Origin of the sequence: Streptomyces sp. WZ-12, assembly GCF_028898845.1 — a bacterium.
In the GTDB taxonomy this organism is placed as follows: Bacteria; Actinomycetota; Actinomycetes; order Streptomycetales; family Streptomycetaceae; genus Streptomyces.
In genome coordinates this window covers 3,717,568-3,832,910 of record NZ_CP118574.1, presented here as the reverse complement: position 1 = coordinate 3,832,910, position 115,343 = coordinate 3,717,568, and the positions used below count along the sequence as shown (strand labels likewise).

Annotated in this window: 88 protein-coding genes, 1 pseudogene and 1 riboswitch (1 of these 90 running past the window's edge); of the genes and pseudogenes, 39 read left to right on the top strand and 50 right to left on the bottom strand. The window is 73.6% G+C overall.

All coding sequences use genetic code 11. The annotated features are described in order from the left end of the window. The first annotated feature begins 111 nt into the window (after nt 1-111). The gene (locus PV796_RS16090; protein ID WP_274913875.1) at nt 112-984 is read left to right on the top strand and encodes an alpha/beta fold hydrolase; all 873 of its coding nucleotides are present in this window, start codon (nt 112-114) and stop codon (nt 982-984) included. A gap of 52 nt (nt 985-1,036) precedes the next feature. On the opposite strand, the gene PV796_RS16085 is transcribed toward PV796_RS16090, so the two are convergent. The 5 genes from PV796_RS16085 to PV796_RS16065 all read right to left on the bottom strand — a co-directional run bounded on the left by PV796_RS16085 (nt 1,037) and on the right by PV796_RS16065 (nt 5,658). Further along, nucleotides 1,037-1,687, bottom strand: coding sequence for a hypothetical protein (locus tag PV796_RS16085; protein WP_274913874.1), 651 nt, complete (start codon nt 1,685-1,687; stop codon nt 1,037-1,039). 444 nt (nt 1,688-2,131) lie between these two features. Further along, nucleotides 2,132-2,305: a hypothetical protein gene (locus tag PV796_RS16080; RefSeq protein ID WP_274913872.1), complete on the bottom strand. Its 174-nt coding sequence runs from the start codon at nt 2,303-2,305 to the stop codon at nt 2,132-2,134. A 126-nt stretch (nt 2,306-2,431) separates the two neighbouring features. Continuing rightward, nucleotides 2,432-4,054 carry a transporter gene (locus PV796_RS16075; RefSeq protein WP_274913871.1) on the bottom strand — a complete coding sequence of 541 codons (1,623 nt, stop codon included), beginning with the start codon at nt 4,052-4,054 and terminating at the stop codon, nt 2,432-2,434. Continuing rightward, on the bottom strand, nt 4,051-4,890 hold the full coding sequence (locus tag PV796_RS16070; protein WP_376569727.1) for an ABC transporter ATP-binding protein: 840 nt from the start codon (nt 4,888-4,890) through the stop codon (nt 4,051-4,053). The genes PV796_RS16075 and PV796_RS16070 overlap by 4 nt, the downstream gene beginning before the upstream one ends. Nucleotides 4,891-4,986: 96 nt before the next feature. After that, complete coding sequence (locus PV796_RS16065; RefSeq protein WP_274913870.1) at nt 4,987-5,658, bottom strand: bifunctional DNA primase/polymerase; 672 nt, start codon at nt 5,656-5,658, stop codon at nt 4,987-4,989. A gap of 476 nt (nt 5,659-6,134) precedes the next feature. Between PV796_RS16065 and PV796_RS16060 the strand changes: the two genes are divergently transcribed. Together PV796_RS16060 and PV796_RS16055 are read left to right on the top strand one after the other, a co-directional pair. Next, nucleotides 6,135-7,529 (top strand): transcriptional regulator, encoded by a 1,395-nt coding sequence (locus PV796_RS16060; RefSeq protein WP_274913868.1) that lies wholly within the window; start codon nt 6,135-6,137, stop codon nt 7,527-7,529. A gap of 260 nt (nt 7,530-7,789) precedes the next feature. Beyond that, the gene (locus PV796_RS16055; RefSeq protein ID WP_274913867.1) at nt 7,790-9,475 is read left to right on the top strand and encodes a hypothetical protein; all 1,686 of its coding nucleotides are present in this window, start codon (nt 7,790-7,792) and stop codon (nt 9,473-9,475) included. Between the two features lie 40 nt (nt 9,476-9,515). On the opposite strand, the gene PV796_RS16050 is transcribed toward PV796_RS16055, so the two are convergent. After that, nucleotides 9,516-10,856, bottom strand: a complete 1,341-nt coding sequence (locus tag PV796_RS16050) for an ABC transporter substrate-binding protein (RefSeq protein WP_274913865.1) — start codon at nt 10,854-10,856, stop codon at nt 9,516-9,518. 171 nt (nt 10,857-11,027) lie between these two features. Here PV796_RS16050 and PV796_RS16045 point away from each other — a divergent pair, with 171 nt between their 5' ends. Next, a complete protein-coding gene (locus PV796_RS16045) occupies nt 11,028-11,489 on the top strand; it encodes an SCO4402 family protein (protein WP_274919052.1) in 462 nt (153 codons plus the stop codon). Between the two features lie 58 nt (nt 11,490-11,547). Next, nucleotides 11,548-12,438, top strand: a complete 891-nt coding sequence (gene purU / locus PV796_RS16040) for a formyltetrahydrofolate deformylase (protein ID WP_274913864.1) — start codon at nt 11,548-11,550, stop codon at nt 12,436-12,438. A 115-nt stretch (nt 12,439-12,553) separates the two neighbouring features. Here the strand turns inward: purU and PV796_RS16035 are convergent, their stop codons facing one another. Together PV796_RS16035 and PV796_RS16030 are read right to left on the bottom strand one after the other, a co-directional pair. Then, nucleotides 12,554-13,906 (bottom strand): zf-HC2 domain-containing protein, encoded by a 1,353-nt coding sequence (locus PV796_RS16035; protein ID WP_274913862.1) that lies wholly within the window; start codon nt 13,904-13,906, stop codon nt 12,554-12,556. Beyond that, nucleotides 13,903-14,565, bottom strand: a complete 663-nt coding sequence (locus PV796_RS16030) for an RNA polymerase sigma factor (protein ID WP_274913860.1) — start codon at nt 14,563-14,565, stop codon at nt 13,903-13,905. Before PV796_RS16030 ends, PV796_RS16035 begins: the two co-directional genes overlap by 4 nt. Nucleotides 14,566-15,185: 620 nt before the next feature. Between PV796_RS16030 and PV796_RS16025 the strand changes: the two genes are divergently transcribed. Continuing rightward, nucleotides 15,186-15,560, top strand: a complete 375-nt coding sequence (locus PV796_RS16025; RefSeq protein ID WP_066985354.1) for an STAS domain-containing protein — start codon at nt 15,186-15,188, stop codon at nt 15,558-15,560. Nucleotides 15,561-15,689: 129 nt separating this feature from the next. Here PV796_RS16025 and PV796_RS16020 read toward each other — a convergent pair whose 3' ends face one another. From PV796_RS16020 to PV796_RS16000, 5 genes are all read right to left on the bottom strand, one after another. Beyond that, nucleotides 15,690-16,898: a sensor histidine kinase gene (locus PV796_RS16020; RefSeq protein ID WP_274913858.1), complete on the bottom strand. Its 1,209-nt coding sequence runs from the start codon at nt 16,896-16,898 to the stop codon at nt 15,690-15,692. Between the two features lie 125 nt (nt 16,899-17,023). After that, nucleotides 17,024-17,686 (bottom strand): response regulator, encoded by a 663-nt coding sequence (locus tag PV796_RS16015; protein ID WP_274913856.1) that lies wholly within the window; start codon nt 17,684-17,686, stop codon nt 17,024-17,026. Between the two features lie 308 nt (nt 17,687-17,994). Then, entirely contained in the window at nt 17,995-18,471 is a 477-nt protein-coding gene (locus tag PV796_RS16010) for a hypothetical protein (RefSeq protein ID WP_274913855.1), read from the bottom strand. Between the two features lie 173 nt (nt 18,472-18,644). After that, nucleotides 18,645-19,862, bottom strand: coding sequence for a helix-turn-helix domain-containing protein (locus PV796_RS16005; protein WP_274913854.1), 1,218 nt, complete (start codon nt 19,860-19,862; stop codon nt 18,645-18,647). Nucleotides 19,863-19,948: 86 nt separating this feature from the next. Further along, on the bottom strand, nt 19,949-21,058 hold the full coding sequence (locus PV796_RS16000; protein ID WP_274913853.1) for a hypothetical protein: 1,110 nt from the start codon (nt 21,056-21,058) through the stop codon (nt 19,949-19,951). A 485-nt stretch (nt 21,059-21,543) separates the two neighbouring features. Between PV796_RS16000 and PV796_RS15995 the strand changes: the two genes are divergently transcribed. Both PV796_RS15995 and PV796_RS15990 read left to right on the top strand, forming a co-directional pair. Beyond that, complete coding sequence (locus PV796_RS15995; protein ID WP_274913852.1) at nt 21,544-23,265, top strand: succinic semialdehyde dehydrogenase; 1,722 nt, start codon at nt 21,544-21,546, stop codon at nt 23,263-23,265. 169 nt (nt 23,266-23,434) lie between these two features. Continuing rightward, entirely contained in the window at nt 23,435-25,279 is a 1,845-nt protein-coding gene (locus PV796_RS15990) for a GMC oxidoreductase (protein ID WP_446750599.1), read from the top strand. Nucleotides 25,280-25,986: 707 nt separating this feature from the next. On the opposite strand, the gene PV796_RS15985 is transcribed toward PV796_RS15990, so the two are convergent. Beyond that, complete coding sequence (locus tag PV796_RS15985) at nt 25,987-26,295, bottom strand: chorismate mutase (RefSeq protein ID WP_274913851.1); 309 nt, start codon at nt 26,293-26,295, stop codon at nt 25,987-25,989. Nucleotides 26,296-26,557: 262 nt separating this feature from the next. Here PV796_RS15985 and guaA point away from each other — a divergent pair, with 262 nt between their 5' ends. The 3 genes from guaA to PV796_RS15970 all read left to right on the top strand — a co-directional run bounded on the left by guaA (nt 26,558) and on the right by PV796_RS15970 (nt 30,120). Next, a complete protein-coding gene (gene guaA, locus PV796_RS15980) occupies nt 26,558-28,144 on the top strand; it encodes a glutamine-hydrolyzing GMP synthase (RefSeq protein WP_274913850.1) in 1,587 nt (528 codons plus the stop codon). 186 nt (nt 28,145-28,330) lie between these two features. Next, entirely contained in the window at nt 28,331-29,218 is an 888-nt protein-coding gene (locus PV796_RS15975) for a 2-hydroxy-3-oxopropionate reductase (protein ID WP_274913849.1), read from the top strand. Nucleotides 29,219-29,334: 116 nt separating this feature from the next. Further along, entirely contained in the window at nt 29,335-30,120 is a 786-nt protein-coding gene (locus PV796_RS15970) for a class II aldolase/adducin family protein (protein ID WP_274913848.1), read from the top strand. A gap of 110 nt (nt 30,121-30,230) precedes the next feature. Here the strand turns inward: PV796_RS15970 and PV796_RS15965 are convergent, their stop codons facing one another. Together PV796_RS15965 and PV796_RS15960 are read right to left on the bottom strand one after the other, a co-directional pair. Continuing rightward, entirely contained in the window at nt 30,231-30,989 is a 759-nt protein-coding gene (locus PV796_RS15965) for a bestrophin-like domain (protein WP_274913847.1), read from the bottom strand. Between the two features lie 9 nt (nt 30,990-30,998). After that, a complete protein-coding gene (locus PV796_RS15960) occupies nt 30,999-31,688 on the bottom strand; it encodes a hypothetical protein (RefSeq protein WP_274913846.1) in 690 nt (229 codons plus the stop codon). Nucleotides 31,689-31,967: 279 nt separating this feature from the next. Between PV796_RS15960 and PV796_RS15955 the strand changes: the two genes are divergently transcribed. Together PV796_RS15955 and PV796_RS15950 are read left to right on the top strand one after the other, a co-directional pair. Continuing rightward, nucleotides 31,968-33,245: a hypothetical protein gene (locus PV796_RS15955; RefSeq protein ID WP_274919048.1), complete on the top strand. Its 1,278-nt coding sequence runs from the start codon at nt 31,968-31,970 to the stop codon at nt 33,243-33,245. 346 nt (nt 33,246-33,591) lie between these two features. After that, nucleotides 33,592-34,125 (top strand): TQO small subunit DoxD, encoded by a 534-nt coding sequence (locus PV796_RS15950; protein ID WP_274913845.1) that lies wholly within the window; start codon nt 33,592-33,594, stop codon nt 34,123-34,125. 101 nt (nt 34,126-34,226) lie between these two features. On the opposite strand, the gene PV796_RS15945 is transcribed toward PV796_RS15950, so the two are convergent. Beyond that, nucleotides 34,227-34,451, bottom strand: a complete 225-nt coding sequence (locus tag PV796_RS15945) for a hypothetical protein (RefSeq protein WP_274913843.1) — start codon at nt 34,449-34,451, stop codon at nt 34,227-34,229. Continuing rightward, on the bottom strand, nt 34,448-35,869 hold the full coding sequence (locus tag PV796_RS15940; protein WP_274913842.1) for a PspC domain-containing protein: 1,422 nt from the start codon (nt 35,867-35,869) through the stop codon (nt 34,448-34,450). Before PV796_RS15940 ends, PV796_RS15945 begins: the two co-directional genes overlap by 4 nt. A 369-nt stretch (nt 35,870-36,238) precedes the next feature. Between PV796_RS15940 and PV796_RS15935 the strand changes: the two genes are divergently transcribed. The 4 genes from PV796_RS15935 (at nt 36,239) to PV796_RS15920 (ending at nt 41,669) form a co-directional block, all read left to right on the top strand. Next, complete coding sequence (locus PV796_RS15935) at nt 36,239-38,077, top strand: serine/threonine-protein kinase (RefSeq protein ID WP_446750687.1); 1,839 nt, start codon at nt 36,239-36,241, stop codon at nt 38,075-38,077. 91 nt (nt 38,078-38,168) lie between these two features. Beyond that, entirely contained in the window at nt 38,169-39,497 is a 1,329-nt protein-coding gene (locus tag PV796_RS15930) for an ATP-binding protein (RefSeq protein WP_274913840.1), read from the top strand. A 119-nt stretch (nt 39,498-39,616) separates the two neighbouring features. Next, complete coding sequence (locus tag PV796_RS15925) at nt 39,617-40,327, top strand: LuxR C-terminal-related transcriptional regulator (RefSeq protein ID WP_274919047.1); 711 nt, start codon at nt 39,617-39,619, stop codon at nt 40,325-40,327. 217 nt (nt 40,328-40,544) lie between these two features. Then, complete coding sequence (locus PV796_RS15920) at nt 40,545-41,669, top strand: alpha/beta hydrolase (protein WP_274913839.1); 1,125 nt, start codon at nt 40,545-40,547, stop codon at nt 41,667-41,669. Nucleotides 41,670-42,039: 370 nt separating this feature from the next. On the opposite strand, the pseudogene PV796_RS15915 reads toward PV796_RS15920, so the two are convergent. Continuing rightward, a pseudogene (locus PV796_RS15915) lies at nt 42,040-42,588 on the bottom strand (C40 family peptidase); the annotation flags it as partial. Nucleotides 42,589-42,927: 339 nt separating this feature from the next. Here PV796_RS15915 and PV796_RS15910 point away from each other — a divergent pair. Beyond that, nucleotides 42,928-43,281, top strand: a complete 354-nt coding sequence (locus tag PV796_RS15910) for a hypothetical protein (RefSeq protein WP_274913838.1) — start codon at nt 42,928-42,930, stop codon at nt 43,279-43,281. Between the two features lie 182 nt (nt 43,282-43,463). Here PV796_RS15910 and PV796_RS15905 read toward each other — a convergent pair whose 3' ends face one another. Then, nucleotides 43,464-44,609 (bottom strand): C40 family peptidase, encoded by a 1,146-nt coding sequence (locus PV796_RS15905; RefSeq protein WP_274913836.1) that lies wholly within the window; start codon nt 44,607-44,609, stop codon nt 43,464-43,466. A gap of 8 nt (nt 44,610-44,617) precedes the next feature. Next, nucleotides 44,618-44,802, bottom strand: a riboswitch (cyclic di-AMP (ydaO/yuaA leader). 234 nt (nt 44,803-45,036) lie between these two features. Between PV796_RS15905 and pcrA the strand changes: the two genes are divergently transcribed. Further along, nucleotides 45,037-47,589: a DNA helicase PcrA gene (gene pcrA / locus PV796_RS15900; RefSeq protein ID WP_274913834.1), complete on the top strand. Its 2,553-nt coding sequence runs from the start codon at nt 45,037-45,039 to the stop codon at nt 47,587-47,589. An 80-nt stretch (nt 47,590-47,669) separates the two neighbouring features. Here the strand turns inward: pcrA and PV796_RS15895 are convergent, their stop codons facing one another. Further along, complete coding sequence (locus PV796_RS15895; protein ID WP_274913833.1) at nt 47,670-49,295, bottom strand: M23 family metallopeptidase; 1,626 nt, start codon at nt 49,293-49,295, stop codon at nt 47,670-47,672. Between the two features lie 326 nt (nt 49,296-49,621). Further along, nucleotides 49,622-50,428 (bottom strand): alpha/beta fold hydrolase, encoded by an 807-nt coding sequence (locus PV796_RS15890; protein ID WP_274913832.1) that lies wholly within the window; start codon nt 50,426-50,428, stop codon nt 49,622-49,624. A gap of 363 nt (nt 50,429-50,791) precedes the next feature. Here PV796_RS15890 and PV796_RS15885 point away from each other — a divergent pair, with 363 nt between their 5' ends. Next, nucleotides 50,792-51,250, top strand: a complete 459-nt coding sequence (locus PV796_RS15885) for a cobalamin B12-binding domain-containing protein (protein ID WP_274913831.1) — start codon at nt 50,792-50,794, stop codon at nt 51,248-51,250. A gap of 290 nt (nt 51,251-51,540) precedes the next feature. Here PV796_RS15885 and PV796_RS15880 read toward each other — a convergent pair whose 3' ends face one another. Beyond that, nucleotides 51,541-53,367, bottom strand: a complete 1,827-nt coding sequence (locus PV796_RS15880) for a DUF5691 domain-containing protein (protein WP_446750598.1) — start codon at nt 53,365-53,367, stop codon at nt 51,541-51,543. Continuing rightward, a complete protein-coding gene (locus tag PV796_RS15875) occupies nt 53,301-54,779 on the bottom strand; it encodes an SWIM zinc finger family protein (protein WP_274913829.1) in 1,479 nt (492 codons plus the stop codon). The genes PV796_RS15880 and PV796_RS15875 overlap by 67 nt, the downstream gene beginning before the upstream one ends. A gap of 224 nt (nt 54,780-55,003) precedes the next feature. On the opposite strand from PV796_RS15875, the gene PV796_RS15870 reads away from it, so the two are divergent. The 5 genes from PV796_RS15870 to PV796_RS15850 all read left to right on the top strand — a co-directional run bounded on the left by PV796_RS15870 (nt 55,004) and on the right by PV796_RS15850 (nt 62,385). Further along, complete coding sequence (locus PV796_RS15870) at nt 55,004-56,203, top strand: ATP-binding protein (RefSeq protein WP_274913828.1); 1,200 nt, start codon at nt 55,004-55,006, stop codon at nt 56,201-56,203. Beyond that, nucleotides 56,200-58,884: a DUF5682 family protein gene (locus PV796_RS15865; RefSeq protein ID WP_274913826.1), complete on the top strand. Its 2,685-nt coding sequence runs from the start codon at nt 56,200-56,202 to the stop codon at nt 58,882-58,884. The genes PV796_RS15870 and PV796_RS15865 overlap by 4 nt, the downstream gene beginning before the upstream one ends. Then, complete coding sequence (locus tag PV796_RS15860; RefSeq protein WP_274913825.1) at nt 58,881-60,095, top strand: VWA domain-containing protein; 1,215 nt, start codon at nt 58,881-58,883, stop codon at nt 60,093-60,095. Before PV796_RS15865 ends, PV796_RS15860 begins: the two co-directional genes overlap by 4 nt. Nucleotides 60,096-60,240: 145 nt before the next feature. Further along, on the top strand, nt 60,241-61,128 hold the full coding sequence (locus tag PV796_RS15855; protein WP_274913824.1) for a hypothetical protein: 888 nt from the start codon (nt 60,241-60,243) through the stop codon (nt 61,126-61,128). A 93-nt stretch (nt 61,129-61,221) separates the two neighbouring features. After that, entirely contained in the window at nt 61,222-62,385 is a 1,164-nt protein-coding gene (locus tag PV796_RS15850) for a hypothetical protein (RefSeq protein WP_274913823.1), read from the top strand. A 908-nt stretch (nt 62,386-63,293) separates the two neighbouring features. On the opposite strand, the gene PV796_RS15845 is transcribed toward PV796_RS15850, so the two are convergent. The 20 genes from PV796_RS15845 to PV796_RS15750 all read right to left on the bottom strand — a co-directional run bounded on the left by PV796_RS15845 (nt 63,294) and on the right by PV796_RS15750 (nt 93,743). Then, a complete protein-coding gene (locus PV796_RS15845) occupies nt 63,294-64,400 on the bottom strand; it encodes a peptidoglycan-binding protein (protein WP_274913822.1) in 1,107 nt (368 codons plus the stop codon). Further along, nucleotides 64,400-66,142 carry a DUF6519 domain-containing protein gene (locus tag PV796_RS15840; protein ID WP_274913821.1) on the bottom strand — a complete coding sequence of 581 codons (1,743 nt, stop codon included), beginning with the start codon at nt 66,140-66,142 and terminating at the stop codon, nt 64,400-64,402. The genes PV796_RS15845 and PV796_RS15840 overlap by 1 nt, the downstream gene beginning before the upstream one ends. 108 nt (nt 66,143-66,250) lie before the next feature. Further along, nucleotides 66,251-68,458 (bottom strand): hypothetical protein, encoded by a 2,208-nt coding sequence (locus PV796_RS15835; protein ID WP_274913820.1) that lies wholly within the window; start codon nt 68,456-68,458, stop codon nt 66,251-66,253. Continuing rightward, nucleotides 68,455-72,339, bottom strand: a complete 3,885-nt coding sequence (locus PV796_RS15830; protein WP_274913819.1) for a putative baseplate assembly protein — start codon at nt 72,337-72,339, stop codon at nt 68,455-68,457. Before PV796_RS15830 ends, PV796_RS15835 begins: the two co-directional genes overlap by 4 nt. After that, the gene (locus PV796_RS15825) at nt 72,336-75,605 is read right to left on the bottom strand and encodes a putative baseplate assembly protein (RefSeq protein ID WP_274913818.1); all 3,270 of its coding nucleotides are present in this window, start codon (nt 75,603-75,605) and stop codon (nt 72,336-72,338) included. Before PV796_RS15825 ends, PV796_RS15830 begins: the two co-directional genes overlap by 4 nt. After that, nucleotides 75,605-75,997 (bottom strand): GPW/gp25 family protein, encoded by a 393-nt coding sequence (locus tag PV796_RS15820; RefSeq protein WP_274913817.1) that lies wholly within the window; start codon nt 75,995-75,997, stop codon nt 75,605-75,607. The genes PV796_RS15825 and PV796_RS15820 overlap by 1 nt, the downstream gene beginning before the upstream one ends. Beyond that, nucleotides 75,994-76,371 (bottom strand): hypothetical protein, encoded by a 378-nt coding sequence (locus PV796_RS15815; RefSeq protein ID WP_274913816.1) that lies wholly within the window; start codon nt 76,369-76,371, stop codon nt 75,994-75,996. The genes PV796_RS15820 and PV796_RS15815 overlap by 4 nt, the downstream gene beginning before the upstream one ends. Nucleotides 76,372-76,394: 23 nt before the next feature. Next, nucleotides 76,395-76,919 (bottom strand): phage baseplate assembly protein V, encoded by a 525-nt coding sequence (locus PV796_RS15810; RefSeq protein WP_274913815.1) that lies wholly within the window; start codon nt 76,917-76,919, stop codon nt 76,395-76,397. 121 nt (nt 76,920-77,040) lie between these two features. Continuing rightward, nucleotides 77,041-78,186, bottom strand: coding sequence for a hypothetical protein (locus tag PV796_RS15805; RefSeq protein ID WP_274913814.1), 1,146 nt, complete (start codon nt 78,184-78,186; stop codon nt 77,041-77,043). Next, nucleotides 78,179-78,460, bottom strand: a complete 282-nt coding sequence (locus tag PV796_RS15800; protein ID WP_342456916.1) for a hypothetical protein — start codon at nt 78,458-78,460, stop codon at nt 78,179-78,181. The genes PV796_RS15805 and PV796_RS15800 overlap by 8 nt, the downstream gene beginning before the upstream one ends. Nucleotides 78,461-78,566: 106 nt before the next feature. Further along, nucleotides 78,567-79,238 (bottom strand): hypothetical protein, encoded by a 672-nt coding sequence (locus PV796_RS15795; protein ID WP_274913812.1) that lies wholly within the window; start codon nt 79,236-79,238, stop codon nt 78,567-78,569. Nucleotides 79,239-79,250: 12 nt separating this feature from the next. Beyond that, nucleotides 79,251-79,670, bottom strand: coding sequence for a hypothetical protein (locus PV796_RS15790; RefSeq protein WP_274913810.1), 420 nt, complete (start codon nt 79,668-79,670; stop codon nt 79,251-79,253). Between the two features lie 50 nt (nt 79,671-79,720). Then, entirely contained in the window at nt 79,721-86,407 is a 6,687-nt protein-coding gene (locus PV796_RS15785) for an eCIS core domain-containing protein (protein ID WP_274913809.1), read from the bottom strand. After that, complete coding sequence (locus PV796_RS15780) at nt 86,404-86,712, bottom strand: hypothetical protein (RefSeq protein WP_274913808.1); 309 nt, start codon at nt 86,710-86,712, stop codon at nt 86,404-86,406. The genes PV796_RS15785 and PV796_RS15780 overlap by 4 nt, the downstream gene beginning before the upstream one ends. 65 nt (nt 86,713-86,777) lie before the next feature. Continuing rightward, nucleotides 86,778-88,760, bottom strand: a complete 1,983-nt coding sequence (locus tag PV796_RS15775; protein WP_274913806.1) for an ATP-binding protein — start codon at nt 88,758-88,760, stop codon at nt 86,778-86,780. Between the two features lie 33 nt (nt 88,761-88,793). Continuing rightward, a complete protein-coding gene (locus PV796_RS15770; protein WP_274913805.1) occupies nt 88,794-89,675 on the bottom strand; it encodes a DUF4255 domain-containing protein in 882 nt (293 codons plus the stop codon). A gap of 42 nt (nt 89,676-89,717) precedes the next feature. After that, the gene (locus tag PV796_RS15765; protein ID WP_274913803.1) at nt 89,718-90,491 is read right to left on the bottom strand and encodes a hypothetical protein; all 774 of its coding nucleotides are present in this window, start codon (nt 90,489-90,491) and stop codon (nt 89,718-89,720) included. Then, nucleotides 90,484-91,242: a hypothetical protein gene (locus tag PV796_RS15760; RefSeq protein WP_274913801.1), complete on the bottom strand. Its 759-nt coding sequence runs from the start codon at nt 91,240-91,242 to the stop codon at nt 90,484-90,486. The genes PV796_RS15765 and PV796_RS15760 overlap by 8 nt, the downstream gene beginning before the upstream one ends. Nucleotides 91,243-91,260: 18 nt before the next feature. After that, nucleotides 91,261-91,785, bottom strand: coding sequence for a phage tail protein (locus PV796_RS15755; RefSeq protein ID WP_274913800.1), 525 nt, complete (start codon nt 91,783-91,785; stop codon nt 91,261-91,263). Nucleotides 91,786-91,895: 110 nt separating this feature from the next. Further along, nucleotides 91,896-93,743, bottom strand: a complete 1,848-nt coding sequence (locus PV796_RS15750) for a phage tail sheath family protein (protein ID WP_274913799.1) — start codon at nt 93,741-93,743, stop codon at nt 91,896-91,898. Nucleotides 93,744-94,526: 783 nt separating this feature from the next. Between PV796_RS15750 and sucC the strand changes: the two genes are divergently transcribed. Further along, nucleotides 94,527-95,705, top strand: coding sequence for an ADP-forming succinate--CoA ligase subunit beta (gene sucC, locus PV796_RS15745; protein WP_274913798.1), 1,179 nt, complete (start codon nt 94,527-94,529; stop codon nt 95,703-95,705). A gap of 21 nt (nt 95,706-95,726) precedes the next feature. After that, complete coding sequence (gene sucD, locus PV796_RS15740; protein ID WP_016570512.1) at nt 95,727-96,611, top strand: succinate--CoA ligase subunit alpha; 885 nt, start codon at nt 95,727-95,729, stop codon at nt 96,609-96,611. A gap of 154 nt (nt 96,612-96,765) precedes the next feature. On the opposite strand, the gene PV796_RS15735 is transcribed toward sucD, so the two are convergent. Then, complete coding sequence (locus PV796_RS15735) at nt 96,766-97,728, bottom strand: hypothetical protein (RefSeq protein ID WP_274913797.1); 963 nt, start codon at nt 97,726-97,728, stop codon at nt 96,766-96,768. 97 nt (nt 97,729-97,825) lie between these two features. On the opposite strand from PV796_RS15735, the gene PV796_RS15730 reads away from it, so the two are divergent. Further along, on the top strand, nt 97,826-99,181 hold the full coding sequence (locus tag PV796_RS15730; protein WP_274913796.1) for a cell division protein PerM: 1,356 nt from the start codon (nt 97,826-97,828) through the stop codon (nt 99,179-99,181). A 69-nt stretch (nt 99,182-99,250) separates the two neighbouring features. Here PV796_RS15730 and PV796_RS15725 read toward each other — a convergent pair whose 3' ends face one another. Continuing rightward, complete coding sequence (locus tag PV796_RS15725; protein ID WP_376567346.1) at nt 99,251-100,183, bottom strand: hypothetical protein; 933 nt, start codon at nt 100,181-100,183, stop codon at nt 99,251-99,253. A 272-nt stretch (nt 100,184-100,455) separates the two neighbouring features. Between PV796_RS15725 and purN the strand changes: the two genes are divergently transcribed. Further along, on the top strand, nt 100,456-101,100 hold the full coding sequence (gene purN / locus PV796_RS15720) for a phosphoribosylglycinamide formyltransferase (RefSeq protein ID WP_274913793.1): 645 nt from the start codon (nt 100,456-100,458) through the stop codon (nt 101,098-101,100). Further along, complete coding sequence (purH, locus tag PV796_RS15715; protein WP_274913792.1) at nt 101,097-102,668, top strand: bifunctional phosphoribosylaminoimidazolecarboxamide formyltransferase/IMP cyclohydrolase; 1,572 nt, start codon at nt 101,097-101,099, stop codon at nt 102,666-102,668. The genes purN and purH overlap by 4 nt, the downstream gene beginning before the upstream one ends. A gap of 67 nt (nt 102,669-102,735) precedes the next feature. Here purH and PV796_RS15710 read toward each other — a convergent pair whose 3' ends face one another. Further along, nucleotides 102,736-103,332, bottom strand: a complete 597-nt coding sequence (locus PV796_RS15710) for a hypothetical protein (RefSeq protein WP_274913791.1) — start codon at nt 103,330-103,332, stop codon at nt 102,736-102,738. Between the two features lie 118 nt (nt 103,333-103,450). Continuing rightward, nucleotides 103,451-104,263 carry an RDD family protein gene (locus PV796_RS15705; protein WP_274913790.1) on the bottom strand — a complete coding sequence of 271 codons (813 nt, stop codon included), beginning with the start codon at nt 104,261-104,263 and terminating at the stop codon, nt 103,451-103,453. Between the two features lie 257 nt (nt 104,264-104,520). Between PV796_RS15705 and PV796_RS15700 the strand changes: the two genes are divergently transcribed. The 7 genes from PV796_RS15700 to PV796_RS15670 all read left to right on the top strand — a co-directional run bounded on the left by PV796_RS15700 (nt 104,521) and on the right by PV796_RS15670 (nt 111,994). After that, nucleotides 104,521-105,387 carry a bifunctional methylenetetrahydrofolate dehydrogenase/methenyltetrahydrofolate cyclohydrolase gene (locus PV796_RS15700; RefSeq protein WP_274913789.1) on the top strand — a complete coding sequence of 289 codons (867 nt, stop codon included), beginning with the start codon at nt 104,521-104,523 and terminating at the stop codon, nt 105,385-105,387. A 135-nt stretch (nt 105,388-105,522) separates the two neighbouring features. Next, complete coding sequence (locus PV796_RS15695; protein ID WP_274913788.1) at nt 105,523-105,951, top strand: DUF3017 domain-containing protein; 429 nt, start codon at nt 105,523-105,525, stop codon at nt 105,949-105,951. A 122-nt stretch (nt 105,952-106,073) separates the two neighbouring features. Beyond that, nucleotides 106,074-107,294: an NADP-dependent isocitrate dehydrogenase gene (locus PV796_RS15690; RefSeq protein ID WP_274913787.1), complete on the top strand. Its 1,221-nt coding sequence runs from the start codon at nt 106,074-106,076 to the stop codon at nt 107,292-107,294. Between the two features lie 413 nt (nt 107,295-107,707). Continuing rightward, nucleotides 107,708-108,697, top strand: coding sequence for a malate dehydrogenase (locus tag PV796_RS15685; RefSeq protein ID WP_274913785.1), 990 nt, complete (start codon nt 107,708-107,710; stop codon nt 108,695-108,697). 386 nt (nt 108,698-109,083) lie between these two features. Beyond that, the gene (locus tag PV796_RS15680) at nt 109,084-110,751 is read left to right on the top strand and encodes a hypothetical protein (RefSeq protein WP_274913784.1); all 1,668 of its coding nucleotides are present in this window, start codon (nt 109,084-109,086) and stop codon (nt 110,749-110,751) included. Nucleotide 110,752: 1 nt separating this feature from the next. Continuing rightward, nucleotides 110,753-111,136, top strand: a complete 384-nt coding sequence (locus tag PV796_RS15675) for a hypothetical protein (RefSeq protein WP_274913782.1) — start codon at nt 110,753-110,755, stop codon at nt 111,134-111,136. 6 nt (nt 111,137-111,142) lie between these two features. After that, nucleotides 111,143-111,994, top strand: coding sequence for a hypothetical protein (locus PV796_RS15670; protein WP_274913781.1), 852 nt, complete (start codon nt 111,143-111,145; stop codon nt 111,992-111,994). Nucleotides 111,995-112,034: 40 nt separating this feature from the next. Here PV796_RS15670 and PV796_RS15665 read toward each other — a convergent pair whose 3' ends face one another. Together PV796_RS15665 and PV796_RS15660 are read right to left on the bottom strand one after the other, a co-directional pair. Beyond that, complete coding sequence (locus PV796_RS15665) at nt 112,035-112,244, bottom strand: DUF5988 family protein (protein ID WP_274913780.1); 210 nt, start codon at nt 112,242-112,244, stop codon at nt 112,035-112,037. A gap of 222 nt (nt 112,245-112,466) precedes the next feature. Further along, nucleotides 112,467-113,261, bottom strand: coding sequence for a hypothetical protein (locus PV796_RS15660; RefSeq protein WP_274913779.1), 795 nt, complete (start codon nt 113,259-113,261; stop codon nt 112,467-112,469). 292 nt (nt 113,262-113,553) lie between these two features. Between PV796_RS15660 and PV796_RS15655 the strand changes: the two genes are divergently transcribed. Beyond that, nucleotides 113,554-115,071: an aldehyde dehydrogenase family protein gene (locus tag PV796_RS15655; protein ID WP_274913778.1), complete on the top strand. Its 1,518-nt coding sequence runs from the start codon at nt 113,554-113,556 to the stop codon at nt 115,069-115,071. A gap of 84 nt (nt 115,072-115,155) precedes the next feature. After that, on the top strand, nt 115,156-115,343 hold the beginning of the coding sequence (locus PV796_RS15650; RefSeq protein WP_274913777.1) for a GMC family oxidoreductase. It continues 1,354 nt past the right edge of the window; the window shows 188 of its 1,542 coding nt (coding positions 1-188); the start codon lies at nt 115,156-115,158; the stop codon falls past the right edge of the window.

Genomic DNA, 115,343 nt, shown 5'->3' with positions numbered 1-115,343 from the left:
AAGGTCACTCGAAAGTGGGGAGTTCGGCGCGGAAGCGATCTATTCGAATCTAGGTTCGATAATGTGGGGTGTGCGGGGCTGGCCAGGGGATGATTGGGGGTGCCAGGGCACATGGTGCGGCGTATCGATGTGACGGGGGCCGGCGGCGTACGGCTCGCGGCCTGGGAGTTCACCGACCCGCCCAAGGGTGGCGGGCTGGAGGACGGCGGGCGGCGGCCCGGCGTGCTGTTGCTCCACGGGCTGATGGGCCGCGCCTCCCACTGGGCGCACACCGCGCGTCAGTTAGGCGCGACGCACCGCGCGGTCGCCCTCGACCAGCGCGGCCACGGCCGCAGCGACAAGCCCGCCGAGGGCCCGCTCGACCGCACCGCGTACGTCGACGACGCCATCGCCGCCATCGAGCAACTCGGGCTGCCCCCCGTCGCGTTGGTGGGCCATGCCATGGGTGCCCTGACGGCCTGGCAGGTGGCGGCCCGGCGGCCGGACTTGGTCAGCGCGCTGGTGATCTGCGACATGCGGGCCTCGGCGCTCGGCGCGGCCTCGCAGCGCGAGTGGTCGGAGTGGTTCCGCTCCTGGCCGGTGCCGTTCGCCACCCTCGCGGACGTCCGCAAGTGGTTCGGGGAGGACGATCCGGTGCTGGAGCGCCCCCGGCCGGCCCGCGGGGAGTTCTTCGCCGAGGTGATGGCCGAGCGCGCCGACGGCTGGCGCCCGGTCTTCTCCCGCCGCCAGATGCTCCGCGCCCGCGAGACCTGGGTGTGCGATGCGCACTGGGAGGAGCTGGCCCAGGTCGGCTGCCCCGCCCTCGTCGTGCGCGGTCTCGACGCCGAGTTGGGCCGCGCCGAGGCCCAGGAGATGGTCCGGGTGCTGTCACACGGCGAGTACGCCGAGATCCCCGACGCCGGCCATCTGCTGCCCTGGGAGCGGCCCGACGCCTGGCACCGCACGATCGAGCCATTCCTCCGCTCGGCGGCGGCCCGTCCCTGAGGCCGACGGCCCGTACGCCGGCGTGCCCCTCGGGGCCGCCCCTGCGGGCCGTTCACTCCGCCCGGCCGGCCCCGTCGAACTTCCAGGCCAGCGGCTTGGCGGCGCCCTCGCCGCTCCAGCGGACCTCAAGCGCCTTGGTGCCCGCGGGAATCATGTAGGTCCGACAGATGACGTGACTCTCGCCGACCTGCCAGTTGTCGATGTCGATCGGGTCCTCGCACCCGGGGAGGTCCGCCGGAGCCGCGATGAGCAGCCCGCCGCGCTGCCCGTCCGCGTAGATCTCGGCGCCGTCGTCCACCTTCGCCAACCCCTTGACGACGCCCGGGCCCTTGTTGGTGAACTTCACATAGGCGGTGGCGGCGATCAGGCCCTTGGCGTTCGCCGGGTCCTGCACCATCCTCTTCGTCTCGTCCTCGGTCCCGATGTGGACCTGCTGCGCCACGACGTCGTACGTCGTCTTCCCGGACTCTTCCCTGTACTGCCCGGTGCCGCTCTGCCCCGGCCGCTGCGCCCCGCCGCCGGCCGTCCCGGTCGGCTCCGCGCCGGTCTGCGGCGCGGCGTCCGCCGAGTTGGTCCCGCCGGCCGGTCCGGAACCGGCGGACGGCGCCGCCGCGTTCTTCTTCCCGCCGCAGGCGGTCAGCGCCAGCGCCAATGCGGCGACCGGCGCGGCGGCGCGCAGCCATGCGGTCCTTGAGTGCAGCACAACGCTCCCTGGTCCTTGCTTCCCCCGTTTCACAGCACCGTTGCCCAGTGCTCGCGAACGGCTGTGTGAGCGGAGCATAGGAGCGCGATTTCATCCGTGTCGAAACGCGGAAGACGCCTGCGCGCCGCTTTCCGTTCGCCCACTGCGGGAGCGTCCCGGAGCATTCCCCGCAATCCCTGCAAAATGACTTCCGGGTTCCGTCGCCAACCCCGCCCAATTACGGGTGAATTCACCGGCATTGCGAGCTGACGCGCCGTCGGATGGCAATCCCCGGATAAAACTTTGACCGCGGAGCCGCCCTTGGCCGGGGCGGGGTGGTTGACGGCCATGGGGTGGGGCGGGTGAGTAGGTTCCGCTCCGCATCGGGCCCCGCTGTCCGGTGGTGGAGGTCGTAGAGGTGGGGAGGGGATCGGCCACGGCGTCTCAAGGCCCTTGGCGCAGCCGTCAGTTCGGCGTGCGGGTGAGGTCGTCGTGTGGGAGGCGGGCGATGGGGCGGCCGGTCGCCGTGGCGCGCGCCCCGGCCGGGCGGGGCGGTTCTGGCGTCCGGTGGGCCCGTGGTGTCGGCTCCGGGACGGGACGGGGCACGGTGGTCGGGGTGGTGCGGGCGGCGCCGGGCATGGGGGCTCCAGGGAGGAGAACGCAGTGGGGGCGCCGGCCCGTTGAACGGCCGGCACCCCCACACCCTGGGACCTCAACCGAACCTGATGTCCATGCCGTTCGGTCGGCCCCTACGGAGCCCTCGCGTCACCCCTTGCTGACCGCCGCCAGGATCTCCGGCAGCCGGGCCGCCGCCCGGGGCGCCGCCACCCGCAGGCCCAGCGCCGCGATGCCCACGCCGTAGACCGCGCCGGCCGGGATCAGCACCCACAACAGGTGCGCAGAGCCGGCCACATGGAGCCAGACCATCAGGCCCGCCAGCGGCGAGACCAGCACGGCGGCCGTCAGGAAGCCGGCCAGCAGGCTGATCCAGGCGATCCCGGCCTGGCCGGGCGCCACGTTCTTGTTGCCCTCGGACGGGATGGAGTACGGGAACAGCGTGGAGGCCATGGCGCCCGTGGCGACCAGCGCGCCCAGGAGGCCCAGCGAGATGCCGTAGACGTCAGGGAAGGCCGACCAGGGGCCGAGGAGGGCGGCGGAGCCGACGACGACCAGCGTGACGTACGGGACGGCCACCAGCGCCAGGCTCAACGCCCGGGCGCGCAGCTCCTCGTGGGCGTCCCGGGGGGAGGCGATCGTCGAGGCCACCATCCAGAACGCCGAGGTGTCCTGCCCGAACTGGTTGTACATCTGCATGCCGAGCAGGGCGGACGCCGAGAAGGAGGTGTAGATGGTGCCGTTGCCCTGGGCGGCGGTGATGATCGGCACCATCAGGCCGATGCCCAGCGCCATCGCCCAGGACATCTTCGACTTCGGGTCGCGCCAGGCGTAGCGCAGCGTGCGCAGCATGACGGTGCCGGTGCGGCCTTCGGGCAGCAGTCGGGCGAGGCCGCGCTCCCCGTCGCCGGACCGGCGCGCGCCGTCCTTGTCGACGGCCTGGAGGGTGGAGGAGTCCGGCGAGGTCATCAGGGTGGTCAGGGTCCGCTGCCACCACCACAGGAGCAGCACCAGGGCCAGCACCGTCAGGGCCAGGCCGGCCGCGGCGCGCCCGTAGGAGCCGTGCCCGGCGTCGTCCACGGCGGAGAGCGCGGAGGCCGGCGGTATCCAGCGCAGCACCTCGCCCACCGGCTCCAGGGCGGCCAGGCCGCCGGCGCGGCCCAGCCGCTGCCCGGCGACGTTGACGACCTGGGCGCCCAGGGCGATGAACAGGCCGCTCAGCACGGCGAGATCGCGGCCCCGGCGGCTGGTCAACAGCCGCGTCGAGGCGGCGGCGACGGCCCGCGCCAGTGTGACGCAGACCAGCACCACCAGGACGACGGCCAGCACGCCGACGACCGCGGCGGCGGCGCCGTTCGCGACCGCCACGACGGAGCTGGCCACCAGGGCGAGCGTCGTCAACGGGCCGACGCCCACCAGCGACGTCACCAGCAGCGCGCGGATCAGCTGGCGGGGCCGCAGCGGCAGCATCACCAGGCGGGTCGGGTCGAGAGTCTCGTCGCCCGTGGGGAAGAACAGCGGCATCACCGCCCAGCCCAGGGTGAGCATGCCGGTGAGGAGGACGACGAGCGCCGCGGCGTGCGGATTGCCGCGCAGCGCCACCAGGGCGATCACGACCGCGGCGGCCACTACCAGTCCGCCGAGGGCCGAGATGATGAAGGCCGCGGTACGCCCGGGCGACTGGCGCAGGCCGTTGCGCAGCAGCGTCAGCTTGAGCCGGATGAAGACCGGGACCAGGGAGGAGGGGGTGGCGAGGGCGGTCTCGGTGCTCATCGGGCGCCGCCGCCCAGCCAGTCGAGGTCCTGCCCGGTGCGGCGGCCGTTGGCGCCGACCAGTTCGAGGAACGCGTCCTGGAGCGAGGGGGCGTCGCCGCGCACCGCGGCCAGCGGGCCCTGTGCGCGGATCCGGCCGGCGGCCATCACCGCGACCCAGTCGCAGAGCGACTCGACCAGCTCCATCACATGGCTGGAGAAGATCACCGTGGCGCCGGAGGAGGTGTAGCGCTCCAGGACGCCGCGGATGGTCTGCGCCGACACCGGGTCGACGCCCTCGAACGGCTCGTCCAGGAAGAGGATTTCCGGGTTGTGCAGCAGCGCGGCGGCCAGGCCGATCTTCTTGCGCATGCCGGTGGAGTAGTCCACGACCATCTTGTGCTGCGAGCCGGACAGGTCGAGCACGTCCAGGAGTTGACCGGCGCGCTTGTCCACCTCGGCGCCGGGCAGGCCGCGCAACCTGCCTATGTAGGCGAGGAGTTCGCGCCCGGAGAGGCGCTCGAAGAGGCGCAGCCCCTCGGGCAGTACACCGATCCGGGACTTGACCGCCACCGGGTCCCGCCAGACGTCGTGCCCGCCGATCTCGACGAGCCCGGAGTCCGGCCGCAGCAGGCCGGTCACCATGGAGAGGGTGGTGGTCTTGCCGGCGCCGTTGGGGCCGACCAGGCCGATGAAGTGTCCTGCGGGCAGGGTCAGATCGATGCCGTGGACCGCGGTCTGTTCGCCGAAGCGTTTCCACAGGCCCTCGATGCGGACCGCGGGCGGTCCGGCCACGGCCCCCTCCTGGGTCGCGGCCGACCCGTCCTGCCTTTGCGTGATGTCCGGTTCGCTGGCCACGGCCTGCCCTTCGACGTCCCCGCAGGGGCCTGGTCATGACCCCCGTCTGGCAACCCACGATACGGGCAGGCTCTGACAGCCCCCTTCGCGCCGTCGTCAGCGGGTGCGGAGCGCCGCCGCGTCGCGGGCGCAGGCGTACGCGAGCGGACTGATCAACTCCTCGGCGTCCGGCAGCCAGCGGTTGCTGGCGGTGGGGCGGCGCGCCCACTGGATCGCGCCGTGCGGGCCCACCCGGGTCGGCGGCGCGGCGATGTACTCGCCCTCGCCGCGGCAGATCAGGTCGAGGGCGGCCGGCGTCCAGCCGAGGTTCCGGACCATGTCCGGGACCTTGGCTGCGGCGCCGGGCAGAACGAGGAAGAGCATCCGGCGGTCGGGGGTGCGGGTCACCGGGCCCAGCGTCACGCCCAGTCGCTCCATACGGGCCAGCGCCAGGCAGCCCGCCATCTCGGGCACGTCGAGTGCCTCGAACGTCCGGCCCGTGGGCAGCAGGATCGACGCCCGCGGCTGCTTGCTCCACATCCGCCGCACGGCGGTGGCGCTGCCGCTGGCCTGGTTGGCCCAGCCGGGGGCGGTCGGATGGGCCCCGGGCGAGGGGCAGTTGGCGGCGTCGCACGAGCAGCGCGGCAGCTCGCCCTCGTGCTCCAGCCATGCGCCGGGGAACACCTCCCAATGGCGTTCCTCGGCGTAACGCACCGCAGTGTCGATGAATTGCTCGCCGCGCTGTTTGGGGATCTGCGGGGCTCCTGTGACTCCGATGGTCTCTTCCACGCAGAGGACAACTCCCCTTGTCACCAAGGGTTACGGCCGAATGGGTGACGGCCCCGGCGCATCGTTCCGACACGTGGGGCGCATGGATGCACTAGTGGGGGCGCGTGTGCGGATGGGGTCCGGGAAGCGGGTAGCCACTTGCGTGACGGGCGGACGGACCGCCCGGCGGACGGCCGCGGAGCACCAGGGGAGCCCTGCGCCGCGGCGCCGCGACCGGTGCACGGACACCGCGCGCCACCCCTCCTCGTAGACACAGCCCTCCGCGGCGCGGACCTGGGGGCGGCCGCGCTTCGCACGACGACGCACGGGCATCGCGCGCATCGCACGTATCCCGGGCATCCACTGCGAAGCACGCCCTCCGGGTTCGTACCGCGCATATCCCGGATGTCTCGGATATCCCAGATATATGCGGGGAATTGATCGCGGGGACGGCGTTCGCCGGTGAACGCGCAGCAGCAGTACAGGGGGTACACACCATGGCCGCCAGGCCACTCGTCGCGCGCCAGCCCAATGAGCGGCTGCAAGCGCTGATTCAGGAAGCCGGCTGTTCCAACGCGGGGTTGGCCCGCCGCGTCAACATGTGCGGCGCGGAGCACGGTCTCGACCTGCGTTACGACAAGACCTCGGTGGCCCGTTGGCTGCGCGGGCAGCAGCCGCGCGGCCGTGCGCCCGCCATCATCGCCGAGGCACTGGGTCGCAAACTGGCCCGCACGGTCACCATCGACGAAATCGGGATGGCCGACGGGAAGAACCTCGCGTCCGGGGTGGGGCTGCAGTTCTCGCCGACCGTCCTAGGGGCCATCGAGCAGGTCTGCGAGCTGTGGCGCAGCGACGTCGGGCGGCGGGACTTCCTCAGCGGGTCCACCGTCGCCGCCTCCGCGCTGGTCGAGCCCAGCCGGGACTGGCTGATCACCGGTGCGGATTCCCAGGTGTCCCGCAACGCCGGTGCCAGAGTGGGTGTTTCGGACGTGGCGGCCGTACGGGCGATGACCTCGGCGCTCAGTGAACTGGACCACCGCTTCGGCTCCGGGCACGTCCGGCCCGTCGTCGTGCACTACCTCAACAGCGTGGTCTCCGGACTGCTGGCGGGGTCGTACCGGGAGGCGGTCGGGCGGGAACTCTTCGCCGCCGTCGCCCGGTTGACGGAACTGGGCGGCTACATGGCCGTCGACACCGGCCAACCGGGCCTGGCGCAGCGCTACTACATCCAGGCCCTGCGGCTCGCACAGGCGGCCGGCGACCGCGGCTACGGCGGCTACGTCCTCGCCGCCAGCATGAGCCACCTGGCCGCCTCGTTGGGCAATCCGCGGGAGATCTCGCAGCTCGCGCGGGCCGCCCAGGAGGGCGCGCGGGGCATGGTCACCCCCAGGGCCGAGGCGATGTTCTTCGCCGCGGAGGCGCGCGGGCACGCCCTGATGGGCGACACCCGGGCCTTCCAGGCGGTGGCGGGGCGGGCGGTCTCCGCGATGGAGCGCGCCGAGGCGGCCACCGGCACCGGCGACGACCCGGCGTGGATCGCCCACTTCGACCCGGCCTACCTGGCGGACGAACTGTCGCACTGCCACCGGGACTTGGGGCAACCGGCGCCGGCCGCGCAGCGCGCCCAGGAGGCGCTCGACGGGCATCCGGCGGCCCGCGCGCGGCGCCGCGCCATCGGGTTGGTGCTGCTGGCCACCGCCCAGGTGCAGCAGCGGGAGGTCGAGTTGGCCTGCCATACGGGAACGAGGGCGGTCGAGTTGCTGAACGGGCTGCGCTCGGACCGCGGTGCGGAATACCTGGACGACTTCCGGCAGCGCCTGGAGCCGTATCAGGACGAACCCGTCGTAAGGGAATTCGCCGCCCGGATGGAACTGCGCGCCGTCGCGGCGTGAGCAACGCCTCATCAGGCGCCGCGGTGAGCCCTCGCGGCGAGGGACGAAAACGGGCGGAAGGGAGTACCGGTCGAAGGGTGTTCCACCGTGTGCTGCCGGGGGCGGGCCGGAATTCCGGCCCGCCCCCGGCGCGTTCTGCTGGGCCGGCAGCGGGGGCCGCCGGTGGCCGGTGCGGTGACCTGGACGCATGTCGAACGTTGCCGCGAACCGGTAGCGTGCAGCCGACGATTCCGTAGGTCTGCACGATGGTAGGAGTCCCGGTGACGCAGAGCGGACAGGGTCACGACCCGCAGGATCCTGCGGCCGGCCCGGCCAGAGAGGGCATAGTGCTGCCCGCCGGCGGCGGCGACGCATGGCCGCCCGACCAGCAGGCCGCGCCGCCCGCCGGGCAGCCGTGGGGCCAGCCCTGGGGGCCCGGCCAGCAGCCGCCGCCCGCACCGCAGGGCCCCGGGCAGCCCGACGCGGCCCCGGGCGGGCCGCAGCCGCACGGCCAGGCCCCGTCGTACGGCTACCCGGCCGCGCCCCAGGCGCCCGCCGCGCCGCAGCAGGGCTCCCCGCCGCCCTTCCCGGGGCCCTCGCCGACGCCGCCCATGCCGGCCGCGCCGCCCCCGATGCCGCCCCAGGTGGGCCCGCCGGCCGCCGGCCCGATGCCGCCCAACGCGTCGGCCGCCGAGGCCACCGCGATCCTCTCCTTCGGCGGCCAGGGAGGGCGGCGGCCCGGCCCCTCCGGTGAACTGGTCCGCGCGACCCCGCAGGCCGGCGCCCCGCTGCCGCCCGTGGCCGGCGACGACGCCACCACCCTCCTGCCCCCCGTCACCGGCGGGCCCGGCGCCCCCGGTGGCGCTCCGCTGCCGCCCGAGTCGGCCGCCGCGCAACACCGGGACGCGGCCACGCAGATGCTGCGCCCCATCAAGGCGCACCAGGGGCCGCCGCGTTCGGCCCAACCCATGCCGCAGTCCCAGCCGATGTCCGGCGCCGGCATGGACCAGGCCACGCAGTTGATCCCGCCGATCAGCGGCGCCGGCGGTCCCGTTGGCGCCGGTGTGCCCACCCCGCCGCCCGGTGCGCAGTTCGGTGCCCAACCGGGCGTGCCCGGCGGCCGGTCGACCCCCGCCGAGTTCGACGGCCTGTTCCGCGACGGACCGGCCGCCCCGGCCGCACCCGCCCCCGACGCCACCGCGCAACTGCCGCGCTTCGGCGACGCCGGCCACCCGCCGTACGGCCAACAGCCCGCCCCCGGAGGCCCGTTCGTCCCCGGTGGCGGCCAGGAGCAGCACGTCCCCTACGAGGAGAGCGGCGGCGGGCGCCGCAAGATACCCGCGGCCGTCGTCATCGGCGCCATCGTGGTGGCGCTGGCCGGCGTCGGCCTCGGTGTCGGCTGGGCGCTCAGCGGCGGCAGCGGCGATGACACCGCCCAGAAGAAGCAGCAGGACACCGGCACCAGTACGGCCAAGTCGACCAAGGACGGCGAGACCAAGCCGGCCGACGACCCGGCCGCCGGCCAGGCCAAGGGCCTGGACGCCCTGCTCGCCGACAGCAACAACAGCCGCTCGGCGGTCATCGGCGCCGTACAGAACATCAAGAGCTGCACCAACCTCGGCGGCGCGGCGGGCGACCTGCGGTCCGCCGCTGGCCAGCGCAACGACCTGGTCAAGCGGCTCCAGCAGCTCCCCGTGGACAAGATCCCCAACAGCGGTGAGCTGACCGCCGCGCTCACCACGGCCTGGAAGTCCTCGGCCGACGCCGACAACCACTACGCGGCCTGGGCCGACAAGGCCGCCGGCAAGGGCGGTTGCGACAAGGGCCACGCCAAGGGCGGCAAGGAAGCCTCCCAGGGGAACACCTCCAGCGGCGCGGCCACCAAGGCCAAGCAGCAGGCCGCCGGCCTGTGGAACCCGATCGCCGAGAAGTACGGCCTCCGGAAGCACGGCCCCGAACAGCTGTGAAACCGGGCCGGGGGCTTGCCCCGTAGGCGGCCGGGCAGCGTCAGCCGTCGTCGGTGCGCCGCTGCTCCAGCGTCCGGGTCACGTCGACGAACCCCTCCTGGGCGGCGACCAGTTCGCCGTGCCGGACGACCTGGTACGTCACGTCCGCGTTGACGATCCGGGGGAAGTCGGCGACGGCCAGCATGTCGTCGTCGCGCCAGCGCAGGTCGGGCGTCAGGCCGCCGGTGTCGACGGACTGGTCGCCGCGGTCCAGGGCGGATTGCAGCGCGTGCGCGGTGATGTCCGGGACGCCCGAGGCGGCCAACTGCCGGATCACCGCGCTCAGTACGGTGTAGGCGATCCAGGTCGTCTGGACGCCCTGATCGGCCGGGTCGATGCGGCTGTCGTCGAACGCCTCCTGGTCGATCACCCGGCGCATCGGCAGCCAGCGCGGATCGCTGGGGACCGGGTACCAGCCGGTGACGTCCGCGCCCTCCAACGGGCCGGAGTCGCCGCCGCTGCGGTTGACCATCGACTGGTCGACGCTGCCCAATACGGAGCCGACCTGGACCTTGGGGCGGGACTCCTGGAGGCGCCGGAAGGAGTCGAAGAAGGTGTCGGTGTGGTCGCCCAGTGAGGCGGCCACGCAGGAACCGGGCGCCGCGCCGCCGGTCTTCGCCGTCCCGTACACCGCGGAGTCCGCGCCCGCCGCCTTCAGGGCGGCGGTCACCTCGTCCGTGTAATCGGTGGCGGCCTCGGGCGCCCTGACGTCCGCAGCCCCGCCCCGACCCCCGCTGTTGAGACCCGCGTTGAGCAGCCCCGGCATCTGGTCGCCCTGGATCGTGTCCGGCCGGACCAGCGCCACCCGTCGGCAGTCGCCCGCCAACTGGCGGCCGTTGCCGGCCAGGAGGGCGGCCTGACCGCCGTTGACGGGGTAGGAGAGCGGGCTGGCGAACTCCTCGGCGGAGGCGCCGTACCCGCCGATGTACGGGATGCCCGCCGCTTCGAGCGGCGACATGAACGAGCGCCCCCACTGGCTGTACGAGCCGACCACGGCCACCGCCCCGCCCCGCACCGCGCGCTGGGCGCACCGCGCGGCCTGCGCCGAGTCGTTCTGCTCGTTGCAGGTGAGGACCTTCAACGGGTGGCCGGCTATCCCGCCGCGGGAGTTGACCCAGCGGGCGTACGCCTGCGCCATCGCCGGCATCCCGGGCATGTTGGTGGTCTTGGTGCCCTCGGGCGCCCAGGTCATCACCGTGACCGGCTCCTTCTCCCCGGAACCGGCGCCGGGGAGGGAGCCGCAGCCGGACAGCAGCGACGCGATGACCGCCGTGCACGCCGCCGCGACGGTCGCGGAAGCGCGGGGAGAGGGGCGGGGGGAGGAGCGTCGCCGTCCGGTCATGAGCCCGCAGCCTTCCGCTCCGGCCGGAACGGGTGCGTGACACCGCGGCAACGGATGGTGACGCTGCGGTGAACTCCGGGGGGCCGATCGAGATCAATCGGGAGGAACGTACGATCGCTTGCTGTGCAAGGTTCGGAGAAGTCTTCCCGTCGCGGCCGTCGCTCGACCACCATGGGCGGTATGCCGCTCTCTGACATGCCATGGTGGCGCTGGCGCAGCAACGTCCGCTCCGCGCTGCACATGCTCTCCGACCCCGCCTTCCAGCAGCACACCTGGCTGGCCGGCCGTCCCGGCTACGGAGACGTCACCGACGCCGTCTACCGGCTCGTCGAGGACACCTGGTTGGACAACTGGTCCGCCGAGAAGTACATCGGCACGATCTTCCGGGACGCCCAGGAGGCGCAGTTGGTCGACGCGGCCGTCCTGCGGGTGCTGCGGATCATGCACCAGGTAGGGGCGGACGCCCCGGTCACCGCCTACATAGAGCACCCCGGTTGGCCCGACGCCGTACGGGCCGCCCGCGAGGCGCACGTCCACCTGGCCACCGCGGACGGCGAGGACCCGGCCACCGCCCCGCACTCCCTCGAAGCGCTGGCCGCCGCCCTGTCCGGCACGCTGGGGGCCCCGGCGTGACCGGTGTCCCGGCCGCCGCGGTCGGAGCGACCTCGCGGATGTGCGACCCTATGAGGTCATGAGCGAGTCGCAGCCCACCCAGCCCGGTCCGCGGGACCGGAACGATCAGTACGTCCTCACGCTGTCCTGTCCGGACAAGAAGGGCATCGTGCACGCGGTGTCCAGCTACCTGTTCATGACCGGTTGCAACATCGAGGACAGCCAGCAGTTCGGCGATCGGGACACCGGGCTGTTCTTCATGCGGGTGCACTTCACCGCGGAAGCGCCGGTGGACGTCGACAAGTTGCGGGCCAGCTTCGCGGCGGTGGGCGTCTCCTTCGAGATGGACTGGCAGATCCACCGCGCCGACGAGAAGATGCGCGTGGTGCTGATGGTGTCGAAGTTCGGGCACTGCCTCAACGACCTGCTCTTCCGCTCCCGGATCGGCGCCCTGCCGGTCGAGATCGCGGCCGTGGTCTCCAACCACACCGACTTCGCCGAGCTGGTCGGCTCCTACGGCATCCCGTTCCACCACATCCCCGTCACCCGGGACACCAAGGCCCAGGCCGAGGCCCAGCTCCTGGAGCTGGTGGAGAAGGAGTGCGTCGAGCTGGTGGTGCTCGCCCGCTACATGCAGGTCCTCTCCGACGACCTGTGCACGGCGCTGGCCGGCCGCATCATCAACATCCACCACTCCTTCCTCCCCAGCTTCAAGGGCGCCCGCCCGTACCACCAGGCCCACGCCCGCGGTGTGAAGCTGATCGGCGCCACCGCGCACTACGTGACCGCGGACCTCGACGAGGGCCCGATCATCGAGCAGGAGGTCGAGCGGGTCCGCCACGACGTCACGCCGGACCAGCTCGTGGCGATCGGCCGCGACGTGGAGTGCCAGGCGCTGGCCCGCGCCGTGAAGTGGCACAGCGAGCGCCGGGTGCTGCTCAACGGGCGCCGCACGGTCGTCTTCGCCTGACGTGGACGCCGCGCGCGTGGCGACGCGCACGGCATAGGCGACGCGCACGACGCAGGTGAGGCGGGCCCCCAACGCCGGCGGCCCGCCTCACCACCGCGACCCCGCCCCAAGCCCGCTACAAGCGGGACAGCGCCGCCGTCGCGAACAGCACCTCGCGGATCGCCTCGCGCTCGCCGTCCTGCCCCGCCGCGGCCTCCTCCGGCGAGATGTGCCCGGCGGCCAACTGGCAGAACTCGTCGCTGTCCAGGGCGATATGGGCGACGGTGCTCTCAGGCGAGCCGACCGCCGCCGGGGAGTCCAGGGCTATGTACCAGTCCCCGCCGCCGTTGCCCTCGACCTCCAGATGGAGCGTGCGGCCCGGGGCGCCCGCGGCGACCAACTGCCGCGGCGGCGCGGCCAGTCCGGCCTGTCGACGCTGGGCGAGCGTGGTCGGCAGCAGCCGCGCCGCGAGGTCGACGAGCAGATGGAGATGGCCGGAGGCCGGCGGCCTGTACGGATAGTCCACCGCCTCGGCGATGTCCCCGGCGTGCACCCAGGTCTCGAAGGCGCGGTCCAGGAAGGCGTCGCGCAGCGCGAGGTCGAACTTCCCGTACGGGACGGAGAGTTCGGTGCCCCCGGTGTCGGCGAACGAGACCGTTCTGACCAGCGCCTGGCCCTGTTCGCGCCAGGGGTCGTGTGGCGCCCGCGGATCGGGCTGCTCGCCGAGGGCGCGCCAGTACACCTCCGTTCTTCGGCGCGGTCCCGGCTGCTCCGGGGCGTCGGCGCCCAACGGGTCGGGCAGCCCGAGGGCCGTGGCGACCATCCCGTCCACCGCCATCAGGTGCCCGATCACCCCGCCGACGGTGCTGTCGCGCGCCACCGGCTCCCGGCCGTCGAACCAGCGCAGCCGCACCGGAGCCCGCCACTCCGCCTCGCCCATGTCGCGCAGCAGCGCGTCGAGTTTGGCGGCCTCCGCGTCGAACGGGATGGCCCACTCCGGCACCGGGATGCGCGCCGGCCGGCGGCCCAGGCAGCCCGCCAACACCCGCGACCGGAGCAGCGGATCGAGGTCGAGGCTGTCCGCGGGGTGCAGCAGTGCCACCGCGTCGCGCAGCCGCAGGGCCTCCTCGGCGCAGGCGGCGCAGTCCGTCAGGTGCTCCTCGACGGCGGCGGTCTCCTCCGGCGAGCAGGCGGACAGTGCCCAGGCACCCAGCAGGGACTTGAGCACCTTGTGGGACGGGGCGGCCGGCGGTGGCTGGCGCGGGCCGGTGTCGGCGCCGGTCACGGGGTCGTCATCGCTCTCGTACTCCGCAGGGACGTCGTGGGACGGGACGTGGTCCGGGACGGGACCGGGCGTCGGGTGGGGGACGCGTGGCAGGGGCGGCAGCGGGCCGTGGTCCTCCGCGGCGGGGCGCGGCGCCGGTATCCGGGGCCGTTCACCGGGGCCACCGGGGCGCTCGCGGCCGTCCCATTCGTCCGGGCCCCTCACCGCGGCCGCCCATGGCCCGGTGCGGGCGGTGTGGAGCGCGGCGGGCGCGGGGCCTGCGGCCCCCGGGCGGCGGCGCGGCGCATCGGGACCGCGGGCAGCGCCTGGTGGTTGTGGGCGGTGGACAGCAGTTGGAGGCCCAGGCGGAGCCGGCGCCGGGCCTCGTCCTCGGTGACGCCGAGGTCGGCGGCGGTCTGGCGGTAGTCCCGGCGCTGGAAGTACGCCAACTCCAGGGCCTGGCGCAGCGGGGCGGGCATGGAGGTGACGATGTAGTCGGCGCGGGCGGCGGTGGACGCCTCGTGGATCTTCCGCTCCAACTCGCGCTCCGATTCGGCGGATCCGGGCCCGCTCTCGTCGTGGTCGCGCGCCGAGGCGGACTCGGTCTGGCGCAGCCGCTGGACGGCCTGGTGGCGGGTGATCCCGGCCACCCAGGAGCGCAGCGAACCCTGCTTGGGGTCGTAGGAGTCGGGGTGCTCCCAGATGTAGCCGAACACCTCTCGGGTGATGCGGTCGGCGGCGTCCTCGTCGTCCAGGACGCGGTGGGCGAGGCTGTGCACCAGCGAGGCGAAACGGTCGTAGAGCTCACCGAGCGCGGCGGCCTCGCCGCGGGCGAGCCGCTGCTGCATCCGCCTGTCCCAGCGCGGTGGTGCGTCGTGTGCCATGGGACCCCCATTCCTGCCCCTCGCGGCCGGGCTCACACCTCGGCCGGCGCCGTCGCCGAAGCCTCCGGACGTGACCTCAGCCTCCACCCGGGGCCCGTGCTCCGCCGGACCCCGCGCCGTCACTCCCGCCCACTGTCGTACCCGTACTCGCCCCTCCGCTCACGAACTATCGTCCGTCACTCGATCCGGCGGCCCGCCGCATCGGGCGCTTTACGGCCGTCGCGCCCACGCCGTGACGTTCGCCACGACGATCGCCGTGCCCTCGAATGTAGTGGCCGGGTCTGACAGCGCAGACGCCTTTGCGGCAAAGCGGCCCGCGCAGGCGTTGCGGGTGGTAAGGGGGTGATGACGGTGTGGCAGATCCGTCCCCACTTCGCGATCGAAGTGGAACGATGCGGACCGTTCGTGGCCGTATCCACCCATGTGTTACGCGGGTGTGACCGGTTGCGGGCGAAAACCCGCCTTCCCTTGGGCATAGCCTTAGGAGGGGACGGCCTGCCGCGCCGCGGAATCGCAAGCGTTTCAGGGGGGAGAGGTCGGGCAGTCGAGCCGGGAAGGGTGGGTTCCGCATGGCAGCCGGGGCGCATCCGGTCCGAAAGCGAGCGAAAGGCTTCGAGCGCGTGTCGTTGAAGGTGGCAGAGGACGAAAAGGGCCCATGGGCGGTGCTCCAGGTTTCCGGCGAGATGGACCTGGTCACGTCGCCGGCGGTGCGGCAGCACGTGCACGACGCGGTGGCCGAGGGCCGGCGCTCCCTGGTCCTCGATCTCTCCGAGGTCCGGTTCTGTGACTCCAGCGGCGTGGGCGTGCTGATCGCCGCCCGCCGCCTGATGCGCTCCTGCCAGGGGCGCCTGAGGCTGATCCTGCCCGCCCAGGGTGCCGTCGACGGCTCCCACGTCAACCGTGTCCTGGCCGCCCTCGGCGTCCGCCGGCTCTTCGAGGTCTACCCGGACCTGCCCACCGCGGTCGACGAAGCGGCGGCGCCGCTCTCGGCCTGAGCGGCCCGGTGTCGGCGTGCGGGCGGCCCGCGTGAGGGCCGCCGTCGACGCCTGCCCGTCTCCCGATGCCCGCCCGCCGCGGCCCTAACGGGCCAGCCCCTGCCCTCGGTTGTCGACCGCCCCGCCCGATCACCCCGCCCCGTACGGGAATTCCGCCCGTACGACGAAGCCGCCCTCGGTCGTGGGGTGCGCCTCCAGCGTTCCGCCGAGGCTCTGCGCGCGTTCGCGGAGCCCCACCAGTCCGTGCCCGCCGCCCGGGAGCGCGGGGACCGGCACCGCCGCGTCCGCCGGCCCGTTGCGGATCTCCACCCGCAACCCCTCCTGTCCCCGCGCCGCCGCGCTCACGTCTCCCGGTGCCGTCAGCTCCACCGCGTCGACCCGGACCCGCACCCGCGCCCCCGGGGCGTGCTTGCGGACGTTGGTGAGCGCCTCCTGGACGGTGCGGAAGGCGGCCCGCTCGACCGTCCGGGCGCCGCGCGGACGGCCCGCGTCCGCCCCGTCCGGAGCCGCCCCCTCCGGGTCCCCGTCCGCCGCGCCCAGCCCCTCGTACGTCACGTCCAGCGCGCTCATCTCGATCAGCCGCGGCAGCTCGTCGAGGTCCGGCTGCGGCGCCAGTTCGGCGGTCTCCCGGGCGTCGCCGCCGGCCGCCCGCAGCACGCCGACCATGTGCCGCAGCTCCTCCAACGTGCGCACGGACAGCTCCCGTATGGTCCGGGCCCCGCTGCGCGCCGCCTCGTCCGCCGTGCTGACCTGCACTGCGCCGGCCTGGAGGCTGATCAGGCTGACCTGGTGGGCCACCACGTCGTGCATCTCGCGGGCCAGCCGGGCCCGTTCGGTGGCCTTCACCCGCTCCGCCAGCAGCCGGTCCTCGCGGCGCAGGCTGCGGGTCAAGTCGTCCACCCGGGAGGCGAGTTCGCGGCGGGTCCGGACCAGTAGGCCGAGCGCGATCGGGGCCGCGGAGGTCACGCAGGCGTCGATCAGGACCAGGGCGTTCTCCCGGTACGCGGTCGGTTCGAAGTCCGAGATCGGGTACGGCAGGAAGTGCGCGGCGACCAGCAGCAGTGCGCAGACGCCGAGCCGGGCCCGGCCGGGCCGCAGCGCGGCCAGGGTGTAGAGGGCGACCATCGGCGCGAACCAGATGTAGCCGATGTAGAGCCCCGGAAGGGTCACCAGGAACACCGGCAGCGGCCAGCGGCGGCGCAGCAGCAGGGCGGTCGCCGCGAGCACCGAGACGGCCAGCTCCAGGGCCAGCTCCAGGCCGTTGACGAGCAGCGCGTCGGCGATCGCCAGCAACACCGGCACCAGTACGGGACCGATCCGGCGCAGCCGCCGTCCCAACGGGCCATGGGCGAGCCGGCGGACGGGACGGCGGCCGACGCCCGGGCCCCCAACGGGCGCCGGGCCTGCTCCCGTTGCCGACTCCTTCCCGGCGTCCCGTCTTCCCCCGGGCTTCCGGCCGGATATCACCACGTCCCCCGGGGGACGCCGGCCACCAGGCCCGCCCGGTCGGCGACGATCGCCGCCTGGACGCGGTTGATTCCGCCCAATTTGGCCAACAATGCTCGCACATGGTCCTTGACCGTGCTGGGCGCCAGTCCCATCCGCTCCGCGATCTGCGCATTGCCCAGGCCCTCGCCCAGCAGCGCCAGCACCTGCGACTCGCGCGGCGTCAGCCCGCTCACCGCCCGGGCCGCGGCCGCCTGGTCCTCGGCGGTCAGGTAGCCGCCGATCACCGCTCGGGTCACCCCGGGGTCCAGCACGCTGCCGCCGGCCGCCAGCGTCCGCACCGCCCGCACCAGTTGCTCGGGGTCGGAGTCCTTGAGCAGGAAGCCCGCCGCGCCCTCCCGCAGCGCGGCCGTCAGGTACTCCTGGGCGTCGAAGGTGGTGAGCATCGCCACGGCCGGCGGCTCCGGGGCGGCCCGCAGCCCGCGCAGCACGGTCAGGCCGTCCACGTCCGGCATCCGGATGTCGAGCAGGACGACCTCGGCCGCGCAGCTCAGCACGGTCTCCACGGCCTCCGCGCCGCCGCAGTCCGCGACCATCTCGATGTCCGGGGCGGTCCCCAGGATCATCCGCAGTCCGGACCTGACGAGCCGTTCGTCGTCCACCACAGCGACACGGATCACCGGCCGCCCCTTTCTCCCACGCATCGTTCGAGCTCCGGAACCGCCCGGCGCTGCGCGACTCCGTCCCCGCCTCCGGGTCCCCCTTAGGAGGGCCCCGCACCCCCGCCGACCGGCGGGGGTCCTCGCCCGACCTGCGGACGATGGCGCGGGGCGGACCCCGCGGGCAGAGTGGTTCTCATGCTGCACCACTGAAGAGGCCACAAGCCCAGGACGCGTTGCAGCTCACATCGACGGCCGCCGCGGCCCCCACACGCGACGGACGTCCCGGCGTGCGGGGGCGGGCCCGGAGGGGACCTTCCCCACCCCGGTCACGGGGTCCACGAGGCCCCGTCGCCGCCGCCCCCGCTACCGTCGCCGTCGACGTCACGGACCCCGGCCGCCCCCTGTGCCCCCTCCGGGCCCTCGGCGCCTCCCGCGCCCTCCTCCGCGTCCTCGGTATCCGTCGACTGCCGGTGCTGGGCCAGTCGTTCGCCCCGGCTCTCCGCGATCCGTACGGCGTCCCGTAGGGCGGCGAGCAGCTGCGCGGCCAGGAAGCGGAGCTGTCCGGCGTCGGCCGACGGGTCGTCGATGAGGGGCTCGGCATGGTCCAGCAGCCCGAGGCTCATGGCCAGTTGGAGCGCCTCGATCCGGTCCGCGTGCCGGGAGACGGGGCCGTCGCCCGCGAGGTCGGTGAGGAGGTAGCAGGGCTGGTCGTCGGCGCCGACCCAGGGGAGCAGCCGGCCAACGGTAGGGGTCGGGCGGACGGTTTCGGCAGTTCGGGCATTCCGGTCGGAACGGTGCGGCACGTCAGCCTGCTTTCTTGGGGTGAGCGGATCGGGCCGGCGCGGCCCGGGGCCGTCGTCTTCGACGCGCCCGCCACGCTAGGCGGGCGCGGTACGCCCGGACAGTGACGCCCTGTGCCACTTTGCGTGCCGGGTAGGACGCAGTGCCCTACCCGCCCTCTGGGGAGGGCGGTGCGCTACGCGTCGAGGTCCAGCCGATCGGCGAGCGCCGTCAACGGAGAGGCCCGGCGCCTTTCGCGACCGCGAAGTTCGGACACCAGACGCAGGCTGGTGGAGTGGTACCGCATCCACTCCGGGGCGATGCGCTCGGCGGTGAGCAGGGCCGTCACCGCCCCGTCGTCCTGGTCCAGGTCGGCGTGGGCCAGGGCGCGGTCGACGTGGAACCGCGCCCGCCACGTGGGCGGCAGCGCCTGCAGTTCCGGCACGGTGCGCGCGGTGCGCAGGGCCTCCGCGCTGTCCTCCATCTCCACAAGGAAGTTGACCTTCGCCACCCCTACGTTGGTGGGGCCGAACGGCGTCGCGTAGTCGAGCCGGTCCGTGCCGAGCCGGGCCGCCGCCGCGCCCGCCAGGTTGAGCAGGTCGTGGACGGTGTCCTGGTGTTCCGAGCGCACCGCCGCCGTCGCCGCGCGGAGCAGCAGGACGCCCCACAGCGCCAGTTCGATCGGTGCGGAGCGGAAACCAGGCTCGATCCGCTCGGCCGCCCTGAGCGCGACGCGTTCGGCGTCCGCCAACCGCCCCTGCTTGGTCAGGACCCAGGCGAGGCTGGAGAGGCCGACGGTCTCCAGATGGGGATCGTCCCCCTTGGCCGCCGCCGTCCTGGCGCGTTCGAGCGCGGTGAACGCGGCGTCCTCCTTGCCCAACGCCGCCAGCGTCGTCGCCGCGACCTGGTACGCCTCGGCCAGTACGGAGTGGGCCGCGGCGGCCCGGTGCCCGGTGGAGGCGTGCGCCGTCGCCTTGGCATCATTGATCAACTGCGGCAGCAGGGCGCCGATTTCGGCCATCCGGCCCTCTCGGCGGATGCACTCCGTCGAGCGCAGTGCCGTCTGCAGCGCCGCGATGTCCGGCGGGTCCTCGGGGTCGGGGTCCTCCCCGAGGAGCTCGGACACCGGAGCGACGGCCTGGCGCAGCGCCAGGACGGACGGCTGCTCGCCGTCCCCGCGGACCTCGAAGGTCGCGGGCTTGCCGACGAGTGCGGACGGCTCCACGTCCAGCGCTCGGGCAAGGGAGTTGAGCGTGCTCAGCCGGGCCGTCCGGCGCACGCCCTGCTCCAACTTGCGCACGACATCGACGGACATCCCGGACCGTTCGGCGAGCCCTTCCTGCGTCAGCCCGCGCCGGGCGCGCAGTCGGGCGATGCGGTCCCCGATGCCGGGCTCCTCGTGGAACAACTCCATGGCTACTCCCGCGAGACGGACGTAGCGACCACGCTACGCCTGTGGGCGCGGGGGCGTTGCGCCACCGTCCGGAGCCGCCCACCGGACTACCCCTCCCCGGCCACCGGCCCCACCCCGTCGATGACGCCCTCTCCCCGTTCCAGGCCGCGCCCCATCGCCAGCACCAGCACCGACGTCATCGCGGCCAGGCCGAACGCCGTGGTGGCCATGTAGAGCGCGCCGTCGGGGGTGGCGAAGGACCGGTTGAAGAAGTCGGTGACGGTCAGCCAGACCACCGTACGGACGGTGAGGTAGAGCTCGACCGCGGCGAAGACGAACAGCGCGCCGCGGACGTCGTGGCGGGCGCGGCAGGCCAGCACGCCCAGCACGAGGAAGCCCAGCACCGAGCCGAGGGTGGTGAATTCGCTGGAGGTGGCCAGATTGAGGGTGCCCAGGACCGAGCCGTCCACCGCGCCGCGGAGGTACCGGCGGGCGGCCTCCACCCCGGCGGACGTCAGGTCGTACGCGGTCCAGGAGAGCCGGGCCACCCCCATGGTCAGGAAGAGGACGCCGCAGATGCGCGCGAGGCGACGGTCCCGAGGGCCGGGGCAGAGGGGCGGGGCATCCGGCGTGGCCAGGAGGGTCGAGGTAACCGGGGCGGCCCCGTCGGCCCGGGGGCGGCGCCAACGCCCCGCCACGGACCGCGTCTTCGCAACCCCCGCCGTCTCCTTCGCCGGGAACATCTTCGTCAGGACGACCACCGCGACCACCAGCCCCAGCGCCCGGGTGGCCAGCGCCCAGCCGCCGAGCGGATCGGTGGCGTACTGATCCCGGTAGGCGGCGTCGCAGAGGCCGATTGCCTCCCGCAGCGAGACGGCCAGCAGGAAGAACCCGCAGAACAGGGCGGCGCTGCGGGCCGGTCGGCGGTGCGCGACGACCAGGCCGGCGGTCGCGAGGAAGGCCGCGGCGAAGGCCCACTCGTAGGGGCCGACCAACTGGGACGCGGGGGCGGCGCCAGGATTGAACAGCCCCTCGACGAAGTCCCAGACCGAACCGTCCCCTTGGACGATGCCGTACACCGTCCAGGCGGCGAGCGCGACGGCGTAGAGGGTGAGGAAGAACGCGGTGGTGCGGTACGCGGCGTGGTGCCGGGGCGCGGCGCGGGTCGGATCCCCGCCCGGACGGACGTCCAGCGCGTCGCCGTCCCGCATGACCATGCCCGATCCCCGTTCCCGTGCCGCCCGTTGTCGTACCGGCGTCGCCGCCGAAGCCGCCGCCTCACTGTGTCAAGGACGGCCGGAGGGGCGGGGGAGGTTCCGCTCCGTGTGTCGCGAGTTGATCAACGTGGGTGGTGGGTTGACGGGGGAGGCGGTGCGATGGCGTGTCGATAGGGCTAACGCCCTCCAGAGGGCGGGGTGTTGACGCGGGCGTGGACCTGGCGTTGACGTCTCGGTGGGCACCGGCCGGCTCCGGCCGTCCCGCGACGGATTCCGCGCCGGACGCCGGGAGTTCGCCTTGGACGGCCGCGCCGGATCCATCAGGGGCGCGCCCGCCCACCGGCGGCCGAGATCCGCGCGCCCCGCCCCGTCTCCCCAGCCCACCCCCCTTGCGGCCAGCAAATACTGGCGCGATGGTGGGCAGTGCGGGAAAACCTGTTACCGCCGGGTACACAAAGCGGTCCCGGACGAATACGCTCGCCCGCATGACGGACTCGCAGGACACCGGAACGGCCACCTCCGACGCGGCACCCCAGGACGCCCCGACGTCCACGACGATCTCCGAGGCCCCCACCGCGCCCAGCGCGGAGGCCGATCCGGTGGCGCCCGCCGCGCCCCATGCGGACGGCAACCCGGTCGCCACCGCCGCGCCCGGCACCCGTACCGCCGCGGACGTCGTCCCCCCGGAGGTGGCCGCCCGCCTCACCCGCGCCGTGGTCGGCAGTGGCGCGACCGCCAACCACGCCCCGTTCACCGGCGAGAAGTTGGCGGACCTGCCCGAGTCCACCCCCGAGGACGTGGCCACCGCCTTCGAGCGGGCCCGCGCCGCCCAGGAGCGCTGGGCGAGGGTCCCGGTCCGGCAGCGCGCCGCGGTCCTGCTCCGCTTCCACGACCTGGTCCTGCGCCGGCAGGCCGAGGTGCTGGACCTGATCCAGTTGGAGACCGGCAAGGCGCGGCTGCACGCCCACGAGGAGGTGCAGGCGGTCGCCGTCGCCGCCCGCCACTACGGCCGCAAGGCCCCCGCCTACCTCCGCCCCAAGGGCCACACCGGCGTCGTCCCGACCCTGACCAAGGTCACCGAACTCCGCCAGCCGCGCGGCGTGGTGGGGCAGATAGCCCCCTGGAACTACCCCTTCGAGCTCACCGTCGGCGACGCCCTGCCGGCCTTCGTCGCCGGTAACGCCGTGGTGATGAAGCCCGACACCGAGACCGCGCTGACCGCCCTGTGGGCCCGTGAGCAACTGATCGAGGCGGGCCTCCCGGAGGACGTCTGGCAGGTGGTGCTCGGCGAGGGCCCGGTGATCGGCCCGGAGGTCGTCCGGCACGCCGACTACGTCTCGTTCACCGGCTCCACCCGCACCGGCCGCGAGGTCGCCCAGGGCGCCGCCGCCCGGCTCGTCGGCGTCTCCCTCGAACTCGGCGGCAAGAACGCCATGTTGGTGCTGCGCGACGCCGACGTGGACAAGGCCGCCGCCGGCGCCGTCCGCGGCTGCTTCTCCTCCGCGGGCCAGTTGTGCATCTCCATCGAGCGGCTCTACGTCCACGAGTCGATCGCCGATGCGTTCGTCGAGCGGTTCGTGGCCCGCACCAAGGCGATGCGGCTGGGCAACGCCCTCGCCTACGGCGCCGACATGGGCTCGCTGGTCGGCCCGCGCCAGTTGGAGACCGTCACCCGGCACGTCGAGGAGGCGGTGGCCAAGGGCGCCCGGGTGCTCGCCGGCGGCCGCCCCCGCCCCGACATCGGCCCGCTCTTCTACGAGCCGACCATCCTGGACGGCGTCGAGACGCCGATGGCCGTCTGCGGCGAGGAGACCTTCGGCCCGGTCGTGTCGATCTACCGCTTCCGCGACGAGGACGAGGCGGTGGCCCGCGCCAACGCCACGCCCTACGGCCTCAATTCCAGCATCTGGACCAAGGACGGTCGACGCGGCCGGGCGCTCGCGGCACGGCTGCGCACCGGCACCGTCAACGTCAACGAGTCCTACGCGGCCGGCTACGGCAGCGTGCAGTCCCCGATGGGCGGCATGGGCGACTCGGGCCTGGGCCGCCGACACGGGTCCGAGGGCATCCTCAAGTACACCGAGGCCCAGACCGTCGCCCAGCAACGCCTGATGCCCATGGCCCCGTCCTTCGGGATGAACGACGAGAGTTACGCCGCCTTCATGACCCGCAGCCTGCGCGCAATGAAGGCCCTCCGCCTCCGCTGAACCGAACGGTGCGTGCCGTCGGCGGGTCCAACCAGCCCCGCCGACGGCAGATTCCGACCCTGCTGCGCGTGAGAAGCAGGGCCGGCGACGGAGCCCACACATTCAGCCCCTCCGGCGTTTGAGGAGCGGGGTCCGGGGCGGAGCCCCGAAGACGGACACGGAGGTACCGGTGCCACAGGACAACGCTTCCCCCCACCCCTCCCCGAACGGCGAGTTCGCCGCCACCGGGCCCACCCCCGACTCCTACGACTACGACTACGACGTCATCGTCGTGGGCTCCGGCTTCGGCGGCTCCGTCTCCGCCCTCCGCCTGACCGAGAAGGGCTACCGCGTCGCCGTCCTCGAAGCCGGCCGCCGCTTCACCCGCGAGACCCTGCCGAAGAGCTCCTGGGACCTGAAGAACTACCTGTGGGCCCCCGCCCTCGGCCTCTACGGCATCCAGCGCATCCACCTCCTGGGCAACGTGATGGTGCTGGCCGGTGCCGGGGTCGGCGGCGGCTCGCTGAACTACGCCAACACCCTCTACGTCCCCCCGAAGGCGTTCTTCGACGACCCCCAGTGGCGCGACATCACCGACTGGCAGGGGGAGTTGGACCCGTACTACGACCAGGCCCGGCGGATGCTCGGGGTGCGGCTCAACCCGACCATGACCCCCTCCGACGTCCATCTGAGGGCGACCGCCCGGGAGCTGGGCGTCGGCGACTCCTTCCACATGGCGCCGGTCGGGGTCTTCTTCGGCGACGGCGAGGACGCCGACGGCACGCCCCGGGCGAAGCCGGGCGCGGAGGTCCCCGACCCGTACTTCGGCGGCGCGGGCCCGTCCCGCCGGGCGTGCACCGAGTGCGGTGAGTGCATGACCGGCTGCCGGCACGGCGCCAAGAACACCCTCAACGAGAACTACCTCCACCTCGCCGAACAGGCCGGCGCGGTGATCCACCCGATGACCTCGGTCGTCGCCGTCACCGAGGACTCCCGCGGCGGCTTCGCGGTCAAGACGCTGCCCACCGACAACAAGAAGAAGGGCGCGGGCAGGACGTTCACCGCCCGCCGGGTGGTCCTCGCCGCCGGCACCTACGGCACCCAGACGCTGCTGCACCGCATGAAGGACAGCCGGCTGCTGCCGTACCTCTCCGACCGCCTCGGCACGCTGACCCGCACCAACTCCGAGGCCCTGGTGGGCGCCCAGACCACCGACCGCCGCTACCGGAAGCAACACGGCGCCAACCGCGCCGACTTCACCAAGGGCGTCGCGATCACCTCGTCCATCCACCCCAACGAGAACACCCACATCGAGCCGGTCCGCTACGGCAAGGGCTCCAATTCCATGGGGAGTTTGACGCTCCTCCAGGTGCCGTACCGGCCGACCGGGCGGGTCCGGGGGTGGGTCGGCAACATGGTCCGCCACCCGGTGCTGGCGGTCCGCTCGCTCTCCAACCGCCGCTGGTCCGAGCGCAGCATCATCGGCCTGGTGATGCAGTCCCTGGACAACTCCCTCACCACGTACCGGAAACCGGGCGGCCTGGGGAAGGGCCTGCTCACCGCCCGGCAGGGCCACGGCGCCCCCAACCCCAACCAGATCCCCGAGGCCACCGAGGCCGCCGCCCTGCTCGCCCGCGAGATCAACGGCTTCCCGGGCAGCAACGTCGGCGAGTTGATGGGCACCCCGCTCACCGCACACTTCCTCGGCGGCTGCCCGATCGGTGCGGACGCCGACCACGGTGTCATCGACCCCTACCACCGCCTCTACGGCCACCCGGGCATCTCCGTCGTCGACGGCGCCGCGGTCTCCGCCAACCTCGGCGTCAACCCGTCCCTGACCATCACCGCCCAGGCCGAACGCGCCATGTCTCTGTGGCCCAACAAGGGCGAGGCGGATCCGCGCCCGGCCCCGGGGCGGCCGTACGAGCGGGTGGCGCCGGTCGAGCCGGTCCGCCCGGCCGTGCCCCGCGCGGCCTTCGGCGCGCTCAACTTGCCGTTCCTACCGGTCCCTTCGGTCCCGCCGAAGAAGCCGTAGCGCCCGCCCGGCACGGCGAAGGGCCCCGCGAACTCCTCCGCGAGGGGGGATGCGGAGGCCACGGGGCCCTTGGCGTTCGGTGCCGACGTCAGGGCGGCGCCGGCACCGACAGGCGGCGCTGGGGGGAGCGCCGCTGGCTCATCAAGAGGGGTGCGGTGGTGCGGTGTTGCGGAGTGGTGCGCATGCGGTGCGAGACGTGGTGCGGAAGTGGTGCGCGGGGCCGCTCGGCATGTGGTGTGGACCAATGGCGTGCGCGGCAAAGGTCCGTACCGGAAGCGGTCAGTGGTTCGTCAAGCATCGTCCAGGATGCGCCTCACCTGGCGCAACCGTTTCGACGGGATGCGGTCGGTCCCGGGCGTCCCCAGGACCGACCACCCCATCGGTGTGACCGGGCTGCTGTCCCCTGCTGACCGGTCACGGACCGGAGCGAGGTCCCACGACGCGGGCCGCTGCCAGCGGCCGACGTCTCATCACTCCGGCTTTCCGCCCGTGGGGCGGCGTCTACGCGTAGTCCTGCAGGCCACGTCTGGCTGGCGTGGCACCGGGAACAACGAAGCCTCTCCGGGCCCGGTCACGCGCCGTACGGGTGAGTCGGCAACCGAACTCAGTTCCAGCCGGGCCCCCACACGCATCCCCTCCGCACGGCCGCGCGACCGGTGCGGAGGGCGCCCATCGGACCGCCGCCGGACCGTCGTTGGGCCCGGCCGTCAGACCCGGCCCCGGCACAGCTCCAGCAAGGTCATCGCCAGCGCCGTGCCCGGCCGGCCGAGCTGGTCGCGGTAGTGCGCCAGCACCTCCATCTCGCGGGAGAGGTTCACCCGCCGCCCGCCGGAGGCGATCCGCTCGCGCTGGATGACCGCGGAGACCGCCATCCGTTCCTGGACGAGCCCGATGATCCGGCCGTCGAGGTCGTCGATCCGGCGCCGGGCGTCCTGGATCACACCGGCCGCCTCCGAGGTGTGCGCGCCGGTGTCCGGGGTGGCCGTCGGCCGCGCGGTGTCGCTGCTCGTGCTCATGTCCGTTCCTCCTGGGGTCCTGGCCCCGGGAGCCGCGGGATCCGGCACCGGTCCCGGACAGACAACAGGCGCCCCGGACCGTGGTCGGCCCGGGGCGCCTGGGGAAGTCGCTGTCAGTTGATCAAGCAGCACGACCTTGGCAGCCGGACGGGCCGGTGCCATAGGTAAAGACGAAGGTGAGCTGCCTGGACATGGCGCCCAGTATGAGCCCGTTAGAATCGAAAGTCCAACCCCTGCTCCACACCGCCGGAAGGCCGCCGAAGTGCCATCAGCGCCCCCTGCCGCCGCACCGGACGTCGTCCTCGTTGTCGACTTCGGCGCACAGTACGCCCAGCTCATCGCCCGTCGGGTCCGTGAGGCCCGGGTCTACAGCGAGATCGTGCCGTCCACCATGCCGGTGGCCGAGATGCTCTCCAAGAACCCCAGCGCGATCATCCTCTCCGGCGGTCCGTCGTCGGTTTACGCCGAGAGTGCCCCCAGCATCGACCGTTCGCTGTTCGAGGCCGGGGTCCCGGTCTTCGGCATGTGCTACGGCTTCCAGCTCATGGCCACCACGCTCGGCGGCACGGTCGACAACACCGGCGCCCGCGAGTACGGCGGCACCGCCCTGAGCGTCAGCAAGCCCGGTTCCACCCTCTTCGAGGGCACCCCGGCCGAGCAGTCGGTGTGGATGTCGCACGGCGACGCCTGCTCCGCGGCCCCCGAGGGCTTCACGGTCACCGCGTCCACCGACCTGGTCCCGGTCGCCGCCTTCGAGAACGACGAGAAGAAGCTCTACGGCGTGCAGTACCACCCCGAGGTGATGCACTCCACGCACGGCCAGCAGGTCCTGGAGCACTTCCTCTACCGCGGTGCGGGCATCGAGCCGAGCTGGACGACCACCTCCGTGGTCGAGGAGCAGGTCGCCGCGATCCGCGCGCAGGTGGGCAGCAAGCGCGCGATCTGCGGGCTGTCCGGCGGCGTGGACTCCGCGGTGGCCGCGGCCCTCGTCCAGAAGGCCATCGGCTCGCAGTTGACCTGTGTCTACGTCGACCACGGCCTGATGCGCAAGGGCGAGACCGAGCAGGTCGAGAAGGACTTCGTGGCCGCCACCGGCGTCCAGCTCAAGGTCGTTGACGCCAGCGAGCGGTTCCTGAACGCGCTCAAGGGCGTCTCCGAGCCCGAGCAGAAGCGGAAGATCATCGGCCGGGAGTTCATCCGGGTCTTCGAGCAGGCCCAGGCCGAGCTGGTCGCCGAGGCCGGCGCCGACGGCGAGGAAGTGGCCTTCCTGGTCCAGGGCACGCTCTACCCGGACATCGTCGAGTCCGGCGGCGGCACCGGCACCGCGAACATCAAGTCGCACCACAACGTCGGCGGCCTGCCGGAGGACATCGAGTTCGAGCTCGTCGAGCCGCTGCGCCAGCTGTTCAAGGACGAGGTCCGGATGGTCGGCACCGAGCTGGGCCTGCCGGACGCCATCGTGCAGCGCCAGCCGTTCCCCGGCCCCGGCCTGGGCATCCGCATCGTCGGCGAGGTCACCCAGGAGCGGCTGGAGCTGCTGCGCGAGGCCGACGCGATCGCCCGCGAGGAGCTGACCGCGGCCGGCCTGGACCGCGAGATCTGGCAGTGCCCGGTGGTCCTGCTCGCCGACGTGCGCTCGGTCGGCGTCCAGGGTGACGGCCGCACCTACGGCCACCCGATCGTGCTCCGCCCGGTCTCGTCCGAGGACGCCATGACCGCGGACTGGACGCGCATGCCGTACGAGGCCCTGGCCCGGATCTCCACGCGGATCACCAACGAGGTCGCGGACGTCAACCGCGTCGTCCTCGACGTCACCAGCAAGCCGCCGGGCACCATCGAGTGGGAGTGAGCGGCTCCCACTGACGCCCGATGAGGAACGCCGTCGCCCGCCGTGTGCGGGCGGCGGCGTTCGTCGTGTGCGGGGCCGGCCCGCCGCGGGCGGTCGGTGGTTGACGACCGACGACCGAGGGCGGAAGATGTTTTCCGCTAGACGGTAATGATTCTTCGGTATGCGGAAGTAAGTGGGGCGCGCGCTATGAGCACCATCGGTTTCCTCGGCCTCGGCATCATGGGCAGTCCCATGGCGGTGAACCTCGCCAAGGCCGGGCACACCGTGCGCGGTTGGAACCGCAGCCCCGGCAAGGCGGGCGCGCTGGTCGCCGCGGGCGGCCGGGAGGCCGCGTCGATCGCCGAGGCGGTCGCCGACGCGGACGTCGTCATTACCATGGTCCCGGCCTCCCCGCAGGTCGAGGCGGTCGCCTACGGGCCGGACGGCATCCTGGCCCACGCCAAGTCCGGGGCGCTGCTGATCGACATGTCCTCGATCACCCCGCAGACCTCCGTCGACCTGGCCAAGAACGCCGCCGAGAAGGGCATCCGGGTCCTGGACGCCCCGGTCTCCGGCGGCGAGGCCGGCGCCATCGAGGCCGTCCTGTCGATCATGGTGGGCGGGGAGCGGGCCGACTTCGACGCCGCCGAGCCCGTCCTCGCGGCCCTCGGTACGACCCTCGTGCACTGCGGCCCGCACGGGGCCGGCCAGACCGTCAAGGCCGCCAACCAACTCATCGTCGCCGTCAACCTCCAAGCCTGCGCCGAGGCCGTGGTCTTCCTGGAGAAGTCCGGCGTCGACCTCGCGGCCGCCCTCGACGTCCTCAACGGCGGCCTGGCCGGCTCCACCGTCCTGACCCGCAAGAAGGACAACCTCCTCAAGCGCTCCTACGCCCCCGGCTTCAAGTTGGAACTCCACCACAAGGACATGGGCATCGTCACCGACGCCGCCCGCACCGTCGGCGCCCCGCTCCCGGTCGGCGCCGCCACCGCCCAGCTCATCGCCTCCGCGGTGGCCAGGGGCGACGGCGCGCTCGACCACTCCGCGCTGCTCCGCGGCGTGGAACTGCTCGGCGGTTGCGGCCAGGAGCGGTAGGGCCGCCCTCGGGGCGCGGCGCGGTTGGTGGCGGCACGGGCCTGGTCTCTCGCGGAGGCGGGAGGTAGCTTCCGCCCGAGCGCCGCGAGCCGCACGCGCCCGGAAGGAGAACCACGATGTCGGAGCCGACCCCGATACCCCCCGAGCAGCTCCACTTCGCGATGCCGCCGACACACCAGAGCGTCGAGGAGGAGCGGCGGCACCGCAAGGAGCGCCTGGTGGCGGCGGTGCGCCTGCTCGGCCGGCACGGGTTCGACGAGGGCGTCTCGGGCCATTTCACCGTGCGGGACCCGGAGTTGACCGACTGCTACTGGGCCAACCCCTTCGGCCTCGCCTTCGCGTTGCTGACCGTCGGCGACCTGATCCTGGTCAACGGCGACGGGAAGGTCGTCGAGGGCCACCACCACGTCAACCAGGCCGCGTTCACGATCCACGCGCGGATCCACCGGGCCCGCCCGGACGTCGTCGCCGCCGCCCACAGCCATTCCCCCTACGGGCGCGCGCTCTCCGCCCTGGGGGAGCCCCTCGCCCCGATCACCCAGGACGCCTGCGCGTTCTACGAGGACCATGCCGTCTACAACGCCTATACGGGCGTGGTGGTGGACGAGGAGGAGGCCCGCCGGATCGCCGCCGCGCTCGGCCCGCACAAGGCCGTGATCCTGCGGAACCACGGGCTGTTGACGGTCGGCGACTCGGTCGACGCGGCGGCCTGGTGGCTCCTCACCATGGAGCGCTGCTGCCAGGTGCAGTTGACCGCCGGGGCGGCCGGCAAGCCGGTGCCGATCGCCCACCAGGACGCGGTGCGCACCCGGGAGCAGCTCGGCAGCGACCTGGTCGCGTGGATCAACTACCAGTCCCTGTACCAGCAGATCGCCCGCCGCGAACCGGAGATGTTCGGCTAGCGCCGGCCCGATGAGGCACGGCGCCGGGCTCGCGCGCGCGGCGGACGGCGCTCACGAGGCCGTGAGGGGCCCTGTGAGCGCCGCCCGTGCGCATCGGCGTTCCCCGGTCGCTACTTCTGCGGGAAGAGCTTCAGGAACGGATCCACGGCCGTCGGCAGCCCGCGGCTGAACGGCGCGTCGAAGTCCCAGACGAGGAAGAGCAGGAAGGCGATCAGCGCGCTGAACACGCCGGCCATCAGCAACTCCCGCGCCGAGCGCCTGATCTGGAGCGTGAACATCACCCCGATCGAGATCACGCCCCCGACGATCAGCCCGAACCACACCACCCCGGGAAGCGTCGGCTCCGCCGCGTCCGAACGGGCCATCCGCGCGCTGTCCGCGGCCGCCACCTGGTCGACGAGGGGCTGGTAGGACTCCCGCTCGTAGTCGTCCCGCGGGTGGTAGCCGATGACGTCGGAGCGGACCTTCGCCAGCAGCGCGTCGCCCTGCTCGGTGAGCTCGCCGCGATCGGCCATCACCGGCCACTCCTTGTGGACGACATAGCTGACATAGGAGTTGGCGTCCGCGCGGATGGCGTCCCGTACGGGCGCCGGCCACGCCTGGGCCCGCGCGCTGACCTCGTGGAGCGCCTGCGCCTCGGCCCGCACGGTGTCCTCGGCGGTGCTCCGGGCCTCCCAGACACCGGCGATGGCCAGGCCCAGCACGATCGCGTAGACCACGCCCACCATCATCGTCAGGTACTCGATCACGTCCGGCGTCTCGGACGGGTCGTCGTCCTCGCCGATCCGGCGCTCCTTGAGGACGGTGATGGACAGCACGACGCCGCAGACCGCGGCCATGGCGAGGGTCAACACCAGCCATTGCGACATGGAGACCTCCTACGAGGAACTGCGCCCGGCGGAACGGGACGAGGAACGCGAACGGGGACGGAGGGCGACGCCGGCCAGTACGGCCGGGGTGGTGAGCAGCAGCATCCTGGTCACCACGGAGCGCCCGCGGGACGGCTTGTGGCGGGCCGGCGGCACATGGCCGTGCCGGGCCGCCGGCCGCGGAACCGCCAGGAGCCGCGCGGGCGTTGAGGGGGGTGGTGGGGCCGGCGGCGTGGGGCGCGCGGGTGGCGGCGCCGGTGGTGACGGCCGGGGCGCCGGTGGGTCGGCCGGCGCGTGCCACGGGCGGGGCCGCGGCGCCGCGCTCCGACGGGGCGGCGGCGGGGCCGGTTTGGGCGTGTGACGGGACGGGGGGTGGTGCGTCGGCTCGGTGCAGGGGAAGTGCCAGCCGGGCGGCATGGGGAACTCGGTGGGCAGGTGGACGGGCGGAGCGGTGCCGGCGTAGGCGCAGTTGTCGCCGGCCGGCCGTCGGAGCGGTCCCGGGTGGGCGGCCGCCGGCGGGGACGTGACCAGGGCCAGCGCCGCCGCGAGCGTCGACGCCGCGGCCAGCGCCAGGGCCGCGGCGCGGACCAGGGTGGCGAACGGCGGACGGCCGGCGGACCCGCCGCCGCGCCGAACACGGGAGCGCCGGCGCGCTGAGGCGCCGGCGTCGTTTCGGGGAGATTCGTGTATCTCACGCACGGCGGGAAGTCTGCGCGGCGCCCGGGCCGGACAGCCGTCCGTCGACGGCGATTCGCCCGAACGGGGGGCATCGGGGAAAGCGCGTCCGGGCGACCGGCGGGCCGCCACACCGCCTGCGCACAGGTGAGCGTCAACCTGCCGATGCCGAACGGGACTTCCGTGACCTGGACGATTACCCTTCGCCCCGGTGGTTTACGGCACAATTCCCGTCTAGCGAAGAGAAGTTGATACGAGCGGCGGCGGGGCGGTACGGACGTGTCGGTGGAATCGGCGAGCACGGTGGCCGGGAGGAGCGAGCCGGGAGGCGGCGCGAGGCCCGGCGACGGCGGCGGATGCCGGTGCGGACAGTGCCCGCACGGGGCCCGCGAGGGGCACCGGCAGGCGCTCGCCGCGTTCGTCGCGCTGCGCGAGGAGTTCGCCGCCGGGCGCGGGGTGCCGGCCGGACTGGCGCACTCCGCGGGCGCCGCCCGGCAGTGGGTGTCCGACGAACTCTCCCTGTCAGCACGACTGTTGGCCGAACGCGGCGCGGCCGAGGGCGCCACCTGGCCGGCGACGGCCCGCCTGCGCGCCGTGCTGGCCGTCTGGGCCGGGGTGCTGGCGCTGCTGCTCGGGCAGGCGCTGACCGCCGTCGGACACGGCTGGACGACCGGCCGCACGGCCACGCTGACCGCGGCCGCCCTCCTGGCGCTCGGGGTGACGGCCGCGACCCGCCTCCACCGCGAACAGGGCGGCGCGCTGGCCCCGTTGGTCGGCGAGGACCACCGGCTGTCCACCTCCCGGGCGGTGGCCGTGGCCTGGGTGACGGCGGTCCTCTACGCCGTCCTGACGCTCGCCGTCCAACTGGCGCTGGGCCCGGGCCCGGATGCCCGGCACCACCTGCTCTCCGGGCTCGGACTGGTCTCCTCGGGCGGGCTGTTGGCCATGTTGGCCATCGGGTCCACGGTGGCCGTGCTGGCCTACGGGATGACCGCCGGGCGGATCCGCGCCGGGCGGGTGCAGAAGGTGCCGGCCGACCGGCCGCGGGTCGCCGACCTGTTGGCCGACGATGGGGGCCGCGGCAGCTTCACCGACGCGCAGTACGTGCTGGTGAACGCGGCCGTGCTGACCTTCGCCCTGGTCCGACTGGCCGGCGATTCAACCCAACTGCCCGGTATTCCCTGGGTGTTGGTGGTCCTGGCGGCGCTCTCCGCGGTGACGTACCTGGCGGGCAAGGCCGTCTCCGGGGGCCGGCCGGTGATCCTCTCCGTGGTGCGCGCCAGGGAACTCGGCGACCTCGCCGCCCCGATCCGCACCGGCGACGACATCGAGATCCGCGGCGCCGGCTTCGTCCCGCCCGGCGCGGCGACCCCGGACCGGCTGGCCCGTACGGTCGTCCGGATCGGCGGGGTGCACGTGCCCGTCCCGTTGGTGCCGGTGCCCGGCGGATTCGCCAACCCGACGGACGGGGTGCTGACCGTGCCGGTACCGGTCGATGTGGAGCCGGGCCCCGTGGACGTCCGGGTGATCACGGCGGCCGGGGCGGAGACCCGGGCCTATCGGATCGAGGTCCAGGACTGAGGTGAGCGTGGTGGCTCTCCAATCCCCTGGGATTGAGCGGAGATTGCGCGCTTGGCGGCCGTGGGGGTGCCCATCTGGGCGGTGACCCAAGCCCGTTGCCCGGCCTCGCGTCCGGCCTCGTGCGCGTCCGGCCTCGTGCGCGTCAGGTCTCGTGCGCGTCAGGTCTCGTGCTCGTGCGGGCGGTGCCGCGGTGACCGGCGTGGCAGGGCCCATCTGGGCGGCACCGCCTCCGGCACCGGAGGGAAAGCGGAGGGGAATCTCGCGCAACCGCGCGTACGCATCTCGCCAAGCCGTGCGGGCCCCGGCACAATCGTCTGCCCCCGGCGGCAACGGAGAGGCAGACGTCATGGCCCACGCACACCGCACGCACCCCGCCGACCTGGTCGGCACCCGGCCCGGCGGGCTCCGGGGCGGGCTGGCGCGGCACGCCCTGCTCCCGCTGCGCCTCTTCCTGGGCGCCACCTTCCTCTACGCCGGGACCCAGAAGCTCACCGACCGGGCCTTCCTGAGCGCCGGCGGCAAGGGCTCGCTGGGTGAACTACTGCGGCAGGTCCACGACTCCGCGGCGTTTCCGCAACTGGTGGAGCTGGCGCAGCACAGCCCGGTCGCCTTCGGCTATGCGCTCTCCGGCGGCGAGGTGCTGGTCGGCATCGGGACGCTGCTGGGGCTGCTGGGCCGGCTGGCGGCCTTCGGCGGCGCGCTGATCTCGCTGACCCTCTGGCTCACCGTGAGCTGGCCGGCCGCCCCCTACTACTACGGCAACGACCTCGCCTATCTGATCGCCTGGACCCCGCTGGTGCTGGCCGGCGCACCGCGCTTCTCGCTCGACGCCGCACTCACCCACCGCCGCGGCCGGCGCGGGGCGCGGCTCTACGGGTGAGCGGCGGCGCCCGGGGGTCTCAGCTGCGGGGGCGGGGGCCTGCCGCCCACGGCCCGGCCCCTCTGCCGATCGACGCGCGGCGCTCCGCCGCCGGCCACCCGTCATGACGGCTGCCGGGGCGGGGCGTCCCGGTGGTGGTGGCGTCGGACGGTGGCCCAGACGGCGGTGGTGATGCCGGAGAGCAGCAGGCCGGCCGGGATGGCGAAGAACAGCCAGGGGCCGGGGGCGTGCCAGCGGCCGACGGAGTCTAGGCCGTAGCCGACGCCGACGGTGAGGGCGGCGAGGCCGGTGATCAGGCGGCCCGGCTCGAAGGGGTGGCGCTTCACTTGGGGGCTCCCTGGGGGGTCTGGACCGGGGACGGGGTGGCCGAGGGGGCCGGCGCGGCACGCTCGACGGCGATCTGGCCGACGCCGACCTTGAGGTCCAACTCCAGTGTGCCGTGCGGCCGCTCGCCCTTCTTGAGGCCCTCCGCGGCCAGCGTGACGGTCCGCTCGCGGTGCCCGGCGACGACCTCCACGTCGTTGGCCGCATCGCCCGGCATCTGGATGTCGCCGACGCCGAGCGAGAGGTGGAGCGTCGCGGTGGTGTGCTGCGGCAGCGTCACCTGGAGCCGCCCGGCGCCGACTTCCGCGGCGCTGTGGACCGTCGTGCCGGGTTTGAGGGGGAGTTGGGAGAGATCCAGCCGGGCCTCACCGGAGCCGACCGCGTAGCGCGGCTGGACGGTGGTGGCGGCGGCCGGCGTCCAGGTGCGGCGCTGCCAGTCGGCGGTGACGGTGGGGGGCAGCGCCGTCGCGCCGGCCAGCAGGGCCGCCGTCAGCATCATCAGGAAGACCGTGCCGCCGCCGGTGCGCCCCAGCCAGGCGCTCAAGAGGAGGCCCAGCCCGAAGACGGCCAACGCGCAGGCCAGGCCCGCCTGGAGGGACGGGGCCAGCGCGGCGTGCCGGGACACGGCGAGGCCGGTGCCGGTGCCCGCCAGCACGGCCAGCACGAACGTCCGCCCGCCGATCGCCCGGCCGCGGACGGGCCGGGGCGGGGCGGCGGTGCGCGCGGCGGCCGGGGAGGCCGGGGCCACGCCGGGCTGCCCGGGGCCGGCGTCCGCGTCGTCCGGCACCCCGTGGGCGAAGTCGTAGCTGATGTCGAGCCGGGCGTCCTCCGGGCCCCACAGATAGCCGCGGCGCATCAGCGCCTCGGTGCGCGGATCGCGCCACCAGGACGGGGTGTTGGGGGCCGGGGGCGCGGTGGCCTCCGGCGGGGCGTCGGCGACCGCCTGGGCCGTGGCGGCGTCCACGGAGCCCAGGCCCTCGGACTGCGCCCGGCGGCGCTGACGCGACCAGTAGGCGGCGCCGGCCACCGCCAGCGTCACCATGATCGCGAAGGACATCATGCTGCCCTTGCCGAGCGTGGTCAGGAACAGCGCGCAGCCGGCCAGCGCGCACAGCAGCGCCGTCAGCGCCGAGCCCTCGACCCGGCCGGAGAGCAGCCGGCGGCCCTCGTTCTCCTCCTGGCCCTCAAGGGGCACGATCAGCCAGGCGAAGCCGTAGAAGATCAGGCCGAGTCCGCCGATGGACAGCACGGCGAGCACGACCCGGAAGATCACCGGATCGACGTCCCACTGCCGGCCGAGGCCGCCGCACACGCCCGCGACGACCTTGTGCCGCCGGCTGCGGCGCAGCGGCGGGCGCGGCGGGGTGGGGCCGGCGGGGTCAGAGGCCGTCGGCTCCGCGGCGGTGGGTGCATCGTTCATGGAGACATGGTGACAAGGGCGGCCGGCGCGCGGTATCGGTGAAAACCCTGGCTGACCCCTGAGATCCCCCGGAGCGACCCTGGGGTTTTCCCCGAGGCGGCCCCGTGAACCGGGCCTTCCGGTGCGTGCCGTGGGGCGTTGGACGGCGCCCCGAGCCGCCGAAAAGTGGCCGCGCACGCCGCGTGCGCCGCGACCCGCGCCGGAAAAAGACTCGTCGCGGCGGTGGCCGGAGGTCTTTTCCGCCCTGCTGAAGACTATCGTTGCGCCCTGAATACGTACGGGTTTCCGGAGGGGCGTGCGGTGTCGGAGGACGAGGGGCGACTGGTCGCCGGGCGGTATCGCCTGGTCCAGCGGATAGGCCAAGGCGGTATGGGCACCGTCTGGCGGGCCCGGGACGAGCTCCTGGGGCGTCAGGTCGCGGTGAAACGCCTGCACGTCTCGCCCCAACTCGATGCGGACGAACTCGCCACCCGCCACGAGCGCACCACCCGTGAGGCGCAGGCCGCGGCGCGGATCAACCACCCCAACGTCGTCGGCGTCCACGACGTCGTGGACGACGAGGGCTCGCCGTGCATCGTCATGGAGTACGTCCCCTCCTCGACGCTCGGCGACGCCATCAAGGAGGCGGCGCAGTCCGGCACTTACCTCTCGCCCCGGGAGACCGCCCGGATCGGCCGCGGCATGATTTCCGCGCTGCGGGCCGCGCACTCCGCCGGCGTGCTGCACCGCGACGTCAAGCCGGGCAACGTGCTGCTCGGTGAGGACGGCCGGGTGGTCCTCACCGACTTCGGCATCGCCGTCGCCACCGGCACCTCCACCCTCACCAAGACCGGCGAACTCGTCGGCTCCATCGACTACCTGGCGCCCGAGCGGGTCAAGGGCGGTACGCCGGGGCCGGCTTCGGACCTGTGGGCGCTGGGGGCGACGCTCTATCAGGCGGTCGAGGGGAAGCCGCCGTTCCGCAAGAACACCGCGGTTGAGACGGCGTACGCGATCGCCGTCGACCCGTTGGAACCGCCGCGCAGCGCCGGCCAGTTGACCGCCCTGATCGAGGCGCTGCTCGCCAAGGAGCCGGCCGAGCGGCCCACCGCCGAGGTCGTCGAGCAGGCGCTGCGGGCCGCCGAGGCCGAGGTGGACACGGCACTGATGGGCTGGCCCACGCTGGCCCTGGGGACGGTGGGCCGCGGCCGGCGCACCGAGGGCGAGCCCTCCGAGGCGCCCACCCGTCCGGTCACGCACACCGGCACCGGCCCCGGCAGTACCCAAAGCCCCACCGGGAGCCGCGCGGACACCGGCTCGACCACCGGCAGCGCGGCGGCGACCACGACCGGGACCGCACCCGGGGCGGCTGCCGGAGCCGCCGCGGGGACCACCACCGGAACCGGCAGCCACCCGGGGTCGGCGACCGGCATGGCTCCCGGTGGCCATCCCGCCGCCGGCCTTCCCGTCGCCGCGGCCCCGGAGGGCGAGGTGACCGGCCCGGTGTCCGTACCGGGCGCGGCGCTCTCCGCGGCCTCCCGGACGCCCGCCGAGGCCCGCACCGACGTGCTCGGCGGCTCCCCGGCGCCCCGCAGGCGGCGGGGCCGGGTCGTGGTCTGGAGCGTCGTCGGCGTCCTGGTCGTCGGCGGCGGCGCGGGCACGGCCTGGTACGTCAGCCACCGCAAGAGCGGCGGCAGTTCGACCAACCAGGCGGGCGACAGTGCCCCCTCCTCTCCGGCGCGGCCGACCCCCAGCACCACACCGCCGCCGCCCCTGCCCCAGGGTTACCGCCGAGCCGTCGAGCAGGGCATGGGGGTGTCCTTCCCAGTGCCCTCGGGGTGGAAGCGGGAGGTCAAGGAGCCCGGCCGGCAGATCGTCTACACCTCCGACGCCGATCTGGCGCAGCTCACCATCAGCACCCTGGACTTCGCCTCCGCGGACCAGGTGCAGCACTTCAAGAGCGTCGAATCCGACTTCAAGCGCCTGTACCCGAGCTACCAGCGCCTCCGGCTCCAGGACACCATCTACCAGGGCGACGCAGCCGCCATCTGGGAGTTCACCTTCCAGGGCCGGGCCCGCGAGTACCGCGGCATCGACCTGGGCTTCGGTCGCGAGGGCTCCAAGGAGTACGCGATCTACGTCTCCGCGCCGTCGGCGAACTGGTCCACGTTCGAGGAGGTCTTCTCGAACGTGAAGGACGGATTCCGGAAATCCCCGACCGCGGGCTGAGCGACCCGCAGCGGATCCCCGAGCAAGCTCAGGGACCGGTCAGGGTCGACCCTGATGTCCCCGGCCCGGCCGGCGTGTGACGATCTGAGGCATGACCACAGCGCCACCGCGCGCCGAGACGGGCTACGCCCCGGCGCCGGACCCCGACGAACCGCCCATGCGCAAGCTCTACCGCAGCGCAGAGGGGCGGCTGCTCGGCGGTGTCGCGCGCGGACTCGCCGGGCACCTCGGGCTGCCGGTCACCTGGGTGCGGATCGTCTTCGTCGCGCTCTTCATGGCCGACGGCATGGGCGCGCTGCTCTACGCCGCGTTCTGGTTCTTCGTGCCTCTGGGCGTCGGCGGCGTCGAGACCCGGCAGCCCGCGGCGGGGGAGGGCCGGCGGCTGCTGGGCCGCAGGCCCGACAAGGGGCAGCTCCTCGCCCTGATCGCGCTCCTGGTGGGGGCCTCGATCGTGGCCTCCCGTTTCCAGCCAGGCAGGTCCAATGTCTACCTCTGGCCGGTGCTGCTCATCGGCGCCGGCGTCGCGCTGGTCTGGCGCCAGGCGGACAACTCCCGCCGCGCCCAGTGGCTGGAGCTCGGGCGCCGCAAGGGCCTGCTGCCGGTGGTGCGCGGCGCGGCCGGGGTGCTGCTGGTCGGCGTCGGGGTCACCGGCATCGTCGTGCTCCAGGGCTCCGTGCAGAACCTCGGCTCGGTGCTCCAGGCCGCGCTCGCCGTCGTCGTCGGCATCGCCCTGCTCGCCGGCCCCTATCTCGTCCGGATCACCCAGGACCTCTCCGAGGAGCGGCTGATGCGCATCCGGGCCCAGGAGCGCGCCGAGGTCGCCGCCCATGTCCACGACTCCGTCCTGCACACCCTCACCCTGATCCAGCGCAACGCCGACGACCCCCGGGAGGTGGCGAGACTGGCCCGCGCCCAGGAACGCGAGCTGCGCGCCTGGCTCTACAAGCCCGAGGGCCGCGGCAAGGACGAGGACGAGGAACCGTCGACGCTCGCCGAGGCGGTGCGGGCGGCCGCCGCCGAGGTCGAGGACCACCACGGCGTCCCCATCGAGGTCGTGGTGGTCGGCGACTGCCCGTTGGACGAGGCGCTCGGTGCGCAGATGCAGGCCGCGCGCGAGGCGATGGTCAACGCCGCCAAGTACGGTGGCGAGGGCGGCGCGGTGCAGGTGTTCGCCGAGGTGGAGGGCCGCACGGTCTTCGTCTCGGTGCGCGACCACGGCCCCGGTTTCGACCTGGACGCGGTGCCCGCGGACCGGATGGGGGTGCGGGAGTCCATCATCGGCCGTATGGAGCGCAACGGCGGCACCGCCCGGCTGCGCGCCGCCCCCGACGGCGGCACGGTCGTCGAGTTGGAGATGGAGCGCGGCGAGGAGCGCGGGCGCACCGATCGCCGCGCGGGCGCGGAGGGGGAGCCGCAGTGAGCGCGACGGCATCCTCGGGCGCTCCCGGGGACGGCGGCGTCGACCGGCGGGCCCGCGGCGGCACCGCGGACGCGGCGGGGGATCATGACGGGGCAGCGAGCGAAGGACGGACGGACGAGATGAGCAGCGACGACGCACAGCAGGGCGAGACCGGCGGCGAGGGCCAGGACCGCACCGTCCGGGTCGTGCTGGTCGACGACCACCGGATGTTCCGGACGGGCGTCCAGGCCGAGATCGGCCGGACCGAGCAGACCGGCGTCGAGGTGGTCGGCGAGGCCGCCGACGTCGATCAGGCGATCACGGTCATCACCGCCACCCGCCCCGAGGTCGTCCTGTTGGACGTGCACCTCCCCGGGGGCGGCGGCGTCGAGGTACTGCGCCGCTGCGCCGGGCTGATGGCCGACCCCGAGCAGCCGGCGCGGTTCCTGGCGCTCTCGGTCTCCGACGCGGCCGAGGACGTCATCGGGGTCATCCGCGGCGGCGCCCGCGGCTACGTCACCAAGACGATCACCGGCACGGACCTGGTCAACGCGATCTTCCGGGTCGCCGACGGTGACGCGGTCTTCTCGCCCCGCCTGGCCGGCTTCGTCCTGGACGCCTTCGCCTCGACGGACGCCCCGCCGGTGGACGAGGACATGGACCGCCTCACCCAGCGTGAGCGCGAGGTGCTCCGACTCATCGCCCGCGGGTACGCGTACAAGGAGATCGCCAAGCAGCTGTTCATCTCCGTCAAGACGGTTGAGTCACATGTCTCGGCCGTGCTGCGCAAGTTGCAGCTCTCCAACCGTCATGAGCTGACCCGTTGGGCGGCCGCCCGCCGCCTGGTCTGACCTGCGATTTCGCGAGCGTATGGGGGCGCGGGGGCGGACGATCGGGATCCGCCCCCGTGACGCGGGGCACGCAGGGAGCGCGTAAAGAAGCGCCCAAGGCGGGCAACCAGGATCGCGCGGTTCGCCATCTAAGGGCGCGGAGAGGCTCGCTGCCCGTAGGCGGGGCCGTAACCCAAGCCCACGCCCCACGCGCATACCTCCTGGAAACGAGATCCCGATGAGCCTGACGGGTACGCCCTTCTTCCTCTTCTCGATCCTGCTGTTGATCGTCGCCCTCGTGCTGCCGCTCACCGTGTGGGGCCGAGTCGCCGGGCCGCCGCTTGTGCGCGGCCTGGCACGGCTGTTGATGTTGCTGTTCGCCCAGGTCACCGCGATCACGGTGGTCTTCCTGATGGTCAACAACGCCAACAACCTCTACGACAACTGGGGCGACCTGCTCGGCACCGGCAACCACATCGACGCGGCCCGGAACCTCGGGCCGGACGGGCTGGGCGGCAAGAACCTCAAGGACGAGCCCAAGGTGCTCCAGCACTTCCGGCCGGCGGACGACCCGGTGGTGGGCGCCGGCGTCCAGATGACCGACCTCAAGGGCCAGATCTCGGGCGTCAACGGCGAGGTGTACGTCTGGCTGCCGCCGCAGTACAACGACCCCGCCTACAAGGACAAGAAGTTCCCGGTGGTCGAGTTGCTGCCCGGCTACCCCGGGTCCTCCAAGTCCTGGTTCGGGTCGCTGAAGGCCAACGAGCAGCTCGCGCCGTTGATGCAGAGCGGGGCGGTCAAGCCGTTCATCCTGGTGGCGCCGCGGACCAACGTGCTGCCCAACGCCGACACCGGGTGCGTCAACCTCCCCGGCAAGGCCAACGCCGACAGTTGGCTGACCGTCGACGTCCGCCAGATGGTGATCGACAACTTCCGGGCCGGCGACAAGCCGGACTCCTGGGCGCTGGCCGGCTACTCGGCGGGCGCGCACTGCGCGACCAAGCTCGCGCTGGCCCACCCGGACCGGTACCGCGCCGCGGTCGGCATGTCCGGCTACAACGACCCTGCCATAGAGAAGGATTCGCTCGCCGGCAAGGACCCCAAGCTGCGCGTGGAGACCAACCCGCTGCACATCCTGAAGGCCGCCAACGAGGCCGGGCGGCCGCCGCGCACCGCGCTGTACATCTCCGGCGCGAACGGCGACGGCTACCAGGCCGGCATGGGCCTCAAGCAGCTCGCGAAGCAGCCGACGACGGTCACCGTGCAGCAGATCTCGGCGAGCGCGGGCGGTCACACCGTGCCGGTGTGGAAGCGCCAAGTGCCGGAGATCTTCCGGTGGTTCGGGTTGTACCTGCGGGGCTAGCGCGTTCGGTGGGCCAGGCCGGCCCGCCCTAACGGCCGCCGCGCCAGGCGGAGTTAATCGTTCGGGTGAAACTCCGCCGGAATCGCCGGAACCGGGCACATCGCCGCACCGCGGTGCGTTGTACAGCGTGACAGGGAGCGACGCGCGAGGGGCGTACGGGGGCGGTGCGGATGTGGGGCCACGGCGGTGACGGGGAGCGGCCAGGAGGGCGACCGCGAGGGCGATTGGGGCGGGCGTCCGGTGCGCAGCGGCCACGGGAGCGACCGGGGGAGGGGTCGTACGGTGATGGGCGGGCCGGTGATGGGCGTCGGCGCGTAGCCGGGTGGGTGGCCCAACGGGCGGCGATATCCGGGTGGTTGGGCGGTGGCGGCTAGGCCGGGCGGGTCGCGCCGGCGAAGGGCATCCGGTCGATCGGGGTGATCTGGACGGGCTCGCCCGGGTGCGGGGCGTGGATCATCTCGCCGCCACCGATGTAGAGGCCCACGTGGCTGATGCCGGAGTAGAAGAACACCAGGTCGCCGGGGGCGAGTTGGGGCCAGTCGACGCGGGCGCCGGAGGCGATCTGGGTGTAGGTCGTCCGGGGCAGGGCGATCCCGCCGGCCTTCCAGGCGGCCTGGACCAGCCCCGAGCAGTCGTACGCGGCCGGGCCGGTCGCACCCCAGGCATAGGGCTTGCCGAGCGCTCCGTGGGCGAAGGAGACGGCGCGGGCGGCGCGTTCGCCCGGCGTCGGGGTGCGCGGAGCGGCGGCGGGCCCGGGTTCCGGGGGGCGTTCCTCGGCGGTCGCGGGGCGGGTGCCGAGCCGGCGGATGCTGCCCAGGCGGCGGGCCCAGCCGGCCACCGCGGTGGCCTGGTGGCCGCCCGTGCGCTCCAGCACCGTGGCGCCGTCCAGGCAGCGCTGTGGGTCCGCGGCGAGCAGCAGCCCCTGGTGGGTGGCGTGGGCGACGTGGGCCCGGGCCGGCTGCGGTGCGAGCTGTGGTCGCTCGGCGGTGGTGTGGTGCGAGGCCATGGCGGCCGTCACTTCCTTCCCTGCGGGACGGGGGCGACCGGAGGGGGCCCGGTCGCGTGCAGGAGGAAGCTAGGCCCGGGGTCACGGCGGCGAACCGCCTTGCCCGGCATTGCCCTTATCCGACCGCTCATGGTGCGGGGATGACCGCCCGGGCGGTCGGGGCGGGTCGGGACCGGCGGGCCCTGACCGAAGCGGGCATCGCGGACGCCCTGCCGGAAAGGACGTGCTATGGGGCGGATACGATCCAACACTATGGACGTAGTAATCAATGTCTTCGTCGCCCTGCACATCATCGGCATCGCCTCCCTCCTCGGCGGGTTCCTGACCCAGATGAAGGCGATGAGTGCGGGCACCGCCCGCTTCGTGCCGGCCATGCTGCACGGCGCGCTGACGATGCTGGTCACCGGCATCGTGCTGGTCGGTCTGAACCAGATGCAGGGCGCCTCGCTCAACAACATCAAGTTCGGCATCAAGTTGGCCGTCCTGGTGGTGATCCTGGCGCTGGTCTACGTCAAGCGGGACGAGGAGAAGATCGCCAAGCCGCTGTTCGGCGCGGTCGGTGGCCTCACCATGCTCAACATCTTCATCGCGGTGCTCTGGACCTGAGCCCGCCCGGCGCTCCGGCGGCCCGGCCCGGCAGAAGCCCGGCGGCCCCGGCGCCGCGGCGCCCGTGCCGAAACGGCACACCGCGCGGTCATCCCGCTCCGTGCTCCGGAGCCGGCGGATGGCCGCGCGGTGGCGTGTGGGGGGTGGATCAGCGGGACGCGGGGCGCGCGCCCGTGTGCCGGTTAGCCGGGCCGGACGCTCCCGTAGATCGGCATGTAGTAGATCGACTCCACCCGGACGTTGGCCCCCGGGTGCGGGGCGTGGATCATCTTGCCGTCGCCGATGTACATCCCGACGTGGCTGATGTCGTTGTAGAAGAACACCAGGTCACCGGGTTGGAGGTGATCGGTGGAGACCCGGGTGCCGGTCTTGACCTGGTCCCAGGTCGTGCGCGGCAGATCGACCCCGGCCGCCTTCCACGCGGCCTGCGTCAGGCCCGAGCAGTCGTAGGAGTTGGGCCCGGTGGCGCCCCAGACGTAGGGCTTGCCCATCTGGGAGCGGGCGAAGGCGAGCGCCTTCTGGGCCTTGGTGCTGTACGAGCCGCCGTCCGAGGAGCCGCCGCCGTCCGAGGAGCCGCCGCCGGTGTCCTGGTCGGAGCCGCCGGGATGCTGCCGCCGCTTCTCGGCCTCCTTGCGGGCCTGCTCCTCGGCCTTGCGCTCGGCCGCGGCCTCCTTCTGGCGCTCAAGTTCGGCCAGCCGCGCCTTCTCCTGCGCGGTCAACCGGGAGAGCAGCTGCTGCGCCTCGGCCAGCTTGGTCTGGACGTTGCGCTTGGTCTCCTTCAGGGACGTCTGCGCGTGCTGGAGGTCCGTGAGGCTCTGCGTGGCCTCGGCCCGTTGGCGGGTGGCCGCCGCGGCCTGCTCCTGATAGTCGGTGACCACCTGCTTCTGCCGACCGGTCAGTTGCTGCATCAGGTGGTTGCGGTCGACGAACTGCTGCGGGTCCTTGGCGAGCATCAGTTGGGCCGTCGGATTGATCCCGCCGCTCTGGTACTGCGCCGAGGCGAACGAACCCAGCCGCCGCCGGGACTCGTTCATCTTCTCCGCGCGCCGGGCCGCCTCGTCGATCAGGCGGTTCACCGTGTGCTGCCCGCTGTCGGCCTTCTCCTTGGCGGCGTTGTACTTCTGGGTGGCGACCTCGGCCTGCTGGTACAGGTCGTCGACCTGCTGCTTGACCTCTTCGACGGTCGGCTGGGGAGCCTTCGGGGCGGCGTTCGCGGTCTGCGAGAGCAGGGTGACCGAGGCCAGTGCGGCCGTGGTCAGCCCGGTGGCCGTGCGACGGCCGCCGGGCGTGGCAAGTATGGGGGTGCGCGGCTTGCGATGGGACGCCAAGGCCGGCGACTCCTTCCGTGGACCGCCTACCGGGTTAGCTGTCGGGTTCGGGCGGTCTGCTGACGGAAGGCTTGCCCTACGGCCGGTGCGTCCGCCTGGCGACGGTCGCTCCGGTCGATTCACCCCGGTGGTGCTTGTGGGTCCCCGGCTCCGGATTGCCTTCGTGACAGGCCGGACTCGGCGGAGGCGGCCCGTGCGGACGCTGTCGTCCGCGGGGACGGCGGGCTGCCTTGAGCGAGACCGTAGCCAACTCGTGTGGCCCCTGTGAAGGCAGGTGTTCGATATGCCCGAAACCTTTTCGTGACCTGAACGCGGAGAGCCCACGAGGCGTCCCCGGCCGCGCAGATGACGCCCCGACCGGGGCGGTTCCGGGCAATCCGCCACTTCGGGACCGGTTGTCAGTGCGGCGGCCTAGACTCGGTGGGCGATGAGCAGCCTCTTTGACGACAGCTTCCTGGCGGACCTCGGCCCCCCGGACGAGGAGCCCCCGCCGCCGCCCGAGGACGAGCACGGCCCGGTCCCGGACGAGATGCCCGCCGACCTCTTCGGCGGGAAGTTCGACGCGCCCGCGCCCAGGCAGCCGTACTACCGCGACGGCGCCCCCCGCCCGGCCATCGACCCGGCGGCGCTCCTGGAGGGCCTCAACGACCAGCAGAAGGCCGCCGTGGTGCACAGCGGCAGCCCGCTGCTGATCGTCGCCGGCGCCGGCTCCGGCAAGACCCGGGTGCTCACCCACCGCATCGCCCACCTGCTCGCCGAGCGCCACGTCCACCCCGGCCAGATCCTCGCGATCACCTTCACCAACAAGGCCGCGGGCGAGATGAAGGAGCGCGTCGAGGACCTGGTCGGCCCGCGGGCCAACGCCATGTGGGTCTCCACCTTCCACAGCGCCTGCGTGCGGATACTGCGCCGGGAGTCCAAGCGGCTCGGCTTCACCTCGTCCTTCTCGATCTACGACGCGGCCGACTCCAAGCGCCTGATGGCCCTGGTCTGCCGCGATCTGGACCTGGACCCCAAGCGCTTCCCGCCCAAGTCCTTCAGCGCGAAGATCTCCAACCTCAAGAACGAGCTCATCGACGAGGAGAGCTTCGCGGGCACGGCTGCGGACGGTTTTGAGAAGACCCTGGCCGAGGCGTACGCGATGTACCAGGCGCGGCTGCGCGAGGCCAACGCCCTGGACTTCGACGACATCATCATGACGACGGTCCACCTGCTCCAGGCGTTCCCCGACGTCGCCGAGCACTACCGCCGCCGCTTCCGCCACGTCCTCGTCGACGAGTACCAGGACACCAACCACGCCCAGTACACCCTCGTCCGCGAGCTGGTGGGCCCGGGCACGGTCGATGTCCCCGCGGCCGAGCTGTGCGTGGTCGGCGACGCCGACCAGTCCATCTACGCCTTCCGCGGCGCCACGATCCGCAACATCCTCCAGTTCGAGGAGGACTACCCGAACGCCACCACGATCCTGCTGGAGCAGAACTACCGCTCCTCGCAGACGATCCTCTCGGCCGCCAACGCCGTCATCGAGCGCAACGAGAACCGCCGCCCCAAGAACCTCTGGACGGATGCCGGCGCCGGCCCCAAGATCACCGGCTATGTCGCCGACACCGAGCACGACGAGGCCCAGTTCGTCGCCGACGAGATCGACCGGCTCACCGACGCCGGCGACGCCAAGGCCGGCGACGTCGCGATCTTCTACCGCACCAACGCCCAATCCCGCGTCTTCGAAGAGATCTTCATCCGGGTCGGGCTGCCCTACAAGGTCGTCGGCGGCGTGCGCTTCTACGAGCGCAAGGAGGTCCGCGACATCCTCGCCTACCTCCGGGTGCTCGCCAACCCCGAGGACGCCGTCCCGCTGCGCCGGATCCTCAACGTCCCCAAGCGCGGCATCGGCGACCGCGCCGAGGCGATGATCGAGGCCCTCGCCCAGCGCGAGAAGATCACCTTCCCGCAGGCGCTGCGCCGGGTCGACGAGGCGTACGGCATGGCCGCCCGCTCCGCCAACGCCGTCAAGCGGTTCAACGCCCTGATGGAGGAGTTGCGCACCATCGTGGAGTCCGGGGCCGGCCCCGCCACGATCCTGGAGGCGGTCCTGGAGCGCACCGGCTACCTCGCCGAACTCCAGTCGTCCACCGACCCCCAGGACGAGACCCGCGTCGAGAACCTCCAGGAACTCGCCTCCGTGGCCCTGGAGTTCGAGCAGGACCACGGCGAGGCCCAAGAGGCCGACGAGACCCAGGAGGCCGAGGAGGCGGAGGCCGCCGCCCCCGGGACGCTCGCCGAGTTCCTGGAGCGGGTCGCCCTGGTCGCCGACTCCGACCAGATCCCCGACGCACCCGCTGAATCCGCCGAAGACACGGCGGGCGCCGAGGACCCCGGTGTCATCACGCTGATGACCCTGCACACCGCCAAGGGCCTGGAGTTCCCGGTCGTCTTCCTGACCGGCCTGGAGGACGGCGTCTTCCCGCACCTGCGGGCGCTCGGCCAGACCAAGGAGCTGGAGGAGGAGCGCCGGCTCGCCTACGTCGGCATCACCCGCGCCCGCGAGCGGCTCTACGTCACCCGCGCCACGATGCGCAGCGCCTGGGGCCAGCCCTCGTACAACCCGCCCTCGCGCTTCCTGGAGGAGGTCCCGGACACCTTCCTGGACTGGCGGCGCACCGGCTCCGCCACGCCGTCCGCGTCCATGGGCGGCCTGTCGTCGGGCAGTTCCTCGGGCGGGGGCCTCGGCGGGGGCGGCATTGGCGCCTCGCTCTCCTCGACGCGCGCCAAGGGGCCGAGCGGCTTCGCGACCCGGCGGACCAAGGACCGTCCGGTGGTCTCGCTGGCCGTCGGCGACCGCGTCACCCACGACAGCTTCGGGCTCGGCACCGTCGTCGGCGTCAAGGGCAGCGGGGACAACGCCGAGGCGACCATCGACTTCGGCGGCGAGAAGCCCAAGCGGCTGCTGCTGCGGTACGCACCGGTGGAGAAGCTCTAGCCGTCGGTCAGCCGGGAGACGCGTGAGGGGCCTGCCGCGGTGTGCGGCAGGCCCCGAAGTGTGCGATGGCTGGCGGCCGTTCAGTTCGGGTTGAGGCCGTGGGTGCGCAGCCACGGGAGCGGGTCGACGGCCGCGCCGCCGGCCGGCCGGACCTCGAAGTGCAGGTGCGGTCCGGTGGAGTTCCCGGAGCTGCCGGAGTAGGCGATGGTGTCGCCGGCCTTGACCGTCCCGGAGCGGACCTTGGTGCTGCTGAGGTGGCAGTACCAGGTCTCGGTGCCGTCCGGCGAGGTCAGGATCGCCATGTTGCCGTAGGCGGAGTTCCACTGGGTGTGCATGGTGCCGTCGGTGGCCGCCATGACGGGGGTGCCGTAGCCGACCGGGAAGTCGATGCCGGTGTGCACCGACATCCAGTTGACCCCGGCCTGGCCGAAGAGCGCGCTCAGCCCGTGCTGGGTGACCGGCAGCACGAACTTGGGGCGCTCCGCCTCCTTGCGGGCCGCCTCCGCCTCCTTGCGCTTGCGCTCCAGCGCCTGCCGCTCCTTGAGGTCCAGCCGCTCCTGGGTGCGGCTGGCCCGCTCGCGGAAGTCCTGGGCGCTGGCGCTGAGTCCGGCGAGTTGGTTGTCCAGCTTCTTGTTGGCCGCGGTGGCCCGCGTCGTGGTGCCGGCGTCCGGCGCGGACCGGGTGGTCGCCTCGTCCTTGGACTCCCCGCCGAACTGGCTGACCGAGGCCGCGGCCGCCGCGCAGACGCCCATTGCCGCCACCGAGGGCACCGCGACGGTCAGCAGCGCCGACCGCTTGGCCTGGCGGCGGCGGCCGCGGCCACGGGCCGCCCGGCCCTCCGCGGGAGCGCTGCCGCGCCGACCGGTGGCCGGGGCTTCTGGGGCCTCCGGGGCCTCCGGGACGGCGGTGACGGGCATCGCCTGCGTCATCGCCTCGGCGATCGACGCGTCGTCCGGCGCGGGGGCGTTGACGTCACCGCCGTCGGCGAACTCCGCGAGCGGCTGGTCCCATACGACGGTGTCGTCGGCGGGCGGGCCGGCCTGGGCCGGGATGCCGGGGGCCGGGTCGAGCGGGCGGGCGTGCGGATCGGCGTAGTCCGCGGTCGACCACACCGCGGTGGCCTCGTAGCCGATCGGCTCCTGGACGGCGGTGGCGGCGGCCGCGAACGAGGCGGTGTCGTAGGCCGCGTTGTCGTGGGGCGCGGAGCCGTAGGCGGTGCCGCCGTAAGTGCCGGTGTCGTAGCCGGATTCGGGGTAACTGCCGGTCGGGTAGCCGTCGGTGAGGACATCGCCGGTGCCGTACGGGGTGGTGCCGTACGCCGTGCCGTCGAAGCCGTCGGCCGGGTAGCCGCCGGTGTCGTAGGCGGCGCCGTGGGCCGTCGCGTCGTGGCCGCCGGGGTACCCGTAGGCGGCGCTGTCGTACCCGGTGGCGTACGCGTCGGTGCCGTAGCCGGTGGCGTCGTAGCCGGCGTGGGGGTACGGGTCGTAGCCGCCGCCGTAGGTGCCGGTGTCGTAGCCGGTTCCGGGGTAACTGCCGGTCGAGTAGGCGCCGATGGGGTGTCCGGCCGGGTCGTAGGCGCCCATGCCGTAGGCGTCGGGGTGCGAGCCGAAGAGGGGGTCACCGTCGCCGTATGCCAACTGTGCACGGGAGGCGTCGGAAGCGGGGGCGTGAGAAAGCTGAGCCCCTGACGGGTGACGGTCGTCCACCAACTTCTCTTTCGCCTCGGCTGCAGGAGAATTAGCGGCGACTGTACCCGGCGGTACGCGACGCCCACAATCTTCCCGAAGTTTCGGGCTCGGCGGGGCCGGGCATTTGCGCACCTTCCGGCGGCGCACATGCGCGTTCTTGGCGACCCGTTCGACGGTCGTTCGACGCGGCGGCCGGGAAATGACGGGGGCGGGGCGGCCGGGCGTCGACGAAGTGACGGATCACGCCGCCGATCATGTCGCCGATCACGCCACCGGCATTGACTGCGCCGGCTATTGAACTGACTGCGCCGGATCATTGCGTCAGGCCACCGGGAGCGCGTCGATCAGGCCACCGATATCGCGTCCGCGTCCGGCCGGGCGGCGGCCGAGGCGGTCAGCGCCTCCCTAATCCCGGCCGCTACCGTCGCGTTGACCGGCAGCGCGAGGTGCCCGACGTCGTCGACGTGGACGTTCTCGGCCCGCAGGTCCGGGTGGACGATCCGGGCCGTGGTGGCCGGCACCATCACCTGGTCCGCCGCGCTCCAGAACGCCACGCAACGCGTCCGGCAGCGCGGCGCCGGAAGCGCCAACTCCGCTACCACGTCGGAGTCCGGGCGCATCTGCCGGACGATCGGATGCGCCGACATCAGGGGCGCGACGCGGGTGCCGGAGTGCGGTGTGCCGAGCGTGATCAGCGTGCGGACGCGGGCGTCGCCGCCGCGCCGCTGCACGTAATAGCGGGCGATCAGGCCGCCGAGGCTGTGCCCGACGATGTCCACCCGGTGGTGGCCGGTCCGGGCGCAGAACTCCTCGACATGGCGGCCCAACAGCTCGGCGGCGCTGCGCAGATCGCAGGTCAGCGGGGAGTAGTTGAGCGCTTCGACGTGGCGCCAGCCGTGGCGGTGCAGGGAGTGGCGCAGCAGGACGAAGACCGAGCGGTTGTCGACGAAGCCGTGGAGCAGCAGGACCGGCGGGTGGGCGCGGCCCTCGGTCGGCAGCCGGGCCGCGGAACCGGTCGCCGACGGTGCGGACAGGGAGCGTTCTTGGGCGATACCGGTTGGATAGAGGATCAAGTGGGCGACGAGCACCGCCGCGTCCACCAGTGTGGCGCGGAGCGAAGCGGTGGTGGAGAGAACAGTCAGGGCCCCCATGGCCGACCTCCCGAACGGCACGCGGCAGGCGGCGATGACCCCCGAATGCCCTTGAGGGAAGCCGCGCGCGGCGATGGCGAGGCGGTGGGGCCGGGCGTACTGGCCCGACCGCGGCTCCCCGGGCGCCCGACCCGCGCGTGCGTCGCCGGCCGTCCCTGGCGGCGGTGCGACACGCGGAGCGCGACGCGTAACGGATGTGTCCCGTGTGTGATTTCCCCCTCGCCGGATGTCACGAAACGGCTGGGTACGGGATGCTGTAGATAACGTTCGTTCACGCTCGTGGCCGCCGGATCGCGGTGGCGCGACCGAATGTCGGCTCGGCGGCACCGCCCTGGCGGTGCCGCACATGTCTTGGAGGCAGTGATGAGTGTGGCGCGGCAAGACGGGGCGCAGGCGGAGGGCCAGGGCGCGGCGGGCCGGTCGGGGCCGATCCGGGTCGTCGTCGCCAAGCCGGGGCTGGACGGGCACGACCGGGGGGCCAAGGTCATCGCCCGGGCGCTGCGGGACGCCGGTATGGAGGTGATCTACACCGGGCTGCACCAGACGCCGGAGCAGATCGTGGACACCGCCATCCAGGAGGACGCCGATGCGATCGGGCTGTCCATCCTCTCGGGTGCGCACAACACCCTCTTCGCGAAGGTGTTGGCCCTGCTGGCGGAGCGGGACGCGGCGGACATCAAGGTCTTCGGCGGCGGCATCATCCCGGAGGCGGACATCGCCCCGCTGAAGGAGCAGGGCGTCGCGGAGATCTTCACTCCGGGCGCGACCACCGCCTCGATCGTGGAGTGGGTCACGGCGAACGTCCGCCCGTTGGCGGTGTGAGCCGGCCGGGCTGGGCGGCGCGTACGTGGGGGACGGCCCGTACGCGCCGGATGGCCCGGGCGACGCGGACGGACTTGGCGGTCCGCACGCCACGAAGAGCCCGGGTGGCCCGGGTGGTGTGAACGCGTCGGGCGGCTCGTGTGCGTCGGGCGCCTCGTACGCATCGGACGGTCCGTACGCATCGGGTGGTCCGTACGTCGTGGAAGGGCCCGACTGCGGGCGTGGGCCCGGGCGTTGGCGGTACGGGACCGGCGCGTTCCGGGGGCGGGGGACGAGGGCGGACGCGGGGGTCATGACGGCTCTCCGGAGAGTTCGGCGTGCATGGTGGCGCGCAGCCGGAGGGTGCCCACCAACCGCTGGAACGCCTCGGCCCAGTAGCCGCCGGAACCCGGGGAGGCGCCCTCCGGCTCGTCCGTGAGCGCCGTGAGCATCTCCAACCGGTCGGCCGCCGCCGGGTCCAGACAGCGCTCGGCCAGGCCCATCACCCCGCTGAAGCTCCATGGGTAACTGCCCGCGTCCCGGGCGATGTCCAGCGCGTCGACCACCGCCCGGCCCAGCGGCTCACTCCATGGCACCGCGCAGACGCCCAGCATCCGAAAGGCGTCAGCGAGGCCGTGCATGGCGATGAACTCGGCTACCCACCGGGCCCGTTGGTCCCCAGGGAGCACCGTCAGCAGCTTCGTCAGGTCCCGGGAGGAGCCGGCCGGCGCCAGCTCGGTGGCGGCCTGTCCGGGGTCCCCGGGCGCGCCCAGCAGCGCCCGCGCCCAGCCGGCGTGCCGCTGGCGGACCGCGGCGCGGCACCAGGCGTCGTGCAGCTCCGTCCGCCAGTCGCCGGCGACCGGGAGCGCGACGATCTCCGCCGGGGTGCGGTCGCCGAGGTGGGTGGTCCAGCGGTCCAACGGGGTCGCCTCCACCAACTGCCCGAGCCACCACGCCCGTTCTCCTCTGTCGGACGGCGGCTGCCGGGTGACGCCGTCCCGCTCCATCCCGGCGTCGCAGCGCCGCGGCGGATCGACGGCCAGGACCTCGGCGCTGGCCGGGGCTCCGGGAGCCGGGCGGGACGGTCGTACGCAGGTCAGACTGCGCTCGGCCATCCGGGCCGCGAGCGCGGAACCGGGCAGCGCGGAGAGCAGCTCCGCGGCGATCGCGCGGACATTGCGGCTGCGGTCGGACAACGCCTGTTCCAGGAACGGCTCGTCGGCCGGGGTGAGGGCCTCGCCCAGGGAGTCGAGGAACATCAGGCGGTCCTCGGCGCGCTCGGTCGCCCAGGTGGTGGCGAGCAGCTCCCGGCCGGCCTCCGGGGCGCGGCGGCGCACCGCGGTCAGCAGCGCCACCCGCTCCGCGAACAGCCCCTCCTCCCACAGCCGTTGGACCGCCTCCGGGGTATCCGTCCCCGGCAGGGACAGTGCGCCGCCGATGCCGCGGAGCGCGAATCGCCAGGCGTCGTTGAGGCGCGCCAGCCACAGACCCCGGGGGCCCGCCAGGGCGAGCGCGGCGGGCCGCAGGTCCGTACGGGCCCGGGCGGCGTCCAACAGGGCGGGCAACAGCGCCTCGGGGGCGCGGTAGCCGTGCTCGCCCGCGGCGGCCAACCACTGGGGCAGCAGCTCGGTGAGATCGGGGGCCGCGCCGCGCCGGCCTCCGGAGCCGGCGCCCCGGTCGGCGAGCAGGAACGCCAACCGGCGGCGCGCGGCCGGCGGCAGCGGCGGGCGCGGGTCGACGGGCGCCGGGGCGAGCCGTTCGCCGGCCGGAGCGGGGCGCAGTGCGGCGCGCCGCCGCACGGTGCTCAGCGCCGCCGCATCCAACAGCGCGGCCGCAGCGCCCTGTCCGGCCCGCACGGTCACCGGCGGGGTGCGTCGCTCGGTCCCCAGCAAGGCGGCGCTGACCAGGTCGGGCCACGGGGCGGGGGAGGGGAGCTGGGGGTGGGGGTGCGTTGGGGGAGAGGGGTGTGATGGGCATGTGGTGCCTCCGGAGGGGGAGTTGGGCTGCCTGGGAAGTGGGAAGCGGGAAGAGTGCGAAGGGGGGAGTTGGGGGGAGTCGCCGGGCGGGCCGGTCAGGCCGGCAGTGGTACCGGGGTCGGGTCCCAGGCCGTCAGGGGCAGGAAGCCGCGGTGGCCGCATTCGCCGAAGACCGTGAGCGGCGCTCCGCCCGATATGGACACCAGTGACCACAGGGCCGCATGGCCCAGACCGCGCGGGTCCAGGGGCAGGGCGGACTCGCCGTCGACATCGGCCAGTTGCCAGCCGTCGCCGTCCCCGGCCGGTAGCGGGACGACGTCGGTGAGCACCACCGGCCAGGCGTCCAGCCAGGGGTCGTCGCGCAGTGCGTGCCCGTACGCGGCCAGGGCGGCGTCGACGCCACAGCCGGACGGGACCGGGCCCGGGGCCGCGGGGGCGTGCCGCTCGCCGAGGGCGGCACGCAGCGGGCGGGCGCCCGGGTAGTAGGCCAGATCGGCGTCGAGCAGCAGGCCGGGCGGCAGGGCCACGTCCAAGGGGCGGTGCGGGCCGCCGAAGGAGAGGTGCAGCGCCATCCGGCCGGTCCGCTCGCCGCGGAGGAAGATGCGGCGGCTGGTCAACGGGCCCTCCTGGGCGTCCTGTTGGGCCAGGACGAGCCAGCGGTCCCGGACCGTCACCGCATCCGGGGCGGCGAGTACGTCCGCGGCGTCCGTGGTCAGCCCGACGCGGGACCGGGCCGTCGCCGCGAGCGGGGCCGGCAGCCGCTCCATGCCCAGGAAGCCCTGGTCGAGGAGGTGCAGCAGGGCGCACTCCTCCAGGAGGCGGGACGGCCAGTCCGGCCCCGATGCCGGGAGGGTCCCCAACTCCCGGACGCGGGCGGCGAGCCCGGGAGCCTGGGCGTCGACCATCCGGGCGGCGGTCTCGTCCCAGGAGCCGCGGCCGCTGACCGTACCGTCCTCGCGCGCGGCGCTCCCGCCGCTGTGACCGGCCGTCGTGAGGCCGGAGTGCAGCAGATCCTCCAGCCGCCGCTCCAACTCGGTGGCCCCGGCGGCGATTCGCTGCCGACGGCGCTCCGCCCGCTGCCGGGCCGCCTCCGGATCCGCCGGCGTACGGGACGGCGCGCCGGCCCCCTCGGCGCCCGTCGGCCGCCCGGGCCGCTGCCACCGGGCCGCCAGCCACTCCGTCGCCCACGGCGGGGGGTCCCCGTCCGCGGCCGCGCCGCCCGTCGCGCCGCTACGGTCCCCGGTCCCGGCCTCGACTTCCCTGGCGGGGACGGACCCGGCCCAGCGGAGCAGCAGTCCCAGCGCGTGCTTGCAGGGGGTCTTCCGGCTCGGACAACTGCAGTGGAATACGGGGGCGTTGGGGTCGTAGAGGTCGATGACCGTTTGGTAGGCGGTGGTGCCGCTGCCTTCGGACTCTCCCCACACCGCGCCCGCGTGCCCGTCCGCGCCCACGCCCGTGTTCGTGCTCGTCCATCGGCCCGATGCCGCGAGCCGCTCGGCCGCCGCGCGCGAAGCCTCGTCAGGCGCCAGCGCGAGCACCCGTTCCGTCGTCCAGCGTTCCCCGTGCGCACTCATCTCCGACCCCCAGCGGATGTTCGTCGATCGCCGTCGACCTCCTGCGGATGTGCTGTCTCCGACGCTACGGCCGACCACTGACAACGCCTGCCGAAGGCCCCGAACTCCGCAGGTCAGAACGGGTTTTGGGGCCGTTGTCAGTGGTCGGGTGCAGGCTTGGAATCGCAAGCGGTCGGCGGGATCGGCGCGGGTGCCGGCCGCGCATCGTGCGACGAGGGGGAGAGATGTCCGAGAACGGGATCACGACGGCAGGCGATGCGGTGCGCGACGCGGCGGGCGAAGCGCGTGAGGCGGTGGGAGGAGGCCGCGGCGCGGCGGGGGAAGCGGTGTGGCCGGCGTCCGTGGGGGAAGCGCTGCGGCCGCACGCCGAAGTCGCCTTCGCGGCGGAGTTGTCGGCGCTCGCGGCGGTCGACGACCGGCCCCGGCCGGAGCGTTGGCGGCTCTCGCCGTGGGCGGTCGCGACCTATCTGCTCGGCGGCACGCTCGCCGACGGCACGGTCATCACACCCAAGTACGTCGGCCCACGGCGGATCATCGAGGTCGCGGTCACCACCCTTGCCACCGACCGCGCCCTGCTGCTCCTCGGCGTGCCCGGCACCGCAAAGACCTGGGTGTCGGAGCATCTGGCGGCGGCGGTCAGCGGCGACTCCACCTTGCTGGTGCAGGGCACCGCCGGCACTCCCGAGGAGGCCATCCGCTACGGCTGGAACTACGCCCAACTGCTCGCCCACGGGCCCAGCCGGGACGCCCTGGTGCCCAGCCCCGTCATGCGCGCGATGACGCAGGGCATGATCGCGCGCGTCGAGGAGCTGACCCGGATGCCCGCCGACGTCCAGGACGCCCTCATCACCATCCTCTCGGAGAAGTCCCTGCCGATACCGGAGTTGGGGCAGGAGGCGCAGGCCGTCCACGGCTTCAACCTGATCGCCACGGCCAACGACCGCGACCGCGGGGTCAACGACCTCTCCAGCGCGCTGCGCCGCCGCTTCAACACCGTCGTGCTGCCGCTGCCCGCCACCGCGGACGACGAGGTGGACATCGTCGCGCGTCGGGTCGAGCAGATCGGCCGCTCGCTCCGCCTCCCGCCCGCCCCCGAGGGGACGGACGAGATCCGGCGGGTGGTGACGGTCTTCCGCGAGCTGCGCGAAGGCGTCTCGGCCGACGGCCGCACCAAGATCAAGTCCCCGTCCGGGACGCTCTCCACGGCCGAGGCCATCTCGGTCGTCACCAACGGACTGGCACTGGCCGCCCACTTCGGGGACGGAGTGCTGCGTCCCGGGGACATGGCGGCCGGCATCCTCGGCGCGGTGGTCCGCGATCCGGCCGCGGACCGCGTCGTCTGGCAGGAGTACCTGGAGACCGTGGTGCGCGAGCGCGACGGCTGGAAGGACTTCTACCGCGCCTGCCGGGAGGTGAGCGCATGACCAGCGGGCGCGGGCGCGTAGCCGGGGACGGGCACGGGGATGAGCCGGTGTTGCTCGGGGTGCGGCACCACGGTCCCGGTTCGGCGCGGGCGGTGCGGGCCGCGCTGGAACGGTGCGCGCCCCGCGCGGTGTTGATCGAGGGGCCTCCGGAGGCGGACGACCTGGTGCCGTTCGCCGCCCGAGCGGAGATGCGGCCGCCGGTCGCGCTGCTCGCGCACGCCGTGGACGACCCCGGACGGGCGGCGTTCTGGCCACTGGCCGCCTTCTCTCCGGAGTGGGTGGCGTTGCAGTGGGCACTGGAACGCGAGGTTCCGGTGCGCTTCATCGACCTCCCGGCGGCGCATGCCCTGGCCCTGGCGGACGAAGAAGAAGGAGGGGGAGGGGAGGCAGGAGAGGCGGGCGAGGCGGATTCCCCGGGGAGCGCGGGCGGCTCGGGCGGTGCGACGGCCGAGGGGTTGCGGCTGGACCCTCTCCGGGTGCTCGCCGAGGCCGCTGGGCACGACGATCCCGAGCGCTGGTGGGAGGACGTGGTCGAGCACCGCGCGGCGCACGGGCCGGGGGCGGACGCGTTGGCTCCGTTCGCCGCGCTCGCCGAGGCCATGGCGGAGCTGCGCGCCGCTTACGGCGACGGCGGGCACCGCCGCGATCTGGTGCGGGAGGCCCAGATGCGGCTCCGACTGCGCTCCGCCCGGCGGGAGTTCGGCGACCCCGTAGCCGTGGTGTGCGGGGCCTGGCACGTTCCCGCACTGGCCCCGCGGCCGCGCTCGGGCGATCGACGGACGCGCCGCACGGTGGCGGCCGACCGGCAGCTCCTCAAGGGCCTGCCGAAGGTGAAGACGGCGGTGACCTGGGTCCCGTGGACCCACCGCCGGCTGGCCCGACGCAGCGGCTATGGCGCCGGTATCGCCTCCCCCGGCTGGTACGGGCATCTCTTCGCAGCCCCCGACCGCCCCGTGGAGCGCTGGCTGACCAGGGTTGCCCGGCTGCTGCGCGAGGAGGACCACGCCGTCTCGTCGGCCCACGTCATCGAGGCGGTGCGGCTCGCCGAAGGGCTCGCGGCGGTCCGCGGTCGCCCGCTGGCCGGGCTCGCCGAACTGGACGACGCGGTCCGGGCCGTGATGGGCAACGGCTCCGACGCGCCCTCCGCGCTGATCCACGACCGGCTGGTGGTCGGCGACGTACTGGGCCAAGTGCCCGAGGACGCCCCGGCCGTGCCGCTCCAGCGGGACCTCACCCGCTGCCAGCGCTCTCTGCGGCTCAAACCCGAGGCGGGGGAACGGGAGTTGGAGCTCGACCTCCGCAAGGAAACCGACGCCGGCCGCAGCAGGCTGCTCCACCGCCTGCGGCTGCTCGGCATCCCCTGGGGCGAGCCCACCCGCTCCCGGGGCAGCACCGGTACCTTCCGGGAGACCTGGCGGCTGCGCTGGGAGCCGGAGCTGTCGGTGCGGGTCGCGGAGGCCGGCGTATGGGGCACCACGGTGCTCGCGGCCGCCACCGCCAAGGCCGCCGCGGACGCTCCGCAGGCCGCCACCCTCGCCGAGGTCACCGCGCTCGCCGAGCGCTGCCTGCTCGCCGAACTGCCCGGCGCGCTCGCGGTGGTGATGCGGGCACTGGCCGACCGCGCGGCCCTCGACGCGGACGTCGGCCACCTCGCCCAGGCCCTGCCCGCCCTGGTCCGGTCGGTGCGCTACGGGGACGTCCGCGGCACCGACGCGGCGGTGCTCCGCGGGGTGGCACTGGGGCTGGCCGACCGGATCTTCGTCGGCCTGCCCCCGGCCTGCTCGGGCCTGAACGCGGACGGCGCGGCCGAGATGCGCGGCCACCTGGACGCCACCCACCGGGCCGTCGGCCTCCTCGGACAGCGGGAGGAAAGGCCGGAGACGGCGGGCATGGCGGAGACGGCGGGCATGGCGGGGGCCGTGCCGATAGGGGGAGTTGCGGGGGCGGGGCGGGCGGGGGCGCCCTCGCCCTCGTCGTCCGGTGTGGCCCCGGAGACGACGCCTCTACGGGAGCGCTGGACCGCCGTGCTCCGGCTGCTCGCCGAGCGGGAGGGCATCCCCGGGCTGCTCCGCGGGCGGGCCACCCGGCTCCTGTTGGACGACGGACGGCTGCCCGACGACGGTGCGGAGCGGCTGATGGCGCTCGCCCTCTCGCCCGGTGCCCCACCCGCCGATGCCGCGGGATGGATCGAGGGCTTCGTCGGCGGCCAGGACGGCGGCCTGCTGCTGGTGCACGACGCACGGCTGTTGGCGCTGGTGGACGGCTGGCTGACGGGCGTGCCGGACGGCGCGTTCCGGCACGTACTGCCGTTGCTGCGGCGCACGTTCGCGGAGTACGACGGCGGAGTGCGGCGCAGCCTCGGCGAGCTGGTCCGGCGTGGTCCGTCCGACGGCCCCCGCCACCCGGCGGCCGGCCCGGAGGACGCGGCGGCGCCCGGCTTCGGCCCCGGCCTGGACCGCGACCGCGCCGCCGCCGTCCTCCCGACCCTCCGACTCCTGCTGGCCCTACCCCAACGCGGCGCGGCGGACGAGGACATGGAGGAAAGCGGGGCCGCAGCGGCTGCCGCGGTCGCGACTGACGGTCGCGGCGGCGCGGACACCGGCGACTCCGTAGACACCAGCGGAAACACGGGCACGCGGGGACCACGACAGCCCAACGACCTGACGGGGGCGGGAAGATGACCATCGAGACGGACCGGGAGTCAGACCGGAGGACGGACCGGGAGGCCGAGCGGCTGCGTCGCTGGCGGCTGGTGTTGGGCGGCGCCGCCGCGGACGGCACAGGTTGCGCGCTGCGCGGCGCGGACGCCGCGCGGGACGGGGCGTTGGAGGCGCTCTACGGGCAGCGGCCGCAACCGCGGCCGGGCCGCGGCGCGCGCGACGGCGGCGGTACGCGGGCGGCCGGGCTCGGCGCGTCGGCGCCCCAAGTGGCCCGCTGGCTGGGCGACATCCGGCGGTACTTCCCGTCCGCCGTGGTGCAGATGATGCAGCGGGACGCCATCGACCGCCTGGGGCTGTCCACCCTGCTGTTGGAGCCGGAGATGCTGGAGGCCGTCGAGGCCGACGTCCACCTGGTCGGCACCCTGCTCTCGCTGAGCAAGGTGATGCCCGAGACCACCAAGGAGACGGCACGGGCCGTCGTCCGCAGGGTCGTTGGGCAACTGGAGGAGCGACTGGCCACCCGCACCAGGGCCACCCTCGGCGGGGCCCTGGACCGCGCCGCGCGGATCGCCCGACCCCGGCACCGCGCCATCGACTGGGACCGCACCATCCGGGCCAACCTCCAGCACTACCTCCCGGAACACCGCACCGTCGTCCCCGAGCGGCTGATCGGATACGGGCGCGCCGCCCGGTCGGTGCGGAAGGAGGTGGTGCTCTGCATCGACCAGTCCGGTTCGATGGCGGCGTCGGTGGTGTTCGCCTCGGTGTTCGGGGCGGTGCTGGCCTCGATGCGGGCGATCGACACCCGGCTGGTCGTCTTCGACACCGCGGTGGTCGACCTGACGGACCATCTGGACGACCCGGTCGAGGTGCTGTTCGGGACCCAACTCGGCGGCGGTACGGACATCAACCGCGCGCTGGCGTACTGCCAGTCACGGATCCAACGCCCCGCCGACACCGTCGTCGTCCTCATCAGCGACCTCTACGAGGGCGGCATCCGTGGCGAGATGCTCAGGCGGGTCGCCGCGATGAAGGCGTCCGGGGTGGAGTTCGTGACCCTGCTCGCGCTCTCCGACGAGGGCACGCCCGCCTACGACCGGGAGCACGCGGCGGCCCTGGCGGCCCTGGGGGCACCGGCGTTCGCCTGTACACCGGACCACTTCCCGGAGGTGATGGCGGCCGCACTGGAGAAAAGGCCGCTGCCCATACCGGACATGGCGGAGCAACGGTGACAGGACGGTGACAGGAAGTCCGGGGGGACTTGCGTGGCACCTGGCGGGTCGTGCAAGGATCAGGGCATCGCTCGATCACCCGTGACGGGTGCGACACCGAGGCATTGTGCGCGGCTGTCCCCGTCCACTTGGGAAGGTCCCCTCCTTGTCCGCTGTGTTCGCCTTGCCTGCCGCCGTGCGCCCGCCGCGCACCGTGGCCGTGCGACGCGCACTGCTGGCGGGGCTCTTCCTGATCGGCTTCGCCCTCCTCGGCGTCGCCTTCGGCACCGGCGCACACGCCGCCGACCGGACGTCCACTGACCGCCATCCGGCTGCGCCGGCGCTGACCGGGGCCCAGGCCCAGGGCGGCGCCGACGCGCCGCTGGCCACCGGCCGACTGCCGGAGTCCGGCGCCGCGTTGGCGCGCCAGGGGGCTACCGAGGGCGCGGGGCTCGCCGGCCGTGCGGACACCGCGGCGACCGCGGTCGAGGGCGCGGTGCGCCCCGCCGAGCGGGCCGCCGCACCCGTCACCGGCCGGATCACCGGCCCGGTGGACGCCGGGGTCACCGGCGTGGTCAGAGGGATCGGCGGGATCGGCCGCGCGGTCGGCGAGACGCTGCCCGTTCAACTGCCCGTCGGCACCCAGCCGGGGCGACCCGGCGACGGCGGCACGCCCGCGCACGGCGGGGCACCCGGTGGCGCCCCGGCCGGTCCCGGCACCGCGGACACCGGCAACGGCCCGGCCGCGCCGCACCTGATCCGGCCCGCGCACTGCGACGCCGCATCGCACCACCCGGTCGCCGCCCAGCCCCGTCCCGCCGCCGCTGCGCAGCGGGACGCCGGCCACCACGGCCTGCCGGGCCAGGGCCCGCAGGGCCCGGTCGCACCGCCCGCGCACACCGCGGGCGGCGGCCACGGTCCCCGTAGCGGAGACCAGCACGCCGCCGCACCGGCGGACTCCCCGCGCTTCGGGCTGCTGCCCGGTGGCGTCCGTGCGGCCGACGGCGCTCCGACGCGTCACCGGGCCGACGAAATCCTCGAATTCCCCGGCTAGGGCAGACCGCTTCCGCGTCTGAAAAGACCTGCCGCGCGGGGGCGGCACAGGTCTGCCCGCTGCACTCTCACGAATTCGAAGGACATCGCCACCATGCGTTCCACCATCAGCCGTTCCGTCGCCGTCGCCGCCACCGCCACTGGCCTGTGGGCCTTGGGTTCCGTCGTCGCCAACGCCGCCGAACTGCCCGCCACCCCGGACCTGCCCGCCGTCGGCACCGTCACCGGTGCCGCCAAGCAGCTGCCCACCGGCGCGGTCACCGGCACCGTTCAGAAGGCCGTCGGCACGGCCCAGAAGGCGGCCGGCACCGTCACCAAGACCGCGGGCGGCGTGGCCGGCACGGCGACCGGCGTCCTCGGCGGCGTCTCGGCCAACGAACTGCCCACCGGCCAGCTCCCCGTCGGTCAACTCCCGCAGGCCGGCGGCCTGGTGGACGGCGTGCGGCGCCTCGTCGGCGGTACCGGCCTGTCCGGCCTGCCCACCGGTGGTGTGCAGAAGGCCGTCGACACCAAGCAGGCCACCAAGGCCGTGAAGCGGGTCGCCCAGGTCGCCACCAAGGCCGACCTGGGCCGCGTCGGCGAGCTGGTCAACGGCGGGCTGCCCACCCTGCCGAAGCTGCCCGCCGTCCCGGGCGTCCCCGCCGCCAAGCTGCCGGGCGGTCTGCCCGTGAGCCTGCCCGGCGTGCCGGCGCTGCCCAAGGTCCCCGGTCTGCCCAAGGCCCCGGGTTCGGCCGACAACCTGCTGGCCGGTCTCGCCGGTGCGGGTCTGCGTCCCGAGCAGCTCACCAAGCAGGCCCAGGGCGGGCTGGCCACCGTGCGGCCGGTCGTCGACCGCGCCACCGGCGACGCGCTGCCGCCGGTCGCCGGTCGGGCCGTCGGCAAGGTCGTGCCGGTCGCCCAGGACGTGGTCGGCAACGCCGGTGCGCTCGCCGGTGACGTCGCGGGCCAGGCCACCCCGTTCGCGATCCTCGTCGGCGGCCACGTCCAGGTGTTCGTGCAGAACGCGCAGGGCGAGGCGCTGCCGTTCGCGCAGGGCGTCGCCGGGCAGGCCACCGCGCTCGCGCAGGGCGTGGGCAGCGACGCGGTGCCGTTCGCGCGGGGCACCGTCTCCGTCGTGGTGACGGACGGCAAGGCCACCGTGACCGACGCCGTCGCCGGCGCCAAGGGCCTGACCCCTGCCGTGCCCGCCAACCTGGCCGACCTGACCAACGCCGCCAACATCCCGGCGGTGCCCGCGCTTCCGGTGCGGGGTCTGTGAACCGTCCGGCCAACAGCGCGGTGCGCACCCGTTGGCCGGCCGCGGCGGCGGCCGGCCAACGGGGCGCCCGGGAAGCCGGATGAGGCGGACGGGGTGATGTGGGGATCACCCCCACCCGCCCGCTAGAAACGCCGGGTGGTCCTCTGTGGGGGAGGGCCACCCGGCGTTGTGCGTTGGGGAGTTCGAGCGGTGAGGATGTGGGTGGGGGTGTGGGTGGGGCGCGGGGCCTTGGCGGGGAACGGAACCCCTAGGTGGGGAGGGGAACGGATTCCCTAGGGGACGCGTGGGCCCCCTGCGGAGCCACAACGTGGCGGGGCGGGGCGGGTATTCCCGATCCCCAACGGCGCCCGCGGGGCAGCCGCCGCCGGACGGTCATGTGCCATTGGGCCGGCAGTCACCGTCGGACCGGCAGCCGCCACCGGGCAGGCATCGGCCTGGGGCAGGTGTCGGCCATCAGCCGGGTATCGGCCGGGTACCGGCCACCGGGTGGGCAGTTGGCATCGGGCGGGCAGCCGCCACCGTCGGGCACCCGCCAGCGGCCGGACACCGGACACCGGACACCGGACACCGGACACCGGACACCGGACACTGGACACCGGACACTGGACACTGGACACAGCCGGACGTTGGACGTCGGACACCAGACACCGGGCGCTCGACACCAGCCGGACATCGGACGTTGGACGTTGACCGTCGGGCACCAGACACCAGACACCGGACACCGGACACCGGGCACCAGGCACCAGGCACCAGACACCAGACACCGGACACCGGACACCGGGCACCAGGCACCAGGCACCAGACACCAGACACCAGACACCAGGCACCAGACACCGGGCACCAGACGCCGGGCACCGGTCACGGAGCGGTTGCCGGCCAGGCGTCCGTCGTTGAGTAGTCGCCTGCGCTCAACCAGGCGTCCGGGACTGGGCGTTCGGTACTCGGAGGTGGTCCCAGGTGACGCGGCCGGGGATGCCGTCGGCGTCCTTGCCGTGGAAGCCCAGTTTGCGTTGCCAGGAGGCGTAGGACTTGCGGTGGGCCTCGTTCCAGTCCGGGGCCGGGCCGTGGCGGTAGTGGTCGCAGCCCTCGGCGATCAGTCGTTCGGCCATTGCCACGATCAGCGGGCCACCGGCTCCGGAACGGAAGAACTCGCCGCCGGGGAAGGGCTCGTAGGGCGGGTGTTGGGGCATCGGCGGGATCGCCGACGGCCCACCCCTGCCACCAGTCCCACCAGCCCCATCGGCCTCGGCCCCATCGGCTCCACCAGAACCATCGACCCCATCGGCCCCGGTCGGAGCCGCCGACCCCACCGATCCCTTCGACGTCACCGACCCTTCCGAAGACCTTGACCCTTTCGAAGCCGCCAGTCCCTCCGACCCCACCGACATCTCCGGCTCCACCAATCCCACCGGCCCCGCCGGGGCCTTCGACAGGCGGGACTTGATGCGTTCGCGGAGGGCGTCCATGGTGAAGCCGTGGGGATCGATCTTGCCCGGTTGCCATTCCAAGTGGCCGATCACCGAGCGTTCGCCCCAGCCGTGCGCCCGGCAGAGGGCGGCGGCGGCCTTCTCGACGGCCAGTAACTGGGGCTCGGGCCAGGGGTCCTGGCCGTCGCCGAGGTTGATGCACTCGAAGCCGTAGAAGTGGCGGTTGCCGTCGGTGTCGGCGAGGTGGTCCTTGGGGAGCTCCTCCTCGTCGATGACGGCCTGGAGGACGAAGCGGTCGCCGAGGCCGGCGTGGTTGGCGCGGCCGTTGCCGACGAGGTGGAGCTCGCCGGCCTTGTCGATCACGCCGTGGCAGAGCGGTCCCGGCAGGTCCGGGCGGCCGTCGTAACAGAGGTTCACCGAGGCGTCGGTGCCCTCGGTGGCGGTGTGGTGGATGACCACGCCGTTCACCGGGCCCCAGGCGCCCTTGGTGTTCCGGTTGTGCCGGCGCCAGTCGCCGACCTCGTGGAGGACCAGGCCCTCCGCGCGCAGGGCGGCGAGCAGTTGGCTGCCGGTCAGCGGGGTGGCCATCAGTCCACCACCCCCGTCTCGTCGACCTGCGCCTCGGCCTCCGCGGTGGTCTGCGAGCGGGGGCGGGCGGGGCCGGAGCCGCCGTCCGGGCCGGTCGACAGCGTGCCCAGGCCGCGACCGCCGTCCCCGCCGCGCCCGCCGTCACCCGCGCCGGGAGCACCGCTGCCGCCGAAGTCGTCCCCGTGGTCCCCGGAGTCCTCGTAGCCCCCGGTGTCCGGGGAGGCGGGTGCGTCCGTCGTGGCCGGTGCCGCGTCGCCGGCCGCCGGGATGTCGGTGGCCAACGGGCGGAACGCCAACCGCAGGTCGGGCACGGCCTGTTCGCCGTGCACCCAGGCCAGCGGCGCGTAGTGGACGGCGATGCCGGCGGGGTGCTGGAGCAGCGGGCGGCGCGCCGGGTCGGTGGGCCATTCGACGCCGCCGGTGGCGGTGCGGGCCGGGACCAGCCAGAAGTCGCCCGTGCGGTAGGCGCCGCCGGACTCGAAGTACACCTCCAGGCCGTCCTCCAGCGGCAGCCAGCCGCCCTCCTCGACCGGCAGCGCGCCGTGCCGGAGCCGGCCGGTCCGGTCGCCGTGGCGGACCGTCCGCCGGCTGGACCCCCGAGGGCCGGACGTCCCGCGGCCGGGCTCCTGGTGGTCCCAGCGGCGCAGGAACGGATGGAGCTCGGGCCGTCGGCCGACGCCCGGCGCCGGCTCGTCGGAGAGCCGCACCCGACGGCCGGGCAGGTCGACCTCCTCCACCCGCAGCAGCGGCGCCGCCTCGCCCCGGCTGCTGTAGGCGGTGTCGACGAACTCGACCCAGTCGCCCACGTGGAGGGAGAGCTTGTCGTCGCCGCCCAAGGACGCCAACTCCACCCAGGTGCCGTCCAGTTCGTCGACCTGGAAGGTGGGGGAGCCGTTCTCGCGGGACCACTTGAAGGTGGCGTCCTCGGCGGCGCCGCCCTCGTGGACCTCGATGCGGTAGAGCTGGTTCTCCGGGCCGCGGTAGCGGGCTTCCGGGGCGACCAGGCAGGGGTCGTCGTCGCCGTGGTCGGGGCGTTCGCTGCGGGCCGCCAGCCGGCAGGCGGGGGTGGCGGCCTTGTGTGCCCAGCGGTCGAAGGCGGTGCGGATGTCGGCGGCCGGCGGGTTGTCGCCGTCCAGCTCCAGCTCGGCCGCGGGCAGCGGCAGCACCTGCCACACCACCTTGGTGCGGGCCGCGGTGTCCGGCAGCGCGGCGCCCAGCGCCACCTCGCGCAGCGCCGGGTCCTCGGCGGCGGTGACCAGCCGCTCCCACACCTTGAGGTAGACCAGGTAGGGGAAGTGGGAGGGCAGCCGGTCACCGGGGCGTTCGGGGTCGCGGAAGCCGTCGGGCTGGTTCCAGTACGTCCAGGTCTCGTCGGCGGCGGGGGCGGCCGGGGCGTCCGCCGGGTCGGGCGCGCCCTCCTGGTGGGCGGTGGCCGGCACCGGGGTGCCGGGCCGCGGGCGGGTGGCGTCGCAGAGGATGCCGTCCACGTAGTAGCGGCCGCCGCCGATGACCAGGTCGTCCAACTCGTGCGGGCCGCCCCGGAGATCGACCTTGAAGCCGGTGGCGCCGTGCGGGCCGCCGTGCGGGCCGATCAGGTCGGTGGCCAGGGTGCGGGCCTGGAAGAGCTGGAGCGCGGTCTGCTCGTTGGCGTCGGCGTCCAACTGGACCCGGCCCTGCTGCGCCACCACCGCGGAGTAGTGGCGCTCCGGCCGGTAGGTGATGCGGGAGAGGTCAGCGTGCATGGAAGGGGTCCCCCTCGGACGGAAGCTCGGACGGTCGATGGTGGGCGGCGGCGGTCAAGCCGCGGGCGGCGGGCCGGAGTTCGGCCGGTGCGCGCAGTGGACGGGGGTTCATGTGACGAACACGATCCCCGCGTCGGTGCCGGCCGGGGTGTACTCCGCGAGCCGGGCCCGCAGGCTGTCCGCGCGCTGCGGGAGGTAGAGGTCGTGGTACGCGCCGAGCTCCGCGCCGTCCTCCGCGCCGCGGCGGATCTCCTCGGCGCAGCCGGCCGCCAACTGCCCGTACCACGGCGTGCCGTAGCGCTCGCTGCGCAGCAGCGGGCGGACCCGGGCGGCCTCCGCGGGGCCGACCAGGTCCGGCTGGCAGCGGTAGCGGCGCGGGGTCCGCGAGCCCGGCGGGAGGTAGCTGAAGCGGACGCAGCCCACCTGGCGCCGGGCCGCGTGCACCAGGCCGGTGAAGAGGCTGTTCTCGGCGATCCGCACCGCGTGGACGTGGACCTCGCCCAGGACCGTGGTCCGGTGCGCGGACAGCTCCGCGTGCGCGTGGCGGCAGTCCGGGGCGGACAGCGCCGCGCGGTCGGTGCCGGTGGCGTCCAGGATGCTGTCGCGCAGATGGATCGGGAGCGGGTCGGTGCCGACCTCGTCGCCGAGCACCTCGATGGTGCCGAGGACGGTCCGGTCGATCTCCACGCAGGCCGTGGTGCGGTCCAGGACCAGGCTCGGCTCCTCCGGGGAGGCGGGGTGGCACTCCGGCTCCAGCGACCAGCCGGGCACCAGCGTGCAGTGCCGCAGCACCAACGACCCCAGCGGACCCGTGACGTTCAGGCCGCGGCCGGTGACCAGCAGCCCGTCCAGCTCCATCCGCGGCCGCTCGCCGGGCGCGCACTCCGCCTCCACGGCGCGGATGTTGAGGGCGTCCGGCCGGTTGCTGTACCAGTCCAGCAGCCGGATCACCGGGCGGGTGCCCTCCGCGGCGCGCAGCTGGAGCCGGTCGCCCGGCTCCAGGTCGAAGTCCAACTGCTCCTGGTAGGCGCCGCTGTGGACGATCTCGATGATCCCGTCGGGGCCGCCCCGGCCGGTGCGCCGGTCGTGCCGCCAGGCGGCGTAGGCGTCCATGATCCGCCGGAACGGGGCGTCGGGGCCGACCCGGTAGACGGCCGCGTCCGGCGGGGTGACCCGCCCGTGGTCGCCCGTCGCCCCCAGCTCGGCGCGCTCGCGGACGTACTCCCCGCCGCCGAGGTCGTCGCCGAACCCGTAGTGGTAGTCCACCCAGACGCCCTGCCGCGGCGCCGAGCGGGCCCCGAACGCGATCCGCCCCAGCTCCGGGTCGACGGCGACCTGCCCGCGCCGGGGCCGGTAGCGCCAGGCGCTCAGGTCGGCGACGACGATGTCGGCGAGCGGGACCGGGTGGTCCGCGTCGTCCGTCCGGAGCACGAAGCTCTTGCCGGGGCCGTAGTAGTCGGCGAGCCGGTCGTGCAGTTGCCGGCGGGTGATCAGCGCCGGGACGTTGTCGAGCGCGGCGAGGTGGGTCGCCGACGGCTCCGGCTCCGGGCGGGTCACCAGGGGGGTGTCGTTGCCCAGGATGGCGAAGGTGTAGAGGTTGCGGGCCCGGTCGATGCAGTACGCCGGCGCCCTCGTCACCGCGTACGGCTTCAGCCGCCAGACGAACAGACCGACCCCGGCCGGGGAGTAACCGCCCTGCGTGCGCGCGGAGTTGGCGCGGCGGACGTCCACGGTGCGCGGGACGGTGCCGAACGGGCCGCCGGCCAGGTCGAGCGCCGCGCCGTCCCGGACGTCCACCAGCCGGCCCCGTCCGCGCCGCCGCGCGTCGGCCTCCTCGGTGGTCGAGCCGTAGAGCCGCACCGGCTGCTGGTGCGCGACCAGCCGGGAGAACTCAACCGCCCGCGCCGGCCAGCCCGCCACCCCCTCGGACAGCTCCTCCAGCAGCGCCAGGGTGCCCTTGCGCCGCCGGTTGCCGACCGTGGCGGCGACGTCCCGGCGCGGCGCCAGCGCCTGCGCCAGCCGCCGCCGCGAGGAGTCCGGCAGCCCGCCGTCCCGCAGCCCGGTGGCCAGCACCCGCTCGTACCCGGGCAGCGGGCGGTAGCCCACCAGATCGCCGAGGTAGGGCAGCACCCACTCCGCCGCGGTCTCCACGAACCAGTCGTCGTACTGCTGGGCCACCCCGTCCCGGACCCGGTCCACCTGCTCGGCGATCACCGCCAGCAGGGCCCGCAGCGGCTCGCCCTGCTCGGCGTCGCGCAGCCGGTGCCACTGCGGGAGCAGCTCCGCGAGCCCGTCCGGCTCCCTGTTGGTGGTCATCGGGTCTCCTCGGTCAGGATCAGCGTGTCCGCGACCCGCGGGTCGAACAGCGCGAGTTGGGCCGGCCGGACGCCGCGGAAGACGCAGAGCGCGCGGCCCTTGGGCAGCGGGCGGGTGTCGGTGAGGTCGGGGTTGAGGCGGAGCAGCTCCGCCAGCGGGATGCCGTACCGGGCGGCGACGGCGGTCAGTGTCTCCCCGCCGTCCGCCGTCACCTCGTGGATCCGCTCGTCGAAGCGGGCGGGCCGGGCCGGCACCGACTCCCGCGGCGGTCCCGACAACGCGCCGGCCAGCGCGGCCAGTTCGTCCGTGGTGACGGACGCCGGGACGCCGGTGAAGGCGTCCACGTCCACATAGTCCACCCCGGGCACCGACTGGGCCGCGGCCAGCACCTCCGACAGCCGGGCCGGCTGCCCCAGCTCCCGGCCGTCGTAACCGAGCCGCGCCCACAGCGCCCGCCGCACCCGGGGTTCGACCAGCGGCCAGGAGTGGTCCGGCAACACCTTGACCCGCGCCGCGCACAGCAGCAGCACCGGCTCCCGGACGTCCACCCGCACCGGCAGCCGGCCGTCGCCGTACTCCGCCAGCGACGCCCGCAGCGCGTGCAGCACCTCCGCGTCCGGCGCGAGGGGGACGTCGTCCACGCCGGCCACCGTCACCTGCAGCACCTGCCGCCGCCCGTCGAACACCTCGCGGGCCGCGGCCCGTCCGATGCCCGCCCGGGAGCGCGCGAAGTCCTCGTAGTCCACCAGCGACACCAGCCGGTCCAGGGCGGAGACCGCCAGCGGGATGGTGCGCCGGGTCAGCGCCGGGCCGTCCGCGTCGGCGCCGCCGGTGGCCGGCTGCGGGTTGGTGACGCCGGTGACGCCCAGCGGGCGGGTGACGGCCTGGGTGATCCGGTCCGCCGCGACGTTGGCGGCCCGGCCGGTGCCGAAGCGGTAACGGGCCCGGACGTTGTCGTGGCCGCTCGGCAGCCGGGCGCCGTGCACCCCGTCCCCGAACGTCACCGTCGTCCGCCCGCCCGCGCCCTCGGCGCTGGAACGGGAGCCGTCCCCGCCCGTGGTGCCGGTGACGTACACCCGCTCATGGGGGCCGCGCCCGGCCAGGCTGTCCACCGGGTGCCAGCGCAGCCCGTCCACCCGGATCTCCAACTCCGGTACGGCGCCAAGGGGGTTGTCGGCCGGCCGCCAGGTCAACGGGGACTGCCACAGCGCGAAGGTCTGGTGGGCGCGCGCCGCGTCCCCGCTGCCGATCGCCTCGTCGCGGCTCTCGCCGTGCGAGGCCGGGACCACATTGCCCCGCACCCGCACCGACTCCCGCCGGTAGCGGTGCGCCAGGTTCCGGGCCAGGGTGAGCGCGGTGTGCACCCGGTCGCCGGGCAGCTCCGGGTCCACGGTCTGCGCCACCTCCGCGATCACCGCCAGTTCGGTGCCCCGCATCCCGGTGACGCCCGGGATGTCGGTCCGCTCGCCCGAGACGACGAGCCGGCGACCCGGCCGCAACCCCTCGTAGAGCGTGGCCAGTTCGAGCCGGTCGCCGTGCACGTCCTCGCCCACCGGCTCGTCCGCCTGGGTCAGCTCCGCACCCGCGGCGTGCACGGTGGTGTCCCGGATCGCGTCCAGCGTCACATCGTGCTCGTCCAGCCACGGGTCGGCCAGCGTCAGCAGGGTGCCCCGGCCGGTGATCCCGTACTGGGCGTGCACCGCGGTGCGGACGGCGGTGACCCGGGTGGTGACGAACGCCAGCTTCTTGTCGCCGGGGATCCCGTCCGGGCCGTCCGCGCCCTTGCGGGGCCGTTCGATGGCGACCCAACTGCCCACGGTGATCCCGTCGTAGACCGCGTCCAGCGCCAGCGCGCGCCGGTCGGCCGGCTTCGGGACCGTCGCGAGCGCGATCTCCACGCCCGGCGGCTCCCCGCCGGCCGCCACCCGCACCCGCACCTCGTACGTGCCGTCGGTGACCTGCCGGTGCTCGCCGGGCGCCAACTGCCAGGACTCGGCCGTCCCGTTGTCCACCGAGACGTGGACCCTGCCGTCCTCCGCCGGGCGGGAGACGAACAGCGTGCGCTCCGGCAGCCCGGGCAGCAGTCGGGCGGTCACCCCTGCCTCGGGGGCGCCCGCCGCGTGCCGGCCCAGCCAGCTCAGCTCGTGCTCGGGGCCGGTGCGGGTGGACAACTCGATGCGGCCCCGGCCCAGTTCGAAGCTGGTGTCGGCCGGCAGGTTCTCCGCCCGCTGCACCGAATTCCCCGTCTCGACGTACTGGAACTCGGCCCGCACCGGGGTCTTCCCTGCGGTGTCGAAGACCACCCGCACCGTGGTCAGCGCCGCCCCGGTGAGCGGCCAGTCCGCGGTCCTGATGACCCGGCCCCGGTCGTCCTGTACGGGCTTGAGCGGGGCCGTCGCACCGAACGGGGCGGCGGTGACCCGCATCGCCATCAGGGCGCGCAGCAGCGGCTGGTCAGCGGGCTTGCCGGCGCCGGCCGCCCGCGGTGTCGCGGCCCGTCGCCACGCCGGGTAGAGGCCGTCGGCGACCCGCGGGTCCAGTGCGGAGAGCAGCCGCGCCCCCAGGTCCGCGCCGGCGCCGAAGGCCCGCCCGGGGTCCGCGGCGACCTCCCCGGCCGTGGACGGCGGGCGCACCACCCGGGTGCGCAGCGCCGGCAACACGGAGGCCAGGGCGGCCAGGGCCGGCGGCACCGGGGGAGCGGAGGTCGAGTGCCGGTCGGCGGGGTCCCGCTCGCCGCCCCCGTCCCCCGGCACCTCCGGCGGCTCGCCGCCCAACTGGTCGGCCCGTCGCGCCAGTTCACCCACGACCGCCTGGAGCTCCTCGAACCACGCGACGACCTCCGGATACCCGGCCGCCACCGCCTGCGCCTCCGCCAGCCGCTCGTGCGGCCCGGCCAGCCGCGCGGCGAGCGCCTCCGGGGTGGCGATCGCGTCCAGGTCCTTCCGCAGCGGCGCCAACACCTGCGCGTCGAAGTCGGCGACGAAGCGGCTGACCGGGCGCGGGTTGGGTGCCTGCGGCGTGGCCGGCGGCGGATAGTCCGGGTCGTCCGGGTCCGTTGCCGGGGGAGGTTCGGTGATCCAGGCCCGCAGCTCGGTGATCAGCTCCGGCAGCGACGCCGGCGCGGCCTTCGGCAGCCCCACCAAGGTCACGTCCTCGGTGCGGTCCGGCCGCACCGACGCCGCCGGCAGCAGCACCCGCCGCGCCCCGAAGTCGAACAGCAGCCGGTCCCCGACGGTCAGCCCGGTGGCGGTCCCGGCGACCAGCAACTCCGGCCGGGACGAAAGGTCTTCGGCGGTCAGCAGCGCGGGCCGCCGCTGCCGCACCGCCAGCTCGTTCCACGCCCAGCGCGCCGTCAGGTCCTCGTCGGTCTCGAAGGTCTGCGACTCCTCGTCGGGCCCCGCCGGCACGCTGTGACTGCGCGCCCCCCGCGGGACGACCACCGGCAGGTCCCCGGCCCGCGGGTCGCGGTCCAGGGTGTAGGCGAGGTGGGTGTCGGCGGCGACCCCGGGCCGCGGCCGGTGCCCCACCAGCCGGCCCAGCAGCGCCAGCGAACGGTGCTCGTTGGCGGTCCGCAGATACCCCTCGTCGGCGATCCGCTCGCTGTGGAACGTCAGCAGGTCGCCGAGGACCGCCCAGGCGTGAAGCAGCCCGATGGACGGGTCGTCGGGGGTGCGGACGGTCAGCCCGCGCAGCGCCGGATACGCCGGCGACGCCAGCCGGTCCAGCATCGCGGACAGGAACGAACCGTGCTCCCCCACCCGGTAGTTGAGGGCGGTGCGGCCCGGCGGGTTGTAGAGCGCGGGATCGGCCCGCCGCTCGTCGTGCCCGCCGCCGTCACACCCGCACCGGCAGCCGGTGCCCGCCGTCTCGTGCTCCGTCATCGCCCACCCCCGAGCTCGATGACCAGCCGGCCGTTCTCGGGCCGGTCCGGGTCGTTGTCACAGCGGGCGATCTCCAGCGGCCCCAGCCGCAACACCCCCGCCTCCCGTTCCCCGCGGTCCTCGTGGAACATCCGGCGCAGCCGGTCCACCACCACGCTCCGTACGCCCGGCACCGCCGCGGCCACCGCCACCAGCCGGCTCAGCCGGACCGGCTCCCCGAACGTCAGCGCGTCCGGATGGAAGAAGCCCAACCGCCCGCCGGGCAGCACCCGGCCACCCAGCACCCGGTACAACTCGGCCAGGATCTGCCCGTGTTGGTGCCCCGGCTCGGCGCACACCGTCAGGGCGACGTCCAGCGGCGCCCACCGCGCCGGCTGCACCACCAGGTCGTGCCCGATCCTGCGGTAGCCCTCCAGCGCGTACCCGATCCCGTCCAGGAGCGCCGGGGTCGGCTCCTGGGTCCCGTAGGCGTCGATCGCCACCCGCGCCTCCTGGAGGGCGCCGGTCCAACGGATCTGGGCCGCCGCCCGTTGGACGCCCGGCAGGTCGGCCGCCAGTGCCGCGTAGTCCTCCGCGGTCACCGCCCGCAGCCGGGTCCGCTTCAGGTCCAGCGGTGCCAACTGCCGCACCTGCTCCAGCGGTTCGGGGCCGGTGCCGCCCACCGCGGGCAGCGGGTTGCGGACCCCGACGACCGGCAGGGGCTCCGCGGCATCGGACTCCTCCGGGTCGCGCCGCAGCACCAGATGGCCGATCGCCCCCGCGCCGACGTTGCCGGCCGGGCCGCCGCCGATCCGGTAGTGAACGGCGAGCCGGGCGCCGGGCGTCGGCCGGGCCCCGTACCGCCCGTCGCCGAACCGCAGCGCCAGCCGCCCGTCGTCGCCCAACTCCCCCACGAGGTGCCGGTCGCGGGGCCCGCTGCGCAGCAGATCGCGGCGCGGGAGCCACTGGGGCCCGCGCTCCTCGCCTCCCGGGGAGATCTCCCGAAGGCGGATCGCCGGCAGGGCCTCGCGCGGGTCCTGGTGGACCGCGGCGGCCGGGCCGTGCAGCACCGGCTCCTCGGGATCCAGCCCGTCGGCGTACCCGGCGCCCCAGGTGTGCGCGATCTCCCACGCGGTGCGCGCGTCCAGCACCGTCCCGGCCCGCGCCCGCGCGGTCAGCACCGCGAGCCGGCGCAGCTTGCCGTCCAACAGGTGCGGGCTGCGGTGCAGCAACTCTCGCAGCGCCCGCACCGGATGCCGGACCAGCTCCAGCTCCGCCAGCAGCCGCAGCCCGAACAGCACGGCCAGCTCGGCGACCTCCGCCTCGTCCAACCCGTCCCGGTCCCGGGCGCTGCGCCACAGCTCCACCAGCCGCGCCCGCACCCGCTCCGGGACCGCCGCCAGGTGCTCCGCCTGCCCGGCAGCGATGTGCCGCGGCTGCGGGAACGGCACCGCCTGGACGACCGGCGCCCGCCCCAACACCGGCCTGAAGCGCGGCGCGATTCCCGGGTACACCGACTGCGCCAGCAGCGTCCGCAAGGCCGCGGCCTGCGCATACGCCGTCCCGGGCGTCACCTTCTCGGCCCGCAGCCCGGCCGACGCGAGCCCGATTCCGGCCCGCTCGGCGGCCTCCTCACCCACCGCCGTGAACAGCCGCCGGACGTCGTCGGGCGTCAACTCCCGTCCGTCCTCGGCCCGGTCGATGAGGTCGCCGAGCAGCCGCGCGACCTCGTTGCCCCCGTGCCCGCCGTCCCAGCAGCCGAAGGCCGGCGGGCCGCAGGACGGCAGGACGGCCGGGACGGGCGGCACGGTGACGGTCTCGGGGGCGACCTCGGGAAGCCGCCCTCCGCCCTCATATCCGTCCCCGTCCCCGTCCCCGTCCCCGTCCAGGGTCCGGCCGTGGTCCACCAGCAGCACGTTTCCGCGGGCCACGCTGACGTCCTCGACGGGCGCGCAGTCGCGGCCGCCGAGGGTGGACAGCCGCAGCGGGAACGTGAGCGCGTCCTCCGGGCCCCAGGTGACCTCCAGTACGGGCCGCCCCAGCAGGTGATCGACGGCCGGGGTGACGGACCTCAGCCGCACCACCTGCCGGTGCGTCGGGTCCTGATCGCCGGGCGTACCGGTCCGCGGGCCCTTCACCTCCTCGAAGAGCAGCAGGTCCCCGGGGGCGAGCGCCAACTGCCGTCGCCCGCCGTCCTCGTCGACCCAGTCGTCGGTGAGGGTGGCGCGGGTCGCGCCCTTCGGCAGCCCGCACACCTCCCCGCCCCACGTCCACAGGCGGACGGTGTTGTGCTGCGGCAGCAGCGTCAGCGGCGCGTCGCGCACCACCGGCTCGAAGACCTCCAGCGAGCCGCGCTCGGCCAGCACCGCCAACTCCCGGTCGTCGAGGACCGTCCCGAGCTCCGGCCGGTCCCGCGGCCCGTAGGTGCGGTAGTCGACGGCGGCGAAGCGGAACGAGCCCGGCGGCAGCGTCAGCGGCGCCACCGCCTCCAGCGCCACGAACGCCCGCGCCGTGCACCCGTCGTGCATCGGATAGTCGATCAGCCGCACGTGCCGCCGCACCGACACCCGGCTCCGCGCGGTGTCCAGATACGCCTCGGTCGCCACCGCGTCCTGCTGGTAGCTGATCTGGTCCGCGGTGTACGCGAGCAGCTCGACCAGCGTCGTCCCGAGGTCGGCCGGGTTGCGCTCCACCCACTCCGGGGTGGTCAGCCGCAGCCGGTCCAGGACGACCTGCCGGAGGGTGGCGTAGTCCCGGGCGGTGTAGTCGATGACGGGGGTGGGGGAGGAGACGGGAGCGGGGGAGCGGAGCGCGTCCGGTGGGCCCCCGGGGCCGGGAACGCCGTGCCCGTCCGCGCCCCCGTCCCCGTCCGCGCAGTCGAACGGCGTCGGGCAGTTGGGCCGGAACGAGAACTCCGCGGAGAAGTACCGCTGGTCGAACCCGGGGAACGGCGCGCCGCCCGGCCGCCCGTACGGGTCGGTCTCCACCACCGACAGCCGGTACGGCGAGAAGTCGCCCACCCGGTCCAGCGTCACCACCAGCCGGTCGTCGAGCTCGGGGTCCTCCTCCCGCTCGACCGTGATCTCCAACGCCTCGATGCCGGTGATCCGGCGCCCGCCGTCGATCCGGACGTTCTCCGGGCGCAGCCCGTGCGGCGCCTTGCCGAGGAAGGTGACGGTCAGCGTCCGCCCGTCCTCGGAGACCTCCACCTCGTCGACGCCGTTGCGCCGCTCCTGGCGTATCCGCTCCCGCCGGCTCACCCCGGCCGCCCGCGCGGCGCCGCTCATCACGCCACCCCCCGTCCCTCGAAGACCTCATCGCGACGACTGGCGGTGGCGCGCACCACGTACTGGAGGTACACCCGCACCACGTTCTCCTCGCTCACCACGTCCAGCGACGCCACCTCGATCAGCTCGCCCAGCCAGCGCTGGAGCGCCGCCTGCACGGACAACTCGACGGCCGAGGCCAACTCCGGGCTGCTCGGCGTGAAGACCAGGTCCAGCAGCCCGCACCCGAAGTCCGGCCGCATCACCCGCTCGCCGGGGCTGGTGAACAGCAACTGCTCGATCAGATCCCGGACATGCGCGTCATGACGGGCGTGCGCGGTCCGCCCCCGCCGGTCCACCCGGTACGGAAAGGCCAGGTCCGTGCGGCGCACCTGCCCCGCTGCCGCCCTCATCGGCTCGTCACCCCCTCGGAACCGCCCCACCGGCCCCCGCCGACGGACGCCACCACCGGCGGGCCCTGCGGCACCAGCCCGGCGCTGAAACACATCGCCGCCGACGCGTCCAGCAGCACCGGCACGCCGTCGACGCACACCTGCTGAGCCCCGCCGCCGTCCGCGGTCCACCGCACGCTGGCGCAGGGCTGCGGCCGCCCCGCCACGACGTGCGTGCACCCGCTGACGGTGAACAGCGCCGCGGCGGTCGCCACCGCCGCACCGTCGATCCGCACCGCGCCCGCGCCGTCACCGCCGGCCGGGACCGGCACCACCAGCCCCCCGTGCGGACATCCCATGACCACGCCGCCATGGAGGACGTTTCCGCTCGCCATCTGCCCTGCCTCCCCCGCTGTCGTCAGTGCTTCTTCGGCACGGTCAACCGACCGTCGTTCACGTCGACTTGCTCCCCGGCCAGCGAGATCGACGCCCCGTGCCCGTTGTTGATGTGGACACCCGTGGCATCGATCCGCACATACGCGCCGCCCGGCGCCTCCAACAAGATCCCCTCGGTGGGCACGTCCGACAGCACGATCTTGTGTTTCCCCGGCGTCTGGATCACCACCGGATGCGAAATCGCCGGGTCCCGTTGCGCGTCCTCCGGCAATTCCTCCCGCCGCCCGTACCAACACCCCACCCACACCGGGAAACTGGGATCCCCCTGCTCGAACTCCACCCACACCCCGGCCCCGACCGACGGCACGACCACCTGGCCGGCCCGCTCACCCGAGAACGGAAAACACGGCAACGCCCAGGTGGACACCTCATCGCCCAACACATCTGGGACCTGGACCCTCAACCGCCCGATTCCCATCGGGTCGTCATTGGCCGCCACCCGGCCCCGGAATTTGCCGAGGAAGCGGTTGTTCGGTGCACCGGCCATGCGCGACTTCTCTCCTTGACGGCGGTTACGGCGGTTACGGCGACTACGGCGGTTAAGCGTGGGTGGTGCTGTCCTGAGGGGGCTCGCCAGAGCTTGGTCGGTGGGGCCCGATGGGGCTTCGCTAGGGCCGAACGGTGCCGCGGCGGGCGATCAGCCCCTCCCTCGACAACGTGAAATTCTGGAGGTAGGAGCCGATCCGCAGATTGTGCGTCACGCTCTTCACGTAGTAGTCCCCGTCGTAGGTGATCCCGGCGCCGCGCACCCCCACCAACTCCCGTGGCCGCAACACATATCCGTGCCGCGTCACATCCAGCGAACCGGATCCCGAGATGGCGTCCGCACTGGTGGCGGCCCGCCCCAACGCCTCGGCCCGCGCCAGCCCCTCGTCCATCTTGGCCGTCCCGCTCAGCGTCTTCCGCTTGAGCGCCGGCGACCCGCGCAGCCCCAACGGCGGCCGCAACGGGCTGATATCGGGCGGCGCGAGCAAGGGCGCCCGCCGCGTCACGGGATCCTGCACCCGCGCCTGCGGCTCCTCCCTGGCCGTCCCGTCATACGCGAACGTGAGCTGGTCAACCGTCGAATGGGCATCCATATTGACGTTCAGGGCGTGCTGCCGCTGTCCGAGCCGCTGCTCCGGTCCCCAGAACGCCGTTGAACGCCCCGGCACCGGACCCGGCTCCAGATAGAACGTGTAACCGTTGGCCCGCGCAAGGTCGTTCACATACTGCAGATCCGTCCCCGTCTGGTAGTCGACCCGCACCTGTTCCCGCGGCGGCTGCGGAATCTGCTCGCGAATGATCCGCGTATCGATCCCGTAGTCGGCGTACTTGGACAGAATCCGCTCAACCCGCTGCGAGGGCGCCAGATTTGGATACCGGTCCGTCCGCTCCTCCAGATCCATCAACAGCGACAGATCCTCCCCGGTGAGGGTCAGCGTGCTCTGCCCGGGATGGTTGCTGCTGCCCACCTCGTGCCGCACGATCACCCCGTCCAGCAACACCACCGGCGTCCCCCTGATGGCAACGGTGACGATGACCCGGGTCTTCGGATCGAAAAACCCCTCCGGCAGCAACCGCTCGACGATCGCGCCCTTCTTCGTCAGGTCAAAAGCCAGTTGAAACCCGCTCCGCTCACCCGCCGTACTGGTGATCTGCGCCGACAACAGCGCCTCCATCACCTCCTGAGGCACCAACCGCGCCAACTTCGGCCCCATGTACAGCGATACGTGAATCGGCCCCCGCCCGACCGGCTCGTCCCCCTCAGCCATGCCGCACCCCCGCCCCGCCGGCCCCATTCGCGAACCCACCGGGCAGCGGCACCGCTATCTCCACCCCGGGCTCCTCCGTCAACTCCCGCGGCTCCAACACCGGATTGGCATCCGCGATCCGCCACCACTGCCCCGGATCCCCGAAATACCGCTGCCCGAGCTGATCGACCCGCTCCCCGGCACCCACGACATGCGTCACGGCCTCCGCCTCGCCGTGCTCCAGCTTCGGCAACAACCGCCGCTTCGCGTACCGCACTTCACTCCCCTCGGGCATCGTGTGCACCCCGATCCCGATCCCCGCATACCGACTGCTCCGCGGATATGGATGCGCCCCGGGAGCATCGTCCAACGCCCGCTCATACGGCTCGATGCCCATGCCTTTAGATCCCCCTCCCCATCCCCAACTGCGCCAACGTCCCGCCCCGCGCCCGCCGCGCCAACTGCTCCTTCTGCGCCAGGTGCGCGAGATAGAGCGCCGCCCCGGGGTGCCCGGCCGGCAGGTCGCTCACCGTCAACACCTTCAACCCGATGCTGAGCGAGGCCCGAATCGGATTCAGATTCACGTCGAACGCCGACTCATTGACCGACAGCTCCGTCAACCGCACCGGCATGACCCGCTTGCTGCCCCACGTGAACAACGTCAACGGCATCTCGATCGGGCTGATCTCGATGGTGCCCTTCTTCGTCAACTTCGACGCCGCCAAGAGCTGCGCGGTGGTCGGCTGCACCAACATCTCCAGCACCGCCAACTCCGGATGAATCCCCTCCGGCGCCGCCACATCCAGCTGATCGGTGGCATCGATCTCCGCCGTGAACTTCCACGTCTCCTCCGCCGGCCCCTTCAGCCGCAGCGCCTCGTTGCGATCCCCACCGCTCCCACCTCCACCGCCCCCGCTGTCCCCCTCCCCACCCGCAGCCTGCGGCGCCACCTGCCGCTCCAACGTGTCGGGATTGAACTGCAACACGATGACGCGCTGCGGAATCCCAAGCTCAGGATCGACAACAACTATTCCGGACCGAATGGGCTTGGGGATGTCGGCGTAGCGGGTCATGGATTCCTCCCATTATTCGGTCACTTGGTTGGCAAGTGCCTGGACGGCTCGCGAATTCTCCAGAACCCGTTCCTCGGCGTCTGTGGGTACGCCACCACCTCTTGAATCCTCGGGTTCACCCACCCATTGACGCATCGCCGTCAGGGGTGTCATTCCGGTCTCTCTGGCTCGCTTCAGGCGGCCGCGCCATGTCCCACCGGCGTCGAAACCTGTGGCGCCTGCTCCCCGTCGAGGGAAGAATCCAGCGGCGTCTTCCGACTCGGACTCGGAAGCCCACAGGTAGCCGATCAGCTGTCCGCGAAGCAGCACCGGGAAGAAGTGGACAGGGGTTTGCGAGATTCCCAGATACTCGTGGCGCTCCAATGTAAACGGGCTCAGGTCGCCGAACTCGGTGGGGCGCCCCGAGGGTAGGTCTTCCGGGTAGTGGGACATCGCGGACTCCGCATCTTCGTTCTGGTTTGTTGCGTGGTAGGCGTGCGAGGCTAGGGAATCGGACTCATGACTTCGGCGACGATGGTCCACGGACCGTTGCGCCCGTGGGGAATCACCTGGATGATCCGATACTCCGTACTGCTGGGCAGTAGAAGTTCTCGTTGGTTCGGGTACTTACTCGTTCTACCCAGCCATAGGGCGGGCGAGCCCGCCGGTACGTTGAGCCGCAACCGGTAGGGATTTCTGTTGAAAGTTGATTCTCCCCCCACTGATGTCGACATGAATCCCGGCTCCTGCTGGATTGTGCCCTCCAGGCGATCGAGATCCAGGAGGCTGTACCCCTTCATGAACCTGACGTTCTCCAGGGACCTGTGCACCTCTATCCCTTCGGGAAGCCGGTGAGCCCTGGTGGCCTGGTCAATCAGGGCGCTGCGTTCGAGAAAGTCGTCGACGGTCGGGTAAGAGCCGAAAGATACGGTGAGACGCTCTCTTGGGCTAGCGAATCGCTTCATGCGGCGCGCGATTTCACGACGTTGCCTGCTGTACAGCTGATTAGCGGAGTCCGAAGGGGATCCCGCGTCGAGGATTCCCTTGAGTATCCCCTCATCGGTTTCATGAATGCCAGGGCGTGCCAGTGCGGCCTTAAGATCTTCCGGAGTGTAGTGGCCATGGCGACCCGTACCCGTGTCTCCCATGATGCGTTGCAGGGTTGCCCGTGGTCCTGGGCTCAGGGTCGGATCACGCCAACTCGCAAGTAGATCGTTGGGGTTCTCGTTACCCTCCACGCGCAGGATCTGGTTATACACCCACCCGTAGTCCGAATATTCGAGAGCGGCACGCCTCTGGTCTCGTGGAAGATTGCGCATGTGGTGGCCTAGTTCGGCCTCCCCGTAGCGCTCGGCGTTGGCGTTCTGCTCGGATTCTGAGAACTTCCGCGTCCCGGCCGTGTTCTCGGAGAAGCGCCGAATCCCGTCCTCTCCGACGCGGCTGAATTTGTCCCAGTGTGCTGCGCCAAAATTACGGGATGGGTTCAGAGTGGCCGCGAAGTCGAATGAGTCACCGCTGTCATTGATCTGGAGTCCAGTGAGTCGGTACCAGAGCCGCATCGGCCCGAGAACGGCTTGTAGGGCCGGGCGTGGGATGCCGAGCTGTAACAGGCGGTCGAGCTTCGGCTGGATTCTTGTGACGATCTTCTGCAGTCGGGTCTCTTTGGACTGCTTGGATTTCTCCTTCTTCTTCTGGTCCGTGTGCTTCTGTTTCTTTTGCTCGGTGCGGTGCTTCTTGTGGATGCGCATGTGGTCGCGCTTCTTCCTGAAGAAGTCGCGGGCCTTCTTGGCGCTGTTCTTGAGGGCCTTGCCGAGTTTGGACTTGCGGAGTTTCTTGCCCAGAGCCTTGCCGGCGTTGCGGACCTTCTTGAGGGCGGACTTGACCTTGCCTTTGATCTTTTTGAGGGCGCGCCCCAATGGGGACTTTGGTTTGCGTAGCTTGGTGCGCTTCGGGGCCTCGGTTTCCTTCTTTTTCTTGGGCGATTCCTGTTTGTGTCCCGGGTGTTGCGGGTGGTCCGGCCTCTTCTCGTCGTGCCGGGGCTGCTTTTTCGGGTCCTCCGCGTCGCGTTGGCGCTTGGCGGCGTCTTCGTCGTGGCGGTGGTCGCGTTCGTGGTTGGGGGTGCGGCTGTTGGGGCGGTCGTGGGAGGTGGCGGGGCCCTTGGCGTGGGGGTGGGTGGTGGGGTGGTGTTCGGTGGAGGCGCCGGGGCGGGTGGGGACCTTGGGGCCCCTCGGTTTGGCGGGGCCGGTGGGTTTGCGGAGGGCCTGGGTGGCCTTGCGCACGGCGCCGCGGGCGCGGTTGACGGCGTTGCCGGCCGCCTTGCGGGCGCCTTTGCCGGTCTTCTTGAGGCCCTTCATGATTTTTTGGGCGATGCCCTTGAGGCGGGTGCCGACGCCCTTGGCGGCGCGGCCGAGGCGGGCCAGGAGGAGGTTGGTGATGAGTTCGAGGAGGGCGACGACGCCGGCGGCGACGGCTTCGGCGAAGAGGCATGCGGCCGGGCCGGACTTCACCGCCTTGAGGAACGCGAAGAACTTGCCGAAGGCGGCGAGGATCGCGCTGATGGACTGCCAGGCGGCCATCAGCCCCTGGACGATGGTGAGGATCGCGCCCGCCGCGGGGATGATCATCGAGACGACCTTCTCGATGACGAGCTGGGCGATCATCATCGGGAGGGCCGCGATCACCGCGTCCCACGCCATCTTGCCGATCTGCTTCAAGGACATGCAGCCCTTGATCAGGACGTTGATGACGGCCTTGCCGAGGCCGAGAATGCCCTCGACCTTGGTGTCGAACCACTGCTTGACGGCGGTCTTGATGGCGCCCCAGAGATGTTCCTGGATACCGGTCTTGGCGGCGCTGCCGGCCTTCGAGAGCCAGCCGCCGGGGTCCGGGGCGATGTCCGCGACGAGGGCGGCGAACTGGCCCAGTGCCTGGATCGCGGCCTCGGCGAACTTGAGGGCGCCGACGATGGCGTCGCGGTAGATCTTGATGGCGGCCTTGAGGCCCGCCTCCAGGACGTTGAGGAGGGCGTTGAGCCCGGCCGCGAGGGCGTCGAGGAGGTCGTTGACGGCCTTCTTGAGGCCCTCGGCGAGCTTGTTGACCGTGTCGATGGCCTTGTCGCGCAGGTCGTTGATGGCCTTGCGGAACTTGTCGCGGAGTTCCGGGAAGGCGGCCAGCAGGACGTCGCCGATGGCGATGAGCGCGTCGGCGACCGCGTTGATGGCCTTGACCGCGAAATCGCGGACCGCGTCGATCGCCTTGTTCGCCCAGTCCTTGAAGGTGTCGATGACGCTGTTGATGGCCTTGCGGGCCTCGTCGAAGACCTTGGTGACCGCGTCCAGGAGGCCCTTGAAGAAGTCGCCGACGGCACTGATGAGGCCGCCGAGGAGGCTGTCGGAGTCCTTCTTCTTCTCTTCCTTCTTCTTCTCGGCGTCCTTCTCGGCCTGGTCGGCCTTGTCGCCGATGTCCTTGTTGTCGCTGTTCTTGCGGTCCTCGACCTCCTTGTCCTTGCCGTCGCGCTCCTTGCTTATCTTGTCGTTGCCGTCCTTGTGCTCCTTGTCGGTGCCCTTGTCGGCCTCGTCGATCTTCTTGTCCTGCTCGTCGCGCCAGTTCTGACGCTCCGTCCTGGCCTGGTCGGCGACCCGGCCGCGCTCGGCGGTCTGCTGGTCGGCGTTGCGCGAGACCTCGGCGTCGATCTCCTGCTGCTTCTGCTGCTTGGCCTTCTGCTCGCCCTGCTGCTGGTCCTTCTCCTTGCCGGCCACCTCGGTCCGCGCCTGGCCCGTGGCGCTCTTGATGTCCCCGCCGCGCTCCTGTTTGGCCACCGCCCCGGCACCCGGCTTCGGCGCACCACCGGGCGCCGCGCCACCACCGGCCCCGGCAGGAGCCCGGCCGCCCTGGGCCTTCCCCTGGAGCTCCTCCTTGGGCGCGTTCGGGAAGATCCTGTCCTCGCCCAGCGACTTGGACGCGTCCGCCCGGCCGGTGTCCTGGATCTTGCCCTGCTTCTCCTTGAGCTTCTCCGCCTGCTTGTCCGTACGCTGCGGATCGCTCTCCCCCTCCAGCTTGATCCTGGGGGCCGGCCCGACCGTCTTGTTGCGCAGCTCGGGGTCGGTCGTCGGAACCTGGTCGGCCGCCGCCGCCACGCTCTGGGCGTCCTCGGCCGTCATCTTGCCGTCCTTGGCGGGCGGCAGCGTCGGCGTCCGGACGTTGTCGGTCGGCTTGGCGCCCTCGGCCTTCTCGCTCCCCTTGGCCCGCTGCTTCTCGCCCGGGTCCTCGGGGCCCAGCCGTTCCAACTGCCCGGTGACCGGAGTCTCCGCGGCCTCCTCCTGCGGAGGGCCCGACTGGGTCTGCGGAGCCCCCGAAGGCCGTTCACGCTTCGGTGGGTTCGCGTCGAGCCGCTGCTGCTCGTCGTTGACCTTCTTGTCCGCCGCGCCGTCCAGCCCCGGCAGCGCCTCCTGTGCCTGGTCCGGGGCGAGCTGGCCGACCGTGTCCAGCGCCGACTGCGGATCCTGCGACGAGACGTCCGGCGGCGGCTCCTTCTTCTCCTCGGTGCCCTGCGTGCCCCCGCCGCCCCCGCCGCACGCGCCGCCCTCCTGCTTCTCGGGAGCCGGCTCCGGCGGCGCACACCCCCCGCCGTCCTTCTCCAGCGAGGCGTCCGGCTGCGCCTTCGCCCCCTCCGGCGCCGGCGCGCCCATCTTCCCCGGATCGTCGGCCTGTTCGGCCGCCGGGCTCACCGCCGCCTGGGCGACCGACGGCGCCCCACCGGGCCCGGCGGCCGCCGACGGCAGGGCAGCCGGCTCGGTCCCGCCCACCGGCCCGCCGGGCGCCGCACCCGGCCCGGCCTCCCTCGGCACCGCACTCTTCGCGGCCGGCGCCTCCCGCTCGGCCCGTACCGGCTCGGCACCCCGGCGCGCCGCGGGGGACGGGTGCCGGTCCTCGCCGGGCGTACGGTCCGTGTGCGCACCGGCCGGCGGTGCCGACGCCGCGGCCGTACCGGACGACGCCGCGGCATCCGCACCGGAGCCAGCCGCCCCGTCCGTCGGAACCCCGGCCGGCTTCCCGGCCGCCGCCCCCTCCGGCTGCCCCGGCGCCTCGCGCTTCTCCTCCTGGGCGTCCTGCTCCTTCTTCTCCGCCTGCTCGTCCTGGGCTTCCTTGGCGTCGGGCGCCTCCTCGCCGCTGCCGCCCTCCGCGTCCCGGTCCGCGTCCTTGTCGTCCGCGTCCTGCTTGGCGCGGCGGGCGCCGTCCTCGTCCTGGTCCTGCGCCTGCTCCGGATCCCGCTTCTCCTCGGCCTCCGGCTCCTGGGCCTGCCGCTCCTCGGCCTCCGGATCCGGACCCACCTCCTGCTCGACCGGCATCGAAGGCTGGAGGTCCTTCTCGGTGCGGTCCCCCGCCTCGGCCGCCGGCCCGTGCTCCGGCTGCGGCGCCTCGCCCTCGACCGGCCCCAGTTCCGCACCCGGCGCCTTGGTCTCGGCCTCCGGCTCGTCCTCGTGCTCCTCGTCGTCGGCCGCGTTCTCCCGCTGCTGCTCGACCTGCTCGGCGCGCGTGGGCGGGGGCGCGGGGAACGACGGCAGCGCGGCATCGGGCTGCTCGGCGGTCGGCACCGACGACACGTCCAGATCTGTGGCCGGCAGGAAGTCCTCCGGCTTCAGCTCCGCCTCGCCCGCACCCGGACCACCCCTGGCCGGCGAACCGGCGTCCCCGCCCGCGCCGATGTCCCGCTCGGCACCCGCCTCCAGCCCGACGGGCTGCTCCTCCTCGCGCGGCGGGCCGTCCTCCTCGTCCTTCTCGTTCAGCCCGTGCTCGGACAGCGCACTGTCGCGTTGATCGGCCCGCTCGTCGACCTTCTCCGGGCGGACCGGCCCCGGCTGCTCCTTCTTCTTTTTTTCGAGCTCCTCCTGCTTCGACCCGTCCGCCGGCTTCTTCGCGTCGTCCAGGCGCTTGCGCTTGTCGGCACCCGGGCGCATCGCCTGCTGCGGATCGGCCTCCTCGCGCTCCCGCTGCGCCTTGCGCTCCTCCTTCGTCCGCTCGGCGCCGTCCTGGGACCGGTCGGCCCGCGCCGCGTCGGCCTGATCGGCCTCCTGGCGCTCCTGACCCTGCTTCTCCTCGGCCTGCTGCTCCTGGTGCCTGGTGTCCGCGTTCTCCTCGGCGCGTACGTCCTCCTGCGCCGTGCGCTCGCCGGCCTCCTGCTTCTCCGCCGCCGCGTCGCGCTGCGCCCGGCTCTGCTCCCGGTCCCCCTGCTCCGCCCGCCCCTTGGCGTCCCGCTTCTCCTCGCCGGCGTCCTCGGCGCGCTGCTTCTCCGTCCGCGCGGCGCCTTGCGCACGCTGCTCGCGGGCGTCCCGCTCCTCCCGTACGAGGTCGAGGGCGTCCCGTACCGGCTCCGGTGCCGGCGACGGCTGGAACCCCACCGGCAGCGCCTCGGACTCCGTCACCAGATCCAGCAGCCGGTCGAACTCCGAGCCGAGCAGCCGCACTTCCAGCCGGTCCAGCACCGACTCCTGCAACTCCGGTGCCATCCGCGCCAGTTCGAGGCGCACCCGACCCGAGCGGTCCTCCGGATCCCCCCGCAGCGACCGCAGCACCCCGTTCGCCAGCCGATCCACCAACGTCGCCGGATCCACCAGCTCCATCCGCCGCCGGTCCGCGTCCACCGTCGCGTACCGCAGCCACCCCGGCGTCGCCTGCCCCGGCTCCACCTCCGCCGCCGGCCCGCCGTCCCGTACGGCGCCCAGCATCGCCGCCCGCACGGACTCCTGCGCCGCCGCCTCCGCCTCCCGCTCCGCCGACTCCTGCGGCAGGCTCACCGCGCCCAGGTCCCGGCCCGCCCGCAGCGCCCCCAGGCCGTGCGGATTCTGCACCGTGTGCAGCAACTCGTGTGCCAGCAGCCGCTGCCCGTCCGCCGTCCCCGGCCGGTAGGCGCCCTCCCGGAAGAAGATGTCCCGGCCCACCGCGAACGCGTCCGCGCCCATCAGCTCCGCCAGCTGCCCGGAATCCCGGTCGGTGTGCAGCCGCACCCGGCCGAAGTCGTGGCCGAGCTGCTCCTCCAGCTCCCGCCGCACGCTCAGATCCAGCGGCTGTCCGGCCCCGCTGACGATGTTCTTCGGCTCCGGAACCGCCGACCTGCCCCGCTCCCGCCGCTTCCGGCGCTTCTCGTCACGGGCCGCCCGGGCATCCTGCGCCGCCGACTGCGTCGTACTCACCGGACCTCACCCCGCCCCGCGAGCCCCGCGTGCACGGCCCGGGCCAGCGCCTGCCCGATCCGCACCGGAGACGTGGTCGCCGGCAGCGGCGGCAGCCCGGCCAGCCCGTCCACCGCGACACCCGCCCCGTCCGCCGCCAGCGGCACCCCGCCCTCCCGCACCAGACGGGCCAACTCCCGCTGGAACGCGGCCGATACGCGCTCCGCGTCCACACCGGAGGCGAAACCGTCCAGGACCAGCTCCCCGATGTCGATCCGGACGCCGCCGACGGCATCCGGCCCGCCCGCCGCCGAGGGACGCGCCACCGCTTCCCCGGCCCCTGAGCCACTCCCGTACCCGGCCCCGAAACCAGCCCCGAAACCAGCCTCGTTCACACCCATCCGTGGACCTCCGACGGCGTCAGGGAGCGTTCCAGCTTCAGGTACTCGGTACGTGCCGCGGCCAGCATGTGCCGCATCTGGAGGCGGTCGCCCTCCTCCGCGGCGAGAAAGGCGCCGGAGAGGGCGATGTTGCGGATCGAGCCGCCGGCGACGGTGAGTTGGGCCAACAGCGCCGGGTCGATCCCCTTCGTCGGCGCCCGGGCGGGCAGCACCCGGCGCCAGATCTCGGCCCGTTCGCGCTCGGTGGGGAAGGGGAAGTCGACGACGAAGCGGATGCGGCGCATGAAGGCCGAGTCCAGGGCCTTCTTCATGTTGGTGGTCAGCACGGCCAGGCCGCGGTACGCCTCCATGCGCATCAGCAGATAGCTGACCTCCAGGTTGGCGTAGCGGTCGTGGCTGTCCTTGACCTCGCTGCGCTTGCCGAACAGCGCGTCCGCCTCGTCGAAGAGCAGCAGCGCCCCGCCGCGCTCGGCGGCGTCGAAGACCCGGCTGAGGTTCTTCTCGGTCTCGCCGATGTACTTGCTGACCACCTGGGACAGATCGATGATGAACAGATCCAGCCCCAGCTCCCGGGCCATGACCTCGGCGGCCAGCGTCTTGCCGGTGCCGGAGCCCCCCGCGAACAGCGCCGTCACGCCGAGGCCGCTGCGCAGCGCCCCCGCGAAGCCCCAGTCGTGGTAGACGGTCGCGCGCTGCCGCACGTGCGCGACGACCTCCTGGAGGATGCGCAACTGGCGGTCGGCGAGGACCAGATCGTCCCAGCCGGCCCGCGGTTCGATGCGGCGGCCCAGCTCGTCCAGGCCCATCCGCGCCTCGGCGAGCCCGGCCCGCCAGGCGAGTTCGGCGGCGCCCGGCCCGTCGGAGGCCGGCAGGTCGCGACGGACGGAGGCGGCGGCCGAGCGGACGATGTGCGGGGGGAGCTGGAACTGGGCCACCAGGGCGGCGATATGACGGTCCGTGATGTCCGGAACGTCGGCGAACGCCTCGCCCCACAGCCCCAGTTGCTCCTCGTCGGAGAGGGGCGGGACGGTGACGCGTTGGCCGCGCGGGTGGCCGGTCCCCCGCGGTTCCTGGCCGGAGACGACCAGCGGGACGGCGGCGCCGGCGATGAACGCGTCCGCGGCGGCGTGCTGTTCGCGGTCCAGCTCGCCGACCTCGATCAGGAGCGCGGCCGGCAGCAGGATCGCCTCCCGCTGCCAGAGCCGGGCCAGGAGGTCCCGCTCGGCGGGGGCGGTCGGGACGTCCTCGGCGGCCATCGCGTACAGGCCGAGGCCGCTGCGGCGGGCCGCGGTCGCCGCGATGTCGGCGCGGGTGCGCAGATCGCCGCCGACCAGCTCGACGCGTAACGGGGCGTCGGGCTCGGCGGCCGCCCACCCGGCCGCCACCCGGCCGGCGGCCCGCTCGTACGCGGGCGGCAGGGTCGCCGGCGGTACGGTGCGCCGCAGTTGGCCGTGCAGCCGGGCGTCCAGGTACGGCGCGCCGGCCAGGAAGTGCAGGACGCGTTCGTCCAGGCGCAGCCGGCTGGTGGTCAGCCGCGTCTCGTCCGCCAACTCGATCAGCCGCCAGCGGCGCAACGGGGCGACCGGGGTCAGGGCGCTCCAGTGGGGCGCGTCGAGCGCCGCCAGGGCGAGCGAGAACGTGGGGTGCGGGCGGGCCGGATCGCCGCAGGCGGCGGCGCAGCGGGCGCCGGTGGTCGGGTCCAACTCGGCGGCCGCGGCGAGCAGGACGACCTCCCGCTCGAAGGGGGTGAGCCCGAAGCAGTCGGCGAGGGTGTCGAGGGTGCGGGGGGAGGGGGTGGCGTGGTGGCCCGCCCGCTCGCTCGCCCTCCCGTCGGCGTCGGCCGGTCGGTCGCCCGGGGTGCGGGTGGCATGCGCGTCCAGGCGCGCCAACACGGCCCGGACGGCGGCCGCCAGCGCCGTGCCCTCCGCCTCGGGGCCCGACGCCTCCGGGTCCTGTTCGCCGCCGCCCGCCATGTCCCCCTCCGCCCCCGTCCCCCGCACCGCGCCTCAGCCCTCCCCGCCGTCGTCGCTGCGCGACGGGTCGTCGGCGCGGCGCGGACCGTCCGCCTCCGCCGCCCGGTCGCGGGTCGCCTTACGGGCCCGCGGCCGCGAACGGGCTCCCGAACTCCCCTCCGCAGCAGCGGACTTGCGGGGCGACGGCTTCTTCGCCGCCTTCTTCGCGACCGGCTTCGCCGCACCCGGCGTCGAGGCACCCGGCGTCGCGTCCTCCGCCGGCGCCTCCACCGGCCCCACCGTCGGCTCGTCCAACGGCACCTCCGGCACCACCTCCGGCACCACCCGCACCTCCGGCTTCCGCACCGGTCGGGCCGGTGCCGGCTTCTGGTGGCCGTCCAGCAGCACCAGCGACGCCTGGTAGGCCACCGACAGCGCATAGGGCGTGTTGTTGAGCATGCCCCAGAGCTTGGAGGTCTCGTCCACGTCCATCTGGGTCGGCGTGAAGCGGACCTTCTGCAGCGACTCGGCGAGGTCGCTGCCCGCCAGATACGGGCGTTCGGCCGCCTCCTCGATCAACTCCCTTGGCAGCACCGGGATTTCGTGCAGCGTCCGCACCACGCTGCCGATCAGCCGCTGGCCGACCAGCTCCTGCTCCTCGCCGTACGCGCTGATCAGGTAGTGCAGGTCGATCGCGGCGGCGGGGCGCTTGAGCAGGGTGCCGTCGGAGGCCCGGGTGACCAGGTCGGAGTTGCGCATCGAGGGGTTGTGGGTGACCTGGTAGAGGAAGACGGTGAGGGTCGGGTCGGTCGGGGGATCGGTCGGCGGCTTGCGGGTCTCCACCGAGACGGCCATGTCGATCTCGGGGTGCAGGTTGTGCTCGACCAGCAGCGCAAGGGCCTGGGTGACCGTCGCGAGGGCGAGTGCGTTGCTCATGTGGACCGTCCCCCTGAAGTCCGTTGCTGGGAAGCCAGATAGTCACCGAGGCTCAGCGCGGGCGCGCGCCGCTCGGGGCGGGCCGGGCGGCCGCCCGCCGCGGGACGTTCGGCGCCGGCGCTGACCTCCAGCCGGCCGATCTCCACGTGCACCACCCGCTCGGCGGGACCGCGCGCCGCACGCCGCCCGGCCGGGGCCTGGCCGCGGGGCGGCACGGGGCGGCGGGGCGCCGGCACGGCGTCGGTGCGCGGGCGGAGCGCGCGGCGGGCGCCCCGAGTCGCTCGGGACGCGCGCGGGGTCCCCGGCCCGGCCCGCCGCGGTGTCCTCCGGACCGGCCGCGCCCGCCCGCGCCCGCCCGCCCTCGCCGGCGGCCCGGGCCCCGGCGCGCGCCGCCGCCGCGGGACGCAGCAGGGGCGCGGGCCCGGGGCGGGCGGCGGGCCCGCGGTCGCGGTCGGCGCCCGACGCCGCCTCGGTACGGAGCACCGTCTCCCGCTCGGTCCGGGTACGGATCTCCGTTCGCCGCTCGGCGCGCGGGAGTTGACCGGCGTGCGGGGCCGGGGCGGGCCGGCCGGCCGCCCGTGGGAACGAGGGTCCGGCGTCGGCCGGCTCGCCGTCGGCCGGGCCGGGCAGCGCCGTCACCCGCTCGAACGGGCCGGGCAGCCGCGGCCAGACGAGCGTGGGCCGGCCCGGCCCGTCGCCCCCCGGCGGGCCGAACGGATCGTCCGGCGGCGCGGGGGCGTACCGGGCCAGCAGCCGGCCGAGGTAGTCGCCGGACGCGGCAGACGCAAGATCGGGTGTCTCGGGCATCTCAGGCATCCGCGCACAGCTCCAGGTAGTAGCGGCGCCGCAGCGGGCTGAGCGCCAGGATCTCGGGCTCGCTCCAGCCGTAGGCCGAGGCGAGCAGATGGACGTCGAGGAGCAGGTCCCGGGCCCAGGCGTCCAGTTCGGTCCACAGGTACCCGGCGATGTCCAGCTCCGCCGGGGTGGTCGCGCCGCACTCCGGGCAGGCGATGCGGAACGTCAACTCCGCGCCGGCGTCGGCCGATTCGGCGGCCTCGGCGAAGCGCTTGAGCACCGGGTCGGGCAGGTGGGCGAGCTCCTCGACCGTGGCCTCCCGGCCGGCCCGGTGGGCGGCGAGGGCGCAGCGGGCCGCGAGCAGCCGCCGGGCGTCCGTGCCGTCCGGCGGCCGGGCGGCGGCCACGGCCGCGAGGTCGCCGGGGGCGGGCAGCCGGAACCGCACCACCCAGGCTCCCTCCGCCACCCGCAGCCCGCCCTCGGGCGGCCGCGGGCGGGCCGCCGCCAACTCCCCGGCGTCCAGCTCGAACTCCAGCGCCGCACCGCACTCCGTCGCCGCACAGTCGAGCGTGACCTCCAGCCGGTCGCCGAACAGCGCCCGGCGCAGCGCGAAGAGGTCGGCCGCCCGCTCCCCGAGCGGTGCCGACAGCAGGGCGTCGGGCGGCTCGCCGGGGCGGGCCGCCCGGTGCAGCAACAGGGCCCGACCGGCCGCCCGTTCGGCCAGCCCGGCCTCCCAGGTGGCCAGCAGTTCCGCCGGCCCGGTGACCGCCATCGGCTACCTCGTCGCCGCTCAGGCCGGGTGGGTGAACGAGGGCTCCTGCGGTTCGGGGACCTCGTAGTCGCGTTCCCAGCCCTCGCATTCGAGCTTCAGGCTCTGGATGGCCACCGCGTTGGCGTTGGCGTCCATCTCGCCCAGGACCTGGTACTCGCTCGGCCAGGACCGGTAGATCTTGTGCGAGACGGCGACCTGGCCGGCCTCGTTGAGGACCTGGATGACGAGGTCCTTGCGGAAGTCGGCGAGCGACACCTCCGAGCCGAGGCCGGCGCCGACCTGCCAGACCTTGTTGGCCCAGCGGTCGAACTCCGGGTCGTGGGTGACCCCGCGCTCCAGGGTGATGCCCTCGAACTCCGAGCGCCCCGGGGACTTCCGCGGCGAGCTGGGGTCGCCGCCGTTGCGGTGCTTGACGACCTCGGTGGTGCGCTTGAGCGGACTGATCTTGCTGACCCCCGCGACCGTACGACCGTCCCACAGGACCAGGAACTTGAAGTTCTTGTACGGGTCGAAGCGATGGGCGTTGATCGTGAACTCAGCCATCGGATTCCCTCACGTCGGATTCCTGCACGTCGTTCCTGCGCGGCGGCGTCGTGGCGCGGACCGGCTGCCGACACCGTCCACCCGCCGCGCCCGGCGCCCGCGTCGTGGAGCTAGAGGTCGAACTGCCCGGCGAGCTGCTGGATCTTGACGATCACGAACTCGGCCGGTTTGACGGGTGCGATGCCGACCACGACGTTCACGATCCCGTTCTCGACGTCCGCCTCGGTCGTGGTGTCCTTGTCGCACTTGACGAAGTACGCCTGCCGCGGGGTGCCGCCCTTGAAGGCGCCCTTCTCGAAGAGGGAGTGCAGGAACGCCGACGCGTTGAGCCGGATCTGCTGCCAGAGCTGCTCGTTGTTGGGCTCGAAGACCACCCACTGCAGACCGCGCAGCAGGCTCTCCTCCACGTGCAGCGCCAGCCGCCGCACCGGGACGTACTTCCACTCGCTGTCCAGCGCGTCCGAGCCGGCGAGCGTGCGGGCCCCCCAGACCAGCGGGCCGACCATCGGGAAGGTCCGCAGGCAGTTGATGCCGAGCGGGTTGAGCAGCCCGTTCTCGCGGTCGGTGAGCTTGACGGTCAGCCCGTGCACGCCGGCCAGCCGCGCCCCGGTGCCCGCCGGGGCCTTCCACACCCCGCGCTCGCCGTCGGTGCGGGCGATCACGCCGGCCAGGGCGCCGGACGGCGGGAAGGAGCGCAGCCGGCCGGTGAGCGGGTCGGTCAGTTGGAGGTGCGGGAAGTACAGGGCGCAGTGGTCGTCGCGGACCGCGTCGAAGGCCCCGATCCCGGCCCGGGCGGCGTCCACCCCGGCCCAGGCCGCGGGCGCGTCCACCAGCAGGAACATCCGCCGCTCCCGGCACAGCCGTTGGGCCGCCGAGAGCACCGTGGTCATGTCGTCGACGGACTCGTACGACGCCAGCTCCGGCAGCGCCAGCAGATTGACGTCCGGGAGGTCGCGCAACGCCTGGAGGCCGCTCTTGCGGGCCTCGCTGCCGATGAGGTCGCGCGGCCCGGGCGGGTCGCCGTCCGCGCCGCCGCACAGCGCGAAGACCGGCGGGTTGACCGACGCCTCCAGCCCGAGGTCGTTGGCGCACTCGCCGACGAAGCGGACCACGTCACCGGGGTCGGTGGAGCCGGCCACCACCTGGATGCGGCGCCCGAAGGGGATGACCCGGGTGCCGGCGAAGGCGTGCCGGCCGGGGGCGTCCGGCAGCGACCGCAGCTTGTGCTCCAGCAGCAGCGCCAGTTCGGTGACGTCGCACGGTGGCTCGCCGTCGCAGTCCGGGTCGAAGAGCGTGAACTCCCGCTCCACCTCGCCGATCTTCACCGTCAAGTCAACGGCCAGATCGGGGAGTTGGTGGTGGAACGGCTTGGAGACGGTGCCGGACGGGTCCGGGCGGCCCTCGCCCACCGCGGCCACCCGGATCAGCGCCGAGCCGGAGTTGACCGCGGTCTCCACGAAGCGGCCGTCGCCGGGGTCCATGGACAGGCCGGAGAAGGACTCCCGTGCCGTGCCGTGCGCGTCGAGGACCTGGAGGTTGAAGGTCTCGTCCGGGCAGGGGGTTTCGTGGTCCACGGCCACCCGCAGGCCGTCGCCCCAGACGCCGGGCTCCTTGGCGTACACCTCCAGGACCGGGCACTGGCTGCGGCCCTCGGTGGACTCCAGGGTGACGCGGGCCTCCTCGCCGGTGCCGGCCCTGGTGACCCGGACGATCACCGCGACGGCACCGCCGTTGCCGAAGAACTGGTGGACGGCGTAGCCGACCGGGCTGCGCGAGGTCAGCCCCCCGAAGCGGCGCTCGAAATCGGCGAAGCTGGTGATCCGGACCGGCTGGTTGAGCGGACCGCGCCGGGTGTGGCCCACGAACGCGGTCACCGACGTCGTCACGGTGGTGATGCTGCGGATGCTGCTGGGAAGCTCTTCGACATAGACGCCGGGATAGGTCGTATGTGTCGGCATTCCCCCTCCAATCCCTTCAGGCACCGAGTGTGAGGACACCAAGGAATCGAGGAAGGGGGAGGGGCGACGGGTGCGGCGGGGACCACGACCGCGTGTACCGCGCCGGTCGTGGTCGGACATCCCCCGCTACCCATCAAGTTCCCCCGTCTGCATCCGATGAGGGCGGCCCGTGATCCGTGGCCCGACCCGCACGGGACCAAGCCCGAAGCGCGCGACTCCGGCCTGTGACTCCTGATGCGTAAGTGCTCAACGCAGTGTCTTTCAGGGCGAGTTGAAGGGTCAAGGACCTTTCCGGACACCCCCTGCGGAGGTCCCGTGCGGGGTGCGTCGCACACTCTTCAAGAACGGTTCTCCGCGTCCCCGCAACCGGAACCCGCTCACGCGGACGGCGGCCGGCCGCGGGCGGGCCCGTCGACGCGTCCGGGCCGGCACTCGAACGACGCGCGGCCGCGGAGTGCACGGTGGACGGCGGCGGGGTGACCCGCGGGCTCGGGCGGTCCTGCGAAATGACTGCGGTGGCCCGCGCCGCTCCTGCGGAAAAGGGGTCGCGGAGTGACTTGGCCGAAAGATCTGTGACCGTAATCACCGCCGGAGTGTGATCTGCGATTTAGGGACGCATGTCCTGCGGCGATACGCTGCGAGACGGACATGCCGCGTATCCGGCCACCGTGCATACGCCTCCCCTGTGACAGCGCCGTCACGTTGCCCTTCGCGGCACGCCCATCGCAGACGAACGAACCGCGATCACTACGGCGATTCTGAGAAGACAAGGGACGGACGCGCGTGGACCTGTTCGAGTACCAGGCGAGGGACCTCTTCGCCAAGCACGGTGTACCGGTGCTGGCCGGTGAAGTCATCGACACGCCTGAGGCGGCGCGCGCGGCGACCGAGCGCCTTGGCGGCAAGTCGGTCGTCAAGGCGCAGGTGAAGGTCGGTGGCCGCGGCAAGGCCGGCGGCGTGAAGCTGGCCGCGACCCCGGACGAGGCCGTCGCCCGCGCGACGGACATCCTCGGCATGGACATCAAGGGCCACACGGTCCACAAGGTGATGATCGCCGAGACGGCTCCGGAGATCGCCGAGGAGTACTACGTCTCCTACCTCCTGGACCGCACCAACCGCACCTTCCTGGCCATGGCCTCCGTCGAGGGCGGCATGGACATCGAAGAGGTCGCGGCCACCAAGCCCGAGGCCCTGGCGAAGGTCCCGGTCGACGCCAACGAGGGCGTGACCAAGGAGAAGGCCCAGGAGATCGTCGCCCAGGCGAAGTTCCCGGCCGAGGTCGCCGACCAGGTCGCCGACGTCCTGGTCACCCTGTGGCAGACCTTCATCAAGGAGGACGCCCTCCTCGTCGAGGTCAACCCGCTGGCCAAGGTCGCCTCCGGTGACGTCCTCGCCCTCGACGGCAAGGTCTCCCTGGACGCCAACGCCGAGTTCCGCCAGCCGGAGCACGAGGCCCTGGAGGACAAGGCGGCGGCCAACCCGCTGGAGGCCGCGGCCAAGGCCAAGGGCCTGAACTACGTCAAGCTGGACGGCCAGGTCGGCATCATCGGCAACGGCGCGGGTCTCGTCATGAGCACCCTGGACGTCGTCGCCTACGCCGGTGAGAACCACGGTGGCGTCAAGCCCGCCAACTTCCTCGACATCGGCGGCGGCGCCTCCGCCGAGGTCATGGCGAACGGCCTGGAGATCATCCTCGGCGACCCGGACGTGAAGTCCGTGTTCGTCAACGTCTTCGGCGGCATCACCGCCTGCGACGAGGTCGCCAACGGCATCGTCCAGGCCCTGGAGCTCCTGAAGTCCAAGGGCGAGAACGTCTCCAAGCCGCTGGTCGTCCGCCTCGACGGCAACAACGCGGAGCTGGGTCGCAAGATCCTCTCGGACGCCAACCACCCGCTGGTGCAGCGCGTGGACACCATGGACGGCGCGGCCGACAAGGCCGCCGAGCTGGCCGCCGCCAAGTAAGGGACGAGGACTCCAACAACCATGGCTATCTTCCTCACCAAGGACAGCAAGGTCATCGTCCAGGGGATGACCGGCGCCACCGGTATGAAGCACACCAAGCTGATGCTCGGTGACGGCACCAACATCGTCGGCGGCGTGAACCCGCGCAAGGCCGGCACCAGTGTCGACTTCGACGGCACCGAGGTCCCGGTCTTCGGCTCCGTCAAGGAGGCGATGGAGAAGACGGGCGCCAACGTCTCCGTCCTCTTCGTGCCGCCGGCCTTCGCCAAGGCCGCCGTCGTCGAGGCCATCGACGCCGAGATCCCGCTGGCCGTCGTCATCACCGAGGGCATCGCGGTCCACGACTCCGCCGCCTTCTGGGCGTACGCCAAGGCCAAGGGCAACAAGACCCGGATCATCGGCCCGAACTGCCCCGGCCTGATCACCCCCGGCCAGTCCAACGCCGGCATCATCCCGGGCGACATCACCAAGCCCGGCCGCATCGGCCTGGTGTCGAAGTCCGGCACGCTGACCTACCAGATGATGTACGAGCTGCGGGACATCGGCTTCTCGTCCGCCGTCGGCATCGGTGGCGACCCGGTCATCGGCACCACCCACATCGACGCCCTGGAGGCGTTCGAGGCCGACCCCGACACCGACCTGATCGTGATGATCGGTGAGATCGGCGGCGACGCCGAGGAGCGGGCCGCCGACTTCATCAAGGCGAACGTCACCAAGCCGGTCGTCGGCTACGTGGCGGGCTTCACCGCGCCCGAGGGCAAGACGATGGGCCACGCCGGCGCCATCGTGTCCGGCTCGTCCGGCACCGCCCAGGCGAAGAAGGAGGCCCTGGAGGCCGCGGGCGTGAAGGTCGGCAAGACCCCGTCCGAGACCGCGCTGCTGGCCCGCGAGATCCTGGGCGGCTGATCGCAGCCGCCGCCACCGGGCCCGCCCCCGCGCTTCTCGCCGAGCCGCCGCGCGGGCCCGTCCAACGGCGGCACCGCATGACGGCCGTGGGCCCGCACCCCCTCTTCGGGGTGCGGGCCCACGGCCGTTCGCGCGCGGTGAACGGGGGCCGGGCTCACCGGAGATCGGGGGCGAGCCGGGTGCCGCGCGACCGGTGCCGGGCGCGCTTGTGGTGCCGCTTGTGGTGCTGCTTAGGGGTTCGCTCGTGGGCCTGCCGAGGGGGTCGCTCGTGGGTCGGTGGGAACGCCGCCGGCGCGGCCGGGTGCCCGGACGGCGCGGAGGGCGCCGCCACCGCCGGCCGTGGCGGTCGGTGGCCGTCCGGTGCGCCGAGCGACACCGTCAGCGCCGTCGCCGCCAGCAGCCCGGCGGCCCCGAACCCCGCCCGGGTGGTCAGCCGGGCGCACCGCTCGGCGCCGGCCCGGACCTCCCGCGCGGCCGGCGGCGCCACCGGGCGGGCCGCCGCCAGCGCGGCCAACCGGGCGTGCAGCACCGCCCCCTGCCGGTCCGGCGGCAGCCCCCGCAGCCCCAACTCCGGCACCTCCTCGGCCAGGCACTCCCGGGCGTGCGTCAGCCGCCCGGTCGCCGCCGCGGTGCTGGCCTCCACCTCCACCGCGGTCGCGTGCAGCCCCAGCCCGACCCCGTCGTGCAGCAGCAGCGCGCGGCGGTACGGGGCGGGCAGCGCCAACACGGCCGCCAGCAGCGCCCGGTCGGCCGGCGCGGCCGGCGGCGGCGCGGGCGTCCCGGGCCCCGGCCGCTCGGCGGGCCGCCACCGGGCGAACGGTCCCCGCCACGGCGCCAACGCCCAGTCGTACGCGGCCGCCCGCACCCACCCCGGCGGATCGGGATCCGCCGCCACCTCCGGCCACCGCTGCCAGGCCGCCCGGAACGCCCGCGCGACCGCCCGCCGCGCCAGCCGGGCCCGCCCGGTGAGCAGCACCACCTGTCGGACCAACGGCCCGGCGTGCGCCGCGTACAGCGCATCGAATGCGGCCGATGGACAGTCAAATTCCTTGCTATCAGGCTCACTTGATGGCACGTCGGGGATCAGGTCGGACGGTCTGCGGTGGTGCTCGCTCATACCGGAAGTCTTCAAACGCCGGGCGGGGAGCGCGCGCGACACGGCGGACGAATGCCCGTTACGTGGCGGAAACGACCGTTATTGGCAGCATGGCGGTGTGAGCCAATTGACCGAACGCGGCACCACGTTGTCCTCGCACGGCCGGGCCGCCGCAGAGCGCTCCGCCGCGATCGGCACCGCCGTCGTCAGCGGGGTGACCGCCGCCGGCCTCGGCCTCGGCGCGCTCGCGGTCGCCGTCCTGCTGCTCTGGGTCGTCTCCCCGTACCCGGACAGCGGCCCCTCCCGGGCGCTGCACCTGGCCGCCGGGCTCTGGTTCATGGCGCACGGCGGGGGCCTGGTCCGCGAGGCGACCTCGACCGGTGCCCCGGCGCCGGTCGGCCTGACCCCGCTGCTGCTCGCCGCGCTCCCGGTCTGGCTGCTGCACCGCGCTGCCCGCGACACCCTGGCCGCGGCCGCCGACCCCCGCCCCGCGGCGCCGGGCCCGACCCTCGCCCCGCGCACCCTGCTCGGCGCCCTCCTGGCCGGCTATCTGCTCGTCGCCGCCGGTGCGTTGCTCTACGCCTCCACCGGCCGGCTGCCCGCCGCGCCGCTGTCCGCGCTGCTCGCCGTCCCGGGCACCGCGGTCGCCACCCTCGCCGCCACCGCCTGGCACGCCCTGGGACCGGACGCCGTCGCGCTGCTGCCGGTCCGCGTCCCGCGCGCCCTCGGCGCCCTGCCGGCCAAACTGCGCGCCGCGTTCCCCGGCCCCCGGCTCGCCACCGCGGGCCGGGCGGCGGCCGCCGCCACCCTCGCCCTGCTCGCCGCCGGCGCGCTGCTCACCCTGTGCGGGCTGGCCCTGCACGCCGGCCGGGTCGGCACCGAGCTGGCCCGGCTCGCCCCGGACTGGGCCGGCCGCTGCACGGTGCTGCTGCTCTGCCTCGTCCTGCTCCCCAACGCGGCCGTGTGGGGCGCCGCTTACGGCCTGGGCCCCGGCTTCACGGTCGGCGCCGGCAGCACGGTGGGGCCGCTGGGCAGCTCGCCGCGCCCCCGGCTGCCGCACCTCCCGCTGCTCGACGGCCTGCCGGAACCGGGGCCGGGGAGCTGGCCGGTGGGCGTGCTGGCGCTGCTGGTGCCGGCGGCCGCGGTGCTGCTGCTGGCGCGTTACGCGGTCGGGGACGGCCACCGGTCGTGGCGGTGGACCGCCGGGACCGCGGTGATGGCGGCGGGCCTGTGCGGGGCGGTGACGGCGGTGCTCGCCGGACTGGCCGGCGGGGCGCTGGGCCGGGACACGCTCGGCGCGTTCGGCCCTCTTTGGTGGCTCACCGGGCTGGCGGCGGCGGGGTGGACGGCGCTGGCCGGGGTGCCGGCGGCGCTGGGGCTGCGGGCCTGGCGGCGGCGGGCCGCGGCGCGGGGGCCCGCTCCCGGCCGCCGCGGGCTGCCCGGGCTCCCGTTCCGCCGCGGCCGGGCCGGCTGACGGCGCGCGCCGCGGAGCGCCGGCCCGAGCGGAGCGGGCGGGCCCCAACGGGCCCGGCCCACCGCCCCGTTACGGCTGCTGCTGGCTGAGCAGCGGGCGCAGCCCCGGCGGCAGGAGCGTCTCGCAGGACTTGCTCGCCGCCTGGGTCAACGCGTCGTTCACGCAGGTGAAGTAGGAGCGGTAGACGATCTGCACGGTGAACGTCGCGGCCACCATCATCAGCGCCAGCGAGGCGGTCACCAGGCCGCCGATCGCGGCGGTGGTCTGCGGCCGGACGCCCGGGCCGGGGGCGCCGCCCGGCCGGCCCGGCGCGGTCGCGGTGCTGCCGCCGGCCGCGCCGCCCCTGGGTGCCGCGTCGGTCGGCTTCTTCGCGGCGGGCTTGCCGCGCAGCGCGCTGATGCCCCAGTAGAGGGCGAGCGCGCCCAGCAGCAGGGCGACCTCCGGCAGGCTGAAGAGCACGAAGAAGAACGCCCACATGCCGGCCAGCAGGGCGTAGCGGGCCCGTCGTTGCGAGGGGTCGGTGGGGTCCCAGCGCAGCCCGCCGGGGCCGCTGCCGCCCGGTCCGCCGGGCCCGCCCTGGCCGCCGCCCCGGCCCGGCCGGGTGCCGAACTCGCCGCCCTGCCGGCCCGGTTGGCGGCTGCTCCACTGGCTGCCCCAGGTGGGCGGCTGGTCCTGCGGGCGCCGCTCCTCGCCGTCGTCGCCCTTGCCGTTGTCGTCGCCGTCGTCGGCCCGGGCCTGTTCGACGGCGGGGTGGCGCGGGCGCCACTCCTGGTCGGGGGCGCCGGCCGGCGGCGGCGCGAAGGGGTTGTCGTCCCGGCCGGCGGACGCCCGTTGGGCGGCGGGCGCCGGGCCCGGGGCGCCGGACCCCGGCGAATCCGGGGCGGACGACGACATGCGCTCGCGCGGCAGGAGGACCACTCCGGGGGCGGTGGTGGGCTGGGGGTACCACCCAGCCGTGGCTGGGGGAGGGAGGAGAGCCGCGCGGCGGCGTCGGTCCGGCATCTGGAGTGAGTCTTCCCCTTGTCGTGGGCGTCCGTCCGGCGGGTCGGCCGGGCGGACGGTCACCATGAACTGCATGCGTTCTCCCGCCCGACGCTACCTGGCGTGCTCGCCCCCGTCCCGTGGGGGCCGCGCGGTGTGCCGGTATCGTTGCTGACGGTCGGCGCGTTCGTAGGGTTCCCCGTATCCGCGAAACCCCTCGCTTTGTGCGACCGCACAAACCCGCACGCAAGCAGCACCCCAGACCCGCAAGCCCCGGCGAGAAAGACCGCATCGTGGCCCCCTCCTCCCTTCCCGCCCGCTCCGCCCCCGCCCGGATCGTGGTCCTCGTCTCCGGCTCCGGCACCAACCTCCAGGCGCTGCTCGACGCCATCGCCGAGCAGGGCGCCGGCGCGTACGGCGCACAGGTCGTGGCGGTGGGCGCCGACCGCGCCGGGACCGCCGGCCTGGAGCGCGCCGAGCGGGCCGGGCTGCCGACGTTCGTCTGCCGGGTCAAGGACCACCCGGACCGCGCGGCCTGGGACGCGGCGCTCACCGAGGCGACCGCCGCGCACGCCCCCGACCTGGTGGTCTCCGCCGGCTTCATGAAGATCCTCGGCAAGGAGTTCCTGGCCCGCTTCGGCGGCCGGACGGTCAACACCCACCCGGCGCTGCTGCCCAGCTTTCCCGGTGCCCACGGCGTTCGCGACGCGCTCGCGTACGGCGCGAAGGTCACCGGCTGCACCGTCCACTTCGTCGACGACGGCGTCGACACCGGCCCGATCATCGCCCAGGGCGTGGTCGAGGTCCGGGAGGAGGACGACGAATCCGCGCTGCATGAGCGCATCAAGGAAGTCGAGCGATCGCTGCTCGTCGAGGTCGTGGGGCGCCTGGCCCGGCACGGCTACCGCATAGAGGGACGAAAGGTACGTATCTCGTGACCGCCACCGAAGGTACGCAGCGCCCCATCCGGCGCGCGCTGGTCAGCGTCTACGACAAGTCCGGCCTGGAGGAGCTGGCCCAGGGGCTGCACGCGGCCGGCGTCCAGCTCGTCTCGACCGGCTCGACGGCCGCGAAGATCGCCGCCGCCGGGGTGCCGGTCACCAAGGTCGAGGAGCTCACCGGCTTCCCGGAGTGCCTCGACGGCCGGGTCAAGACCCTGCACCCCAAGGTGCACGCCGGCATCCTCGCCGACCTGCGCCTCGCGGACCACCAGCGGCAGTTGGCCGACCTCGGCGTCGAGCCGTTCGACTTGGTGGTCGTCAACCTCTACCCGTTCCGGGAGACCGTCGCCTCCGGCGCCACCCCCGACGAGTGCGTCGAGCAGATCGACATCGGCGGCCCCTCGATGGTCCGCGCCGCCGCCAAGAACCACCCCTCGGTCGCCGTGGTCACCAGCCCCGAGCGGTACGCCGACGTGCTCGCCGCGGCCAACGGCGGCGGCTTCGACCTGGCGACCCGCAAGCGGCTGGCCGCCGAGGCGTTCCAGCACACCGCCGCCTACGACGTCGCCGTCGCCACCTGGATGACCAATGTCCACGCCCCGGCCGAGGACGGCGCCGCGCTGCCCGAGTTCCTCGGCGAGACCTGGGAGCGCCGCAGCACGCTGCGCTACGGCGAGAACCCGCACCAGGCCGCGGCCCTCTACGTCGACGGCCAGCCGGGCGGCATCGCCAACGCCGAGCAACTGCACGGCAAGGAGATGTCGTTCAACAACTACGTGGACACCGAGGCCGCCCGCCGCGCCGCCTACGACCACGACGAGCCCTGCGTCGCGATCATCAAGCACGCCAACCCCTGCGGCATCGCGGTCGGCGCGGACGTCGCCGAGGCGCACCGCAAGGCGCACGCCTGCGACCCGCTGTCCGCGTTCGGCGGCGTGATCGCGGTCAACCGCCCGGTCACCGTCGCGCTCGCCGAGCAGGTCGCGGAGATCTTCACCGAGGTCATCGCCGCCCCGGCCTACGAGGACGGCGCGGTCGAGGTCCTGGCCCGCAAGAAGAACATCCGGGTCCTGAAGGTCGAGGGCACCCCGCACCAGCCCGGCGACCTCAAGCTCCTGTCGGGCGGCGCGGTGCTCCAGCACACCGACGTCTTCCAGGCCGAGGGCGACGACCCGGCCACCTGGACGCTGGCCACCGGAGAGGCGCTGTCCGCGCAGGAGTTGGCCGAACTCGCCTTCGCCTGGAAGGCGTGCCGCGCGGTGAAGTCCAACGCGATCCTGCTCGCCAAGGGCGGTGCCTCGGTGGGCGTCGGCATGGGCCAGGTCAACCGCGTCGACTCCTGCAAGCTGGCCGTGGAGCGCGCCGGCGAGGAGCGGGCCCGCGGCTCCTACGCGGCGTCGGACGCCTTCTTCCCGTTCCCCGACGGCCCGGAGATCCTGATCGCGGCCGGCGTCAAGGCGATCGTCCAGCCCGGCGGTTCGATCCGCGACGAACTCGTCGTCGAGGCCGCCAAGAAGGCCGGCGTGACGATGTACCTCACCGGCACCCGGCACTTCTTCCACTAGGGCCGCCGGACGTGCTTGAGGGCCGCACCCCCGACGGGGTGCGGCCCTCGGCCGTGTTGCGCGCGGGTCAGTAACGCGGCCGGTTGAACCAGGCGTTGCCGTCGTCCCGGCTGACGAAGACCACCACCAGGATGCCCAGCACGGTGTGCACCAGGCCGATTGGGAAGCTGAGGAAGCTCAGCACGATGGTGCCGACGCCGAAGACGATGGCGCCGACGCGGACGCCCTTGCCGCCGTTGCCGAACTGCGCGGCGAGCGTGATCGCGGCCACCGTGAACGCCACGATGACCACGATCACCGCGATCAGCACGCCCTTGCCGACGTTGAACACCGACATGTCCGTCGTCGCGTAGGGCGAGGCGGACGCCTGGTGCGACGCCTTGCTGATGCCGCCCAGCCCCGCCACCGCCAGGACCAGTCCGACGACGTTCAGGGCGGCGAGTACGCACAGCAGCACCCGGGCCGCCTTCACGCCGCCCGGCATCACCGTCGGGTACGGCAGCTGTGCCGGCTGCATCGGGCCGCCCGGGTACGCGCCGTACGGCGCCATGGGCTGCTGCGGCTGCGGCTGCTGCGGGGGCTGCTGGGGGTAGCCGTAGCCGGGCTGCTGGCCGGGCTGCTGGCCCGGGGGCGGGCCGTAGGGGTTGGGGTTGGGATAACTCACGAGCGGTGCCCTTCAGGCGACTTGAGGCGGTATCGACGAGCGCCACGAAGGCCCCCGGTCGCTGCTGCGCGGGGGCCTTCGTGGGCTCTTGCGGGCGTCCGTGCGGCCCGTAACGGCATTACTTGGGAGCCTGGACGACCACGGTGCTGACGATCTTGTCCGCGAACGTCTGGTTCTTCTCGTCCCACAGCGGCCACAGGAAGCCGATGTCGCAGGGCAGCCCGTCGACGATGTGGCAGAGCTTGCGCACGAAGGCCATGCCGAAGCCGATCGGCTGGCCGGTGGCCTCACTGACCAGCTTGATGCCCAGGGCCTTCTTGCCCGGGGTCTGGCCGGTGCTGCCTTCCTTGATCAGGATGAAGATGCCGCCGACCAGGGCGATCAACGCGCCGAGCAGGATGAGCAGGATGGCGCCGACCGGCGCGCCGCTCGACGACTGCGCGGCGGTGGCCGCGTTGTGGATGCAGTTGAAGTCGCCCGGCGGGCAGCTTGAGTAGTCCGGGATGGACGAGGCGGCCGAACTGGCCGTCATCGCCATGCCGATGGCGTAGAGGATGCCCGGGATGAGTCCCACGATCAGCGCGTCGATGAGGTAGGCACCGACCCGCGCGCCCCAACTCGCGTACCCCGTAGGCATTCCCGGCATCCCCGGCATGCCCTGCATTCCGGGCTGGCCGTACGGGTTCGCCGGCTGCTGCGCGTAGCCGTAGCCCGGCTGACCGCCCTGGCCGTAGCCCGGCTGACCGCCCTGCGGGGGGACCTGGCCCTGCTGCGGGTAGCCGTACTGCGGCTGACCCTGCGGGGCGCCCTGCTGGGGGTAGCCGTAACCGGGCTGACCGCCCTGCGGGGGGACCGGGGGCTGCTGGCCGTACGGCCCCTGCGGGGCCTGCGGCGGCTGCCCGTAAGGGTTGTTCGGGTCACCGAAGCTCATGCTGTTGTTTTCCTCCGTTGAATGCCAGTGGGGGACGACGCGGCGCGACTCGGAGGAAACACAGGTTGATTCATGCGATACATGGCCCGCCCCCGACGATGCCTGCGGCACTGCGGCGTCAATCCTTCTAGGTGAGGATTCCGTCTGTCCAGTCAAGGCGGTCAGCTTTTGTCCAACCGCAATGATCGTTTCCGGACAACTGCCGTCCGCGCGCCCTGATTGGAACACGGGTGCCTCCATCCGGGAGGATGGGGGCTATGACTGCCCAGATTCTGGATGGCAAGGCCACCGCCGCCGCGATCAAGTCCGAGCTCACCGCCCGCGTGGAGGCGCTGAAGGCCAAGGGTGTCACCCCGGGCCTGGGCACCCTGCTGGTCGGCGACGACCCCGGCAGCCGCTGGTACGTCAACGGCAAGCACCGGGACTGCGCCCAGGTCGGCATCGCGTCCATCCAGCGCGAACTGCCCGCGACCGCCACCCAGGAGGAGATCGAGGCGGTCGTCCGGGAGCTCAACGAGAACCCCGAGTGCACCGGCTACATCGTCCAACTCCCGCTCCCCAAGGGCATCGACGCCAACCGCGTCCTGGAGCTGATGGACCCGGCCAAGGACGCCGACGGGCTGCACCCGATGAGCCTGGGCCGCCTCGTCCTCGGCATCGAGGGCCCGCTGCCCTGCACCCCCTACGGCATCGTCCAACTGCTGCGCCGGCACGACGTCGAGATCAAGGGCGCGCACGTGGTGGTCGTCGGCCGCGGCATCACCATCGGCCGCCCGATGCCGCTGGTGCTCACCCGCAAGTCCGAGAACGCCACGGTCACCCAGTGCCACACCGGCACCCGCGACCTCTCCGCGCACCTGAAGCAGGCCGACATCATCGTCGCCGCCGCCGGCGTGCCGCACATCATCAAGCCCGAGGACGTCAAGCCGGGCGCGGCCGTCCTGGACGTCGGTGTCAGCCGGGACGAGCACGGCAAGATCGTCGGCGATGTGCACCCCGGCGTCGCCGAGGTGGCCGGCTGGGTCGCCCCCAACCCGGGCGGCGTCGGCCCGATGACCCGCGCGCAGCTCCTGGTCAACGTCGTCGAGGCGGCGGAGCGCGCGGCCGCCGACGCCGGCCGCTAGCCGCCGACGGGCCGGCCGGGGCACCGGCCGGCCGGGACGTGCGAGCCTGGAAGGGCCGCCGCCCGCGGCACCACACCCACACCACGACGCATCCGCGACACCGACCCGGACACCGGAAGGGGCTGACCGCCAAAGATGGCTGCCGAAGCGCACTCGGAGGACGCATCCGAGCCGCAGCGCACCTCGCGCCGCTTTCCGCAGCTCACCCGCGACACCGCCCGCCCCGAGGGCGGCGGCCGGGCCGCCTCCGGCGACTACCCGGCGCCGGCCCGGCAGTGGCCGCTGCTCAGCGTGCTGGGCGGGGTCGGCCTCGGGCTGCTGCTGGTCGCGCTGGGCGCGTTCCGGATCGGCAGCATCGTGATCGGGCTGTCCCTGATCGGCGGCGCGGTGCTGCGCCGGATGCTGCCGTCGGTGGGGATGCTGGCCGTCCGGTCCCGCTTCACCGACCTGCTCACCTACGGCGGATTGGGCTCCGTGATCGTGATCCTGGCGATGATGGTGCAGCCCAAGCCGTGGATCCACGTCCCGTTCCTGGACGACATCGTCCACTTCACGCTGCGCTAGGAGCGGCCCCGAGACCTCCCCGCGGCGCCGCGGCACGCCTCGTGCCGTAGCGCCGCGGTCCCGTGTGACGCGGGTAACTTGGCGACGTCCGGGGGGTGCCCCAACCGCGAGAGGGACGTCTCATGGCCAAGATCAAGGTTGCCCGTCCCGTCGTCGAGATCGACGGCGACGAGATGACCCGCATCATCTGGTCGTCCATCAGGGACCGGCTGGTCCTCCCGTACCTCGACGTCGAGTTGAAGTACTTCGACCTCGGCATCGAGAACCGGGACGCCACCCGTGACCAGGTGACCGTCGACGCCGCGCACGCCATCCAGGAGCACGGCGTCGGGGTGAAGTGCGCCACCATCACCCCGGACGAGGCCCGGGTCGAGGAGTTCGGCCTGAAGGCGATGTACCGGTCGCCGAACGGCACCATCCGCAACATCCTCGGCGGCGTGATCTTCCGGGAGCCGATCATCATGGCGAACGTGCCCCGGCTGGTGCCCGGCTGGACCCGGCCCATCATCGTCGGCCGCCACGCCTTCGGCGACCAGTACCGCGCCACCGACCTCAAGGTCCCCGGCCCCGGCACCCTCACGTTGACCTTCGCCCCGGCGGACGGCGGGGAGCCGACCGAGGTGGAGGTGCACGACTTCCCGGGCCCCGGGGTGGCGCTCGCGATGTACAACCACGACGACTCGATCCGTGACTTCGCCCGGGCGGCGTTCCGTTACGGGCTGGACCGCAACCACCCCGTCTACCTCTCCACGAAGAACACGATCCTGAAGAAGTACGACGGCCGCTTCAAGGACCTCTTCCAGGAGGTCTTCGACACCGAGTTCCGGGCCGAGTTCGAGGCCGGCGGCCTGACCTACGAACACCGGCTGATCGACGACATGGTGGCCGCGGTCCTGAAGTCCTCCGGCGGCTACGTCTGGGCCTGCAAGAACTACGACGGCGACGTCCAGTCCGACATCGTCGCCCAGGGCTTCGGCTCGCTCGGGCTGATGACGTCGGTCCTGATGACCCCCGACGGCCGGACCATCGAGGCCGAGGCGGCGCACGGCACCGTCACCCGGCACTACCGGCAGCACCAGCAGGGCAAGGCCACCTCCACCAACCCCATCGCCTCGGTCTTCGCCTGGACCCGCGGTCTGGCGCACCGCGGCGAGCTGGACGACACCCCCGAGGTGACCCGCTTCGCGCACACCCTGGAGCGGGTCTGTGTGGAGACCGTCGAGGGCGGCCAGATGACCAAGGACCTGGCCCTGCTCATCGGGCCGGCGCAACCCTGGCTCACCACCGACCAGTTCCTGGAGGCGCTGGACGCCGGCCTCCAGAAGGCGATGGCGCCCGCCTGATCCGCGGCGGGGGCGGGGGCGTTCACATCTGGCCGGGATTCGCCGTCACCGACGGGCCGTCGGGGGAGAAGGGGGATTGCCCGGCCCGATCCCGGGCATGCGCTCCACAACCCCCCACGGGTGTGGCACAACCGCCGGCCGCCCGCGCTACCCCTCCGAGAGCGGGCGGCCGCCGCGCCCGACCGGGCCGTGGCCACCGCGCGCACGCGGGCGGCGAGGCGGTCCGGTCGGGTCCGCCCGTGACGGCCGGTGAGGTGTCCCACACCGGCCCGTCGTCTGGGCGGGACGGGGGTCCGATAGCCTGACGGCCAGGTCTCTCGATACCAAGAGACCTTGATAGATGGGCAGGGACACCCACCGCCACCCAAGGTGGTCCAGGGGCTTGCCCCCGGAATACCGCGCAGGAGATCGCCATGACCCGCACTCCCGTCAACGTCACCGTCACCGGCGCCGCCGGCCAGATCGGTTACGCCCTCCTCTTCCGCATCGCCTCCGGCCAACTGCTCGGCGCGGACGTGCCGGTCAAGCTGCGCCTCCTGGAGATCCCGCAGGGCCTCAAGGCCGCCGAGGGCACCGCGATGGAGCTGGACGACTGCGCCTTCCCGCTCCTCCAGGGCATCGAGATCACCGACGACCCGAACGTGGCCTTCGCCGGCGCCAACGTCGCGTTGCTCGTCGGCGCCCGTCCGCGCACCAAGGGCATGGAGCGCGGCGACCTGCTGGAGGCCAACGGCGGCATCTTCAAGCCGCAGGGCAAGGCCATCAACGACCACGCCGCGGACGACATCAAGGTCCTGGTCGTCGGCAACCCGGCCAACACCAACGCGCTGATCGCCCAGGCCGCCGCCCCGGACGTGCCGCGCGAGCGCTTCACCGCGATGACCCGCCTGGACCACAACCGCGCGCTGACCCAGCTCGCCAAGAAGACCGGCACCCCGGTGTCCGAGATCCGCCGCCTGACCATCTGGGGCAACCACTCGGCCACCCAGTACCCGGACATCTTCCACGCCACCGTCGCCGGCAAGAGCGCCGCCGAGCAGGTCAACGACGAGGCGTGGCTGGCCGACACCTTCATCCCGACCGTCGCCAAGCGCGGCGCGGCGATCATCGAGGCCCGCGGCGCGTCCTCCGCCGCCTCGGCCGCCAACGCCGCCATCGACCACGTCCACACCTGGGTCAACGGCACCGCCGACGGCGACTGGACCTCCATGGGCATCCCCTCGGACGGCTCCTACGGCGTCCCGGAGGGCCTGATCTCCTCCTTCCCCGTCACCACCAAGGACGGCAAGTACGAGATCGTCCAGGGCCTGGAGATCAACGAGTTCTCCCGCACCCGCATCGACGCCTCCGTCAAGGAGCTGGCGGAGGAGCGCGAGGCGGTCCGCGCGCTCGGCCTCCTCTGACGCCACCTCCGGCGCACCGCCGCAGCACTCGCGAGCCCGCACGGCCCAACGGCCGTGCGGGCTCGGCGTTTTGACGCCCCCTCGGGGCCGGAAACGCGCTGACAGCGTGCCCGCCGCTCCTCTATGCTGCGGAACCCGTCACACGTCCGGGTGAAGACGGCCGCCGGTGGAACTGGCCCGCCGCCCCGGCGCGTTGAGGCGGATACACGCGGCGACGCGCACACGGCAGCTACGGGGGAGGCCGATGAACGGTAACGACGTGCCCGCACAGTCGGGGGGGGGCCGCGCAGCCGGGAGGTTCGGACGGGGCGCCGCGGCTGCGCAAGGAGCCCCCGGCCACCCCGCTCCCCACCGTCCCGCCCGGTGCCAGCGAGGCCACCCGGCTGTTGTGCGCGGGGACCTACCTCGACGACGCCTACCGCGATGCCGTCATCGACGAGCTCTACGTCCACGAGGAGCGGTTCGCCGCGCCCTCCCTGGGCATCGACGCGGCCCGGGTGCTGGCCCACGCCCTGCGCGCCCGCCGGTTCGAACTGGGCTGGGCCGCGGCCATCTTGGGCGTCTGGATCCTGGCCGTCCTGCTCTCCCAGGGGCTGGCGGTGGCCTATGTCCTCCCGGTCGCCCTGATGGGCCTGGGCCGCTTCGTCCGCCGGGCCCCGGTGCCCCTGTGGCTGGCCCTGGGCGTCTCGTTCCTCTTCCGCTGGTACGGCCGGCTGACGCTGCTGATGTTCCTCGCGGTGTTCACGGCGGCCGCGTTCGACGGTGGCTCCCTGGGGAGTTGGACGGACGGGTCGGGTACCGGGCTGCTGCCCGGCTCCGCCTCCGGGTTCACCGGCGGCGGGCTGTCCGGTGACTACGCGGGCCTGGGCGGCAGCCCGTCCGACGGCGGGGCCGCCTTCGCGGTCTGGGTGGCGCTGCTGCTGCCGGTGCTGATCGCCGCCCTGGTCGCCGTCCAGCGGGGCCAGTTCGCCCGGGCGCTCGCCGGCGAACTCTCCCCGCAGCGCTTCCCCGACGTGATGGCCGACCCCGCCGAGCGGTCCGAGGGCATCCGCTTCCTGCGGCTGCGGCAGCGCATCCGCACCGAGCAGCACGGCCCGATGGTGCTCTACCGCGCCGCCGCCCCGTTCTGCGGCGCCGGCGAGCCGTTCAAACCCTGGTCGCTGTCGGTGGAGTTGGTCCCCGCGCAGGACCGGCCGACCGAACGTCTCGACAACGGCGCGATCCTGGCCCGCATCGTCCCGCTGGTCGAGGCGCTGCGCGTCCCGTCGGGCCCGCCGAGCACGGCGTCGCTGGTCCGCGACCGGCTGCGCGGCCTGGAGATCGACGAGTGCGTCTTCCTGCCCGCCGACGGCCTGTTGACCCGTGCCGACGCGCCCCACGACCCCACCGGCTTCGCCGAGCACCGGGCCGCGGCGATAGAGGAGGGCGGCGAGACCCGCCGGCACTTCCTGCGCATCCGGGTCGGCGGTTGGAACGAGGGCGTGGTCACCACCGTCTTCGTCCGGGTCCACACCCAGGGCGGCATGCTGGTGCTGGAGGTCGCGCCGCACGTGCTGTGGCCGCTGCGCCAGCTCTACCAGGACGCCGACCGGATCGCCCACCGCCACCGCCACCACGACCACTTCGGCCGGGCGGTGTGGGCGCTGACCCACGCCCCGCGCGCGTCCGGCGAGGCGGTGCTGAGCCTGCTGCGCGGCGTGCGCTCCACCTGGCGGCTGTTCACCGGAGGGCACCGCGCCGCCCTCCCCGAGGGCCCGGCCCGCTCCGTCCGCGAACTGGGCTCGGACGGCGGTGCCTCGCTCTTCCAGGACATGGACGTCGCCCGCTATCTGCGCACGATCCAGGCGCGGGTGGCGGCCGGCGTCACCACCGCGCTGCGCGACGCCGGTTACCGCACCGAGGAGTTCGAGCAGCGGGTCGTCCACGTCGCCGACGGCGGGGTCTACGTCGAGTCCGCCCAGGGCGCCGTCGGCATCGGCGACCACAACACCGTCACCCACCACGGCGCCGCCACCTCCGCGGGCGACTCCGCTTCCCAGAAGGGCAGGTCCTGACGTGGCACCGTCCGACGCATCCGACAAGGGCATCCGCATCGAGCACGTGCAGGGCGCCATCTCCATCGGCGACCACAACACCGTCACCCACATCGGCGACAACGTCCAGGGCGCCGCACCCGCCGTCGACCCGGCCCAGGAGGAGCTCCTCCGGGCCGTCCGCACCCTCCGCGAGGACCTCGACCGGGCCGTGGCCACCCCCGAGGTGCAGGCGCTGTCGACCGAACTCGCCGACACCGAGGGGGAGATCACCGGCACCGGTGCCGCGGCCCCCGGCCGGCTGACCCGGCTGCGCACGGCGCTGACCGACGCCAGCGCCGTGGTGGGGCTGCTGTCGTCCGGCGCCGCGGCGGTCCAGGCGGTCGGCGCCCTGCTGGGAGGCTGACCGACCGTGCCCCAAGGCCCCAAAGCGCACTGGAATCCCGACACCCAGTCCTGGGAGACCGGCCCGGCGCGCCCCGCCCGGCCGTACACCGGCCCGATGCCGCCCCGCCCGGCCGTGCCCCCACCCCCCTCGCACGCCCCCGGCCCGCCGACGCCCGCGTACGCCACGGAGCAGCCGTACGCCACGGGGGACGAGCCCGCGGTGGCCTCCGGCCGCCGGACCAGGGCGCTGATCGCCGCCGCGGTCGTCGCCGTCCTCGCGGCCGGCGCCGGCGGTGGCTACCTCCTGTGGGGCGGCGGCCCGGCCGCCCGGCCCGCCGCCCACCCGAAGGTCTCCGCGAGCACCGCCACGACGGGCCCCGCCGCGCCCGGTTCCGCGACGCCCACCGCCGACGCCTCGGCCTCCGCCACGGGCATCCCCAGCGGCTACCACCTCGCCCACGACGAGAAGGGGTTCAGCCTCGCCGTCCCCGACGGCTGGCAGCGCGAGGTCCGTTCCACCGGCGTCTTCTACACCTCGCCGGACACCCGCAGCCTGCTCCAGATCTTCCAGATCACCGAGCCCGGCCTCGGCCCGCAACAGGCCCTGGAACAGGCGTCGAAGGGCCTCGCCGGCAACCCCGGCTACGAGGAGATGGGCATCGAGCCCCGCCAGGGACCCCCGGGCCCCACCGGTTCCCAACTCACCTACGCCTACGACAGCAACCGCCTCGGCCTGCGGGTGCAGGCCGTCGACTGTGCCTTCACGGCCCCCGACGGCCGGCAGTTCGCGGTGCTGGTGCTGGGCCCGGCGTCCGACTGGCCGCGGCAGCAGGAGATCCAGCGGATCGCGCTGGACGCGTTCGACCCCGCCTCGTGAGCCGCGGCCCGGCCGCCCGGGCCGCGGCCACCGGCCGCCGCTATCCGGGGAGTTCGGTCCGCTCCCACCACTCGTAGACCGGCAGCCGCCCGTCGGCGGTGTCCCACTGCCGGGGCGTCGGCCGGAAGTGCTCGTAGCCGCCGCGGTAGGGGACCTTCAGGTCGCCCCCGCCGGGGTCCACTTCCACGATCCGCTCGTTGATCCCCTCGGGACCGCCCTGGAGAACTGCCTTGGGTGCCTTGCTCGCCATGGCGGCAGTTTCTCGCGCACCACCCGGGCGCCCGGGACGGCTCGCCGGGGCCGGGGCTCAGCCCCGGGGGAAATCCGTGGTCGAGAGGGCCATGCCGAGGGGGGCGCCGGTGAGGTCGATCGGTTCGCCGTAAGGGACGGTGATGTCGTTCTCGTAGTCGCCGTCTTCGGGATACGTACGTGCGAACGGCGCGGTGCGCACCGTGTGTTGGGGGCGCCGGTGTCAGACGCTTTGCTGTCCGCCGCCGCCCTCCAGCACGGAGATGTCGGCCGTCTTGGCCGGGTCGGGGGTGTGCGAGGGGACCGGCTGGTCGTAGTTGCTGAGCAGCACGGTGCCGGTCTCGCCGTCGACCTCGGTGGTGAGCTTCCTCGGGTAGTGGGTGCCCTCGATGGCGACGTAGACGGTCTGGGTGGCGTCCTTGGTCTTCTTGACGACGGGCAGGACGCGGGTGCCCTCCTGGGTGGTGGGGCGGCCCTTGGTGAGGGTGACGGAGGGGGCCGGCGGGGCCTGTGGGTCGGCGGGCTGCGGGGCCACCGACTTCTGGAAGGCGGTGAGGTCGCAGGCGGTGGCGAGGCCCTTGAGGAAGTCGTCGTCGGTGGTGCCGTGCAGGTAGCGGTCCCGGTAGGTGCGGGCCGCGGTGTTGCCCTCGTCGCCGGGGAGCTGGCTCTTCCAGAAGGCGGCGTCGGGCTTGAGCCAGACGTCCTTGCCGCGCTTGATCAGGTCGACCCGGCCGAGCGGGCCCTTGCTGATGTTGCCGGCGCAGTTCCCGGTCCGGTCGAGGGTGAGGTCCAGCTTGGTGGCGTCGGCGCTGGACTCGGTGCGCAGCCGTAGCGACTTCGCGCCGAGCAGGGCGTGCAGGGCGTCGCCTGCGACCTGCTGGGCGGACTCGTGCGCGAGGTCACCCTCGTCGCCCGAGCCGTCGGCCGGGGTCGCGGGGCCGGCGGCGCACACGGCGGCCACGGTCGCGGCGACCGCTCCGCAGGTCAAAGCGGTGAAGGTACGGCATTTACGGGGCATCTCGGCACCTTTCGGCAGGAAAGGCGCTCCCAGGGGACCGCTGCGGGCCGTCCGGAAGGCTCCTTGGCGGGCATACGGCTATTCAGGGTACTTTCCGGTCTATTCGGGCGCATGCGGAGAAGTCTGGCGGCTTCGGGTGACTCGGGTCACTTTCGATGAATGTTTGGGCATAGGAACGCGGGTTTGGGTTAGGGGTCCCCGTTGCTGGCGGGCCAGAGGTTGAACCAGTGCACGCACCGCGTAGCCGGGTCCGCCGGCCGCGCAGATCGAAAACGGAAGGCAGAAGGACGTCGTGTCGGCAACTGAGACAAGCGAGACCATTCACGTAGCTGGCGAGTGGCGGGCGGCCGCCGCAGGCGCCACGCGGGAGGTCCTGGACCCCGCCGACGCGACGACGCTCCAGGTGGTCGCCGAGGGCGGCGCCGAGGACGCGGACGCGGCCGTCGCGGCGGCCAAGGCGGCCTTCGCCGGCGGTACCGGGGAGTGGCCCCGTACCCCCGTGGCCGAGCGGGCGGCGCTGCTGCGCCGGGTCGCCGACCTGCTCCAGCGCGACCGCGAGCAGATCGGCCTGATCGAGAGCCGGGACACCGGCAAGACCCTGGAGGAGGGCCGGGTCGACGTCGACTGCGTGACCGACGCCTTCCGGTACTTCGCCGACCAGGTCGTGGGCGAGAGCGGCGGCCGGGTCGTGGACGCCGGCTCCGCGGACATCCACAGCATCGTCGTGCACGAGCCGGTCGGCGTCTGCGCGATGATCACCCCCTGGAACTACCCGCTGCTCCAGGCGAGTTGGAAGATCGCCCCGGCGCTGGCGGCCGGCAACACCTTCGTCATCAAGCCGAGCGAGGTCACCCCGCTCTCGACGGTGTACCTGATCCGGCTGCTGGTCGAGGCGGGTCTGCCGGCCGGCGTCGCCAACATCGTCACCGGTGCCGGCCTCCCGGTCGGGCAGCGGCTGGCGGACCACCCGGACGTGGACCTGTTCTCGTTCACCGGCGGCCTGGCCAGCGGGACGAAGGCGGGCGCGGCGGCGGTCGCCGGCGCCAAGAAGATCGCGCTGGAGCTCGGCGGCAAGAACCCCAACGTGGTGTTCGCCGACGCCTGCGCGACCGACGAGGGCTTCGACACCGCCGTCGACCAGGCGCTGAACGCGGCCTTCATCCACAGCGGTCAGGTCTGCTCGGCCGGCGCCCGGCTGATCATCGAGGAGTCGGTCCGCGACCGCTTCGTCGCCGAACTCGCCCGCCGCGCCGAGAAGATCAAGCTCGGCCGCGGGACCGAGGAGGGCGTCGAGTGCGGCCCGCTCGTCTCCCAGCAGCAGCTCGACAAGGTCGAGGCGTATGTCGCCTCCGCGCTGGCCGAGGGCGCCAAGCTGCGCTGCGGCGGCGCCCGCCCGGAGCCCAGCGACGTCCGGCCGGCCGGCGGCTACTTCTACCAGCCCACCGTGCTGGACGGCTGCCACCGCGAGATGAAGGTCGTCCGTGAGGAGACCTTCGGGCCGATCCTCACCGTCGAGACCTTCACCACCGAGGACGAGGCCATCGCGCTCGCCAACGACACCGAGTACGGGCTGGCCGGGGCGGTCTTCTCGGCCGACACGGCCCGCGCGCGCCGGGTCGCCGCGCGGCTGCGGCACGGCACCGTGTGGATCAACGACTTCCACCCCTACCTGCCGCAGGCCGAATGGGGCGGTTTCGGGAAGTCCGGCATCGGGCGCGAGCTCGGCCCGACCGGACTCGACGAGTACCGGGAGAGCAAGCACATCTACGAGAACCTGCGCCCCGAGCCGGTCCGCTGGTTCGCCGGCTGACCCGTACGCCCTGCCCCTCCTCCGGCCCGGGGCCGCTCAACACCCCGGGCCCCGCGCGCACTTCGCAGTAAGGAGCACCTCCTCATGCCCGTGTACGACTACGTTGTCGTCGGCGGTGGAACCGCCGGTTCCGTCATCGCCTCCCGCCTCGTCGAGGACCCGAACACCACCGTCGCGGTGATCGAGGGCGGCCCCTCCGACATCGACCGCGAGGACGTGCTGACGCTGCGCAAGTGGCTCGGCCTGCTCGGCGGCGACCTGGACTACGAGTA

Coding starts and splice junctions, on each gene's coding strand:
- PV796_RS16090 (WP_274913875.1), top strand. CDS start 112: ATGGTGCGGCGTATCGATGTGACGGGGGCCGGCGGCGTACGGCTCGCG.
- PV796_RS16080 (WP_274913872.1), bottom strand. CDS start 2,305: ATGCCCGGCGCCGCCCGCACCACCCCGACCACCGTGCCCCGTCCCGTC.
- PV796_RS16075 (WP_274913871.1), bottom strand. CDS start 4,054: ATGAGCACCGAGACCGCCCTCGCCACCCCCTCCTCCCTGGTCCCGGTC.
- PV796_RS16060 (WP_274913868.1), top strand. CDS start 6,135: ATGGCCGCCAGGCCACTCGTCGCGCGCCAGCCCAATGAGCGGCTGCAA.
- PV796_RS16050 (WP_274913865.1), bottom strand. CDS start 10,856: ATGACCGGACGGCGACGCTCCTCCCCCCGCCCCTCTCCCCGCGCTTCC.
- PV796_RS16045 (WP_274919052.1), top strand. CDS start 11,028: ATGGGCGGTATGCCGCTCTCTGACATGCCATGGTGGCGCTGGCGCAGC.
- purU (WP_274913864.1), top strand. CDS start 11,548: ATGAGCGAGTCGCAGCCCACCCAGCCCGGTCCGCGGGACCGGAACGAT.
- PV796_RS16030 (WP_274913860.1), bottom strand. CDS start 14,565: ATGGCACACGACGCACCACCGCGCTGGGACAGGCGGATGCAGCAGCGG.
- PV796_RS16005 (WP_274913854.1), bottom strand. CDS start 19,862: ATGGAGTTGTTCCACGAGGAGCCCGGCATCGGGGACCGCATCGCCCGA.
- PV796_RS16000 (WP_274913853.1), bottom strand. CDS start 21,058: ATGGTCATGCGGGACGGCGACGCGCTGGACGTCCGTCCGGGCGGGGAT.
- PV796_RS15995 (WP_274913852.1), top strand. CDS start 21,544: ATGACGGACTCGCAGGACACCGGAACGGCCACCTCCGACGCGGCACCC.
- PV796_RS15985 (WP_274913851.1), bottom strand. CDS start 26,295: ATGAGCACGAGCAGCGACACCGCGCGGCCGACGGCCACCCCGGACACC.
- PV796_RS15975 (WP_274913849.1), top strand. CDS start 28,331: ATGAGCACCATCGGTTTCCTCGGCCTCGGCATCATGGGCAGTCCCATG.
- PV796_RS15970 (WP_274913848.1), top strand. CDS start 29,335: ATGTCGGAGCCGACCCCGATACCCCCCGAGCAGCTCCACTTCGCGATG.
- PV796_RS15965 (WP_274913847.1), bottom strand. CDS start 30,989: ATGTCGCAATGGCTGGTGTTGACCCTCGCCATGGCCGCGGTCTGCGGC.
- PV796_RS15950 (WP_274913845.1), top strand. CDS start 33,592: ATGGCCCACGCACACCGCACGCACCCCGCCGACCTGGTCGGCACCCGG.
- PV796_RS15940 (WP_274913842.1), bottom strand. CDS start 35,869: ATGAACGATGCACCCACCGCCGCGGAGCCGACGGCCTCTGACCCCGCC.
- PV796_RS15935 (WP_446750687.1), top strand. CDS start 36,239: ATGGGCACCGTCTGGCGGGCCCGGGACGAGCTCCTGGGGCGTCAGGTC.
- PV796_RS15930 (WP_274913840.1), top strand. CDS start 38,169: ATGACCACAGCGCCACCGCGCGCCGAGACGGGCTACGCCCCGGCGCCG.
- PV796_RS15925 (WP_274919047.1), top strand. CDS start 39,617: ATGAGCAGCGACGACGCACAGCAGGGCGAGACCGGCGGCGAGGGCCAG.
- PV796_RS15920 (WP_274913839.1), top strand. CDS start 40,545: ATGAGCCTGACGGGTACGCCCTTCTTCCTCTTCTCGATCCTGCTGTTG.
- PV796_RS15910 (WP_274913838.1), top strand. CDS start 42,928: ATGGACGTAGTAATCAATGTCTTCGTCGCCCTGCACATCATCGGCATC.
- pcrA (WP_274913834.1), top strand. CDS start 45,037: ATGAGCAGCCTCTTTGACGACAGCTTCCTGGCGGACCTCGGCCCCCCG.
- PV796_RS15890 (WP_274913832.1), bottom strand. CDS start 50,428: ATGGGGGCCCTGACTGTTCTCTCCACCACCGCTTCGCTCCGCGCCACA.
- PV796_RS15885 (WP_274913831.1), top strand. CDS start 50,792: ATGAGTGTGGCGCGGCAAGACGGGGCGCAGGCGGAGGGCCAGGGCGCG.
- PV796_RS15880 (WP_446750598.1), bottom strand. CDS start 53,367: ATGCGGCCACCGCGGCTTCCTGCCCCTGACGGCCTGGGACCCGACCCC.
- PV796_RS15875 (WP_274913829.1), bottom strand. CDS start 54,779: ATGAGTGCGCACGGGGAACGCTGGACGACGGAACGGGTGCTCGCGCTG.
- PV796_RS15870 (WP_274913828.1), top strand. CDS start 55,004: ATGTCCGAGAACGGGATCACGACGGCAGGCGATGCGGTGCGCGACGCG.
- PV796_RS15865 (WP_274913826.1), top strand. CDS start 56,200: ATGACCAGCGGGCGCGGGCGCGTAGCCGGGGACGGGCACGGGGATGAG.
- PV796_RS15860 (WP_274913825.1), top strand. CDS start 58,881: ATGACCATCGAGACGGACCGGGAGTCAGACCGGAGGACGGACCGGGAG.
- PV796_RS15850 (WP_274913823.1), top strand. CDS start 61,222: ATGCGTTCCACCATCAGCCGTTCCGTCGCCGTCGCCGCCACCGCCACT.
- PV796_RS15845 (WP_274913822.1), bottom strand. CDS start 64,400: ATGGCCACCCCGCTGACCGGCAGCCAACTGCTCGCCGCCCTGCGCGCG.
- PV796_RS15840 (WP_274913821.1), bottom strand. CDS start 66,142: ATGCACGCTGACCTCTCCCGCATCACCTACCGGCCGGAGCGCCACTAC.
- PV796_RS15835 (WP_274913820.1), bottom strand. CDS start 68,458: ATGACCACCAACAGGGAGCCGGACGGGCTCGCGGAGCTGCTCCCGCAG.
- PV796_RS15830 (WP_274913819.1), bottom strand. CDS start 72,339: ATGACGGAGCACGAGACGGCGGGCACCGGCTGCCGGTGCGGGTGTGAC.
- PV796_RS15825 (WP_274913818.1), bottom strand. CDS start 75,605: ATGAGCGGCGCCGCGCGGGCGGCCGGGGTGAGCCGGCGGGAGCGGATA.
- PV796_RS15820 (WP_274913817.1), bottom strand. CDS start 75,997: ATGAGGGCGGCAGCGGGGCAGGTGCGCCGCACGGACCTGGCCTTTCCG.
- PV796_RS15815 (WP_274913816.1), bottom strand. CDS start 76,371: ATGGCGAGCGGAAACGTCCTCCATGGCGGCGTGGTCATGGGATGTCCG.
- PV796_RS15810 (WP_274913815.1), bottom strand. CDS start 76,919: ATGGCCGGTGCACCGAACAACCGCTTCCTCGGCAAATTCCGGGGCCGG.
- PV796_RS15805 (WP_274913814.1), bottom strand. CDS start 78,186: ATGGCTGAGGGGGACGAGCCGGTCGGGCGGGGGCCGATTCACGTATCG.
- PV796_RS15800 (WP_342456916.1), bottom strand. CDS start 78,460: ATGCCCGAGGGGAGTGAAGTGCGGTACGCGAAGCGGCGGTTGTTGCCG.
- PV796_RS15795 (WP_274913812.1), bottom strand. CDS start 79,238: ATGACCCGCTACGCCGACATCCCCAAGCCCATTCGGTCCGGAATAGTT.
- PV796_RS15790 (WP_274913810.1), bottom strand. CDS start 79,670: ATGTCCCACTACCCGGAAGACCTACCCTCGGGGCGCCCCACCGAGTTC.
- PV796_RS15775 (WP_274913806.1), bottom strand. CDS start 88,760: ATGGCGGGCGGCGGCGAACAGGACCCGGAGGCGTCGGGCCCCGAGGCG.
- PV796_RS15770 (WP_274913805.1), bottom strand. CDS start 89,675: ATGAGCAACGCACTCGCCCTCGCGACGGTCACCCAGGCCCTTGCGCTG.
- PV796_RS15765 (WP_274913803.1), bottom strand. CDS start 90,491: ATGCCTGAGATGCCCGAGACACCCGATCTTGCGTCTGCCGCGTCCGGC.
- PV796_RS15760 (WP_274913801.1), bottom strand. CDS start 91,242: ATGGCGGTCACCGGGCCGGCGGAACTGCTGGCCACCTGGGAGGCCGGG.
- PV796_RS15755 (WP_274913800.1), bottom strand. CDS start 91,785: ATGGCTGAGTTCACGATCAACGCCCATCGCTTCGACCCGTACAAGAAC.
- PV796_RS15750 (WP_274913799.1), bottom strand. CDS start 93,743: ATGCCGACACATACGACCTATCCCGGCGTCTATGTCGAAGAGCTTCCC.
- sucD (WP_016570512.1), top strand. CDS start 95,727: ATGGCTATCTTCCTCACCAAGGACAGCAAGGTCATCGTCCAGGGGATG.
- PV796_RS15735 (WP_274913797.1), bottom strand. CDS start 97,728: ATGAGCGAGCACCACCGCAGACCGTCCGACCTGATCCCCGACGTGCCA.
- PV796_RS15725 (WP_376567346.1), bottom strand. CDS start 100,183: ATGCCGGACCGACGCCGCCGCGCGGCTCTCCTCCCTCCCCCAGCCACG.
- PV796_RS15705 (WP_274913790.1), bottom strand. CDS start 104,263: ATGAGCTTCGGTGACCCGAACAACCCTTACGGGCAGCCGCCGCAGGCC.
- PV796_RS15700 (WP_274913789.1), top strand. CDS start 104,521: ATGACTGCCCAGATTCTGGATGGCAAGGCCACCGCCGCCGCGATCAAG.
- PV796_RS15695 (WP_274913788.1), top strand. CDS start 105,523: ATGGCTGCCGAAGCGCACTCGGAGGACGCATCCGAGCCGCAGCGCACC.
- PV796_RS15690 (WP_274913787.1), top strand. CDS start 106,074: ATGGCCAAGATCAAGGTTGCCCGTCCCGTCGTCGAGATCGACGGCGAC.
- PV796_RS15685 (WP_274913785.1), top strand. CDS start 107,708: ATGACCCGCACTCCCGTCAACGTCACCGTCACCGGCGCCGCCGGCCAG.
- PV796_RS15665 (WP_274913780.1), bottom strand. CDS start 112,244: ATGGCGAGCAAGGCACCCAAGGCAGTTCTCCAGGGCGGTCCCGAGGGG.
- PV796_RS15660 (WP_274913779.1), bottom strand. CDS start 113,261: ATGCCCCGTAAATGCCGTACCTTCACCGCTTTGACCTGCGGAGCGGTC.